The organism is Streptomyces geranii (assembly GCF_002954775.1).
GTDB classification, from domain to species: Bacteria; Actinomycetota; Actinomycetes; order Streptomycetales; family Streptomycetaceae; genus Streptomyces; species Streptomyces geranii.
In genome coordinates this window covers 115,344-217,612 of record NZ_PJME01000012.1, presented here as the reverse complement: position 1 = coordinate 217,612, position 102,269 = coordinate 115,344, and the positions used below count along the sequence as shown (strand labels likewise).

89 protein-coding genes and 5 pseudogenes (1 of these 94 only partly in view) are annotated in these 102,269 nt (G+C 69.7%); 46 read left to right on the top strand and 48 right to left on the bottom strand.

The window, feature by feature from the left end; genetic code table 11:
- The 4 genes from CW359_RS19130 to CW359_RS19115 form a co-directional block, all read right to left on the bottom strand.
- On the bottom strand, window positions 1-506 hold a 506-nt coding region (locus CW359_RS19130), incomplete at its 3' end, for a type 1 glutamine amidotransferase domain-containing protein (RefSeq protein ID WP_105971158.1).
- Between the two features lie 25 nt (window positions 507-531).
- Window positions 532-924 (bottom strand): nuclear transport factor 2 family protein, encoded by a 393-nt coding sequence (locus CW359_RS19125; RefSeq protein ID WP_105971157.1) that lies wholly within the window; start codon window positions 922-924, stop codon window positions 532-534.
- A 571-nt stretch (window positions 925-1,495) separates the two neighbouring features.
- On the bottom strand, window positions 1,496-1,951 hold the full coding sequence (locus tag CW359_RS19120) for a MarR family winged helix-turn-helix transcriptional regulator (RefSeq protein ID WP_105971156.1): 456 nt from the start codon (window positions 1,949-1,951) through the stop codon (window positions 1,496-1,498).
- Window positions 1,952-2,022: 71 nt separating this feature from the next.
- Window positions 2,023-2,478: a MarR family winged helix-turn-helix transcriptional regulator gene (locus CW359_RS19115; protein WP_105971155.1), complete on the bottom strand. Its 456-nt coding sequence runs from the start codon at window positions 2,476-2,478 to the stop codon at window positions 2,023-2,025.
- Window positions 2,479-2,927: 449 nt separating this feature from the next.
- On the opposite strand from CW359_RS19115, the gene CW359_RS19110 reads away from it, so the two are divergent.
- Together CW359_RS19110 and CW359_RS19100 are read left to right on the top strand one after the other, a co-directional pair.
- Window positions 2,928-4,814, top strand: a complete 1,887-nt coding sequence (locus CW359_RS19110) for a serine/threonine-protein kinase (RefSeq protein WP_105971154.1) — start codon at window positions 2,928-2,930, stop codon at window positions 4,812-4,814.
- A 518-nt stretch (window positions 4,815-5,332) separates the two neighbouring features.
- Window positions 5,333-6,162, top strand: a protein-coding gene (locus CW359_RS19100) for an IS5 family transposase (protein ID WP_408647495.1) whose coding sequence is annotated in 2 segments (ribosomal slippage) — window positions 5,333-5,656 and window positions 5,659-6,162 — 828 coding nt in all. Because the reading frame shifts where the segments join, the coding sequence is not laid out codon by codon here.
- 21 nt (window positions 6,163-6,183) lie between these two features.
- Here CW359_RS19100 and CW359_RS19095 read toward each other — a convergent pair.
- Entirely contained in the window at window positions 6,184-6,480 is a 297-nt protein-coding gene (locus CW359_RS19095; RefSeq protein ID WP_105971153.1) for a barstar family protein, read from the bottom strand.
- Window positions 6,481-6,575: 95 nt separating this feature from the next.
- Here CW359_RS19095 and CW359_RS19090 point away from each other — a divergent pair, with 95 nt between their 5' ends.
- Window positions 6,576-6,932: an aldehyde dehydrogenase family protein gene (locus tag CW359_RS19090; RefSeq protein ID WP_232838462.1), complete on the top strand. Its 357-nt coding sequence runs from the start codon at window positions 6,576-6,578 to the stop codon at window positions 6,930-6,932.
- A gap of 315 nt (window positions 6,933-7,247) precedes the next feature.
- On the opposite strand, the gene CW359_RS19085 is transcribed toward CW359_RS19090, so the two are convergent.
- From CW359_RS19085 to CW359_RS19075, 3 genes are all read right to left on the bottom strand, one after another.
- Window positions 7,248-8,117: a helix-turn-helix domain-containing protein gene (locus tag CW359_RS19085; RefSeq protein ID WP_105971152.1), complete on the bottom strand. Its 870-nt coding sequence runs from the start codon at window positions 8,115-8,117 to the stop codon at window positions 7,248-7,250.
- A 192-nt stretch (window positions 8,118-8,309) separates the two neighbouring features.
- A complete protein-coding gene (locus CW359_RS19080; RefSeq protein ID WP_105971151.1) occupies window positions 8,310-9,221 on the bottom strand; it encodes an alpha/beta hydrolase in 912 nt (303 codons plus the stop codon).
- Between the two features lie 155 nt (window positions 9,222-9,376).
- Window positions 9,377-9,961, bottom strand: coding sequence for a TetR/AcrR family transcriptional regulator (locus CW359_RS19075; RefSeq protein ID WP_105971150.1), 585 nt, complete (start codon window positions 9,959-9,961; stop codon window positions 9,377-9,379).
- Window positions 9,962-10,121: 160 nt separating this feature from the next.
- Here CW359_RS19075 and CW359_RS19070 point away from each other — a divergent pair, with 160 nt between their 5' ends.
- The 4 genes from CW359_RS19070 to CW359_RS19055 all read left to right on the top strand — a co-directional run bounded on the left by CW359_RS19070 (window position 10,122) and on the right by CW359_RS19055 (window position 13,157).
- Complete coding sequence (locus CW359_RS19070; protein WP_105971179.1) at window positions 10,122-10,946, top strand: alpha/beta fold hydrolase; 825 nt, start codon at window positions 10,122-10,124, stop codon at window positions 10,944-10,946.
- 60 nt (window positions 10,947-11,006) lie between these two features.
- Entirely contained in the window at window positions 11,007-11,801 is a 795-nt protein-coding gene (locus CW359_RS19065; protein ID WP_105971149.1) for an SDR family NAD(P)-dependent oxidoreductase, read from the top strand.
- 141 nt (window positions 11,802-11,942) lie between these two features.
- Window positions 11,943-12,356 carry a PNPOx family protein gene (locus tag CW359_RS19060; protein ID WP_157968586.1) on the top strand — a complete coding sequence of 138 codons (414 nt, stop codon included), beginning with the start codon at window positions 11,943-11,945 and terminating at the stop codon, window positions 12,354-12,356.
- A gap of 144 nt (window positions 12,357-12,500) precedes the next feature.
- Window positions 12,501-13,157, top strand: coding sequence for an XdhC family protein (locus CW359_RS19055; protein WP_105971147.1), 657 nt, complete (start codon window positions 12,501-12,503; stop codon window positions 13,155-13,157).
- Window positions 13,158-13,160: 3 nt separating this feature from the next.
- Here the strand turns inward: CW359_RS19055 and CW359_RS46565 are convergent, their stop codons facing one another.
- A complete protein-coding gene (locus CW359_RS46565; protein WP_232838461.1) occupies window positions 13,161-14,162 on the bottom strand; it encodes a MarR family winged helix-turn-helix transcriptional regulator in 1,002 nt (333 codons plus the stop codon).
- Window positions 14,163-14,383: 221 nt separating this feature from the next.
- Between CW359_RS46565 and CW359_RS19045 the strand changes: the two genes are divergently transcribed.
- Window positions 14,384-14,767, top strand: a complete 384-nt coding sequence (locus CW359_RS19045; protein ID WP_232838460.1) for a hypothetical protein — start codon at window positions 14,384-14,386, stop codon at window positions 14,765-14,767.
- Here the strand turns inward: CW359_RS19045 and CW359_RS47600 are convergent.
- The 4 genes and pseudogenes from CW359_RS47600 to CW359_RS19030 form a co-directional block, all read right to left on the bottom strand.
- Window positions 14,736-15,242 carry a transposase gene (locus CW359_RS47600; protein ID WP_232838459.1) on the bottom strand — a complete coding sequence of 169 codons (507 nt, stop codon included), beginning with the start codon at window positions 15,240-15,242 and terminating at the stop codon, window positions 14,736-14,738. The two genes, CW359_RS19045 and CW359_RS47600, sit on opposite strands and share 32 nt — an antisense overlap.
- Window position 15,243: 1 nt before the next feature.
- Window positions 15,244-15,573, bottom strand: a pseudogene (locus CW359_RS47595) (DUF6192 family protein); the annotation flags it as partial.
- Window positions 15,562-16,561, bottom strand: a pseudogene (locus tag CW359_RS47370) (NF041680 family putative transposase); the annotation flags it as partial. The pseudogenes CW359_RS47370 and CW359_RS47595, both read right to left, overlap by 12 nt.
- Before the next feature lie 551 nt (window positions 16,562-17,112).
- Window positions 17,113-19,122: an MDR family MFS transporter gene (locus CW359_RS19030; protein WP_105971146.1), complete on the bottom strand. Its 2,010-nt coding sequence runs from the start codon at window positions 19,120-19,122 to the stop codon at window positions 17,113-17,115.
- Window positions 19,123-19,504: 382 nt separating this feature from the next.
- Between CW359_RS19030 and CW359_RS19025 the strand changes: the two genes are divergently transcribed.
- From CW359_RS19025 to CW359_RS19010, 4 genes are all read left to right on the top strand, one after another.
- Window positions 19,505-20,239 (top strand): MFS transporter, encoded by a 735-nt coding sequence (locus tag CW359_RS19025; protein ID WP_105971145.1) that lies wholly within the window; start codon window positions 19,505-19,507, stop codon window positions 20,237-20,239.
- Window positions 20,218-21,105, top strand: a complete 888-nt coding sequence (locus tag CW359_RS19020; RefSeq protein ID WP_105971144.1) for a hypothetical protein — start codon at window positions 20,218-20,220, stop codon at window positions 21,103-21,105. Before CW359_RS19025 ends, CW359_RS19020 begins: the two co-directional genes overlap by 22 nt.
- Before the next feature lie 90 nt (window positions 21,106-21,195).
- Window positions 21,196-22,434 (top strand): MFS transporter, encoded by a 1,239-nt coding sequence (locus tag CW359_RS19015; RefSeq protein ID WP_198655279.1) that lies wholly within the window; start codon window positions 21,196-21,198, stop codon window positions 22,432-22,434.
- Window positions 22,435-22,522: 88 nt separating this feature from the next.
- Window positions 22,523-23,485 (top strand): SDR family NAD(P)-dependent oxidoreductase, encoded by a 963-nt coding sequence (locus tag CW359_RS19010; RefSeq protein WP_105971142.1) that lies wholly within the window; start codon window positions 22,523-22,525, stop codon window positions 23,483-23,485.
- 522 nt (window positions 23,486-24,007) lie between these two features.
- On the opposite strand, the gene CW359_RS19005 is transcribed toward CW359_RS19010, so the two are convergent.
- The 9 genes and pseudogenes from CW359_RS19005 to CW359_RS18975 form a co-directional block, all read right to left on the bottom strand.
- A complete protein-coding gene (locus CW359_RS19005) occupies window positions 24,008-24,931 on the bottom strand; it encodes a helix-turn-helix domain-containing protein (RefSeq protein WP_105971141.1) in 924 nt (307 codons plus the stop codon).
- Window positions 24,932-25,111: 180 nt separating this feature from the next.
- The gene (locus tag CW359_RS19000; protein WP_105971140.1) at window positions 25,112-25,807 is read right to left on the bottom strand and encodes a type 1 glutamine amidotransferase domain-containing protein; all 696 of its coding nucleotides are present in this window, start codon (window positions 25,805-25,807) and stop codon (window positions 25,112-25,114) included.
- Between the two features lie 25 nt (window positions 25,808-25,832).
- Window positions 25,833-26,225, bottom strand: coding sequence for a nuclear transport factor 2 family protein (locus CW359_RS18995; RefSeq protein WP_105971139.1), 393 nt, complete (start codon window positions 26,223-26,225; stop codon window positions 25,833-25,835).
- A gap of 54 nt (window positions 26,226-26,279) precedes the next feature.
- Window positions 26,280-26,879: a flavodoxin family protein gene (locus CW359_RS45880; protein ID WP_105971138.1), complete on the bottom strand. Its 600-nt coding sequence runs from the start codon at window positions 26,877-26,879 to the stop codon at window positions 26,280-26,282.
- A 225-nt stretch (window positions 26,880-27,104) separates the two neighbouring features.
- Window positions 27,105-27,398 (bottom strand): annotated as a pseudogene (locus CW359_RS47590) (ribosome-inactivating family protein); the annotation flags it as partial.
- Complete coding sequence (locus CW359_RS47125) at window positions 27,395-29,095, bottom strand: ribosome-inactivating family protein (protein WP_105971137.1); 1,701 nt, start codon at window positions 29,093-29,095, stop codon at window positions 27,395-27,397. The pseudogene CW359_RS47590 and the gene CW359_RS47125, both read right to left, overlap by 4 nt.
- A 134-nt stretch (window positions 29,096-29,229) precedes the next feature.
- The gene (locus CW359_RS47365; protein WP_332874985.1) at window positions 29,230-30,177 is read right to left on the bottom strand and encodes an nSTAND1 domain-containing NTPase; all 948 of its coding nucleotides are present in this window, start codon (window positions 30,175-30,177) and stop codon (window positions 29,230-29,232) included.
- Window positions 30,178-30,536: 359 nt separating this feature from the next.
- Window positions 30,537-31,406, bottom strand: a complete 870-nt coding sequence (locus CW359_RS18980; RefSeq protein ID WP_105971136.1) for a helix-turn-helix transcriptional regulator — start codon at window positions 31,404-31,406, stop codon at window positions 30,537-30,539.
- A gap of 91 nt (window positions 31,407-31,497) precedes the next feature.
- On the bottom strand, window positions 31,498-32,343 hold the full coding sequence (locus CW359_RS18975; protein ID WP_105971135.1) for a helix-turn-helix domain-containing protein: 846 nt from the start codon (window positions 32,341-32,343) through the stop codon (window positions 31,498-31,500).
- A gap of 348 nt (window positions 32,344-32,691) precedes the next feature.
- On the opposite strand from CW359_RS18975, the gene CW359_RS18970 reads away from it, so the two are divergent.
- The 11 genes and pseudogenes from CW359_RS18970 to CW359_RS18915 all read left to right on the top strand — a co-directional run bounded on the left by CW359_RS18970 (window position 32,692) and on the right by CW359_RS18915 (window position 45,182).
- Complete coding sequence (locus tag CW359_RS18970; RefSeq protein ID WP_105971134.1) at window positions 32,692-33,024, top strand: carboxymuconolactone decarboxylase family protein; 333 nt, start codon at window positions 32,692-32,694, stop codon at window positions 33,022-33,024.
- 108 nt (window positions 33,025-33,132) lie between these two features.
- A complete protein-coding gene (locus CW359_RS18965; RefSeq protein WP_105971133.1) occupies window positions 33,133-34,149 on the top strand; it encodes a zinc-dependent alcohol dehydrogenase family protein in 1,017 nt (338 codons plus the stop codon).
- Window positions 34,150-34,319: 170 nt separating this feature from the next.
- Window positions 34,320-35,120: a DUF2255 family protein gene (locus CW359_RS47360; RefSeq protein WP_332874984.1), complete on the top strand. Its 801-nt coding sequence runs from the start codon at window positions 34,320-34,322 to the stop codon at window positions 35,118-35,120.
- Between the two features lie 67 nt (window positions 35,121-35,187).
- Complete coding sequence (locus tag CW359_RS18950) at window positions 35,188-36,774, top strand: Na+/H+ antiporter (protein ID WP_105971132.1); 1,587 nt, start codon at window positions 35,188-35,190, stop codon at window positions 36,772-36,774.
- A gap of 57 nt (window positions 36,775-36,831) precedes the next feature.
- Window positions 36,832-37,809 (top strand): amidohydrolase family protein, encoded by a 978-nt coding sequence (locus CW359_RS18945; RefSeq protein WP_105971131.1) that lies wholly within the window; start codon window positions 36,832-36,834, stop codon window positions 37,807-37,809.
- Window positions 37,810-37,959: 150 nt separating this feature from the next.
- Window positions 37,960-38,739 carry a DeoR/GlpR family DNA-binding transcription regulator gene (locus tag CW359_RS18940; RefSeq protein ID WP_157968584.1) on the top strand — a complete coding sequence of 260 codons (780 nt, stop codon included), beginning with the start codon at window positions 37,960-37,962 and terminating at the stop codon, window positions 38,737-38,739.
- Between the two features lie 54 nt (window positions 38,740-38,793).
- Entirely contained in the window at window positions 38,794-39,780 is a 987-nt protein-coding gene (locus CW359_RS18935; RefSeq protein WP_105971129.1) for an aldo/keto reductase, read from the top strand.
- On the top strand, window positions 39,774-40,397 hold the full coding sequence (locus CW359_RS18930) for a hypothetical protein (protein ID WP_105971128.1): 624 nt from the start codon (window positions 39,774-39,776) through the stop codon (window positions 40,395-40,397). Before CW359_RS18935 ends, CW359_RS18930 begins: the two co-directional genes overlap by 7 nt.
- Before the next feature lie 52 nt (window positions 40,398-40,449).
- Window positions 40,450-42,240, top strand: coding sequence for a family 43 glycosylhydrolase (locus tag CW359_RS18925; protein WP_198655278.1), 1,791 nt, complete (start codon window positions 40,450-40,452; stop codon window positions 42,238-42,240).
- A 206-nt stretch (window positions 42,241-42,446) separates the two neighbouring features.
- Window positions 42,447-43,421, top strand: a pseudogene (locus tag CW359_RS18920) (glycoside hydrolase family 43 protein); the annotation flags it as partial.
- Between the two features lie 210 nt (window positions 43,422-43,631).
- Window positions 43,632-45,182, top strand: a complete 1,551-nt coding sequence (locus CW359_RS18915; RefSeq protein WP_105971125.1) for an alpha/beta hydrolase — start codon at window positions 43,632-43,634, stop codon at window positions 45,180-45,182.
- A 457-nt stretch (window positions 45,183-45,639) separates the two neighbouring features.
- On the opposite strand, the gene CW359_RS18910 is transcribed toward CW359_RS18915, so the two are convergent.
- The gene (locus tag CW359_RS18910) at window positions 45,640-46,533 is read right to left on the bottom strand and encodes an SDR family NAD(P)-dependent oxidoreductase (protein WP_198655277.1); all 894 of its coding nucleotides are present in this window, start codon (window positions 46,531-46,533) and stop codon (window positions 45,640-45,642) included.
- Window positions 46,534-46,628: 95 nt separating this feature from the next.
- Between CW359_RS18910 and CW359_RS18905 the strand changes: the two genes are divergently transcribed.
- Together CW359_RS18905 and CW359_RS18900 are read left to right on the top strand one after the other, a co-directional pair.
- Window positions 46,629-47,294: a TetR/AcrR family transcriptional regulator gene (locus CW359_RS18905; RefSeq protein ID WP_105971123.1), complete on the top strand. Its 666-nt coding sequence runs from the start codon at window positions 46,629-46,631 to the stop codon at window positions 47,292-47,294.
- 630 nt (window positions 47,295-47,924) lie between these two features.
- Window positions 47,925-48,818, top strand: coding sequence for a hypothetical protein (locus tag CW359_RS18900; RefSeq protein ID WP_157968583.1), 894 nt, complete (start codon window positions 47,925-47,927; stop codon window positions 48,816-48,818).
- A 121-nt stretch (window positions 48,819-48,939) separates the two neighbouring features.
- On the opposite strand, the gene CW359_RS18895 is transcribed toward CW359_RS18900, so the two are convergent.
- The 3 genes from CW359_RS18895 to CW359_RS18880 all read right to left on the bottom strand — a co-directional run bounded on the left by CW359_RS18895 (window position 48,940) and on the right by CW359_RS18880 (window position 53,539).
- Window positions 48,940-51,216: an ATP-binding protein gene (locus CW359_RS18895; protein WP_105971121.1), complete on the bottom strand. Its 2,277-nt coding sequence runs from the start codon at window positions 51,214-51,216 to the stop codon at window positions 48,940-48,942.
- Window positions 51,217-51,593: 377 nt separating this feature from the next.
- On the bottom strand, window positions 51,594-52,373 hold the full coding sequence (locus tag CW359_RS18890; protein ID WP_157968582.1) for a hypothetical protein: 780 nt from the start codon (window positions 52,371-52,373) through the stop codon (window positions 51,594-51,596).
- A 695-nt stretch (window positions 52,374-53,068) separates the two neighbouring features.
- Window positions 53,069-53,539: a transposase family protein gene (locus CW359_RS18880; protein ID WP_269805600.1), complete on the bottom strand. Its 471-nt coding sequence runs from the start codon at window positions 53,537-53,539 to the stop codon at window positions 53,069-53,071.
- Window positions 53,540-54,107: 568 nt separating this feature from the next.
- Between CW359_RS18880 and CW359_RS18875 the strand changes: the two genes are divergently transcribed.
- The 3 genes from CW359_RS18875 (at window position 54,108) to CW359_RS18865 (ending at window position 62,484) form a co-directional block, all read left to right on the top strand.
- Window positions 54,108-55,034, top strand: coding sequence for a L,D-transpeptidase family protein (locus CW359_RS18875; protein ID WP_232838456.1), 927 nt, complete (start codon window positions 54,108-54,110; stop codon window positions 55,032-55,034).
- Window positions 55,035-55,303: 269 nt separating this feature from the next.
- Entirely contained in the window at window positions 55,304-61,741 is a 6,438-nt protein-coding gene (locus CW359_RS18870; protein ID WP_105971117.1) for an RHS repeat domain-containing protein, read from the top strand.
- Between the two features lie 74 nt (window positions 61,742-61,815).
- Window positions 61,816-62,484: a hypothetical protein gene (locus tag CW359_RS18865; protein WP_105971116.1), complete on the top strand. Its 669-nt coding sequence runs from the start codon at window positions 61,816-61,818 to the stop codon at window positions 62,482-62,484.
- A 64-nt stretch (window positions 62,485-62,548) separates the two neighbouring features.
- On the opposite strand, the gene CW359_RS18860 is transcribed toward CW359_RS18865, so the two are convergent.
- From CW359_RS18860 to CW359_RS18850, 3 genes and pseudogenes are all read right to left on the bottom strand, one after another.
- Window positions 62,549-67,501 (bottom strand): LamG-like jellyroll fold domain-containing protein, encoded by a 4,953-nt coding sequence (locus CW359_RS18860; RefSeq protein WP_105971115.1) that lies wholly within the window; start codon window positions 67,499-67,501, stop codon window positions 62,549-62,551.
- Between the two features lie 231 nt (window positions 67,502-67,732).
- Window positions 67,733-68,032: pseudogene (locus CW359_RS18855) on the bottom strand (hypothetical protein); the annotation flags it as partial.
- Between the two features lie 88 nt (window positions 68,033-68,120).
- Complete coding sequence (locus CW359_RS18850) at window positions 68,121-68,459, bottom strand: hypothetical protein (protein WP_157968581.1); 339 nt, start codon at window positions 68,457-68,459, stop codon at window positions 68,121-68,123.
- A 271-nt stretch (window positions 68,460-68,730) separates the two neighbouring features.
- Here CW359_RS18850 and CW359_RS45320 point away from each other — a divergent pair, with 271 nt between their 5' ends.
- From CW359_RS45320 to CW359_RS18835, 3 genes are all read left to right on the top strand, one after another.
- Complete coding sequence (locus CW359_RS45320; RefSeq protein ID WP_157968580.1) at window positions 68,731-69,018, top strand: hypothetical protein; 288 nt, start codon at window positions 68,731-68,733, stop codon at window positions 69,016-69,018.
- 111 nt (window positions 69,019-69,129) lie between these two features.
- Window positions 69,130-69,432, top strand: a complete 303-nt coding sequence (locus CW359_RS18840; RefSeq protein WP_105971112.1) for a hypothetical protein — start codon at window positions 69,130-69,132, stop codon at window positions 69,430-69,432.
- 226 nt (window positions 69,433-69,658) lie between these two features.
- On the top strand, window positions 69,659-69,859 hold the full coding sequence (locus CW359_RS18835; protein WP_157968579.1) for a hypothetical protein: 201 nt from the start codon (window positions 69,659-69,661) through the stop codon (window positions 69,857-69,859).
- A 115-nt stretch (window positions 69,860-69,974) separates the two neighbouring features.
- Here CW359_RS18835 and CW359_RS18830 read toward each other — a convergent pair whose 3' ends face one another.
- Window positions 69,975-70,910 carry a LysR family transcriptional regulator gene (locus CW359_RS18830; protein WP_105971110.1) on the bottom strand — a complete coding sequence of 312 codons (936 nt, stop codon included), beginning with the start codon at window positions 70,908-70,910 and terminating at the stop codon, window positions 69,975-69,977.
- An 83-nt stretch (window positions 70,911-70,993) separates the two neighbouring features.
- Here CW359_RS18830 and CW359_RS18825 point away from each other — a divergent pair, with 83 nt between their 5' ends.
- A complete protein-coding gene (locus CW359_RS18825) occupies window positions 70,994-71,755 on the top strand; it encodes a sulfite exporter TauE/SafE family protein (RefSeq protein WP_105971109.1) in 762 nt (253 codons plus the stop codon).
- A gap of 115 nt (window positions 71,756-71,870) precedes the next feature.
- The gene (locus CW359_RS47120) at window positions 71,871-72,434 is read left to right on the top strand and encodes a helix-turn-helix domain-containing protein (RefSeq protein ID WP_105971108.1); all 564 of its coding nucleotides are present in this window, start codon (window positions 71,871-71,873) and stop codon (window positions 72,432-72,434) included.
- An 88-nt stretch (window positions 72,435-72,522) separates the two neighbouring features.
- Here CW359_RS47120 and CW359_RS18815 read toward each other — a convergent pair whose 3' ends face one another.
- From CW359_RS18815 to CW359_RS18805, 3 genes are read right to left on the bottom strand one after another with little or no spacing between them, the layout of a single operon-like run.
- Window positions 72,523-72,873: a hypothetical protein gene (locus CW359_RS18815; RefSeq protein WP_105971107.1), complete on the bottom strand. Its 351-nt coding sequence runs from the start codon at window positions 72,871-72,873 to the stop codon at window positions 72,523-72,525.
- Window positions 72,870-73,505 carry an Asp23/Gls24 family envelope stress response protein gene (locus CW359_RS18810; protein WP_105971106.1) on the bottom strand — a complete coding sequence of 212 codons (636 nt, stop codon included), beginning with the start codon at window positions 73,503-73,505 and terminating at the stop codon, window positions 72,870-72,872. Before CW359_RS18810 ends, CW359_RS18815 begins: the two co-directional genes overlap by 4 nt.
- Window positions 73,502-74,101: an RNA polymerase sigma factor gene (locus CW359_RS18805; RefSeq protein WP_105971105.1), complete on the bottom strand. Its 600-nt coding sequence runs from the start codon at window positions 74,099-74,101 to the stop codon at window positions 73,502-73,504. Before CW359_RS18805 ends, CW359_RS18810 begins: the two co-directional genes overlap by 4 nt.
- A gap of 259 nt (window positions 74,102-74,360) precedes the next feature.
- Here CW359_RS18805 and CW359_RS18800 point away from each other — a divergent pair, with 259 nt between their 5' ends.
- From CW359_RS18800 to CW359_RS18775, 6 genes are all read left to right on the top strand, one after another.
- On the top strand, window positions 74,361-74,864 hold the full coding sequence (locus CW359_RS18800; RefSeq protein WP_105971104.1) for an Asp23/Gls24 family envelope stress response protein: 504 nt from the start codon (window positions 74,361-74,363) through the stop codon (window positions 74,862-74,864).
- A 54-nt stretch (window positions 74,865-74,918) separates the two neighbouring features.
- Entirely contained in the window at window positions 74,919-75,104 is a 186-nt protein-coding gene (locus CW359_RS18795) for a hypothetical protein (protein WP_157968578.1), read from the top strand.
- Complete coding sequence (locus CW359_RS18790; protein ID WP_198655276.1) at window positions 75,101-76,192, top strand: DUF6286 domain-containing protein; 1,092 nt, start codon at window positions 75,101-75,103, stop codon at window positions 76,190-76,192. The genes CW359_RS18795 and CW359_RS18790 overlap by 4 nt, the downstream gene beginning before the upstream one ends.
- Window positions 76,192-76,788, top strand: coding sequence for a hypothetical protein (locus CW359_RS18785; protein WP_105971102.1), 597 nt, complete (start codon window positions 76,192-76,194; stop codon window positions 76,786-76,788). The genes CW359_RS18790 and CW359_RS18785 overlap by 1 nt, the downstream gene beginning before the upstream one ends.
- On the top strand, window positions 76,778-77,764 hold the full coding sequence (locus CW359_RS18780) for a YihY/virulence factor BrkB family protein (RefSeq protein WP_105971101.1): 987 nt from the start codon (window positions 76,778-76,780) through the stop codon (window positions 77,762-77,764). Before CW359_RS18785 ends, CW359_RS18780 begins: the two co-directional genes overlap by 11 nt.
- Window positions 77,765-77,964: 200 nt before the next feature.
- Window positions 77,965-79,452 (top strand): SDR family oxidoreductase, encoded by a 1,488-nt coding sequence (locus tag CW359_RS18775; RefSeq protein ID WP_198655282.1) that lies wholly within the window; start codon window positions 77,965-77,967, stop codon window positions 79,450-79,452.
- A gap of 108 nt (window positions 79,453-79,560) precedes the next feature.
- Here the strand turns inward: CW359_RS18775 and CW359_RS18770 are convergent, their stop codons facing one another.
- On the bottom strand, window positions 79,561-81,708 hold the full coding sequence (locus CW359_RS18770) for an MMPL family transporter (protein WP_105971100.1): 2,148 nt from the start codon (window positions 81,706-81,708) through the stop codon (window positions 79,561-79,563).
- Between the two features lie 75 nt (window positions 81,709-81,783).
- Here CW359_RS18770 and CW359_RS18765 point away from each other — a divergent pair, with 75 nt between their 5' ends.
- On the top strand, window positions 81,784-82,269 hold the full coding sequence (locus CW359_RS18765) for a MarR family winged helix-turn-helix transcriptional regulator (RefSeq protein ID WP_105971099.1): 486 nt from the start codon (window positions 81,784-81,786) through the stop codon (window positions 82,267-82,269).
- Window positions 82,270-82,824: 555 nt separating this feature from the next.
- On the opposite strand, the gene dmpG is transcribed toward CW359_RS18765, so the two are convergent.
- From dmpG to CW359_RS18700, 13 genes are all read right to left on the bottom strand, one after another.
- Window positions 82,825-83,853, bottom strand: a complete 1,029-nt coding sequence (dmpG, locus tag CW359_RS18760) for a 4-hydroxy-2-oxovalerate aldolase (RefSeq protein ID WP_105971173.1) — start codon at window positions 83,851-83,853, stop codon at window positions 82,825-82,827.
- A 65-nt stretch (window positions 83,854-83,918) separates the two neighbouring features.
- Window positions 83,919-84,878: an acetaldehyde dehydrogenase (acetylating) gene (locus CW359_RS18755; protein WP_105971098.1), complete on the bottom strand. Its 960-nt coding sequence runs from the start codon at window positions 84,876-84,878 to the stop codon at window positions 83,919-83,921.
- A complete protein-coding gene (locus tag CW359_RS18750) occupies window positions 84,875-85,687 on the bottom strand; it encodes a 2-keto-4-pentenoate hydratase (RefSeq protein ID WP_105971172.1) in 813 nt (270 codons plus the stop codon). The genes CW359_RS18755 and CW359_RS18750 overlap by 4 nt, the downstream gene beginning before the upstream one ends.
- Before the next feature lie 5 nt (window positions 85,688-85,692).
- Window positions 85,693-86,631 (bottom strand): 3-carboxyethylcatechol 2,3-dioxygenase, encoded by a 939-nt coding sequence (locus CW359_RS18745; protein WP_105971097.1) that lies wholly within the window; start codon window positions 86,629-86,631, stop codon window positions 85,693-85,695.
- A 14-nt stretch (window positions 86,632-86,645) separates the two neighbouring features.
- A complete protein-coding gene (locus CW359_RS18740) occupies window positions 86,646-87,629 on the bottom strand; it encodes a zinc-binding dehydrogenase (protein WP_105971171.1) in 984 nt (327 codons plus the stop codon).
- Window positions 87,630-87,819: 190 nt separating this feature from the next.
- Complete coding sequence (locus CW359_RS18735) at window positions 87,820-88,329, bottom strand: GNAT family N-acetyltransferase (RefSeq protein WP_105971096.1); 510 nt, start codon at window positions 88,327-88,329, stop codon at window positions 87,820-87,822.
- A 7-nt stretch (window positions 88,330-88,336) separates the two neighbouring features.
- Window positions 88,337-89,911, bottom strand: coding sequence for an acyl-CoA synthetase (locus CW359_RS18730; protein WP_105971095.1), 1,575 nt, complete (start codon window positions 89,909-89,911; stop codon window positions 88,337-88,339).
- Window positions 89,912-89,971: 60 nt separating this feature from the next.
- Window positions 89,972-90,811 carry an SDR family NAD(P)-dependent oxidoreductase gene (locus CW359_RS18725; RefSeq protein ID WP_105971094.1) on the bottom strand — a complete coding sequence of 280 codons (840 nt, stop codon included), beginning with the start codon at window positions 90,809-90,811 and terminating at the stop codon, window positions 89,972-89,974.
- A 3-nt stretch (window positions 90,812-90,814) separates the two neighbouring features.
- On the bottom strand, window positions 90,815-91,681 hold the full coding sequence (locus CW359_RS18720; RefSeq protein WP_105971093.1) for an alpha/beta fold hydrolase: 867 nt from the start codon (window positions 91,679-91,681) through the stop codon (window positions 90,815-90,817).
- 13 nt (window positions 91,682-91,694) lie between these two features.
- Window positions 91,695-92,261, bottom strand: a complete 567-nt coding sequence (locus tag CW359_RS18715) for a 3-phenylpropionate/cinnamic acid dioxygenase subunit beta (RefSeq protein ID WP_105971092.1) — start codon at window positions 92,259-92,261, stop codon at window positions 91,695-91,697.
- Between the two features lie 309 nt (window positions 92,262-92,570).
- Window positions 92,571-93,788, bottom strand: coding sequence for an NAD(P)/FAD-dependent oxidoreductase (locus CW359_RS18710; RefSeq protein ID WP_105971091.1), 1,218 nt, complete (start codon window positions 93,786-93,788; stop codon window positions 92,571-92,573).
- A complete protein-coding gene (locus tag CW359_RS18705) occupies window positions 93,785-94,141 on the bottom strand; it encodes a bifunctional 3-phenylpropionate/cinnamic acid dioxygenase ferredoxin subunit (protein WP_105971090.1) in 357 nt (118 codons plus the stop codon). The genes CW359_RS18710 and CW359_RS18705 overlap by 4 nt, the downstream gene beginning before the upstream one ends.
- Window positions 94,138-95,466, bottom strand: coding sequence for an aromatic ring-hydroxylating dioxygenase subunit alpha (locus CW359_RS18700; RefSeq protein WP_105971089.1), 1,329 nt, complete (start codon window positions 95,464-95,466; stop codon window positions 94,138-94,140). Before CW359_RS18700 ends, CW359_RS18705 begins: the two co-directional genes overlap by 4 nt.
- 386 nt (window positions 95,467-95,852) lie before the next feature.
- Between CW359_RS18700 and CW359_RS18695 the strand changes: the two genes are divergently transcribed.
- From CW359_RS18695 to CW359_RS18670, 6 genes are all read left to right on the top strand, one after another.
- Window positions 95,853-96,656: an ABC transporter ATP-binding protein gene (locus CW359_RS18695; RefSeq protein WP_105971088.1), complete on the top strand. Its 804-nt coding sequence runs from the start codon at window positions 95,853-95,855 to the stop codon at window positions 96,654-96,656.
- Complete coding sequence (locus CW359_RS18690; protein WP_105971087.1) at window positions 96,653-97,477, top strand: ABC transporter ATP-binding protein; 825 nt, start codon at window positions 96,653-96,655, stop codon at window positions 97,475-97,477. Before CW359_RS18695 ends, CW359_RS18690 begins: the two co-directional genes overlap by 4 nt.
- Window positions 97,474-98,361, top strand: coding sequence for a branched-chain amino acid ABC transporter permease (locus tag CW359_RS18685; RefSeq protein ID WP_105971086.1), 888 nt, complete (start codon window positions 97,474-97,476; stop codon window positions 98,359-98,361). The genes CW359_RS18690 and CW359_RS18685 overlap by 4 nt, the downstream gene beginning before the upstream one ends.
- Window positions 98,354-99,523 (top strand): branched-chain amino acid ABC transporter permease, encoded by a 1,170-nt coding sequence (locus tag CW359_RS18680; protein WP_232838454.1) that lies wholly within the window; start codon window positions 98,354-98,356, stop codon window positions 99,521-99,523. The genes CW359_RS18685 and CW359_RS18680 overlap by 8 nt, the downstream gene beginning before the upstream one ends.
- Window positions 99,524-99,550: 27 nt before the next feature.
- Complete coding sequence (locus tag CW359_RS18675) at window positions 99,551-100,804, top strand: ABC transporter substrate-binding protein (protein WP_105971084.1); 1,254 nt, start codon at window positions 99,551-99,553, stop codon at window positions 100,802-100,804.
- A gap of 207 nt (window positions 100,805-101,011) precedes the next feature.
- On the top strand, window positions 101,012-101,866 hold the full coding sequence (locus CW359_RS18670) for an IclR family transcriptional regulator (RefSeq protein WP_105971083.1): 855 nt from the start codon (window positions 101,012-101,014) through the stop codon (window positions 101,864-101,866).
- 27 nt (window positions 101,867-101,893) lie between these two features.
- Here CW359_RS18670 and CW359_RS18665 read toward each other — a convergent pair whose 3' ends face one another.
- Window positions 101,894-102,269: the 3' portion of a helix-turn-helix domain-containing protein gene (locus CW359_RS18665; RefSeq protein ID WP_232838453.1), read on the bottom strand. Its footprint extends 233 nt past the window's final position; only the last 376 of its 609 coding nucleotides appear in the window; its start codon lies off the right edge, out of view; the stop codon is at window positions 101,894-101,896.

The window sequence follows — 102,269 nt, the reverse complement described above, 5'->3', positions numbered from 1 at the left end:
TCGGCGTTGGAGAGGCCGGTCAGGCGGTAGCCGGTGTAGGGGGAGGTTCCGTCGGGGCCGATGGTGGCGAGGAGTGCGGCGGGTCCGTGGCAGACGAGGGAGACGGGTTTGCCGGAGGCGAGCCATTCGGTGAGGAGTTTGCCGGAGGCGGCGTTGTCGGGGAGGTCTTCCATGGGGCCCCAGCCGCCGGGGTAGAACACGGCTGCGTAGTCGTTGATGTCGACGTCTTCGATGCGCAGGGGCTGTGCCAGTTCGGTTGCTTCGTGCAGTGCGGTCCGCATGCGTTGGGCGCCTTCTTCGCCGCCGTTGAAGTCGGGGGTGAGGCTGAGGGCGTCGGCGGTGGGCGGTACGCCGCCGGGTGTCGCTGCGGCGATCTCGTATCCGGCCTGCTTGAAGACCTGGTAGGGGCCGATGGCTTCCTCGGCCCAGAAGCCGGCGGGGTGGCGGGTGCCGTCGGCCAGTGTCCAGTGGTCGGCGGCGGTGATCACGAAGAGGATCTTCGTCATGGTTCTCGGTCTCCTGGTGACGGTGTCAGCCCTGGAGGGCTTGCTGGAGGATGTGGCTGTCGGCTGCCTGGCGCATGCTGACGGCCTTGCCGTCGCGGACGGTCCACAGGTGGATGAACCGGACGTCGGCCTTGTTCCCGGTCTTGGTCTCGGCGTGGTAGTGCCCGTAGACGAAGACGTGACCTTCGTCGTCGGCGTGGAACTCCTCGGGCACGGCGCCGAAGGACTCGATGTTCGGCATCGGTTTGCCGAAGAAGTCCTTCGCCACGCTGTCCCAGCCGTGGTAGACGCCACTGTTCGGGAAGCCCGGGGTGATGTCCCAGATGAAGTCCGGGGCCATGACCTCCACGCTCACTTCGGGAGCCATCCGGGATTCGTAGAGGCGGCGGATCAGTGCGAGATGGGGGGAGTCGGACATGACGCGCTCCTTGAGGGGGGTGGGTGGATCGGGTTAGGGCAGCAACCTGCCGCCGGGCACCGCTGGCGGCACGGTGTCCGGCGAGGGGAGTGCGTCCGAGTCGGCGGGACGGCCGCGGTCGGCGCCAACAGCAGCGGGAGTGGCCGGAATGTGGCGTTCGGCTGTGCTCCTCGGATGCCTTTCCCGATGTGTGATCGAGCCTCGCACGTCGCGGGCATGCTGTGAGGGGTAAGGAAATGTCCCCTCCCTACCCGTATCCGGGTGAGCGGCTCTCCCTTTCGGCCATTGCGGAAGGGTCCTGAGGCGCCTGCGGGGTTCTGGGCGGCGTACGAACCTCGTCTGGGGTGGACAGTCGGCCGCCGATCTGGGGCAACGGCGGATCGCCGGTTCTCAGGGCCGAGAGGGCCTCGATGCTGAGACGCACATGGTTCTCACCATCGCGGAGCGGGAATGCGTACGGTCCCTGCCGCGCCGCATCGTTGCCGGGCTCAGCCCCGATGCCCTGCTGATTCGGCGGCGGGGGACCCGATCCGTGGAGGCGCCGGGCAGTGGTGAGGTCGAGGGAGATTCGTCAGAAGCCCTGGACCGCGGCGACCACTTCGTCGAGGAGGGTCCTCAGCTGTGCGGTTTTCGCGGGTCCCAGCTTCTCGGCGATCTGGTGCTCGATCCGCATGATCCCGGCATCGGTGTCGCGCAGAGCCGCCCGCCCGGCTTCCGTGAGATGAAGCTCCCTCACATGCCGGTGGCGCGGGTGTGGACGGCGTTCCAACTGACCCCGTTCTTCCAGGCGCGCGACCTGAGAGGCCACTGCCTGCGGGGTGATGCTGAGACGGCGGGCCAGTTCGGCTCCGGTGAGGCCGGGGGCCGTGTGTACGCAGATCAGCAGGCAGTGCTGCGAGGCCGCGATGCCCAGTGGGCGCAGTTCCTGGTCCTTGCGTGCCTGCATCGCCCACTCCGCCCGCCGCAACGCCCAGGTCACCCGGTCTGGCGGTCTCCCGAAGACCGGCTGTTCGTCGTCTTCATCCATTCCGATGAGCGTACGGTACCTGGATAAGAATCAAACATCTGATGCAGATTAACTACTTGAGCGCTTCGGGCTCAGGTGTCGCGAACCGCCTTGGTGACCTGGGCGAGCAGGGCCTTCAGGCGTGTGGTGTCGTCCGAACCGAGGTCGTCGATGATCAGGCGCTCGATGTCGGCGATCACATGGTCGGCTGCGCGCAGTACTTCCCGTCCGGCATCGGTGAGGTGCAGTTCCTGTACGTGCCGGTGGCGGGGATGCTCACGTCGTTCGAGCTGGCCGCGGCCTTCCAGGCGACTCACCAGAGAGGCGACGGCCTGAGGGGTCACGTTCAGCCGACGGGCCAGTTCGGCGCCGGCGAGCCCCGGCTCGGAGTGCACCGAGATCAGGAGTGTGTAGTGCGAGGCCGCCAGACCCAACGGGCGCAGCCGTTGTTCCTTGAGTGCCTGCACCCCGAGTTCCGCGCGGCGCAACGCCCAGGTCACCCGGTCCAGCGCGTTGAGTCCGACGGGCGCCTCGTCGTTTAGTGTCATCCGAGAAGATTACGCCGCTTCATCAAGGTCAAGTATTTAACTCACTGCAAGTGCTTTACGATCGGCCAGGAACTGCGGGTTACGGCGCGGCCAGGTGATCGAATCGGCTACCCGGCAGGGCATCGCCGTGGCCTGTGCCCTCAGGGCCGCCGATTTCGGTGCAGCCCCGAGCGTGACCTGGCGATTTCGAAATGATCTCCGCGGCACTCAGCCCAGCCAGTCGGCACATGCCCACCTCATCCCGTCCCCTGAATGGAGCGACAGCCCCAAGGCTCATAGAAGGGGCGGACCGTGGTGTTGAGACGACGGCCCGCTCCGGCTGTTCCTCGGCGCACATACCGAGGCCCTCCCGGGCAGACCTTCACCGAGGCCGGGGCGTTGGTGCCGGGCTCCGCCTGAATCGATGAAGGCGACCCAACTCCCGTACCACTGTGCGAAGATCCGGGGCCATGCAGCCACTGGTCCCCGAGGACCCCTCGCACATCGGCCCGTTTCGCCTCATCGCCCGACTGGGCGCGGGCGGGATGGGGAGGGTCTACCTGGCCCGTTCGAAAGGCGGCCGTACGGTCGCGGTGAAGCTCGTACATGCCGACTTCGCGCTGCACCCGTCGTTCCGGCGGCGCTTCGCCCGCGAGGTGGCCGCCGCGCGGAAGGTCGGCGGCGAGTGGACCGCGCCCGTGCTGGACGCCGACACCGAGGCCAAGAACCCATGGGTGGCCACCGGCTACGTCCCCGGGCCGCCGCTCGACAAGGTGGTGGACGGGGACTTCGGTCCGCTGCCGGCTGCCTCCGTGCACGTCCTCGCACACCGTCTGGCACTCGCGCTGCAGGCGATCCATGAGGAGGGCCTGGTCCACCGGGACCTCAAGCCGGCGAACATCCTGCTGACCGTCGACGGCCCCCGTGTCATCGACTTCGGCCTCGCCCGCGGCTACACGGCGAGCCTCGGCGGCAGCCTCACCGAGCCCGGGACCGTGCTCGGCACTCCGGCGTTCATGTCCCCCGAGCAGGTGCGCGGCGAGACGGTGACCAGAGCGAGCGACCTCTTCTCGCTCGGTTCCGTCCTCACGTACGCAGCGACCGGACGGCTGGCATTCCAGGGTTCCGAGCCGATCAACGTGATGTACCACATCGCCCACGAGGAACCCGACCTCACCGGCGTACCGGACGAACTCGTCGACCCAGTGAGGCGCTGCCTGGCCAAGAAACCCGAACAGCGCCCATCAGTAAGGGAGTTGCTCGACCTCACCCGACACGCCGTGGCCCGCGCCTGGCTCCCCGCTGAACTCCTCATCCGCCTCGGCCGCGACGCCGCCCGCCTCCTCGACGCCGAAGCCAACCTCGCCGAGTCCGAGCCCCTCGCCCCGGTGTCGGTGCCGGCTCACGCCATGACGTTCCCGGATTTACGGGTTTTCGACACCGCCGGCCATGAAGGCCACCGGCGAGACCTCCTGGACGTGCCGGAGGCCGGGATCACCCCGCCGAGTATCCGGTCGGCGCCGGAGCCGAGACGACGACCGTGGCTGCCCTACGCATTCTCGGCGGCGGCACTCGCGGTCGTGGGCGCGCTGCTGGCCGTACCGTCGCTGCTGGGCCTCGGCAGGTCCGCTGACGGCACGGATCCACTGCGGGGCACTTGGCGTGGGAGTTGGATGATCGGCCCCTGGTCCTGGGAGGGCCAGCTGATCTCGCGCGGCAGCCCCCTGGAAGGACGTTCCGTTCACTTCGTAGTCTCCCAAGAACAGCTGACATGCTGGGGAGAGAGCCAAGTACTGTCCCGCGACGGCAACACGGTCGTCCTGGGAAAGACGAAGGTGAACGACGTCCTACCCAAAACCCATTCGCCAGAGGACTGTGCCTTCGGCGATCAGCAGACGTTGTCCGCCCGGGACGACGGCACTGTGGTCTGGAAGTGGTTGAGGCCCCACTATTTCGAGGACTTCGCGCTGCACGAAGTCGAAGTCACGCTGACCGATGACTTCGAGGCGCTGGCGCCGGTGCCCCCGGCGTACCTCGGCACCTGGGACAACGCACAGGGCCTGCATCTGACCATCGTGCCGGACGGCAGCGATCCGGCGAGCATCGTGGTCCTGGACACGCGCTCCGGTGCCCGCTGTGTCTGGTCCGCGAGCGTGTTCTCCATCGAAGAGAATCGCGATCTCCTCTACGGCCCTCTCTACGTGGACCGCAAGGTGTCAGACAAATCCTGCCGCACCGCCGGTCTCCACCGCGCGCGGCTGTCACGCGGCGGCGACGGACTCGCCGTCTCTCCCTACCGCGAGGACACCGGCACCGTTCCGGACTCCGAGACGCTGCATCTGAAGCGGGTGGGCTGAGGAGCAGAGAGGCCCGGCCGGTGAAGGCCCGAAGGGCGGCAGTTCATGCAGGTAGAGCTGTCCCCTGAAAGGAACTACGCCCACGTGCCCAGCCGGTCAGCCATCAAGCTGTCGGCTTTCTTTGCGGGAGGGCTCTCAGAGACAGGGATGATCACCTCATGATGCGAGGTGCCTTCAGCGACGTCCCGTTGACCGCGATCTTCCCTCTCCTGACGCCTGCGGATGTGGCCGGGGACGCCGATCGTTCTTGGGCTGGATGTCATCGAGCACACCGGGGGAGGCGACAAGCTGGAGCTCCTGCCTCAGGTGGTGTGGACCGACCCGGGCCGGCTCGCGGTCGGCGAGGAGACTTCGTTGTCCGATGCATTCCGTGTCGGCGCTGAACGCCTGACCGGCTGGCCCATCCTCACGACGCCGACCACTGGCGTGCCAAAGCGGGACTGCCTCCTAGAGCGTGTCCCTTTGATGGGTTGATCAGTTGATCGGATGTGTCAGTCCGATTAGTGATCACCGATGCGATGTGGGACCGGATCGAGCCGCTGATGCCTGCCGATCCGCCCCGTGGACGACGATGGGCCAACCACCGTCGGACCCTGGAAGCCATCGCGTGGAAGTACCGCACCTGCTCACCCTGGCGTGACCTGCCAGAAGAGCTCGGGCCCTTTCAGACCGCCCACAAACGCCTGATCAGGTGGGCAATGGACGGGACATGGGAACGGGTCCTCGCGGCGGTCCTTGCAGCGGCGGACGCCGATGACGACGTGGGCTGGACCGTCTCGGTGGACTCCACCGTCTGCCGGGCTCACCAGCACTCGGCCGGAGCCAGGAAAAGGGGGCGCCCGGCCGGTACGAGCCCGAGGACCACGCACTCGGACGATCCCGCGGTGGCTTGAGCACGAAGGTCCACCTGGCCAGTGACAGCCGGGCACGACCTCTGTCCCTCTACGTCACCGCGGGCCAGGCCGGTGATGCCCCGGCCTTCGAGGTCGTCATGACCGGAATCCGGATCCCGCGGAGCGGACTCGGCAGGCCAAGAACCCGCCCTGCGGCCGTGCTTGCGGATCGCGCCTACTCTTCCCGCGCGATTCGTGGCGACCTCCGTCGACGCGGCATCCGCGCCGTCATCCCGCAGCCCGCCGACCAGATCGGCCACCGTCTGCGGCGAGGCCGCGCCGGAGGTCGCCCGCCCGGCTTCGACGCCGAGACATACAAGGAGCGCAATACCGTCGAGCGGTGCATCGCCCGAATCAAGCAGTGGCGCGGCCTCGCAATGCGGACGGACAAGCTCGCCATCGCGTACCAGGCCGCACTCCACCTTGCTGCCATCTTCATCTGGACCCGGCGCTGAGCAAGGCGTCCGAAGGATTCGTCAGGCCAGCGCGTGGACGACGAGCCGGTTCCGATCTCCGTCAAAGATGCCGGCCAGGACGTTGGCCTCCCGCCGGTCCCCATTGAAGAGACCCCGCTGGTCGACGTGCACGGTCAGAAGGTCGTGGCTGTCGATCACCTCAGAGATGCCCCGGGTCTCGATCGTGTCCGACCACGCGTCCAGGTTCCGGCCGAACCACGCCGGCAGGCCGCACGGCTCGCTCACCGCGTCCCAGAAGTCGTTGAGTGTCTCGATCAGCCGACCGCGCAGGTCAACAATCAGCTCGCTGTCCGTCATCACAGCAGCCTAACCAGCCTCACCACAGTCACTGACCGGTCAAAGAGACAGAATCTAGGCGGATCAGCGGAAGGCCCAGTGCTGGGCACGTTCACGTGTACGCCGACAACGACCCGGAGCTTGCGGGCGCCTTCTATGCAGCGCCAACGCTGTTCGCCGACGTGCACCCGGACATGCGCATCGCGCAGGAGGAGATCTTCGGCCCGGCCATCTCGATCATCCCCTTCCACGACGAGGACCAGGCGATCAGGATCGCCAACGACACCGAATTCGGCCTGGTAGCGGCGGTGTTCACCAAGAACTCCGCGCGAGCGCTGATGGGCAGCCGTGGCCTGCGGACCGGCTTCGTCTTCGTCTTCGTGAACGACTACAACCGGAATTCACCGGACACCGTTCGGCGGCGTCGGTGCGAGCGGCTATGGGAGGGGGAGCGCGGCGGAGACCCTGCATGAGTACGGCTACATGAAGAACATCCGCCTGCGCTCCGGGAGGGGCGAGATGCCGTGCTGGGCGCCGACGCTCTAGGTGACCGGACAGGGCAGGTGAACAGCCCTGTGTTCAAGGCGGCGTAAGCACCTCGAAGACAGGGCATGCGGGACCGACGGGACGACGACGCACACGATCGCTGGTCACAGACCTTGACCGGTCCTGCGCGGTTGCCAGGTTGCCGGCAAGGGGCTGGTACTGCTGGACCGACTGCCGTCGCTGACGACGGTTCGCAGGATCGGCTCGAAGCAACTGGGGAGAGCGCCGGAATCAGCGCCGACTCACGCGACGGTGCCGGACTGGGGCCGCTTGCGGTCCTCGGCCCAGGAGGCCAGCAGACGCAGTCCGTCGTGGGCCGGGGTGCCCGGTTCGGCGGTCCACACCAGCATGTGCTGTTCGGGGTCGGTCGTACAGGTGAGGGTGTTCCAGTCGAGGGTGAGTTCCCCGACCGCGGGGTGACGCAGCTCCTTGACGCCCTTCCCTCGTGTTTCGACGTCCCGTTGAGTCCACCACTGCTGGAACTGGGTGCTGCCCGCGGAGAGTTCCTCGACCAGAGCGTTCAGGACGAGGTCCCCCGGGAAACGCGCGCTCTCCATGCGTACCTGCCCGATGGTCATCCGGGCGATCTCCTCCCAGTGCACGTACCGCTCCCGCATCCAGGGTTCGGTGAACAGCAGCCGGATGAACACGCGTTCCTGCTCGGGGTAGCGGGCGAAGTCGGTCCACAGGGCGGCGGCGAGCTGGTTCCAGCCCAGAATGTCGGTGCGTCTGCCGATGACGACAGCAGGGGCGAGGGCAAGGTCGTCGAGCATGAGGCGGAGTTGCGGATCCAGCTGCTGACGCTCGTCCGACCTGGGCGGAGGAGCGGTCTGCTTCGCGGCGAGTTCGAAGAGGTAGGTGTGCTGGTCGTGGTTGAGGCGCAGGACCTGGGCGATTTCATTGAGGAGCGATGCGGAGGCCTGGAGGCGGCCTTGCTCGATGCGCGTGTAGTACTCCGGGCTGACGGCCGCAAGGAGAGCCACCTCCTCTCGGCGCAGGCCGGGCACCCGCCGTCGTTGTCCCTCTTGGAGTCCGACCTCGGAGGGGCTGAGTTCGGCACGGCGGGCCTTGAGGAAATCACCCAGCTCGTGCAGCTGCGGGTTGGGCTGCATGATCTACAGCTTGGCACAAGTGCCCGGCAAGGTGAGTCGCCGCAAGAAGGCTTCCTCACAGACCGTCGGTAACCTGGCCGCAGAGGCTGAGCCAGGACTCGTCGAAGAGCGGCCAACCCGCCGACCGGCCCGACCGGCCGCGCGCTGCTGTTGGCGATCTGTCCGCCGCCCCGGACAGCCGCAGAAATCTTTTTAGAGGACGGCGAAGAACTCCGTCATCTTGTTGACCGCCTGGTCCACGTACCCAGGCACGTCGTACATGGCGATGTGGGTCGCCCCGTCCACGACGAACAGCTCCTTCGGCCCCTGGGAAAGCTCGTAGGCCTGGTCGCTGAACACCTTGGTGTCCGCCTTGCTGCCTGCGATGAGGAGCATCGGCTGGGTCAGCAGCTGTGGAATCTGGTCGAATGCCGAGAACGCGAACATCCGGTCCATGCTGGTCAGCAGGAAACGGCCCTTTGAATTGGGGTGCTGCCCTCTGGGCGTCCGGTAGTAGTCGTACCCTTCCCGGAGGAGATCCGGTGTGTTCTCGTTGATCTCCTCCAGCGTCTCCGGAACGAACGGGGCGTACGCGTGCTCCGCTCCGTTCGCTTCCGCAGTGCGCTGGGCGGCGACCATTTCCAGAGACTTGATCTGCTCCGCCACCGGTGTCGGATGGCCGAGAAAGGCCCTCGAACCTTCGCCCATCGGAGCCGCGCTCACGGTCGCCACCGCCTTGAAGCGCCGTTCGGTCTGGGCCACGCTGAGCGCGTAGCCACCTCCGGCGCAGATGCCGAAGACGCCCATTCGCGCGGGGTCGACGAAGGGGAGGGTGGTGAGGAAGTCGGCCGCGCAGCGGGCGTCCTCCACCCGGATGGTCGGGTCTTCGAGAAGGCGGGGCTCGCCTCCGCTGGCTCCCTGGTAGGAGGAGTCGTAGACGACGGTGACGAATCCCTGTTCGGCGAGCCGCTCGGCGTAGTGGCCGATGGTCTGTTCCTTCACCCCTCCGGCCGGATGAATTCCCACGAGTGCCGGATACTTCTTGCTTTCGTTGAAGTCGTCCGGCAGGTGAAGGTGTCCTGCGAGTTCTACTTCTTTGTTCCTGAACGAAACGATTTCGACCATGACGCCAGCCTCTTTCCCGGCTTCGGATCGCTATGGAGTGCCGTCTGTCATGATCTGCCGACGCAATGACCACGTCTACACGCTGTGGGGGGTAGGAATCTATCCCCTGGATGTCGGAATCCAGGGGTGAATGATCCCTCTGAAAAGGATGCGTGTTATCCGTCGGCTCGCCCCACAGTCACGAGCCAGTGGGTCACGACAGAAGCCAGGAAGGCGTCGGTGACCTCTCCGCGGTCGAGGAAGATCCGGGCGAGAACGGGGCCGTACAGCAGGGTGAACTCGTCCTCGTCGACCCGTAGGCCCGAAGGCTCCAGCAGCTTGTTGAAGTCGGCGTGGCGGTCCTCGCCGATCCGGGCCATCGCCTGGGCGCTGTCCGGGTCGTGGTCCGCCTGAGCGGCGACTGCCAGTGCTGCGGTGCGTACGGCCGGCACGCTGACGCCCGCGCGCAGGCTCTTGAGCCATTCGGTGGCGACCGTACCCACGTCGCTGCCGGGCTGGGGGTAGTCGCCGAGATCGGGTCCTTCGATGACGAGGTCGAAGAGCAGGGCGGCCCGCGTGGGCCAGTGCCGGTAGAGGGTCTGGCGTGTGACGTCCGCTCGCCCGGCCAGCAGGGCGTAGGTCAGACCTTCGGGTCCGACCTGGGGCAGCAGTTCGCGCGCGACGGCCAGAACGCGATTGCGGGTGCGCTGCACTCGGGGGTTGTCCGCGGTAGGCCGACGACGGTGGAGAGGCTGCTTCATGCCGCCACCCTACCGGCAAATCATACGCATCGTGTGATCCAGATCATGCGATGAATCATCCGTGGTGTGTGATAGACAGGGAAGGTAATCACACGGCGTGGATGATTTAGTCGTCCTGGCCGCTCTCCTTGATCGCCGCGTATCCGAAAGAGGGATGACCATGTCACCTCGCACCCTGTCCGAACCCCTGTTCGCGCGCACTCGCCTCGGCTCGGGCCCTGGCCTGCTCCTCGCGCACGGGGCCGGCAGCAGCCTGGCGGGCACCTACGGGCCCGTCCTGGAGGGACTCGCCGCCGGCCACACCGTCGTCGGTGTCGACTATCCGGGCAGCGGTGAGACCCCGCGTTCGACCGGTCCGCTGTCGCTGGACGATCTCGCCGACCAGCTTGTCGCCGCCGCCGACGAGGAGGGTCTCGACCGGTTCGCCGTGTCCGGCTTCTCCCTCGGCGGCGCGGTCGCCATCCGGACCGCCGCCCGCTATCCCGGGCGGGTGACCGCGCTCGTGCTGACCGCCGCTTTCGCGTACCGGGACAACCGGCTCGCTCTGGCGTCGTCGGTGTGGGGCAAGCTCGCCGCATCCGGGGACGGTGAACTGCTCGCGGAGTTCCTGCTCATGGTCGCTCTCGGCACCCAGGGGCTCGAGTCGATGCCGACCGGGCAGCTGGGGCAGACCCTCGGCTACACCGCAGCCGCGGCTGCCCAGGGCAGCCCCGAGCAGGTCGAGCTCGTAGGCCGGCTGGATGTCCGGGGTGACCTCGCCGCCATCGAGGTTCCCACCCTCGTCATCTCGACCACTGACGACCGGCTCACCTCCGTCGCCCTGCACCGTCAGCTCGCCGAGGCCATCCCCGGCGCCGAGCTCGCGGAGATGGCCACTGGTCATCTGCCGATGCTGGAGCGGGCGGACGAGTGGCTGCGGCTCGCCACGGACTTCCTCGGGAGGCGCCGTGTCCCGTCGGAGTTTTCCACCGCCGGAGAAGAATAAGGCAGATTCATTGCCATCAAGTGTTTGATTCTAACCAACTATCTTGAGTAGTGTGAGGCCATGACTAGGACCCTTGCTCTCATCACCGGCGCCTCCTCCGGTATCGGCGCCGCATACGCCCGACTGCTCGCCCCCGACGCGGACTTCGTCCTGGTGGCCCGGCGTGCCGACCGGCTGCAGGAGCTGGCGGAGGAACTCCGCAAGGCCGGTGCCGCGGTGGAGATCCTTCCCGCCGATCTCGCGGACCGGGACGGGATCGCCACGGTGACCGACCGATTGGGGGCCGGTGACGTCCGCCTGCTGATCAGCAACGCGGGAGCGGGCGGATACGCGCCGCTCATCGACGTGACCCAGAGTCAGATCGACACTCTGCTGACCCTCAACGCCGAAGCGCATGTCCAGCTCATCCGGGCCGCGCTTCCGGGGATGCTCGCCGCGGACGACGGCACCATCGTCACCGTTGCCTCGATGCTGGCTCTGAGCGCAGGACAGGCCGACCCGCGGCTGCCGCGCCGGACCCTGTATGCCGCGGCCAAGGCCGCCACCGTGGCCTTCACCCGCACGCTCGGCCATGAACTGGCGGCCACGAAGGTCCGTACCCAAGTTGTCCTGCCGGGCCCTGTGGACACCGAGTTCGACCAGGGCTCCGGGCCCGCCCATCCCATCGCGATGTCGGCCGAGGACGTAGCGCAGGCCAGCCTCGTCGGGCTTCGGCTGGGCGAGACGATCTGTGTGCCGGGCCTTGAGGAGCAGTCTGCGGCGTTCGACGCGTTGCTGGCCGCGGAAAGCGCGGTGCTGGTCGGCGGTCGCCGTGCGGAGCTTGCCGCCCGCTACCGTCAGCCGCTGTCCCGGTGAGCGGACGCCGGACACCACGGCCGCCCGTCCGGTGGCCGGCCAAGGTGTCCGGCGAGGAGCCTGTCAGGTCCGGGCGGAAGTCGGCCCCGGGCGGCCGGGGTTCGTCACACGGTGGCACCAGTCGATCGAATGGAGGGTGACATGGTCAGTTTCAGCGAGCGGGAAGCCGCCTACCTGGGGCAACACCGGCTGGGGCGACTCGCCACGACGGGCACGTCCGGTAAGCCGCATGTGGTCCCCGTCCGATACCGCTTCGATCCAGAGCGTGAGGTGATCCGCCTCGGCGGACGGCTGGTTGAAGGACGGGAGAAGGAGCGGCTGTACACACGTCATCTGCGGGGCAACCCGCAGGCGGCGTACGTGGTCGACGACGTCCCGGACGAGGAGGCATGGCAGCCGCGCGGGATCCTCATCAAGGGTCTCGCCGTCTTGCACGCCGAAGGCGGTGAGACGTTGTGGCCGGGATTCGGCCCGAACTGGATCGAGGTGATCCCGGACTTCGTGACGTCCTGGGGGCTCGATCTGCCCACGTTCCCGACGTCCGCCACCGGCTGAAGCGAATCCCGGCCGACGAAGCGCCTGTCGGTGAACTCCGTTGCCGGGGTGGGTGCTTGCGCGTTCACTTCCGTCGGCTGCACCTGAGTCGACGCGATCAAGAGGCCGTACGGGCCTGCCCCCCCACCTCCCGGAGATCATGCCATGCTCAACATCGCGGACACCCTGTACGACTGGTGCCGGAAAGGCCGGCCGTTCGCCCTTGCCACCGTCGTCGAGGACCGCGGCAGCGCACGCCTGCGGCCCGGCACCGCGGTGGCCGTGAGTGGCGACGGCAGTGCCGAAGGGAATGTCTTCGGCGCATGCGTCGGGAGTGCGGTGCACAGTCTGTGCGGTCAGGTGCTGGCGGATCGCGCCGCCCCCGCACGGGTCGCCTTCGGCTGCTCCGACCCGCACCCCTCCCCGCAGGGGCTGATCTGCGGCGGGGAGATCGACATCCTGGTTCAGTACGTGGCGCCCCACACCCAGGCACCCCTGGCCTCTGCCCTCGCCTCCCATGCCGAAGGGCGTTCCCTGGCGTTGGCGCAGATCGTGGACGGCCCTGGTGAACTCGTCGGACGCATCCTTCACATCCCTGACGAGGGTGCCCATGTCGGCACGCTGGGGACAGCCGACGACGACAGGGCGATCGTGGCGCACGCGCGTGAAGTCCTGAAGGCAGGCAGCACAGCCAGGATCGAGGCCAGCGGCGCAGGGGGATCGGGAGTCTGCGTCCGTACGCGGAACCTCTCGGTTCTCGTCCACGTCCTCGTACCGCCCGGGGCCCTCTCGACCGTCGATCCGCGAATGGCCGGGGTGTGAGGGTCAGGGTTCCCTGACGGCGTCGGCCACCTCGTCGAGGAGCACCCTGAGTTGCGCTGCCTTCCGGGACCCGAGCCTCACCGTGATCTGCCGTTCGATCTCCACGATCACGGCATCGGCAGCACGCAGGGTCTCACGGCCCGCGTCGGTGAGATGCAGCTCCTGCACATGCCGGTGACGCGGGTGCGGGCGGCGTTCCAGCTGTCCCCGCTCCTCCAGCCGGGCCACCTGTGAGGCCACCGCCTGAGGAGTGATGTTCAGAAAGCGGGCCAACTCCGCTCCGGTCAGGCCGGGATCGGTATGGACGGAAATCAGCATGCTGTACTGCGCAGCCGCGACCCCCAGTGGCCGAAGCCGCTGATCCTTTCGGGCCTGGATTCCCCACTCCGCCCGCCGCAGAGCCCAGGTCACCCGGTCAAGTGCATCGGCGGAGATCGGCTGCTCGTCCTCTTGTTCCACGCCGCGAGAATACGACAACCGGGTGACTCCCCCTGATCCCCACGAACGTCGAGGTGCCGCACCGTTGGTGGTGAGCAGTGCGAAGCGGTTCTCCAGCCGGTCAACGACCTGCTCGACGGTGAGGGTGCGTAGCCGGGACGCGGCCGGTTCGATCGCCAGCGGCAGCCTGTCCAGGTCCGCGCACAGCCGGGTAACCGCGGCCCGGTGTTCGCCGACTTCGAAGTCGGATCGGAGGGCGGTGGCCCGGTCCAGGAACAGCTCGGCCGTGTCCTGCTCGGTCAGGGAGGGCACGGTGAGGACATGCTCGCCCGTGATACCCAGGGTGTGGCGGCTGGTCGCCAGAACGCGCAGCCCGGGCGCCAGGGAGAGCAGCACCGTCACCAGGTCGGTGCAGGCACCGGCGAGGAGTTCGCTGTTGTCCAGCACCATGAGCACCCGCCGTCCGGCCAGATATCCCGCGAGTTCTTCCAGGACGGGGCGCGTGCCCAGGTCGGGCAGGCCCAGAGCGGTCGCGGCCCCCGTACCGGGGTCAGATCCACCGGCCACGGTCGTCGGGGAAGAGCTCCGCCGCGTCCGTGGCCGGCTGCAGTGCGAGCCGCGTCTTGCCCATCCCACCCGCTCCGGTCAGTGTGAGTGCCTGTTTTCAACCCGGTTGGCTTCGTTCACTTCACGTAGCAGCGTTGTCTGCCAGTGCGGACAGCATGCAGCGATCTTGGTGCTCGTGGATGTTCACGAGATATGACGTCAGTGTCTGGGCAGATTGACCGATGAGCCGCGACTCGACCACAGGCCTTGGCCAAGGGGCAGCCGATCAGCTGCCCTATCCTTCTGCCGTGGCGAACTGGTGGCGGACAGTGGGTGATGCGTTCTGGGCTGTGGATCGGGCCCTGGGTGGGCAGCAGCGTCCGACTCGGTTTCAGAAGTGGGTAGCCCGACATCCGGTCAAGGCCGGGCTGTATGTGGCAGCCCCTGTCAGTCTCTCCTTCACTCTCTTCTTCTTGTTGCTGTCATCTGCTGAGGAGGAAACCGAGAACCTCCTGGTCGGTGTGCTCTTCGGGCTGATCCTGGGGCTGATCTTCGGCCTCACGGCAGCGTCAGAGCGGCTCCGGCAACGCAGGCTCAAGCGTCTGGGGATATGGGACGGCTCCTGAGCAGGCCTCTGGGAGAGTGCGAGGACGAATCGCGATGAGGCTGGAACGGGTTGGCGGTGGTCCGGGCGACCGTCAGTCTCCGTCGTTCTCGCGGGATGCCGACTGGCTGGTGCGGCGGAACTGTCTGCGGGTGATGCGCCTCGTCGGCTGACGGTCTGAGCGTCAGGTTCAGGTGCTTCTTCGCCCAGGTCACCAGCTGTTTGGCATAGCCGGAGTCCGCCCAGACGATCGTGATCTCCGGGTGTATCAGCCGCAGCCGGAACAGCGCCTTTTTCGCCGCCTCGCGGTCGGTCATGTCGGCTGGGGTGACCAGGACGAACAGCGACAGCCCTTTGGTGTCCACGACCAGGTGCCGCTTGCGGCCGTTGGTCTTCTTCGCGCCGTCGTAGCCGCGTGAGTCGCGGCCGACGGTCTCCGCGGCCTTCACGGACTGGGAGTCGATGACGGTGGCGACCGCGCCGGGCGCCCGTCCCATTTCACGGCGGATGGGCTTGCGGAGCCGGCCACGGATCTGGCCGACAACGACGCGGGCTGCCCAGCGGGCCATGAATCCGTAACAGGTCCGCCAGGGCGGGAAGTCCTGGGGCCAGGGCCCGCCACTTGCAGCCGGTGTCGACGGCTGTCTCGATCCAGTCCAGTGTCGCCCTCACGCGGGCGACGTTCCCGTGCACGATCGTGCGTTCGTCGTTGCCGAGCTGGCGGTCGCGCGGGCCCGGAACGACCCGGCTGGAGGCCGCGACGAACGCGTGGCAGGCGGTGACCAGGTCCAGGGACTCCACCGACCGGTCGATGGTGCGGACCGCCGGGTGGCGGTTCTTCGAACCGGGTGGCCGACCCGGTCCGGGGCGGGATGGTTTCGGTGCACCGGCTGGGGAACCGGTCCTCGCGTGCAGGTTTCTGAACCCTCTGCGGACTCGGGCTGGTGTGAGTCTGTTCGGCTCGACTGGCTTCTCCCACGGCCTGCGGAGGTCGGTGGCCAGTGGGCGGGCCAGCCGGAGCTGGGCATAGGCGGCGATCACCAGCCAGGTCCACCGGTCGGCCGCTTCCGAGCTTCGAAGCCGGGGCCGGGGCCGGGTCCAGCCGAGGGTCTGCTTGAACAGGCGAAACGTGTGCTTGATATCGAAGCGGCGGAGGAAGGACTGCCAACAGCGGTCGACATCCGCCTCGGTGGTGCCGGTGCCTGACCACCACAGCCAGACCGGCTTGTTCACCTCACCGCTGGGGAGCTTCTCCACGAGCAGGCGGACGACGGTGCCCTTGATGATGGGCAGCGGTCCGTCGTGGTCGAGCCAGGCCGCTCGCCGGGTGAGCAGTGGGTGCAGCCGGTCCCCCGCCTGAGCGGTTGCCTTCCCAGGGAGCCGGGTGTCCGTGATCGTCACGGCCTGCTCGGTGCCCCAGATGCTGGGGTCGCCCAAAAACAAACTCGCCTCCGTGCTTGGGCAGCCGCCCGCCCTTGGGGTTGGCCAGGAAGAACTCTTCGCTCGAGGGTGAGGGTCGTCGCATCACGCGGTCGGAGCGGAGCCGGTCGAGGTTCTCGACGGGCAGCCCCGCCAGCAGATGGGCGATGCGGGTCACCCGGCTGCCACTGACAGGCGGTGACAAGCCGCTCGACGACCTCGCGGATCTGCATCGCGGTCACCGCGCCGACGTCGGCGCACGGCTCCAGGCGGACAGCGTCCAGCACAGCCGTCCATGACGGGCGGCCGGTCTCCAGCACGGCCACGACCGAGTACGGTCAGCCAGCGTCCGAACCGGCCCGTCCGTGCACAACAGTGCGTCGCCCCGCGCGGTCATACAGGCGTACAACTCCGACCGGAAGCGTGGCACTTCCGCGAACGCATCCCGCAGGACGCCCTGATGCACCAAACTCACGACCACGGCCTTCGCGCTGTTCCTGCCTCTGTGACGGAGCACAGGATCAGGCGAAGGCCACCTTCACTTCCGCTGAACTGCGAAAATGCCGATCAAGTTCGAACCGCGTTCAACCCCGGACCATAAATGACAAGCTGAGGTGGCGGGCCGTCCCGAGCCAGCGGCGGACCTCGGCGTGTCGTGGCGCCTGCCCACGAACGTGGTGAGGGGGTCGGCAGAATACCCACGGCCGATGCCTGGGTGATCATTTTCGCCGTCGCCTTTCAACGGCTCGAAGTCGTCCGGGAACACCACGGTCATCTACCGACGGTGGCAGCGCGCTTCGTTGCGCGCGGTGGGAGCGGGTCGGGCCGAGTCGCCGTCCATCGGCCGACGTACCCGTCCCCGTCACACGGGCCGGACGGCGATCGCCGTGAGTGCGTTTCCTGGCCGACCTCGACGGCAGAATCGCCTGCCCGGCAGACCCGCACAGATCAGCCCGTCCTGCCCACCTTCGCGCCCGGCAGCTGTGACGTCAGTTCCTCGACCAGTTCGATCAGGTCCGTCGATCGGTCCGGCCCCCACCAGTCGCCCAGTACTTCGGCGAAGACGTCGTCGCGGGCCGCCGACAACCTTGCCGCAGCCTCCCGTCCGGAGTCGGTGAGGAGCAGCTCCGCATCTTCTCGAATGGCCAGATGACGTTCTTCGATCTGCAGCAGGGCGGCCTGGATCACTGGCAGCGGAACCTGGCTGTACTCGGCGAGACGCGTCGGCGAGAGTGATGTTTCCGGATGCAGAGCCCGCAGCAGCAGCCAGCCGGCGGCGGGCAGCAGGTCGTATCCGGCTGTGGCGGTGATCTTCTCGTAGATGCCGCGCCGTCCCTCCCTTGACCCCAGTACGGACAGCGCCCGCTGTGCTTCCTCGCGTGAGGAACGGTGCACGGTGTGGACGCTGAGGGTCTGGGCCATGTCGGGCGCGGTGACCGAGCCGCGCAGCCTGTCCTCCTTGAGGAGCCAGGTCAGCGCGAAGGCGAGCACGACGATCGGGGCCGCGTAGAGGAACACGTCGGTGATCGACGTGGCGTACGCGTGCAATGCGGAGGGGCGCAGCTCGGGCGGGAGCTGGGCCAGGGCGCGAGGATCGGCCTCGAGCGCTGCGGCCGACTGCGACTGCGCCGGGCCCTGGAGGACGTCGTTCAGCTTGTTGTCGAGCCGGCTGGTGAAGACCGTGCCGAAGACGGCGACGCCGAACGCGGAACCGATCGACCGGAAGAACGTGACCCCCGAGGTGGCGACGCCCAGATCCTCGTACGACACCGCGTTCTGCACGATCAGGACGAGCACCTGCATGACCAGTCCCAGCCCGAAGCCGAAGACGAAGAAGTACAGGCTCATCTCGAGGTCGCCTGAGGACTCCGTGAGCCGGTGCAGGAGCAGCAGCCCCACGGTGGTGACGGCGGTGCCGAGCACCGGGAAGATCTTCCAGCGCCCGGTACGTGAGACGGCCTGGCCCGACACCGTGGACGTCAGCAGCAGCCCAGCCACCATCGGCAGCATGTGCACACCCGACATGGTGGGTGACACACCTCGCACGACCTGAAGGAACGTCGGCAGGTAGGTCATCGCACCGAACATCGCGAAGCCGATCACGAAGCTGATCGCCGAGGAGAGTGCGAACGTACGGATCCGGAACAGCTTCAGCGGAAGCACCGGCTCGGCGGCCCCGCGCTCGACGGACAGGAACCACACGAGCAGTACGGCACCCAGGACGGCGGTCCCGGTCAGCGGGGCCGATGTCCATCCCCAGGTCCGGCCGCCGAGCGAGGTCACCAGAATCAGGCAGGTGGCGACGGCCGCGATCAGGAGCGTGCCGAGATAGTCGATGCGATGCTTCTCGGCCCGGACCGGGATGCGCAGAGCGGCGGCGATCACGAGGAGGGCGACGGCACCGACGGGCAGGTTGATGTAGAAGACCCAGCGCCAGCTCAACTGGTCCACGAACAGTCCGCCGAGGAGCGGGCCGAGGACGCTGGTGGCGCCGAACACGGCACCGAACAAGCCCTGGTAGCGGCCTCGGTCCCGGGGCGGCACGATGTCGCCCACGATCGCCATCGACAGGACCATCAGACCGCCGCCGCCGAGGCCCTGGAGTGCCCGGAAAGCGATCAGCTGGGACATGTCCTGAGCCAGGCCGCACAGCGCCGATCCGATCAGGAAGATCACGATCGCGGCCTGGAAGAGCCTCTTGCGCCCGTACTGGTCGCCCAGTTTGCCCCACAGTGGAGTCGCCGCGGTCGAGGCGAGCAGGTAGGCGGTGACGACCCAGGACAGATGGCTCATTCCGCCGAGGTCGCTGACGATCGTCGGCAGCGCGGTGGAGACGATCGTCTGGTCGAGTGCCGAGATCAGCATGCCGAGCAGCAGCGCGCCGATGGACACGCGCACTCTGTGCCGGTGCCCCGCCGACTGCGGGTCCACCATCTGGTCGCCCACGTCCTGGGCCATTGCCGCCTCCTGAAGCCGAGTTCTTCGTGACCTGGTCGGATGCGGTAGGACGTCGAGTATTCGCACCGGGAAAATTCCGTGCGACAACCAGATCCGGCACTGTTCACAGGAATTCCGTCTGCCGATTCCGCTCGTCCGGGCGGGTCGCGCCGATGACGATAGTTGCGGCAGGGCAAAGCGCCCATCACTTCATGGGGGGAGGAATCCATCCCCTGGACAACTCCTGCCGGGGGAGGGAAACGGTCTCTTTACTCTCGCACCGGAATAGGAAAATTTACTGTCGAACGCAAAGCCGCTGACATGGATACGCGGAAGCGACGCGAGAAGACGATGGCGAACGCCCACGCCGATCGGCTCCCGGACCGAAGGAAGCGAGTCACGGATGAGCAGAGCCATACCCCCGCCGAGCAGTGCCACCGGTGCGGCGGCCACGGCACGGGCCGGCCTGGTGTTGCCCGTCGCGCTGGTCGCCGCGTACTACGGCTCCTACATCGCGGTGATGTCTCCGCCCACGGTGAGTATGGCGCTGCGCGTGCGTGACGTGGTCGGTGAGGGTCTGCGCGTCTCCACCCTGAGCACGGTGCTGTCCGTCGGCGCCTTCGCCGCGGCCATCGCCTCCCCGTTCCTGGGTGCGCTGTCCGACCGCACCACCCTCCGCTTCGGGAAACGCCGGACCTGGCTGGTGGTCGGGCCGGTCGTCGGGCTCACCGGCTTCGCCTGTATCGGTCTCGGCGGTGAGGTGTGGCTGCTGGTTGTGGGGTGGGTGCTGGCGCAGGCCGGCTGGTCGGGCACGCTGATGGCGGCGCAGGCCGTGCTGACCGAGTGGATCGAGCCAGGGGTGCGGGGCCGGGCCAGCGGTCTGATGGGCCCGGCCATGCCCATCGGGATGGTCGCCATGACCCTGCTGGTCAGTCTGCTGGACTTCAGTCCGGTCCTGATGCTGCTCGTCCCCGGCCTGATCGGGGTCGCCGGCGCGGCGCTGCTGGTGGCCGTCGTCCCCGACGCGCCCGCCGACAAGGCCGCCCTCCCGCCGTTCGGCCCGCGCGAGTCCTTCTCCGGCTTCTACGTGAACCCGCGCCGCTACCCCGGCTACGCGTGGGCCTTCGCCAGCCGGTGACCTACCGTTTCGCCAACACCGCGATCAACGCCGTCCTGGACCGACGCTTCGTACGCAGCGTCCAGATCACCATGGCCGAGGACTTCGACGTGGCCGACCGCGGCGGCTTCTACGACGCGACCGGCTGCCTGCGCGACGTGGCCCAGAACCATCTGCTGCAGATGCTCGCCTACTTCGTCATGGCCGCACCCCGCACCGGCTCGGCAGCCGACGTCCTCGACGAAAGCGTCCGGGCCCTCCGCGCCGTCCGTACCATCCGTACCATCCGTACCATCCGACCCGAGGACTACGTACGCGGCCAGTACGACGGCTACCTCGACGTCCAGGGCGTCAAGGCGGGCTTGACCACCGAGGCCTACTGCGCCCTGCGCACCTGGGGCAACCTCGATCGCTGGGCCGGAGTCCCCTTCACGATCCGGGCGGGCAAGGCCATGGCCGCCACCGCCATCGAGATCGTCGTCGAACTGTACCGACCCGTCGGGGGCTACCACCACGCCGCTGGAGCGCAGCAGGCCCCCGCGAACCTGCTGCGGCTCCGCATCAGCCCTCGCGCGGGCGTCTCCTTCGAACTGCTCGCCCAGCACGAAGGAGAGGCAACCGAGGTCGACCAGGGCACCGCGACGGTCGAATTCGCCCACCTCACCGGAAGCAACTCCGTCGCCTACACCCACGTCCTGGCCGAGGCGATCACCGGTGACCCCCGCCGCTTCACCACCATGGACATGGTCGAGGAACTCTGGCGCGTCGTCGGCCCCGTCCTCGACCCGCCCGGCACGCCCCACCGCTACGACGTCGGCGGCTGGGGCCCGGCGGAAGCCGACCGACTGGCCACCGACGACCGCTGGCTGCCTCTCGAACAGGCCTGACGAGCACCATGAACGCCTCCGCCTCCCCGTGGAGGAAATCCGCCTCACCCTGAAGACGCCGTCGACCCGCACTCACCTGGACACCCACACATGACTACCCCCGACACCCCCACACCGCCCACCCCGAGTACCCCCGCCGCAGCGGACGGGACCAGAATGAGCCGCGGCCTGACCCTGCTCTTCGCCATCGCCGGAGGCACCGCGGTCGCCAACCTCTACTGGGCACAACCCCTCCTCGACTTCATCGGCCGCGACCTGAACGCCTCCAGTACCCTCGCGGGCTGGCTCGTGACAGCCACACAGATCGGCTACGCGGCCGGAGCACTGCTGCTGGTGCCCCTCGGCGACGTCCTCGACCGGCGGCGGTTCATCCCCGGGATGATGCTCTGCGCGGCCCTCGCCCTCATCGCCTGCGCGCTCGCGCCGTCCATCGGCGTGCTCCTGGTCGCGGTCACCCTCCTCGGTCTGACCACGGTGAGCGGTCAGCTACTCACCCCGCTCGCAGGTGACCTCGCCGACGACACCAACCGCGGCCGGGTGGTGGGGACGGTGGTCTCCGGGCTGCTCATCGGCATCCTCACCTCCCGCACCATCAGCGGACTCCTCGCGGATGCCGCCGGATGGCGTGCCATCTACGTCGTTGCCGCCGCGGTCTCCGTAGCCTTCGCGCTGCTCCTTCACCGCACGATCCCGCCGCTCGCGCCGAAGGCCCGCCTGTCCTACCCGCAGTTGCTGCTCTCGGTCTGGCAGGTGATCCGGCAGGAGCGGGCGGTGCGCTGGACCCTGTTCCTCGGCGCCACCGCCTTCGGCGTCTTCACCATGTTCTGGACCGCCCTGACCTTCCTGCTCAGCGCCGAGCCGTTCTCCTACTCGGTTTCCGTCATCGGCTTGTTCGGCCTCATCGGCCTGGCCGGTGCGCTGGCCGCTCAGCGCGCGGGGCGGCTCCACGACCGTGGCCGGTCCATGCCGGCCACCGGATTCGGCTGGGCAGCGATTGTGGTCTCCTTCGTCGTGGCGGCCTTCGCCGGCCGTTCCGTGGCGGGGATCATCGTGGCCATCGTGCTGCTCGACATCGCTGTACAGGGCGTCAGCATCCTCAACCAGACACGGCTGTTCGCGGTCGCGCCGCAGGCGCGAAGCCGCCTCAACACGGCCTTCGTCACCTGCAACTTCGTCGGCGGTGCGGCCGGTTCCGCCGCCGCCTCGATCCTGTGGTCCGCCGGCGGCTGGAGGACCGTCTCCCTGACCGGCGCCGGTCTCGCCTGCGTCGCACTCCTCGTGTGGGCCCTCGGCCGCCGCGGACCGCTCCTCACGGAGCGAAGCCACTGAAGGCGTGCCCCGGCACCGGCAGTCGTGGGCGACAGGCATCGAACCGCAGGATTCTCCTTTCCGTTGCTCAAGTTTGGAGTGTTTCGGCATGACCACTGCTCAGCACAAGATCGGCTCCGGTTACGACGCGACGAGCACCGCCGACGACGTCCTCCAGGGCGTCGACCTGAGCGGGAGGCTCGCGATCGTCACCGGCGGCTACTCGGGCATCGGCCTGGAGACCACCCGTGCACTCACCCGGGCCGGCGCCCACGTCGTCGTTCCCGCGCGTCGGGTGGCCGACGCGCGAAAGGCGCTGGACGGGGTGCCCAATATCGAGGTGGACGAGCTGGACCTCGGTGATCTGGAGAGCGTGCGCGGCTTCGCCGAGAGGTTCCTCGCCTCCGGCCGGAGCATCGACCTCGTCATCGACAGTGCCGGAATCATGGCATGCCCCGAAACACGGGTCGGGCCCGGCTGGGTGGCCCAGTTCGCGATCAACCACCTGGGCCACTTCGCCCTCGTCAACCGCCTGTGGCCGGCGCTCGAACCCGGCGGCGCACGGGTCGTCTCCGTCTCGTCAGGCGGCCACCAGATGTCGGGCATCCGCTGGAACGACGTCCAATGGGAGCACGGCTACGACAAGTGGCAGGCGTACGGTCAGGCGAAGACCGCGAACGTGCTCTTCGCCGTGCATCTGGACAGGCTCGCCAAGAACTCCGGCGTCCGGGCCTTCGCCCTCCACCCCGGCGTCATCATCACTCCGCTCCTGCGGCACGTGGCCGAGGAGGAGAAGAGGGAGTTCGGTTGGTTCGACGAGGACGGCAACCTGCGGAACCCCGAGTTCTTCAAGACCCCGCAGCAGGGCGCGGCCACGCAGGTCTGGGCGGCGACCTCACCCCAGCTGGCCGATCTGGGCGGCCTCTACCTTGAGGACTGCGACGTAGCCGAGCCCGCCCCCGCCGACGGTGAGATGCGCGGTGTGAAGGACTGGGCGATCGACCCAGAGCAGGCCGCGCGCCTGTGGGAACTGTCGGCGAAGCTGACGGGCGTGAACGCGTTCGCCGAGTAACGCGCGCCTGTCGCACGCGGCTGTGGCCGGACGTCGTCCAACGTCCGGCCACAGCCGTGAGGCGGCGACGAGGATACGGTGCACATATCGCATCGCCCGCCTGCTCCACCGGAGACGACCTGGCGACCCGGAGGGTCATGCGACCCTCCTCCACCTGCTGCCGGAGACGGTTGATCTTGGCGCGTTCCTGGGCGTAGGTGAACACGACGGTCGGTTCGCGACGCCGCAGTCCGCATGTCTTGATGACCCGGACTGCCTGGTCGGCCTGCCGGTCCGGTCGGGCTCCGGGTCCAGTGCGCCCAGGTCCGGACGGACGGTCAGGCCGTCCATCGGGAACGCGGATCACCGCCTACGCCAGGACCACCACGTGCTCGGCGTACGCGCGCGCGGGAGCCGTCGGCGAGCACGGTCACCGACGGCTCGGATCCGTTTCCGTTCCCGTGCCGACGTTGACGGTCATGGCGTGAGCCGGGACGTGTACCTGCCCGGACAGGCCTCGGCCTCGGCGAAGCCCCACAGCCTTCATTCGAAGCCCCGTGCCGCTCGGTGTGCGGTCGTTGAGGTGTCGGGCCTCTCCGAGGCGGCGGTGTCGGACGTCGTCGATTCTTGGTTTGTGGTCCAGGAGGAGAGGAGTTGTAGTGCGTCGTGGGATGGAGTGCCGGGTTCGGCGTTCCATACGATGATGTGCTGGTCGGGGTCCGTGCCGCAGGTGAGGGTGTTCCAGTCGAGTGTGAGTTCGCCGACGATCGGGTGGCGGAGTTTCTTGATGCCCTTGCCTCGGATGGCGACGTCGTGTGCGGTCCACCATTGGCGGAATTGTGTGTCCCGGGCGGAGAGTTCGTGGACGAGTGCGGCAAGGCGTGGTTCACCGGGGTAGCGGGCGCTTTCCATGCGTAGCTGGGCGATTGCCAGGCGGGTGACTTCTTCCCAGTCGGCGTACAGTTCGCGCATCCAGGGCTCGGTGATCAGGAGCCGGAGAAATACCCGTTCGGGTTCGGGGTAGGTGCCGAAGTCGGTCCAGAGGGCGGCGGCCAGTTGGTTCCAGCCGAGGATGTCGGTGCGTCGGCCGATGACGAAGGCGGGGGAGGTGGTGAGGTCGTCGAGCATGCGCTGCAGCTGTGTGTCCACCTGCTGGCGATCATCCGACATGGATGAACGCGCGGTCTGTTTGACTGCCAGATCCAGGAGATAAGTGCGCTGGTCGTCGTTCAGACGAAGCACCTGAGCGATCTCTTCCAGCAGAGGGACCGATGCCTGCAGACGTCCCTGCTCGATCCGGGTGTAGTACTCGGTGCTGATCGCTGCGAGAAGTGCCACCTCCTCGCGACGCAGACCGCTCACACGCCGCCGCTGCCCACCACGCAGACCCACCTCGGTGGGGCTGAGTTCGCCGCGGCGGGCCTTGAGGAACTCACCCAGCTCGTTCAGATGAGGATTGCGGTTCATGACTTCAGCCTCACACAAAAGCCCGGCGCTGTAGCGGCGAGAGAGTCGTGCCCATGCTGGGCTTTACATACAGATGAAATGCGCCTCGGTTCTGATCTGCAAGGCAGCAGGCATACAAGGACTCGGCGGCCCGGAGTCGCCTACCGGGCCGCCGAGGCACAACACAGGACGGTCGTCGACTCAGAGTGCCTTGAGCACTTCCTGGGCCAACGGGACCGCCGAGCCCGGGTTCTGGCCGGTGTAAAGCGTGCGGTCGACTTCGATGTGCGGGGTGAAGGGCTCGGTCTCCTGGTAGTGGGCGCCGAGTTCGTTGACGAGGCGGTCCTGGAGGAGCCATTTTGCGCGGTCGGCGAGGCCGTTCTGCTTCTCCTCGGCGTTGGAGAGGCCGGTCAGGCGGTAGCCGGTGTAGGGGGAGGTTCCGTCGGGGCCGATGGTGGCGAGGAGTGCGGCGGGTCCGTGGCAGACGAGGGAGACGGGTTTGCCGGAGGCGAGCCATTCGGTGAGGAGTTTGCCGGAGGCGGCGTTGTCGGGGAGGTCTTCCATGGGGCCCCAGCCGCCGGGGTAGAACACGGCTGCGTAGTCGTTGATGTCGACGTCTTCGATGCGCAGGGGCTGTGCCAGTTCGGTTGCTTCGTGCAGTGCGGTCCGCATGCGTTGGGCGCCTTCTTCGCCGCCGTTGAAGTCGGGGGTGAGGCTGAGGGCGTCGGCGGTGGGCGGTACGCCGCCGGGTGTCGCTGCGGCGATCTCGTATCCGGCCTGCTTGAAGACCTGGTAGGGGCCGATGGCTTCCTCGGCCCAGAAGCCGGCGGGGTGGCGGGTGCCGTCGGCCAGTGTCCAGTGGTCGGCGGCGGTGATCACGAAGAGGATCTTCGTCATGGTTCTCGGTCTCCTGGTGACGGTGTCAGCCCTGGAGGGCTTGCTGGAGGATGTGGCTGTCGGCTGCCTGGCGCATGCTGACGGCCTTGCCGTCGCGGACGGTCCACAGGTGGATGAACCGGACGTCGGCCTTGTTCCCGGTCTTGGTCTCGGCGTGGTAGTGCCCGTAGACGAAGACGTGACCTTCGTCGTCGGCGTGGAACTCCTCGGGCACGGCGCCGAAGGACTCGTAGTTCGGCATGGTCTTGCCGAAGAAGTCCTTCGCCACGCTGTCCCAGCCGTGGTAGACGCCACTGTTCGGGAAGCCCGGGGTGATGTCCCAGACGAGGTCCGGGGCCATGACCTCACTGGTGACCTCCGGAGCCATTCCGGATTCGTACAGACGGCGGATGAGGGCGAGGTTCGGGGAGTCGGACATGGTTGCTCCTTGAAGCGGGTGGGTGGATCCGAAGAGGGAAAGACAGTCCTGGGCTCAGGCCGCGACGGCGGCTCGCCCGGCGCGGAAGATCGCGGCCTGGCTCGCGACGCGCGCACCCAGGTGCTCCGCGGTGGCGATGTCCGACCGGTGGACCGCTTCAGGGCCGGCATCGGTCGGGCTCTGGGCGCCGGCGCCCATGAAGAAACCCAGCCGGTTGATGTCGTCCTCGCTGCCCTTGGTGGAGTCCCAGCCCGGCATCAGACCCAGGCTGATCCAGTGCATGCCGTGCTGGGCGGCCATGGTGGCGAAGTAGCCGAGGGTCGACGACTTGTCACCGTTCTTGGCACCGGAGTTGGTGAAGCCCGCAGCGAGCTTGTCCACCCAGGCCTGGGAGAACCAGCGCCTGCTGCTGGCCTCGGCGAACAGGTGGAACGCGGCAGAGGCGGTGCCCATGTAGGTGGGGGAACCGAAGACGATCGCGTCAGCGGCGTCGAGCTGCGCCCACTGCTGGTCGGTGGTGGTGTCGACCGAGATCAGGACCACCTCGGCGCCGGCTCCCGCCGCGCCACGTGCCACGGCTTCGGCGACGACCGCCGTGTGGCCGTAGCCCGAATGAAAGGCAATGGCGATCGTGGGGTGGCCCGAATGGGACATGGTGATTGTGCTCCTCGAAAGTATTGTTCGGTCTGTGACCGAGCATCGCAGTGAAAGAGCACGATGTGAGGGGTAAGAAACTTTCCCCTGCCTACCTCTGTCCCGGTATGTGATTCCGGTCGGACGGCAATGGCGCCCGGCCGTGTTCCGGAACCAGCCAGTGGGCGGATTGCCCTGGGTCGGCTGGTGTGCCAGGAGCGTATTGAAACGCTCGCTTTGTCGACCCCAATCGGTTTCCTGGCCGATGAGGTTGGCGTCGAGGTGGATGCCATCCGTGTTTGCTGGGGCGAATGCGTCCCAGCCTATGGTGTCCGCGATGCCCCTGGACCGTACCGCTTCGGAGATGAACTGTGTCATCCACAGAACGGCCACGTTCATGTCGCGCGGATCGTCGGCAGGAGAGAGAGCCTCCACGACGGCGTCCAAGGCGCCTCGGCTGAAGAGCAGATTCCCCCGGGTGGTGTGCGCGGCGCCTTCGAGAGAGCGGTAATCGCTTCCCTTGTTGAGCTGCCAGTTCAGTTGTAGACGTCTCCCGTTCCTGTGAACCAGCCGACGAAGTACAGGTTCCCGGCATTCAGTTGGAGGCTGACCGTGCGCCCGCGGCTGTTGGCGACGTCGACATAAAAGAAGTCCTGCCAGTTGTTGCCCGAGGTGTGTTCCGCGGTGTCGGAAGTTCCTTCGACGACGTTGTTGTAGTCGTGTACTCGGCTGCGGATGGCGTTGATGAAGCCGAAGTAGTCGAACGTCATCTGCTGACTGGGATTCCCCCTGTTGTCGTAGGGATCGCTTGCGCTGAGACTGGGGGTCCCGTACGCGACGGACTGTGCGGTCGACTGGTCCAGCCACACCGTTGCCGTACGGGCGCCGTGGACCGAACCGAGGGATTCGGTCGAGACACCCGAGACGAAGACCGCGTCGGCGGCGTCGGTCGATATCAGTGCCATGGAGCCAAGGCGGGTACCTGGGAATACCTTCATGCCGATTGCCATTCTGTTCTGTCGAGACTTCCCGAGGAAACCGATTCGCTCGGTTCTGCCTGCAGGGTTCTTTTGGTTCGAGGGGTCGCCCGTCGGCGTGTCCGGTGCGATGGCGTGGGCGGGAGTGACGGAGTACCGCTGGAGCGGTGCGTGGTCGCCGCTGACGTAGAGAGTGGTGCTGTCGGGGCCGAAGGCGAGGAAGTGGATGGGCTCGCCGGAGGTGGCAAGGTTGCCGCCAACGGGTTGTTCGGTGGCGGTGTCCCAGAGCTGGAGGGTTCCGGCGGCGCCCGCGACGGCGAGGATGTTTCCGTCCGGACTGAAGGCGAGGGCGCTGACTGCTTCCGAGGTGTGACCGAGTGCTGCGGGGAACAGGTTCGGCAGGACGCCCGTGCGATGGCGGAGGGTCCTGTCCCACAGGGCCACGCGGCCGGTCGTGTCACCCGCCGCCATGCGGGAGCCGTCCGGGCTGAAGGCCAGGGCGTTGATCTGTTCGCCCCGGCTGAGGGTGCGCCGAGTGACCCGGCCGGACGCCAGATCGGTGAAGTCCACGTCTCCGGCAAGCAGTCGGCCGTCCGGGCGCACGGCCAGATGGACGCTGCCGAGGCCTTCCAGTACCGCTGTCCTGCTGCGGCTTCCGGTGTTCCACATCTCGCCTCTCTGATGACCGATGCCACGTGTCCTGGATGCCACCAGCGTCCGGCCGTCGGGACCGAGCACGACCGAGAGGACTTGGGAGAGAGACTCCCGCGCCAGGTGCAGCGCGGTCCGTTCGCGGTCGCGGGACATGTCCCAGACGACGAAACGCTGGGGGGAGGCTTCGAAGCCTGCTGCGGAGAGGCCGTGAGTGAACGCCGTGCTGTCGGGGCTGAAGGACATCAGGGGCGTGGTGTCCCGCGCGACGACCGGGTCGGCCGGGTCCATGGACACGGGCAGCGGGGAGGAGGGCAGCGTGCGGAGCAGATGTCCGTCACGGGTGTCGCGCAGTTGGAAGCGGTAGCCGGTCGCGGACCGCTCGGCGGTGGCGAAGGTGCGGCTGTCCGGGCTGAGCAGGGCCTCGTTCAGGGGGTGGCTGTTCCAGGGGGCGGTCAGGACGGGGCCGAGGTCGAGTGAGTGGACGGTGCTGCCTTCCAGGTAGCGCAGGACCGGCCGACCCGGATCCCAGACGATGCCGTCGTGGAGGACCTGGCCGTGCAGAGGATGACGGAATACGGGGGCATCGGGGGCGGACAGTCGCCACACCGTGATCTCGTCGTGTCCGGAGACAGCCAGGAAGGCCCCGTCGTGACTGAATGCGGCGTAGCGGACGCCCGGAAGCTATGTCCCAGACGCGCACGCCGCCGCTGGAGAGGTCGGCGAGCCGTTCGTTGTCGTCGTCACAGTGGCTTTGGCCCTGACGCTGCCACCCGCCGCGCAGGGCGCGGTGGTGGACGATGGCCTGGACCGTCAGCACGCCTCCGTGGGGGCAGACGGCCACCAGGCGGTCGTCGGCGCTCGGGACGACCTTCGTCGGAGCATCCGCCTCCGCCCGGAACAGCACCCGCCCGTCTGTGAGGGAACGCAGCTCCACCTGATCGTTGTAGAGGTTGCTCACCAGGTAGCCGCGGCTGCCGGAACCGAAGCTGAGCATGTCCGACGACGGAAGAGGCCGCGCCGTGCCGCCGGTCGACTTCCCGGCTGAGGTGTCCCACAGGCGACCGCCGCCGGCTCCTTCGATGGAGAGCACCCTGCCGTCCGTACTCGCCCCTGTCACCGGTGTGTCCGGGAGCCGCCCCGAGGCGATGGGGCGGTGAGCAGCGACGTCCCAGGTCCGCCAGTTCCGGCCGTTCGCGCTGAGCAGCGTACGGCCGGAATCGACGAGACGGCGCAGGGCGTCGCTGTCGGGCGCGGGGGCGGTGAAGGCGTCCAGTTCGGGTTGTGCGTCGGCGGCGAGCAAGGCGGAACGGGTTTCGGGGAGCGGGGCGATCCGCCAGGCGGCGACGCCGAGCAACATGGCGGTCCTGGGATCGGTCGTGCGCATCGCGTCGGCCACCGCTGCGACCCGACGGGCGGCTGTGTCGATCTCCTCCCGACGGCTGGTCCGCTGAAGCAGCACCGAGCACCACCGTGAACCGATGCCCGCGGACCAGATCGCCCAACTGCTCCACAAGCCGGTCGCGGCCGAAGAACAGCCCATGGTCAACGGGCTCGAACCGCACCAGCCCCCGGTACGGAGCCTGCCGGCACTCCGCCTCCTCGGCCGCTACCTCCTCGGCCGCCCCCTTCCACCGCAGCTCCCACTCGGCCGGATCCGCCCCGAACGCCCGCGCGTACGCCAGCACCATCGCAAGCGACGGCAGCCGATCGCCCGAAGCGGCCTGCGCCAGCGCGGTCACCGAGGAGCCCGCCCGGCCGGCCATCACCCGGTAGGTCGGCTTTCCGGCTGTTTCCCGCAGCACCCGCATCTCGTGAGAGGAATGCTGCAAAGCACTGGCCCGAGGATCCATCGGCCGCTCAGGACGTCCCACAACCGCACGATTCACTCGCCTCGCACGATGCGGGCAACTTGACTTTCGGGTGTTGCGGGACGGTGACGTGTTTCGACAGGAGACCCTGGAGCCACATGGTCACCGGCCCGGCAGGGATCTCCGGACCGTACACGATTCCCCACCGAGGTCGGGCTGGACATTCCTCCCGTCCGGCGTCAGGCTGCCGCATCCCGGGCAGGGGTGTGCGGGGCCGCGTTCCACGACGCCAGGAAGAGAAGCCCGTCATGGGACGGGCTGCCGGGATCGGCGGTCGAGATCACCAGCTTCTGTTCGGGGTCGGCCGTGCAGGTCAGGCTGTCCCAGTCGAGGGTGAGGTCGCCGACGAGCGGATGTCGCAACCTCTTGGTGCCCATCCGCAGACCGGTCATCGGGCGGCCTGCCCACCACTGCCGGAATTCGGCGTCGGCCACCGAGAGTTCGCCGACGAGCGCGGTCAGCCCGGGGTCGCCAGGGCGCCTGGCGGCTTCCATGCGCAGGTGGGCGACGCAGATCCGGGCGTTCGTCCGCCAGTCGAGATACAGATCCCGGTAGGCGGGGTCGGTGAAGAGCAGCCGGGCGTAGTTCCGCTTCTTCTCCGGGACCAGGGCGAAGTCGGTGAGAAGGGCGGCTGCCAGAGGGTTCCAGGCGAGGATGTCCAACTGCCGGCCCAGGACGAGCGCGGGAGTCGTCGTCAGCTCGTCGAGGACGCGCCTGAGCTGCGGGTGGACCTTCTGCACCGGGCGGCGGCGCGGTTCGTACCCGCCGCTCGCGGCCAGCCCGAGCAGGTGCTCGCGCTGGTCGTCGTCGAGGTGCAGGACACGCACGAGCGCGGCGAGCACCGACCTCGGCACAGGAGCGCGCCCCTGCTCCAACCGTGCATAGGCGTGGGTGCTGATTCCCAGGAGTCGGGCGACCTCCTCCCTGCGCAGTCCCGGCAGGCGCCGGGAGGACCCGGTCTCGGGCAGGCCCACGGTCCGCGGGCTGAGTTGGGCTCGGCACTCCTTGAGGAACTCTCCTAGTTCAGGCAAATGTTCTTTGCTGTACATAGTGGCCAGTGTCGCAGCGTTCATCCGGAAATTGAGGGGGAGGATTTTCTCCCAGGGTTCGGCAATCACATCGCGTCCTTCCCGTGGCAGGTCAGCCGACCTGACCGGGTGTCCGGGAGGCGAGGTCTCGCAGTCCGTCGTACGACCGTGTGCCGGGCTCCGCCGTCCAGACGACGAGTTCCTGATCCGGATCGCCCGCGCAGGTGAAGGTGTCCCGGTCGAGGACGAGTTCGCCGACGAGGGGGTGGTGGAACCTCTTCATGCCCAGTCTGCGCGAGGGCTCGCGACGGTCTCCCCACCATTGCCCGAAGTCGCTGTCCTGCATGGAGAGTTCGCCGACCAGACTGGTCAGCCGCGGATCGTCCGGGTAGCGGGCGGCCGTCGTGCGCAGATGGGACACGCAGCCACGGGCTTCCGCACGCCAGTCCGCGTACAGGGTCCGCATGGACGGGTCGGTGAAGAGGATGCGGGCGCAGTTCCGCTTGTCCTCCGGCACCTTCGCGAAGTCGGTGATGAGAGCGGCGGCGAGCGGATTCCACGCGAGGATGTCCATACGGTGGCCGATCACCACGCCGGGACTCGCGGTGAGACCGTCGAGCAGGCGGCGCAACTGCGGGTGCGCCTTCTGGGTGGCCGGGCGGCGGTGCTGTGCCCTTTGCCGGCCGGCCAGCTCGAACAGGTGGTCACGCTGGTGATCGGACAGATGAAGGGCATGGGCCAGGGCGCCCAGCACCGCCGCCGACGGCTGGATGCGGCCCTGCTCAAGCCTTGTGTAGTGGTCGGAGCTGATGGCGGCGAGCAGGGCGACCTCCTCCCTGCGCAGGCCGGGCACACGCCGGCCGCCGGTGTCGGGCAGGCCGACGGTGCGCGGGCTCAGTCCGGCCCTCAGCGCCTTGAGAAATGATCCCAGCTCGTTCAGATGCGCGTCGCTGGTCATAGCAGCCAGTGTTGCACCGCTCGGCCTTCGGGAGGGGGGTAGGGATCTCTCCCCTGGATAAGTGATTCCGCGGATGGAATTCTCCCCTTTGAGGGTTCCCGTGCGCATGGCAGGGTCGGTTTCGTGTTCGGTGGCCGGAATCGACTTGCGGTGAGTATTTACCCAGACAGTCGGAACGGGCAATCGCCCGACGGGAATTCCTTTCCGGAAGTTGCTGGTTTCCTATTTCAAACACGTCTCTCCGACCCCTGCCGAACTCGCTTCGCTCCGCAGCCGGCACCGACCCGGCCCCAGCCCGGAGGCCGGGAATCCTGAAATCCCCCCGCACACACGCAAGGAGCACGTCCCATGTCCGAGCGGAAGAAGTTCGCGCCACCTGCGATCCAGGAGTTCGCGCCCAAGCTCGCGGAATTGACCGACACCGTCCTGTTCGGCGACATCTGGGAGCGGCCGGGTCTGTCCCCGCGCGACCGCAGCCTGATCACTGTCACCGCTCTCGCCGCCCTGTACCGGACCGACCAGCTCGGTTTCCACCTCGGCAAGGCGCTGGAGAACGGTGTGACCAAGGACGAGCTGGTCGAGGCCATCACCCATCTGGCGTTCTACGCCGGATGGCCCAACTCCATGACCGCGATGACCCAGCTCAAGGAGATCGTGGAGAGGTCCGAGCAGCCCGACTGATGTCCACCCGGCTCGAACACCTCTGGGACGACGACCTCAACGGCCCCCGTGTTCAGCGCGTGCCCGGCCCTGACGCCACGACAGACCGACAAGAGTTGAGAAGGCATCATGCGCGCAACCATCATTCACGCACCCGGTGACATCCGGGTCGAAGACCACCCCGAGCCGAGGATCACGGCGCCGACGGACGCGGTCATCCGCACCGTCGCCACCTGCGTGTGCGGCTCCGACCTGTGGAGCTACCGGGGGGTCCTGCCGGTCACCGCGCCGCAGCCGATCGGCCACGAGTACGTCGGCGTCGTCGAGGAGGTCGGCAGCGACGTGTCGACCGTCAGGCCGGGCCAGTTCGTCATCGGCTCCTTCGTCGCCTCCGACAACACCTGCCCGATCTGCCGGGCCGGCTACCAGACCTCCTGCCGGCACGCGCAGTGGGTGAACGGCGCCCAGGCCGAGTACGTCCGGGTCCCCCTCGCCGACGGCACCCTGGTCCCCACCCCGGAGCAGCCGGACGACGACCTGATCCCGGACCTGCTGACCCTCTCCGACGTCATGGGCACCGGCTGGTACGCCGCCAAGGCCGCCGAGGTCAGGCCCGGTTCGACCGCGGTGGTCGTCGGAGACGGCGCGGTCGGTCTCTCCGGTGTCATCGCCGCGAGGGAACTCGGCGCCGAGCGGATCATCGCCATGTCCCGGCACGAGTCCCGGCAGAAGCTGGCCCTGGAGTTCGGCGCCACCGACATCGTCACCGAACGCGGCGAAGAAGGCGTCGCCCGCGTCAAGGAACTGACGGACGGTATCGGTGCCGACTCGGTCCTCGAGTGCGTCGGCACACAGGAGTCGATGCACCAGGGCCTGCAGTCGGCCCGCCCGGGTGGCAACGTCGGCTTCGTCGGCTTTCCCCACGGCACGCGGATCGACGGCCAGCAGCTCTTCTTCTCCCACGTCGGTCTGCGCGGCGGACCCGCCCCCGTGCGCGCCTACCTCCCCGACCTGATCGACCGCGTCTTCAGCGGCCGTATCAAGCCGGGCAAGGTCTTCGACCTCACCCTGCCCCTGGAGGAGGCCGCCGAAGGCTACAAGGCCATGGCCGAACGCCGCGCCATCAAGACGCTGCTGCGTCCCTGACCTGAGCAGAGCCCCGGCGGGGGGGGGGGGGGGGGGGGGGGGCCCCCCCCCCCCCCGCCCCCCGCGGGGGGGGGGGGGGGGGGGGCCCCCCCCCCCCCCCCCCGCCGGCACCACCGAGCAGCAGCGGCCGTTCGGCTGCCGCGGCCACCGAGGAGAACGGACCGTCAGCCATGACCAGCGAGGCGATCGCCACCGTCGAGGCGTACTTCGACGCCTTCGGCACACGCGACCCGGAGCGGATCCTCGTCCACTTCGCTCCCGATGTGACGTGGACGATCCCGGGCGATCCGGCGCTCACCCCCTGGGCCGGGAGCCGCACCGGGCCGGAGGAGGCCGGGCGGTCACTCGCCGCGTTCTTCGCCGCCGTCGAGCCACTCGCATTCGAACTGGGCACCATGGTGGAGTCCGACGGACGGGTCCTGGTGCCGGGCCGGTACACCTCCCGGTTCCATCCCTCGGGGCAGGTGCTCGAAAGCGAGATGATCCTGCGTTTCACCGTCGGCGGCGGTCTGATCACCGACTACCGCGTTTTCGAGGACTCGCTCGGAATCACCCGTACCCATCTCGGTGAACCGCTCACCGGCACTTCCGTCGCGTCGGCGCCGACATGGACGAGCGACGAGCTCGACCGCATCGGTGGGGCGGACGAGTTGCAGATGTCTCCGCTCCGGCGGGACGGCACTCCTCACCGACCGGTGCCGATCTGGGTCGTCCGCGACGGCGACGACCTGTACGTCCGCTCCTTCCGGAGGGTGGACGGCGGCTGGTGGCGCACGGCCCACGCAAGCCATGAGGGGCACGTCCGATCCGGCGGCGTCGACAAGGACGTCACCTTCGTCGAGGTGCCGGACTCCGGCGTGAACGACCGCATCGACACCGCGTACCGCACCAAGTACGGCCGCTTCGGCGGCGCGTACGTCGATCCCATGGTGGCGGCGCGCTCCACGACGCTGAAGCTGGTACCCAGATGATCAAGACGTGCCCGATGACGGCCACTGGACTCCCGCCGGCCGTCCGCCCGACCCAGGAGCAAACCCCGTGATCGGTCTCGAACTCGTCGTACTCCTGGGCGTGGCGGTGCTGGTCGGCCAGTTCGTCGCGCAGCGCCTGGGCGTCGCACCGCCCGTCGTGCTGCTGGTCGTGGGTGCACTCGTCGGGCTGGTGCCCGCCGCGCGTCAGACCCAACTCCCACCGGAAGTAGTGCTGTTGCTCTTCCTTCCGGTCTTGCTGTACTGGGAGAGCCTCACCACGTCCATGCGGGAGATCCGGACGAACCTGCGCGGCATCGCTCTGCTCAGCACCGTCCTGGTGATTCTCACCGCGGGCGCGGTGGCGGTCGCCGGACACGCGCTCGGCCTGCCATGGGGACCGGCCTGGGCGCTGGGCGCGGCCGTGGCCCCCACCGACGCGACAGCGGTGGGCGTCCTGGCCCGCGCGCTGCCGCGCCGTCAGGTCACCGTGCTGCGTGCGGAGAGCCTGGTCAACGACGGCACCGCCCTGGTCATCTTCGGCCTGGCGGTCGGTATCACGGTCGGCGAGGACCACCTCACCCTTCCGCACGTCGGCGCACTGTTCCTCCTGGCCTACGGGGGAGGGGCCGCGGTGGGGGTGGCGGTCGCCTGGGTCAACATGAATCTGCGACGCCGCCTGGACGATCCCCTGCTGGGCAACCTCGTCATGATCCTTGCGCCGTTCACCGCCTATCTGCTCGCCGAGTTCATCCACGCCTCGGGAGTCCTCGCGGTCGTCGTGAGCGGGCTGATCATGGCCCAGGTGGCTCCCAGTCTCATCCGCGCCGAGCACCGCCGCCAGGCCCTGGCCTTCTGGCCCCTGCTCACCTTCATCATCAACGGCACCCTGTTCGTCCTGGTCGGGGTGGAACTCCAGTACGCGCTGCGCCACTTGAGCCGGTCCGACCTCCGGGACGGGCTGATCGCGATCGGCGTGGTCAGCCTGGTCCTCGTCCTGGTCCGGTTCGCGTTCCTGTTCTCGTCGACGTACCTGGTCCGCCTGATCGACCGACGGCCCCAGCAGCGGGAACTGAGAATGAGTCACCGCGCCCGCGTGGTCAGCGGGTTCGCGGGCTTCAGGGGCGCGGTGTCGCTCGCCGTGGCACTCTCCGTGCCGGCGACCCTCGACTCGGGCGCTCCCTTCCCCGAGCGTGACTTCATCGTCTTCGTCACCTCCGGCGTCATCGTGGTGACCCTCGTGGTGCAGGGACTGCTGCTGCCGCGTGTCGTGCGCTGGGCCAGGCTGCCGCACGACACCTCCGTCGACGAGGAAGAGGTTCTCGCCGACACCACGGCAACCGAGGAGGCACTCCAGGCGCTCCCGCGACTCGCGGACGAACTGGGCACCTCCCCGAAGGTCATGGAGTGGCTGCGCCAGGAGTACGAGGCCCACCTGGCCACCGTACGGGCCAGAAGCGTGGGCTCGGACGGAGACCCCGCGCTGCTCCACAACCGCCACTACACCGACCTCCGCCTGGCGCTCATCGCCCACAAACGCGCAACCGTCGTCCGCCTGCGCGACGAACGCGACATCGACGACACCGTGCTGCGCCGCCTCCAGGCAACCCTGGACAACGAAGAGGTGCGCCTGGCCGGACGCGAACAGGCGGAGTGAGCCGACCCCGGCACCCGCTCCCGTCTCGTTCCAAGCCCTACAAGAAGGACCCCTGCGATGTCCTCCGGCCTCATCGACGTCCATGCCCACCTCCTGCCCGACTTCTACGTCCAACAGGCGACAGCGGCCGGCCACGCGCACCCCGACGGCATGGGCGGTTGGCCCTCATGGTCCGTGCAGGCGCACCTCGATCTGATGGACCGGGGCGGTATCGAGACCGCGATGCTCTCCATGTCCTCCCCGGGCGTGCACTTCGGCGACGACAAGGCGGCCCGCGTCCTGGCCCGGCGGGTCAACGAGTACACGGCCGGGCTGACCCGCGACCACCCGGGCCGCTTCGGCAACTTCGTGTCGCTTCCGCTGCCGGACGTGGACGGTGCCCTGGAGGAGATCGCCTTCGCCTTCGACGAACTCGCCGCCGACGGCGTGGCCCTGCTGACCCACACGCACGGCGTCTACCTCGGCGACCAGCGCCTCGACCCCCTCTTCGCGGAACTCGACCGCAGGCGGGCCGTGGTGTTCCTGCACCCCACATCACCGGTGTGCTGGGAACACTCGGCGCTCGGCAGGCCACGGCCGATGGTCGAGTACATCTTCGACACGGCCCGCACGGTCACCGACCTGGTGATGGCGGGTGTCCTGACGCGTCACCCGAACCTCCAGGTGATCGTCCCGCACTGCGGTGGCGCGATTCCCGTCCTGGCCGATCGCATCAACGAGTTCATGAGGCTGTTCGTGCCCGCGGAGAAGTCGCCCACCAAGGATGCGGTGCAGCAACTGCGCGGCCTGTACTACGACATGGCGGGCACGGCCTTCCCACGCCAGGTGCCCGCACTGCTGAAGCTCGTCGACCCCGACCGCGTGCTCTTCGGCAGCGACTACTGCTGGACGCCCGCACCGCTGGCCGACGCCCACATCGCGGCGATCGACACAGCCGAACCACCGGCGCCGGGGACCACATGGCGTTCCCTGACGACGGCCAACGCCCAGCGCCTTTTCCCGGAGGCAGGGGGCGGAGGTCTCAACGGCCATTGACATTCCCTCCGAATTCCTCACGCGTGCCGAGAAACGAAAGTGTCCTGGCTTCTTTCGAAACCGTTGTGACAGCGACTTCGTTTCCGTCTGTTGACGCCTTTGTTGCGATCGACTTTCGTGGTGGATCACACGGGACGAGTTGGAGGAACGGTGGCAGGGACGGCGTCGTACGAGCGGGAGATGGAGATTCTCCGTCTGCTCGATGTCGAATCCCGGGTTTCGGTCACGGAGCTCAGCTCCCGTTTCTCCATCTCACCCGTGACGATCCGCAAGGATCTCGAAATGCTGGAACGGCGCCGCCTGCTGCGTCGGGTCCGTGGCGGCGCGGTCCGGACCGAGCACAGCGACGAGGGTGCTTTCGAACTGCGCCTGCTGCACCGGGCCGAGGTGAAGCGGGCGATCGCCCGGGAGGCGGCGCGGCTGGTCCGGGACGGTGACGCGATCGCCCTGGACTGCAGCACCACCTGCTACTACCTCGCCGAGCAACTGCGCGACCGGCAGGGCCTGGTGGTGGTGACCAACGGGCTGCGCGCCGCCGAACTGCTCGGCTCGTCGGCGACCGTCGTACTGACGGGCGGCACGCTGCGGCCCTCGTCATGGTCCTTGGTCGGCGACGACACGGACTTCCCCGTGCGCGGGGGCCCCTTGGGGCTCGGCTTCTTCGGGGTGCGTTCGGTGTCGCCCGCGCACGGCCTGCTGGAACTCAGCAACGAGGAGGGCGCGGCCAAGCGCCGGCTCGGCGCGGCATGCCGGAAGGTGTACGCGCTGTTCGACTCCTCGAAGGTGAGCAGGTTCGCGATGTATCCGTTCGTTCCGGTGGACCGGATCTCCGGGCTGATCACCGATGCGGGGTTCCCCGACGAGGCGGTGCCCGCATGGCGCGCGGCGGACGTGACCGTGCACCGCGTCACGGCCGTTCCACAGGACTGACCACGGTGTCGGCCGTCCGGCCGGCACCGATCACAAACCAGAAGGGCTTTCACGGTGGAAGAGCGAATCCTCGGCCGCACCGGTCGACAGGTCGGTGTGGTGGGGCTGGGCGCCTGGCAGTTGGGCGCCGACTGGGGCGACGTCGACGAGGACCAGGCCCTGGCCGTCCTGTCCGCGGCGGCCGATGCGGGAGTGACGTTCATCGACACGGCGGACGCGTACGGCGACGGGCGCAGTGAGCAGGTGATCGGCCGGTTCCTCAAGGCGCGCGGGGACGACGGGATCACGGTGGCCACCAAGATGGGCCGCCGGGTCATGCCGCAGGACCCGGCCATCTACACACTGGACAACTTCCGGGCGTGGACCGACCGTTCCCGCTCCAACCTGGGTGTCGACACCCTGGACCTGGTGCAACTGCACTGCCCGCCCACCGCCGTGTACTCCACCGACGAGGTCTTCGACGCCCTGGACATCCTCGTACAGGAAGAGCGGATCGCGGCGTACGGCGTGAGCGTGGAGACCCGGGCCGAGGCCCTGGCAGCCATCGCGCGCCCCGGTGTCGCGAGCGTCCAGCTCATCCTGAACATGCTGCGGCTCGGCCCCCTGGACGAGGTGCTGCCGGCGGCGAGGGAGGCGGGGGTGGGCATCGTCGCGCGGGTGCCGCTGGCCAGCGGTCTGCTGTCCGGGCGCTACGACGTGAACACCACGTTCGCCGCCGACGACCACCGGACGTACAACCGGCACGGTGAGGCCTTCGACATCGGCGAGACGTTCTCCGGAGTGGACTTCGCCACCGGCCTGCAAGCGGTTCGGTGGCTGGCTCCCCTGGTGCCGCCGGGTGCCGTCATGGCGCAGTTCGCCCTGCGCTGGATCGTCGACCAGCCCGGCGTGAGCGTTGTCATCCCGGGCGCCCGCACCCCCGAACAGGCACGCGGCAACGCTGCCGCCGCACACCTGGCGCCGCTGTCCGAGGACGCCCTGCGGACGGTGTACGACGTGTACGACGAGCTCATCGCTCCGCAGGTGGCTCACCGATGGTGAAGGAGACGGTCTCGCCGGAGGGCCTGCGAGTCCGTGTCGGCCATCACCACAACCCCTACGGCTATCTGCTGGGAGACGACGAACTCGACGCACTGCTCCTGGACCTGGGCCTTCGGCGGGCGGCGAGCATCCGCGCGGGCCACGAGGCGGTCGGGGACAGCGCACCACGCGGTGTCTACGGGCGGCCCTGCATGGCGTTCGTCCTGATGGATCCGACCGCCGGACCGTGGGTGTCCAACGAGCAGGCGGTCATGGCCGCCGTGGTGGTCGGCGACGACGGTGCCCGGTTCCTGCCGAACGCGGCGGCCAAGGCCGGCGGCCACCGTCGGCTCGGGCGCAACTACGGCGAGGCGGTGCTCGTCGACACCCACCTGTGCGGAACGGGCCACTTCCGGTACGGGCACTCCGCCGAGGTACGAGGAGTCGTCGTCGGCTCCAGCGCCCAGACCACGGACCAGGACCTGTTCGAAGCGGGCGCCCTCGCCAAGGACTTCGTCGACGCCATCACCGAACGCCACCTCGTCTGGCAGGTGAAGACCGGGCCGGGGGAGTGGCTCGGTTCCGAAGACGTTCCCGGTGACGAGCACCGCGCCCTGGTGAGCTGGTTCATGAACTGACATGCCCCTGCCATGGAAGTGGTCACCGCTGTACCGACCGATAGGAGGAGATGTGAACCGTCGAGATCTGATCAAGGCCGCGATCGCCGCGGGAACCGCGAGCATACCGGCGACCCTTGTCATGGGATCCCTGCCCGCCCACGCGGCGGACGTGCCCTGGAACGCCACCGGTGCCGGAAACCCGGTCGTGCCGGGGTTCTTCGCCGACCCGAGCATCTATGTGATCAACGGGGTCTATCACCTGTACTGCACCACCGACGGCTACGGCTGGGACAGCCCCGCACCCACCGTATGGACATCGACGGACCTGGTGCGCTGGTCGAACGCGCCACTGCCGCTGAGCCCTGCACCCAACGTGTTCTGGGCGCCGAGCCTGGCTGCGAAGAACGGTAAGTACTACCTGTACTACGCCAAGGGCCTGGCAGGCTCGTTCGTGGCCGTGGCGGACCGGCCGACGGGTCCGTTCACCGAGGTGGCCCAGCTCGGCGGCAACAAGCTCATCGACCCGCAGACCTTCGTGGACGACGACGGCACGGCCTACCTCTACTACGGCGGCGGTGGCCGGCCGAGGGTCGGCAGGCTGGCCCCGAACATGACCTCCTTCGCCTCGGACACCGCGCTGAGTGTGAGCGAGTTCCTGGAGGGCGCGTTCGTCTTCAAGCGGGGCGGCGGCTATTACCTGATGAGCTCGTTGGGAAACACCTCGAAGACCAACTACCGGGTGGTGTACAGCCGGAGCAGTTCGCCCCTGGGCCCGTTCACCAAACCGGCCAGGAGTCTCCTCCTCAGCGGTGCGGCGGGCGCTCCCGTCGAGTCACCCGGGCACAACTCCGTACTGGTACGCGGCAGGGACCACTACATCGTCTACCACCGGCACGACAACCCGCACAGCGCCGACGGGCTGCACCGGCAGATCTGTGTGGACCGGATGACGTTCAACTCCGACGGCACCATCAACCCGATCAACCCGACCAACACCGGCGTGGGCGCGTTGCCGCTGGGCTCCCCGCCACCGATCGAGCAGGACCTCGCCGCCGGACGGCCGGTCACCGCCTCGTCGTCGCTGTCCGGCTTCCCCGCGAGCTACGCGTGCGACGGCAACAACGGCACCCGTTGGGCCGCCACGAACAGGAGCCTGCCGCAGTGGATCCGGGTGGACCTCGGAGCCACGTACGACATCGGGCGATGTGAGACGACGATGGAGTACGTCCGCAAGAAGGTCGCCTACCGGATCGAGTACTCGACCAACGGCTCGGCCTGGTCCCTCTACGCCGACCGCACCGGCGGCGGGGGAGCGGCAGGCAGTCCCCTCATCGACATCCGGTCCGGGGTCAGGGCGCGCTACCTCCGGCTGACCGTCACCGGCAAGGAGGACCCGGCCAACTTCGCCTGTGTGCACAACTTCAAGGTGTACCGGCCCGGAGGCCACCTGCGCCTGGTCAACCGCAACAGCGGCCTGACCCTTGGCGTCGCCGACGGCTCGACCGCGGACGGCGGTGGCGTGGTCCAGGACACCTACCGGGGTGCCGCGGGGCAGCAGTGGACGCTGTCCGACCGGGGAGACGGGCACTTCACGATCGTCAACCGGGGCAGCGGCGGGACGCTCGATGTGGCGGGCGCCTCCATCGCCGACGGCGGTGGCGTCGTGCACGCCGTCGGCCGGGGAACGAGCCGACAGCAGTGGCGACTTGCCCCGGTCCCGGGCGGCTACTACACGATCGTCAACCGCAACAGCGGCAAGGCCCTCGACATGGCGAACCGATCGACCGCGGTCGGCGCCGAGGCGCTGCAGTGGACCGACCGGGGAGCCGCCAACCAGCAGTGGGTGCTCCAACTGCCCTGACGAATACCGCTCCATCCGCGAAGAGGGAAGGAACGTACTCACCCATGATCGAAGACACGCCAGCGACGCCCGCGGACCCGACACCTCCGCCGGAACGGCGCCGCGCCCAACCACCGCATTCCGCCGGAAGAAACGGCATCGGAGAGGGCATCAGAAGCGGCAGACGAAACGGCCGACGGCTGCGCGCCGCAGTCCTCGCGCTCTCGATGGCCGCCGGCGCACTGATCAGCTGGCCCCAGGGGAGTGCCGAGGCGGCACCGGCACCCTACGCCGGATACCTCTTCGTCTACTTCACCGGAGAGGGAAGCGCCACGGGCGAGCAGATCTACTACGCGCTGAGCAAGGGGAACGACCCGCTGCACTGGACGGAACTCAACGGCGGCAAGCCGGTTCTGGCCTCCACGGTCGGTACGAAGGGGGTGCGAGACCCCTTCGTCACGCGCTCGCCGAAGGGTGACAGGTTCTATCTGCTCGGCACCGACCAGCGGCAGTACGGCAACCGCGACTGGGACACCCCGCAGCGCCACGGCAGCAAGAACATCGTGGTCTGGGAGTCGACCGACCTGGTCAACTGGACCAACCAGCACCTGTCCAAGGTGGCGCCGGACACCGCGGGCAACACCTGGGCCCCGGAGGCCACGTACGACGAGACGCAGGGCAAGTACGTCGTCTACTGGGCGTCGAAGATCTACGCCGCGAACGACCCGAACCACACGGGCAACACCTACAACCGCATGCTGTACGCGACCACCGCCGACTTCAGGACCTTCAGCGCGGCGAAGACATGGTTCGACCCGGGGCACTCGGTCCTCGACTCCACGGTGATCAAGAACAACGGCACCTACTACCGGCTCAACAAGGACGCGCGCGACGGCCGGACCTGCAGCAACTTCATCACCGAGGACAAGTCCACCACGATCCTGAACACCAGGTACACCGTCGTCGCCGACTGTATCGGCAGAGGCGCGATCAGCCGGGGCGAGGGCCCGCTGGTGTTCAAGTCGAACACCGGGAACAAGTGGTACCAGTTCATCGACGAGTACGGCGTCCGCGGCTACGTACCCTTCGAGACCACCGACCTCAACTCCGGCAAGTGGACTCCGTCGCCCAACTACGCGCTCCCCGCCAAACCCCGGCACGGCACCGTACTGCCGGTCACCCAGGCCGAGTACGACCGGCTGAAGAACCGGTTCCGCTGAGGCCATGCGGGTGGGGCGGAGCCTTCGCGAGTCCGGGCGTCTGCGGTCATGGGGTCGGCCGTTCGGCCGATGACGGCGCCGGGTCTCCGGCCGTTCGGCCGAGGCGACGCGGCCCCGGTTGATCGGAGAGTGGGGCAGGGCGAAGTCGCGCCCTCTCTCCCCAGCGGTCCGTGGCCGAGAAGGACAAGTTCCATGAGCCGTACCACTCGCACAGTCGCCCTGGCCGTCGTCGGCGTGCTCGCCGCACTCGCCCTGCCCGGCGGCGGCCAGGGGGCGACTGCGTCCGCCGTCCAGCCCGCGGCGGCGGACCATCCCTCCCGCCTCGACCGGTACTACGGCCAGCATCCGGCATGGCGCCGGTGCGACACGGACGCCCCCGCCTCCTACCGGTGCGCCACCGTGACCGTCCCCGTCGACTACGCGCACCCCGACGGTCGGACCCTGCGCCTGCAGATCTCCCGCCTGCGCACCAGCACGCCCGGCAAGCGGCACGGGGTCCTGCTGTCCAACCCCGGCGGCCCGGGGAACCCTGGCCTGGGGGACCCCGTGCAGCTGAAGGACGCCCTGGCCAAGAGCGTGCTCCAGCGCTACGACCTGATCGGCTTCGACCCGCGTGGACTGGGCGCCAGCAGCCCACTGCACTGCGGTCTGACCCGGGACGAGGCCCCGTCCACAGAGCCCTACCGCCCCTACCGCGACGCCACCTTCGCCAAGGACATCGCGCGCGCCCGTGCCATCGCCGCCAAGTGCACCACCCGCAACGGAAGCCGGCTGCTGCCCTACATCAACACCCGTAACACCGCACGGGACATGGACGTCGTCCGCGGAGTCCTGGGCGAACGAAAGCTCTCCTACGTCGGCTGGTCCTACGGTAGCTATCTCGGCGCCGTCTACACTCAGCTCTTCCCCCGGCACAGCGACCGTATGGTCCTCGACAGCCCGCCCGACCCCAACCGGTTCGGCAGGGGCACGGCCCTGGCCATGGCCGCCGGGGCCGAGCCCGCTTTCCAGGAGTGGAGCCGGCTGATCGCCCGCCGTGACCGCACCTACCACCTCGGCTCCACACCCGCGAAGGTCAGCGCCGCGTTCTGGCAGCTGATCGACCGGGCCGACCGCACACCGCTGCTCTACCAGGGCGACGATCCGGAGCACCAGGGCCAAGCCCTCACCGGTGCCGACATCCGCTCCTGGCTGCGCCCGTCCTTCGCCGCCGATCCCTACCAGGCCGCCGACGAAATCGTTGCCCTGCGCAAGTCCCGCCCCACCAACTTCACCACCCGCCCGGACACCGGCCCCGCAGACCCGACGGACGACAACAGCGTCGGCCTCAACTGGGCCGTCACCTGCGCCGACAACACCGCCTCCTGGCCACGCGACCCGGCCCGCTACCGGCAGGACGCCCACCGCGAGAGCGCCCGCCACCCCCTCTTCGGGGACTTCGCCGCGAACATAACCCCGTGCGCATTCTGGCCTCGCGGCGCCGAACCGGCCATCCGCGTCGACAACACCGTCGGCGCTCTCGTCGTACAGAACCAGTGGGACCCCCAGACCCCGCTGCCCGGTGGCCGTGCCATGCACGCGGCCCTGCACGGCTCGCGTCTGGCGTACGTCCGTGGGGGCCGAGGGCACGCCGTCTACGCCTTCCCCGGCGCCCCTGGATGCCTCACTCGCACCGTCGACGCCTACCTCACGGACGGGCGTCTGCCGAGGGCCGATGTCACCTGCGATGCCTCGGCCCGATGAGCACAGGACTCGTGAGCGGCCCACCGTGTCGGGATGCCCGCTCGGCGCTTCCACCGGCTCGGAGAGATTCATGAAACACAAGGCGTCATCCGGATCTCCACGAACTGGTGGGTCCCCCGGATCTCGATTGGCGACAACCGCGTCCAGTGAGTCGGGGACGGAAGGCGGCAGCCCGCCTCGGTGTTCGACAAGTGGACCGTCTTCACCTGGCCCGACCACCCCGGAGGGAGAGGGATCAGATCGACAAGGCCAGGATTCTCTCAAGCACCGGCAGTGCGGGGCGGCGATCCCGCCGATCGCCGCCCCCGCCGGCCTTCCCCGTTTGCCGCTGGTCCTCTCTTGGTCGTCAGAGCGACGGAGTGCTCGGCGTTCAGTGCGCAGTGCCGATCCGCATGGGCCGGACACGGGAGGCGGCACAGCCACGACGACCTGACGAGCGAGGTGCCTGCCCCGACTCCTAGACAGGGAATTTCACGCCGGTGAGGTCCTCGGAGAGCGTCCACAGGCGTTGCTGGACGAGCCGGTCGTGCGACTCCGAACTGGATTCGACGACCTTCGGGTGTCCTCGGTAGCCGCCCATCCGGTCGGGGCCGTAGAACTGGCCGCCGCGGACGGCGGGGTCGGTGGCCGCGCGCAGGGTCGGCAGGGCGCCCATCTCCGGCTTCTGGCTCATCAGGGGTGCGATCAGGGGGTTGATCACTCGCATCGCGGCCGGAGAGTTGCGCATGAGGTCGGTGTTGGCCAGACCCGGGTGTGCGGCCACCGACACCGTGGTGCCGAGCAGGGCGAGGCGGCGTTGCAGTTCGTAGGCGAACATCAGGTTCGCCAGTTTCGACTGCCCGTAGGCCGCGACACGGCTGTAGGACCGCTCGGACTGAAGGTCGTCGAAGTGGATGGCGGCCCGGATGCGGTGGGCGACGCTGCTGACCGTCACCACCCGAGAGCCCGGCACGGGGAGCAGCAGATCCAGCACCAGGCCGGTGAACGCGAAGTGGCCGAGATGGTTGGTGCCGAACTGCAGCTCGAATCCGTCGCGGGTGGTCTGCTTCGGCGGGTACATCACACCGGCGTTGTTGATCAGCAGGTCGATTGCCGTGTGGGTTCCGCGAAGGTCTGCCGCTGCGGCCCGTATCGACTCCAGTGAGGTCAGGTCCAGTTGCTGCACGGTGACGTCGCCGGCCATGCGGGCGGCTGCCTGCCTCCCCTTCTCGACGTCCCGCACGGCCAGCACCACCGTCGCCCCGTGTTCCGCCAGGGCGCGGGCGGTCTCGAAGCCGAGGCCGGTGTTGGCGCCGGTCACGACCGCAACCCGCCCCTTCAGCTCGGGGATGTCACGCTCGGTCCACTTCATGTCGATCTCCTTACAGACCGTCGGTCTCTTGATGCTCCGACGTTAAGAGACCGGTGTTCTGTTGTCAAGAGACCGCTGGTTTGTAAGCTGGGTGCATGACATTCCAGCGGGCACGCAATGAGGAGCAGCGCGAGATCCGGCGCCAGGCCATCCTGGACACGGCCGCGGCGATGCTCGACGAGATGCCGGTGGCGGACGTGAGCCTCAACGAGTTGAGCCGACGGGTCGGTCTGGCCAAGTCGAACGTGCTGCGCTACTTCGAGTCCCGAGAGGCGGTGCTGTTCGAACTGCTGGAGCAGGCCATGACGAGATGGCTGGCGGAGGTGCCGGACGAACTGGCCAAGAGTGTCGAGCCCGGCCTGCCGGCGCTCGAACGCGGTGACCGGGTGGCCGCGGTGCTCAGCGCCTCGCTCTCGCGTCAGGCGGTGCTGCTCGACCTCATCAACGCGCAGACCAACGTGCTGGAGCACAACGTGTCCGTCGACGTCGTGGTCCGTCACAAGCGGTCCGCCATCGTCGGCATCATGACCACGGCCGACCTCATCCGCCAGTACGTGCCCGAACTCGGCGACGGTGCCCGGACGGTGGCCGTGATGACGTTGATCCTGGCCGGCGCCCTCTCGACCTACTGCCGGCCCTCCGCCAGCGCGCTCGCCGCCTACGAAGCCGACCCCGACGTGACCGTGCTCCGTCTGGACCTGCGCACCACTCTGGAACACGCCGCCGCCACACTGATCGCGGGCACACTGGCACGCGCCTGACACAAGGGCACCGAGAAGCCCACGCAGCGGCAGTGGCTTCACGTCTTTCGCCTCCGCCGAATCTCTGGTGCACGTCCACTCCTGCGGGGGGACGGCGCCACTGTCGCTGGTGGTACCGGCCGCGGCGGTCGTTGCCGGTGCGGGCAGGCGCCTGGGACGGCGGGACGTGCGACGGCCATGAGCCGCCACCGCTGACGTCGGCGCGTGGAGAACATCCTCGCCCTCGGTTCACGGCCGCCGTGCCCAGATCAGCACCGGGTGGGCGGCGCACGCTCCTGCCCCTGGCCGCCGACGGGGGCATCCTCCTGGCGGTTGACGTCCCCAGACGGTCTGCCTCGATCGACGGCCACGACGTCCGTGCCTCGGCTGTGTCCCGGCCGATCTGCTTGTCGACCCGGCCGGCCCTCGATCCGGCGCCCGGCTTGCAAGGAATCAGGTACCCACCCCGTGCAAACCACCCATGTGCCGGAGCTCGCCCGCAGCGACCGTTCTCCTACTGCACGTGGGGCACGAGCCCTCTACTCGGTCGGAACCCGCTGCACATGCCACCCGAGCACTCGGGTTGTGAGTCTCCGGCCGCGGCTCGCAGCCGCCCAACCGGACACGTCTGCGTGACTGAAAGGAAGAACAATGAAAAGAAGGAACGTGGTTGACGCGCGTCGCAAGTTCGGCCTGGTCGCCCGTCTGACGAGGCGCGCGAACGCGCCCACGTCACCCGAGATCGGCGCAGTCGCCCCCAAGCGGCGACTGCGCAGGATGGTCGGCCTCGCCGTGGCCGCCACCCTGACAGCGCTGCCGGTCTCGGTCGGCGTCCAGAGCGTCACCGCGCCCAAGGCCCAAGCCGCCGTCAACGACCAGTACTCCTGGATCACCACGTCCGCAGCGCTCACGCTCTTCAACTACTGGCGGAACAGCCAGCAATGGCCTTCCACCGGAACCCCCAACAGCGTGTGGGACACGGGTTCCGGATGGGCAAACGGGGGCGGGACGTATAACGACTACGACAGGCAACTGCGCAACTGGATCGGGAACGAGACCGGAAACTGGGGGACGATGCACTTTCGCGAGTACGACGACGCGACCAGGGCCTGGCCGAATACCGGACGGGGTGCAGGGCGATACGTGTACAACGTCGAATACGGCATCATCTTCCACACGGTCGACCACTACACCAATTTCACCCCGCTCAACTTCGGGCGTCTCCCCACCCCCTGGTTCCCCCAAACCGTGTTCTGCTACGAACATCCCAATGGACAACCGAACAACAGGCGGATAGTCCTTCATACCGGCCACTCGAGCCCAGTTGCTTACACTGTCAGTGGGCTGCCAGGCTCCGGAATGTCAGTGGATTACCGAATAACGGAGGAGTGGTGGCACAACGGAGATCGCAGATACTACGTTGACACGAAGATAGCGACTCAGACTCAGGGCCTCAGCTTCAATGCGTACAACTCCCTCAGGACGCACGGCGACGCCAGCCAGATCTGCAGGAACTTCACCCGCTTCTGGTACGGCACCACGTAGAGGATTCAAGGCCCGGCGGCCAGCGCGCCCGGGTCGCGGTCGAGATGTATGCCTGTCTTGGGGCGGGGAACTGCATGGCTTGTGGAACTCAGGCGCGGTGCCCCGCACGACCCGACTTGAGTCAGGGTGCGGGCGCCGGATGAGCCGCCCACCAGGTCGCGATCTGAGCACGACGCCTGTAGCCGAGCTTGACCAGGATGTTCTCCACATGGCCGTCGACAGTGCGCGGCGACAGCACCAACCGGGAGGCGATCTGCCGGTTGGTTGCGCCTTGCGCCACGAGTTCGGCGACCTGCCGCTCGCGGCGACTGAGCGGGGTCGCCTTGGCGGGAAGGCTCCGTTCGGCGTCAGTGTCGGCGTCGGTCTCGGCCAGGGCGAAGGCGATGGCCCGCCCGGGGCTGGCGTGTCGACCGCCGTCGTCAAGGGCCTTCTCGTAGTCCGCCGGGCCCATCGCCCGTACCACCGCCTCCTCACACTGTGCATGCGCACTGGCGACCTGTGGCGCCGACGCGGAAGCGGTGATGCCCACCTTGCGGCGCAAGGAACGTACGGCACCCAGCAACCGCGCCGCCTGCTCGTGGTCTCCATGTGAGGCGGTGGCCCAGGCGAACAGCCCCAGTATGTTCGCCGTCGCGAGGTAGTCGTTGAATCCACGCATGTTCTCGAGCGCCGATCGGGCCAACAGCATGCACTGATCCTGATCACGTCGGTCCCTGGCGTTCTGGCCCAGGGTCATCAGCATCTGAGCCCTGCCCCACCTCTCCCCGCTGGCCTCGAAGTCGGCGATCACCTGCCTGGCGGTCTCCGCCCCGTTCGGGTCGTCGGCATGGGTCTGAGCGACAGCCACGGCGAACAGCCAGGGAGACGCCTCGTGTTCATCGCCCAGCGCTGTCAGGGCGGCCCACGCGTTCTCGTACAGGGTGATGCTTTCCGCGATGCGGCCCCTGGTGAACGCCGACACGCCACGGAGGCCAACCACCCGGCCACGCACCACCGGGTCGTCCAGTTGTTCGCCCAGCATGTCTGCCTCGTCCATCCACCGGTCGGCGGTCGCCAGGTCGCCCTGCAACTGCGCGACCCAGATGCCGACGAGGAGCGCCTTGGCCCGGACCGGTGTGGGCTCGGGCGCCGCCGCCAGCGCCCGGTCGAACTGCCTGCGCCCCTCGCTCAGGAACCCGCCGATACACCAGTGCCACCGCAACGCCGCGGTCAGCGCAAGCCTTGCCTGAGGGTCGGCGGCGCAGTCCAGGGCCGCCAGCAGGTTGGTGTGCTCGGCGCGCAGCCGGGCCAGTACGTCGACCTGGCCGGGGCCGTACCAGTGCCAGTCGATACGCTCAGCCAGATCGAGGAAGAACCTCAGATGCCGCAGCCGCAGCTGTTGTTCCTCTCCCGACTCCATGAGGCGCTCCCGGCCGTGCTGTCGGATGGTCTCCAACAGCCGGAAGCGTGGCAGGCCCGCGGATTCGCAGGTGAGGACGATCGACTGGGCGACCAGACGGTCGAGGAGGTCCAGCACTTCGTGCTTCGCGATTCCGTCCCCGGCACAGACGTCCTCGGCCGCCTCCAGACCGAACCCCCCGGCGAAGACCGACAGCCGGTTCCACAGCACCCGCTCGGCCGGAGTGCACAGCTCATAGCTCCAGTCGATCATCCCGCGGAGCGTACGCTGATGCGGCAGTCTGGTCGGGCAGCCGCCGGTGAGCAGGGCGAAGCGGTCCTCCATCCGGTCCGCCACCTGTCCCACGGAGAGAGTGCGCAGCCGGGACGCTGCCAACTCGATCGCCAACGGCAGTCCGTCCAGACCAGCGCAGAGCCGACTCACATGGGCCTGGTTCATCTCACTGATCTCGAACCCCGGCTGTACGGCTGTGGCGCGATCACGCAATAGTTCGACCGCTTCCAGCGGCGGCAGCGGCGGCACCGTGAAGACCTGCTCGCCCGATACTCCCAGCGTGTGGCGACTCGTCGCCAGGATACGGAGTTCCGGTGCAGCCGCCAGCAGGGTCTTGGCCAACTGGGCACAGGGGCCTGCGAGATGCTCGCAGTTGTCCAGGACCAGAAGTGCCGTCCGCCCGGCCAGGTACTCCGTGAGCTGGTCTGCCGCGCTCTGGGTGCCCAAGTCCGGCAATCGCAGCGCCTCGGCCGTCCTGACCGCCACGGCTGACAGATCGCGTATCGGGGCGAGGTCCACCCACCACACCCCATCCGCGAACGCCTTCCCCGACACGGCCGCCGTCTCCCGCGCCAGCCGGGTCTTGCCGACCCCTCCCGCTCCGGTGAGCGTCAGCAGCCGCGTCGTCCCCAGGCGACGGCGCACTTCGGCGAGGTCGTGTCGCCTGCCGACGAATGTGGTCAGGGGCGCGAACAGATTGCCCGCGTTCGGTGTCCGGATGGTCATGTTTCTTGTCGCCTTCTGACGGACGCATGCCAGGGATGGCAGGACGTCGCGCGCGATGGAGACAGGGGCACGCGTGTCGAGGCGTCCCAGCGGCCATGGCCGTCCCTGGTCACCGTCATGAGGGTCGCCTGACGCAAACGCGTCGTCCCGCCGACTCAAAAGGGACAATAACCCACTCGGGCAATGCCAGAGGGGGGAGAATTTCTACCCCTCACATCAGGCTTCTCCCGATGTAAGGCTTTCTTGCCCATCCGGTTGGGGCAAGGAGCTGGCCGACGGCGTTAACGCCGTCGGCCCCGCCCTCGACGTCAAGTCAGGATCAGCAAGTCTCGACGAGGTGTGCTCGGCCGTTCTTCATGTCGGCCGGGCGGCTGTGGTCAGCGGGAAGGACTGCCGCCGTCACTGAAGTGGATGCCCCTGTCCCGAACGTAGGTCCAGCCGGTCAACCTGCCGACCTGGTTCGGGCTGTTCCTGATGATGCGAAGGTAGGAGAACTTCCCCCGGGCAGGCGGTTTCGCGCCCGGGCAGTGTCGGCGTATTTCCGCGTCGGTCATCGAGTTGTAGTGGAGAGCGATGTAACCGTCGTCCGGGTTCTCGACCTTGCTCTGGTATCCCTTGTCGTACCAGTAGTAGTGGCCGAAGAACCGGTACCCGAAGTGGAGTTCCCAGTCGCCCGTGATGGTCTGCAGGCCCGTGGCCCGAGTGGTCCACGCCTGGGTGAAGGGTTCCATGGTCTGCGTGTAGGTCTCAGAGTCCGTGCGGGTGTTCGAGAAGGTCTTCCCGAATGCGGCGCTCGCCGCCACCGAGATCGGCTCCCACAGAGCGGAGGACAGGCTGGCGGAGATGTTCGCGTTCGTGGTTTGCGATGTTGTTTCCGACCAGCCCCAGGTGCGCTGGACGGTGCCACCACAGTTGACGATTTTGGAGCCGACCTGGTGCTCCGGGCCGAGGCCCTGGGAAAGCGAGGTGGGGGTGAACTTGCAGTAGTCCGCCACACCGCACTGGGACAGCAATTGCTCCTCGGTGGGGCCCGAGTCAGCGCTTGCGCTGGTGGCTGTCGCACCCAGCAGAGCACCCGCCGCTGCCAGCGACGCAGTGGTGAATGCCGTTCGGTGCAGTCGAGCGAACGAGCGAGCGGATGACGCCTTGCGTTTCATGAATTTCTCCGAGCTGTTTTCTCTGGGAGGGCACCGTAGTGAGCCCTCGGGACACAAGCACGCCGAGCGCGCTGCGCCGATTCCGTCTCCGCCTGGTATCCGAGGACTGCAGACGGTTCGCCTCGCTGAGGGGATTTCTGGCAATCGCACGCGGGCCTCGAGAAGAGAGAAGGCGGGATGCGAGTGTTGCGACGCCGGTCTCTGCCCCTCCGAGGCCTGGTTACGAGTCTGGGTCTGTGGGGAGTCTCCGCGTATGCGTGAAATTACGGGTTCGCGCGATGCGTGCTACCCAGGTATTCCGTGAGGCCGTCTCTGGCAGGGCTGATATGTTCCCGGCCGACGGGATGAGCTGACCACCTGTGTACGCGCCACCGCGAGGACATCGACTCCGTCGGCCTGGAGCCGGAGTTGCCCCTACCGCCTGGGCTCCCTGCTCGCTGCGCGAACAACGACCCGGTCGACGAACCCGGCGACACGCCGGCTGGCCTGGCCGTCGACATCCGCGTGCACGTCCGGCACGGCCCCGTGCCCTCGCAGAGTCCGAGATCGCCCCGCGCTACCTCTCCGAAGCCTCCATGGCCGAACTCCTCACCACCACACCAGCCGAGGCTGACCCCCAGTTACCTCCTCGGCAGGAACCGGATCAACTCGGCCGGTGACTACACCACTCGGCGGGCCACCATCCAGCCGGGCCGTCAGAGTCTCGGCCTTGCGGTCGGGCAGGACCCGACGCGCTCGCGGGTTTCGGCGTCGATCAGGATCGTGCCCCAGCGGTGACCGCGCCGCAGTGCGAAGTCGTCCACACCGAGCACCGTGGGCACCGCCACTGAGGGTAGGGGGATGCGTAACAAGCAGGTCAGCGTGCTCGCCCACGACAGGGTCTGGTGCAGATGGAGCAGCAGCCGGGCCCGGGCTCTCCCGGCCAGGGCCGTCGCGACCGCTGCGATCGCTTTCTGCAGGGCCGGGGTGCGCCGCTGGTAGCGCACCGTCAGCCCGGGGACCTGTTCGACGAACGTGGTCTTGGAGCAGTCCGGGTTCTCGCAGTACAAGCGGCGCACCGACACGTCGATGACCACCGGTCTCCCGCCAATCGCCTCGTCGGCTACATGCCGCACGTACCGGCTGTGCTCCCACGTCGATTCCTGCCCGCAGCCCGGGCGGACCACCAAGCCCCCGGCGGCAGTCCGCACGTGATCCTGACCAGGCCGCCACCTGTATCCACCGCCTTGACCAGCACCGAAGCCAGATGAGCAAGCAGCGCCGTCGACTCGACATCACACGCCACCAGCCTCCCCCAACGGCCCACCCACCAAGGCCAGAACCGAGAAGACGACCAACGGCCGCGGGCCCCTCCTCGTCTACGCCTTCGCCACTCGCTGGGGCTGCGAGTCAAGTCAGCCCAGCAGGAGGCCGATTCGAATGAACCCATTGCCAAAACATTGGCGATGGCACACCAATTCGTTTGCTCAACTGCGGCGATAATCCTTATCGCAAAAGCGGATTGTGTTCCGGCTGCCGTGTCGGCGGAAGCCGTTGGAGTTGGACGGAGCAATGCCGGGCCGGGACAGGTCGGTCGGGTCGGGGCGCCGAGTGCGGCGGTGTCGGCACACCGGCCGAGCCGTCTTCGGCTGCCGGCCGACCGGTAATTGGCCTACAAACGCCCAGCCCAGCCCAGCTTGCCTTGGTCGGCTGCCGCCGCTTCCACCCCCTACCACTTTGGAGACTTCTCCTCTCATGTCGGCCTCCTCCGGGCGTCACGCCCGCCCCCGCACCCCGCTGCCGCGCAACGCCACCACCGCCGCGTCACTCACCGCCGCCGGGATCGGCGCCGGCCTGCTGGGCGCCTCCGCCGCCCAGGCCGCCACCCCTGCCGGTACCACCCCGGTCAGCAGCTACACCGTCGTCAGCGGCGACACCCTGTCCGGCATCGCCGCCAAGGAGCACGTGCCCGGCGGCTGGACGGCCTTGGCCAAGGACAACCACATCGCGTCCCCCTACGTGATCCGCCCTGGTGAGAAGCTCAACCTGCCCGCGGGCTCCTACGTCACCAAGCCCACCGCCTCGCCCTTCCCCGTCGCGGTCACCGTCGGCAAGGCCACCCAGGTCATCACCGTCAAGGCCGACGGTTCCCGCGCCACCGTCACCAGCTGGCAGAAGAGCGGCGGCAGTTGGCATCAGGTCCTCACGACCACCGCACGGATCGGCGCCAACGGCATCACCGACGGCGCCACCCGCAAGCAGGGCACCGGCACGACCCCCACGGGCACCTACACCATCACCCAAGGGTTCGGAGTCGGCGCCGACCCGGGTACCAAGGTGCCCTACCACAAGGTGACCAGCGTCGACTGGTGGGTCGAGGACCCCACGTCCGCCTACTACAACCAGATGCGGACGTCGACCCAGGGCGGCTTCCACCTCACCGAAACCGGCGACGACGGCAGCGAGCACCTGATCGAATACCCAACCCAGTACCACAACGCCCTGGTCATCAACTACAACATGGACCCCGCTGTCAAAGGCCGCGGGGCCGGGATCTTTCTCCACGACCTCGGTCCGCAGGCCGGCCCCACCGCGGGCTGCGTGGCGCTGCCCGCCGCCGCCATGACCCAGATCATGAAATGGATCGACCCCGCTGCCCACCCCGTCATCGCCATCGGCTGACCTTTTGGTCTGGTAAGCCCCGCACCTTTGCGTTGCAGTTATCGCGTCATTTTCTTGCCAAGTCGCTTATGGAATTGGGCAGATGGCCACGTGGCCGTTTTAGCATCGCTCGTTGTCTTGATCATCAGAACTGATCCATGACTCACACGAGTCCATCTCCAGGGGGCGTGCCTGCTGTGGCAACAGGAGAAAACCGAGCGAACGTCAGAACCGGGAGACGAATATCCCGGCCTTCCCTGGTCCGTGGCCTCCTTGCCACAGCGGTGACCATGGCTGTCGCGGTGACCACTCTGGCCGCCGCGCCCGCAGCCCACCGGCAACCGCCCGTCCCGCACCCCACCAAGCCGGTCCCGGTCCACGCGGTGACCTCGCACTACCACAAGCCGAAGAAGCTGCTCTCCTGGCAGCCGGCGAAGGTGGTCTGGCCGACCGGGTCCGCCCGCGTCGACCGGCCCGGCTCCGGCGGGCGAGCCGGGTCCCTGCCGGTGTGGCTCAACGCGACCGGCCGCACCGCCGGCACCTCGCACACCGCCGCTCGCCGAGCCGCAAGCGGTGCCACGGTCACCGTACTGCCCCGGTCGGCCGCGAGGGCCGCTGGTGTGAACGGCGTCCTGCTGAGCGTCGTGTCCGACGCGGCGTCTCAGCCGCGCACGGCCCATCTGACCCTGGACTACCGGTCGTTCGCCGACGCCTACGGCGCGGACTGGGCCTCACGGCTGCGTCTGGTCGCGCTGCCCACCTGCGTGCTGACCACGCCGAAAACGCCTGCCTGCCGGACCGCGAGCGCCCTGAAGTCCCGGAATGACGCCGACACCGGGCGGGTCTCCGCCGATGTGCCGCTCAACTCGCCCGCGGCTTCGAAGACCACGGCGAAGGCATCCGCCTCGCCGACCGCGATGGTCTTCGCCGCGACGTCGTCCTCCGGCGGCGGTGGTGGCGGTGACTTCACCGCCACCTCTCTCAAGCCATCAGGTTCATGGCAGGCGGGCGGCAGCACCGACGCCTTCAACTGGTCCTACCCGCTCAGCGCCCCCGCCGTCCCGGGCGGGCTCACCCCGGGCCTGAAGATCAACTACAACTCGCAGAGCGTCGACGGGCTGACCTCCTCGACCAACAACCAGGCCTCCACCGTCGGCGACGGCTTCTCGCTGCCGGAGAACTACATCGAGCGTTCCTACAAGTCCTGCCATCAGAATCCGTCGGGGACGACGAAGACCTGGGACAACTGCTGGTCCTCCGACAACCAGCTGACGCTGTCGCTCAACGGGTCCACCACCTCGATCATCAAGGACGACAGCACCGGGACCTACCGTGCCCAGGGCGACACCGACGAGCGGATCCAGTACCTGACCGGTGCGTCCAACGGCGCCCAGAACGGCGAGTACTTCCGCGTCACCACCCCCGACGGCACCCAGTACACCTTCGGCCTCAACCACCTGCCCGGGTACGCCAGCGGTGACGCGGCCACCAACTCGGTGCTGACCGAGCCGGTCTACGCGACGGCCTCCGGGCAGCCGTGCTACAACGCCACCTTCTCCTCGTCCTGGTGCCAGCAGGGGTACCGGTGGATGCTGGACTACGTCAAGGACACCCACGGCGACGTGATGTCGTCCTTCTACACCGACGACACCAACTACTACGCGCGGGACCTGGGCAGCACCGCCAACACGTCCTACGTACGCGACGCTCGGCTGACGAAGATCCAGTACGGTCAGCGCGACGGCTCGGTGTACTCCACCAGCCCCGCGGCCCAGATCACCTTCACCTACAACGGGCGCTGCAAGACAGCCTCGACCGGTTGCGCGGTCTCCGGCCTGTCCTCCTCGACGGCCTCGAACTGGCCCGACGTCCCCTACGACCTGAACTGCGCCAGCGGCGCCTCCTGCACCTCGCAGTCGCCGTCCTTCTGGTCTGAGTACGAGCTGACCGGCGTCCAGACGCAGGAGCTGGTCGGGACGACCCAGACCGACGTGGACTCCTGGGCGTTCACCTACGCCTTCCCGGCCACCGGTGACGCGACGACCCCCTCGCTGTGGCTGTCGTCCATCGTGCGCACCGGCCAGGACACCAGCGCCGGCGGATCGTCCGGCTCGCTCGCCGTGGCACCGGTCACCTTCTCCGGCACGCCGCTGTCCAACCGCGTCGACCTGACGGACGGTTACGCGCCCATCACGCGCTACCGGTTGAACACCGTCACCACCGAGACCGGCGAGGTCATCAGTGTCGGGTACTCGGCGCCGGCGTGCGGGAGTTCGACCCCGAGCGACGACAGCCAGAACACCTCGCTGTGCTTCCCGTCGTACTGGACGCCCAGCGGACTGACCGCACCGATCAAGGACTGGTTCAACAAGTACATCGTCACCACCGTCACCCAGCAGGACCCGACCGGCGGCGGGGTCGCCGACGACACGGTCACCACCTACACCCCCGTCGGCAGCCCGGCCTGGCACTACGACGACAACCCGCTGACGCCTTCGGACCAGCGCACCTGGAACGAGTGGCGCGGGTACCAGGGGATGAAGGTCTCGACGGGCACCGCCCCGGACCCGAGGACGGAGACGGACTACACCTACCTCCGCGGCATGGACGGCGACACCCTGCCGGGCGGCGGCACGCGCTCGGCGAGCGTCACCGACTCACGCGGCGACACCGCGGTCCCGGACTCCGACCAGTACGCGGGAATGACGTACGAGACGATCCTGTACAACGGGTGGAACTCGGGCAAGGTCGTCAACGACACCGTCACCGATCCGTGGTCCTCCCCGGCCACCGCCACGCACACACTCGGCGGCGGACTGCCGGCCCAGAAGGCGTATCTGACGGGCACCGCGCGCGTGCGGGTCTACACACCGCTCGCCTCGGGCGCCACCAGGGAGACGGAGACCGACAGCACCCACGACTCCGACGGCCGGGTGACCAAGAGCGACGACAAGGGGGACGTCTCCACCGCCTCGGACGACATCTGCGCCACGACGACCTACGCGGACAACACCTCGGCGTGGATCCTCGACGCCCCCGACGAGACCGACACCGTCTCGGCCGACTGCGCCGACACCCCCTCGCTTCCCGGTGACGCAGTGTCGGACAAGCGGATCTACTACGACGGCTCGGCCACCTTCGGGGCTGCCCCGACCGTCGGCGATCCGACGACGACACAGCAGGTGACCTCCTACAGCGGCTCGACACCGACCTGGTCGACGATGACCACGCTGACCGTCGACGAGTACGGCCGGACCCTGTCCAGCAGCGACCCCGACCAGCGCACCACCCACATCGCGTACACGCCTACGACCGGCGCCTCACCCACCTCCGTCACCACCACCGACCCGCTCACCCACACCGTCACCGAGACCCTCGACCCGCTCCGCGGCCTGGCGCTGAGCCAGACCGACGCGGCCGGATACGTCACCAAGGCGCAGTACGACGCCCTCGGACGGACCACCGCGGTCTTCCGGCCCGGCATCACCACCGCCGCGACCAAGTACACCTACGCCGTCTCGCAGTCCTCGCCCAGCGTGGTGAGCACCCAGACGCTCGACGACGACGGCAGCTACGCCGTCAGCGAGTCGCTGTACGACTCCTTCCTGCGCCTGCGCGAGACGCAGACCGGCACCGTCGACGGCGGACGGACCATCACCGACACCGTCTACAACACCGACGGATGGGTCGCCAAGACCACCAACCCCTACTACACCACCGGCGCTCCGGGCACCACGCTCGTCCAGGCCCAGGACGGCCAGATCCCGTCCGAGACCGGCTTCGGCTACGACGGAGCGGGCCGCAAGACGCTGGCCACCGCCTACGCGCTGGGCACCGAGACCTGGCACACCGGCACCGTCTTCGGCGGGAACTTCACCACCACCGTGCCTCCGGCCGGCGGTGTCGCCGAGTCCCAGCTCACCGACGCCCGCGGCAACGTCACGGACCTCTACCAGTACCACTCCGGCGTCCCGGCCGACCCGGTCGACGACCCCAGCGGGGACTACTCCGACACCCACTACACCTACAACCCCGACGGCTCGAAGTCCGGCGAGACCGACCCGGCCGGCAACACCTGGAGCTGGCACTACAACCTGCTCGGCGACCAGACCTCCGCCGGCGACCCGGACGCGGGCACGTCCAACGCGACGTACGACAACGCGGGGCAGGTCCTCACCACCACCGACTCCCGCTCCAAGACGACCAGTTACTCCTACGACGCGGGCGGACGCAAGACGGCCGCCTACGACACCACGGGCGGTGCGAGCCCCTCCGCGAGCAACCAGATCGCGTCGTGGACGTACGACACCCTGAAGAAGGGCCTGCTCACCTCCTCGACGTCCTACCAGCTCGGCACGTCCAGCCCCGCGGTGACCAACGCCGTCCTCGCCTACACCAGCCTGGGCGAGGCCGCCGCCACCCGCACCACCCTCGCCGGTCTGCCGGCAGCCGAGGCCGCCCTGGCCCCCTCCGGCGGCTACACCACCTCGTACACCTACAAGACCACCGGCACCCTCGCCACCCAGCAGGACGCCGCGGCCGGCGGACTGCCCGCCGAGACCATCGCCACCGGGTACGACCAGTACGGCGACCCCACCAGCCTGGCCAGTACCGGCACCACCGCCTGGGCCTACGTCAACGCCGTGGGCTACGACGAGTACGGCCACCCGCTCCAGTACTCCATGGGCCCGACCACCGGGTGGGTCGATCTCACCCTCCAGTACGACCCCCAGACCGGACAGCCCACCGACGCCAAGACCACCGACTCCAGCAGCTCCACCGTCGTCGACGACACCTCCTACAAGTGGTCCGACAACGACCTCTCCAAGGGCACGGGCCTGCTCGCCTCGACGACCGACGCGCAGAACGGCGGCGCCACCTCCGACACCCAGTGCTACGCCTACGACTGGGACGTACGGCTCTCCGCCGCCTGGACCGCGACCGACCACTGCGCCACCGCCCCGGCGAGCGGCAGCAGCTCCATGGTCGGCGGGCCCAATCCCTACTGGGAGAGCTGGACCTACCGCACCGACGGCGAACGGCAGACCGAGACCGACCACGACACCGACGGGAACACGGCGAACGACACCGCGGTGTCCTACGCCTACCCGTCGGCCGGCTCGGCCACCGACCAGCCGCACACCCTCACCTCCACCACCGCCACCGGCCCCGGCGCCACGGCGGGCACCGCCTCCTACACCTACGACGGCGCGGGTGACACCCTCACCGTCAACGGCGGCGCCCTCGGAAACCGGACCCTGACCTGGAACGACCAGGACGAACTGGCCACCGACACCACCTCCGGCGGAACCACCGGCTACCTCTACGACACCGCAGGCAACCTGGTGCTGCGCACCGGCCCCAGCCAGGCCACCCTCTACCTCGACGACGAGGAGATCGTCGAGAACACCAGCAGCCACGCTCTCAGCGGCACCCGGTACTACACCCTCGGCAGCACCACCATCGCCGAACGCGGCAGCAGCGGTGACATCCAGTACCTGATCCCGGACCGCCAGGGCACCGACACCTTGGCCGTCGACTACCAGACCCAGGCCGTCACCCGTCGGCAATACCTCCCCTTCGGCAAGGTCCGCGGCACCGCACCCACGTCCTGGCCCGGCGACAAGGGGTACGTCGGCGGTATCGCCGACTCCGGCACCGGCCTGGAGAACCTGGGCGCCCGGGAGTACGACGCGCAGACCGGCCGTTTCGTCTCCCTCGACCCGCTGCTGGAGTCCTCCGACCCCACGCAGATCTCCGGCTACGACTACAGCGGGAACGACCCGGTCACCGGCAGCGACCCCACGGGAGCCAGCTGGTTCAGCTCCATCAGCAACGCCGTCTCCAATTTCACCCAGACCGCCGGCCAGGTCATGCAGCGCACCAACTGGGCGCAGGCAGCGCTCGGAGCCGGTGAGCTGCTGCTGGGCGCGGCGGCCGACACGGGCGGTACGGCCCTCATGGCGACGGGCGTCGGTGCTCCCCTGGGAGCGGCTCTCGACGTCGCGGGCACCGGGCTGGCCATCTCCGGCGCCGCGACGGCCATCGGAGCGGTGGCGGGGCCGAACATCGCCTACGCCGTACAGGACGGCGACGGCGGTGGCGGGAGCGGTGATCCCACGCACGAGGCCGCATCGAGCACGAGAGACGACGACGCCGCTTCACTCCGTGACGAACACCGGGGCTCGAAGAAGCAGGAGCTGCTGACGGAGGAGAACTCCTACACGGCACTGGAGGGCGGGCCGGACGACACCACGGCCGAGATCAACCCGGAGAGGAAGGGAAAGAACGAGCAGGGCCAATTGAACCCGGACATCAAGCTCTTGGACCGGCAGGGGAACGTTGCCGGATACCGCGAGGTCAAGACGATCGAGAACCCCAATCAGAACGCCTTCATGAGGCAGCTGTCGAAGGGCGCCAAACAGCTCAAGGCCATGGGCGCGAAGATCAACGAGATCTTCTTCCAGGTACCCAAGACAACTGACGCCTACAAGTTCCTGCGGGCCTGGCAGAAGCAGCCGGAGCGGAACCTTTCCAGCTGGCGTGGGTACACCGTCCGTATCGTGGACGACACCGGAGAGGACCTCGGCACCTACGACCTCGGGGATCCCGGCCTCCACGACCTGAGCAAGGGCGGCGGCGGAGGCGGAGGGGACTCCGGCCCTTCGGACGCGGAGAGGCAGGGGTTGCTGAACAAGGAGAGGGCGATGGAAGCAGAGGGATTCTGAGTGTCCGGGCCCGCGCGGCAGCCGTACATGAACGGCCCGGCGGGCAGGATCACGTCGGGAGAGTGGAGAAAGAAATGCAGTATCCCGTAGACATCGTCTGCTACCAGTGCACGATCGTGCTGCCCGTGCTCGACACTCCGGTCGCCCACACGGCCTGGTGGCGGTTCATGGACGAGCACGCCTATCACCCGGTCGAGATTCTGTGGGAGCACTCCGAGGCCCGGGAGCGGATCGACATCGATTACATCGAGGTGGACAGCGACATCTCCAGCGACCCGTCGCTCGCCGAGTACGCGGGCGACGAATGGACGGGCCGTCCGCTGGCTCTGCACCCCCGGCCCGTCGCCCGTGCGGTGGCTGAGGTCGTGCTGCGTGCCCAGGAGGCCATGGACGCGCACGAGTGGCGGGCGGCGCCGGCCGACGCGGCCGTGGCCGTGGGCATCGTGCAGTCCATGGATTTCGCGCCGCCGCCCGGGGAGACGGTCGACGCCGCCGCTGTGCTCGCCCGGTCGGCCGCTGTGGAGGCGGCTCGGGAGAGGCTTCATCAGGCTGCGGCCGAACCGGTCGGTGGGGACTTCGGCGCTCTGCTGAAGGAACTCCTGCTCGCTCTGCCCTCCCCGGCGGACCTGCCCGTGGATGAGCTGATCGCCGAGAGCGGTCCGCTGGCCTCCCCTCGGCTCTGGGACGCCGAGCGGGCGCTGCGCCTCATCCAGCACCTCGTCGACGGGATCACGCTCCGCTAGGAGGACGGGACGAAGGGGGGCGGTCCGCGATGAGCGGACCGCCCCCCTTCGTCTTCCGTGCCGATCAGGGAATCTGCTGGTACAGCGCCGTGATCTGGTTGGCGCTCAGGGTGTAGTTCCAGGCCTGGACGTCACTGACCATGCCGGGGAGGTAGTCGGTCTGGTTGCCGTCGTAGAGCGCGCGTCCGACGGTGAAGGAGCCGGTGCTGCTCAAGGGGGTGACCCCTGTCGTGGTGGCGGCGAGGGCGCCGTTGACGTACAGGCGTCCGGTGTGGGTGGCGGCGTTGTACGTGCCGACGAGGTGGGTCCAGGCCCCCGCGGTCGCTCCGGCCGCGTAGGCCACGTGCGAGGTCGGGTCGGCCACGTCGCTGTCCGTGAAGGCCATCGACCAGGCGGGCTTGCTCTGGGACGAGTAGTCGTACTTGAGGAAGAAGGCGCTGTCCTCGGTGCCGTCCTGGGCGGCGACCGCGACGTTGTGGGTCGGGAGCGACGCCAGGTTCACCCAGGCCGAGACCGAGTAGCTGCCCGTCGTGTCGAGTACCTGAGCGCTGCTCGTTGCGTCGCCGCTGGTGCCGTCCAGGGTCAGGACGGTGCCCCTGGTGGCGTCGGTCGTCCAGGTCGTCGTGCCGTTCAGGGTGAGCGGGCTGTTGCCCAGGTTGGAATTGGCCAGGTTGGCGTTGAGTGTGTTCAGGGAGTCGGTCGCCGCGGTGTCGGTGGCCACCGGCATGCCGGTGCCGTCGTCGAAGTTCCACGTGTCCTGGGGTGACAGCAGTGCCGTGGACAGCGCGCCGAACGCGGGGTTGGTGAGGTTGACGTGGTCACCGTAGTCGGCGCCGGAAGCGAGTCGCTCCTCGCCGTTGCTGTCGAGGGCGGGATCGGCGACGGCGGCGTCGAAGTCGGCGAAGTACACGGCCGGGGTGGCCCAGGGGTTGCCCAGGTTCATGCCGCCGAGGAAGGCGTTGACGTCGGTGCGATAGCCGTCGACCGTGCTGGTGCACGGGTCGTTCGGCGTCGCGCCGTCGCCCGTGAAGCCGTCGCAGGGGGTGAGGGAGGTGAGGACGACGTTGATGCCCCATGCCTGCAGTTGCTGTACGAGGGCGGTGTAGCCGTTGCCCTCCAGGTCGTCGCTGGTGCTGCCGGCGAGCAGGTCTTCCAGCCCTTCGTCGACGATGACGGTGTTGATTCCGGGTTGGTCGAGGATGTCGCGGTCGATGCGTGAGAGGGCGGCCGGTCCGCCGATGGTCGAGCCGTTGTACGTCTCGGGGTTGTCGGTCATCAGCTGGTTCGACTCGATGCCTTCGGCGAGCACGCCGTAGGGCGTCGTGGCCGTGGGCTCGGCGGCGGTCAGTGCGTCGGAGACGCGGTAGCCGTTGGAGTTGGGCAGCGTGGTGTCCGGTTGGAACGGGTCGACCAGGTGGTCGCCCAGCACGGCCTCGGTGGGCACGTTCGCGGACGTCACGTCGAGGCCCGTGACCAGGTCCGTGAAGTTGCCGTACGCGGCGGCGTTGGTGGTGAACGGCGTGCCGGTGGCGTCGGTGGTCAGATCGCCCGAGCCGACGGCGCTGACGTATTCGTAGGAGCCGGTGGCATAGGAGTGCTGGACCAGGTAGGGAACGGAGTTGGTGAGGTCGTAGGAGACCAGCAGATACTGGCCCGCGGTGACGTTGAAGCTGATGGGGTCGCTATACACCATGCCGCCTTCGGGCACGGTGACCGACTGGCCGCCGCCGAACTTCAACGTGCTGATCGTGCCGGTGGGTACCGCCGAGGGGGACGAGGCGTTGGAGCTGAGCGCGATCGTCGCGTGCCCGATGGACAGCTTGCTGGTTCCCAGGCCGTTGTCCAGCTTGATGCGCACCGTGCCTCCGGACAGCGAGGGCTTGAGCGCGATGCGGAAGGACTGGTTGGAGAAGTTGCCGCTGAGGAAGTCGTAGTTGCCCTCGTTGGCGTTGGCCCAGGCGCCGCTCCAGGACTGTCCGGAGGCCGCGCCGGCGTAGGTGCCGTTCGCCTCCGGAGTGCCCGCCGTGGTGTTGCGCGTGCCCATCGCGAAGATGTGCAGTGCCTGTTCGTGCGGGCCGGTGCCGGTGGAGATGTCGGGAAGGGTGACCGAGGAGACGGTCTTGGCCGGGTCGAGGGGGACGGAGAAGGCGTAGAGGCGCCGGGAGGCGGTGGTCTGGCCGGCCGCCGCGTTCTTGTGCGGCAGGACGACGGCGGCGATGGGGTTCACCGCGGACGTCCAGTCGGGGACGGTCAGGTCGTACGTCGTGCTGGTGCCGTCCGTGTAGGTGATGGTGCCGGTTCCGGGGCAGGCCCCGGTCGGTGTGGTCCCCGAGAAGCAGTAACTCCCCGTGACCGACGTACCGGCAGGCACGTAGGGAGCCGTGGAGTCGCCCGCGATCGATCCGGGGTTGGACATGCCGGCGCCGGTCGAGGTCCCCACGAACACCAGGGCGTTGCCGGAACCGCCGAAGGTGATGGTCTGGTTGCCGGCCAGGACGTTGTCCTTCTGGCCGGAGCCGAAGGCGGGCAGGACGAGGCTGGCCCCGTCGACGGTCACCTTCCCACCGCTCGTCCATCCGGCGCCCGCCATGTCGGTCGCGGACAGGCTGTTGCCGGAACCGTCCAGGTCGGCCTGGCCCATGTTGCTGTCGGAGCTGATGCCGGTGTTGTCGAAGCAGGCGGTCAGGCTGGCGCACGTGGTGCCCGGATGACCGGCCGCGATGAACGGATAGGCGAACTCGCCCGAGTCGTCACCGGCGCCGTCGACCGAGTACACGTACAGGGTGTGCGGGCCGGGAGACGGCGGGGTGATCGAGACGGTCGCGCTGTTGGTCGTCGTCGTGACGTACTGGCCGGCCGGCGGGTTGCTGGTGGTCGGCGGGACGTCCAGGTGGTAGACGAACTTGGTCGCGGTGGTGCCGGCACCCTTGAGGTCGAACTTGCCGACGGTGCCCGCGGCTGCTCCGACAACGCTGTCGTCCTGATCGGTGTTGGGATACAGGTTGTTCTCCGACGTCACCGTCGGAGTGTCGGGCGCGGTGGGTTCAGCCGTGAAATGACAGGTGGGGGACTGGGTGTAGGAGGTGCCGGTCATCCCGTCGCTGACCTTGACGTCCCAGTCCACGATCTTGCCGTTTACCAGACCGGAGATGAAGGAGGACGGCAGCGAGACGCTCGCGTAGGTGTTGCTGGAGAGGTTGTCGCCGCTGACCAGAGTGGACTTGGTACTGGATCCGTCGACCCAGTACTGGAAGGTCGCCTGGAGTTTGTCCGCGTTCGGATCGGAGATCTTGGCCTTCAGCACCGGTGGCGTCGAGGCGATGGTCTTGCCCATGTACGGGTAGTAGGGCCCGGTGGTGTCACATGCCGCGTCGTCCGCGCCGGAGACCGCTGACATGGTGCCGGCGGTCGGGGCGCTCGGCGGGTTGTCGAAGAAGATCTGCAGCGTGGGGTTGTGCGAGAAGCGTTTGAATCCCAGGTCGTTGTGGCTGGACTCCATCGAGTCCTCGCTCAGCGTCGCCGTGAAGGTGCTGGAGTGCCCGCTGGCCGCGCTCTTGATCGGGGTGAGGACGTTGAGCCCGTTCGTGACCGACCCGTTCGAGGGGCAGTACGTCGGGTTGTAGGCGGGCCCGAAGCTCGCGGAGGTGGAGTAGCTGTTGTAGTGGGGGCGATTGCTCCAGTCCGTACCCGAGCCGATGCCCTTGGACCAGTGGAGGTTCACGGTGGCGGTGGTCGAGCACGAAGCGGAGTAGATGTCCGTGGCGTCCACCTCGGCGCTGCTGATGGTCGCGCCCCAGATGGTTTTGGACAGCGACCACTGGTAGATCGAGTGCTCGTCGCCGGTGTTGCAGTAGCCCTCGGGCCAACCGTTGTAGCCGACGCCGAGGTTGCCGTTGTCGGCCAGGGCCGTCGTCTTGTTGTAGAACGACGTGCCCGGGCAGCCCTGCTTCACCTCGTCGAACGCGGGACTGGTGTAGTCGACGGGATGCCAGTTGACGGACGGGTCCACGTAGACGGGCCACACGGTCGAACGGGCGGCGAGCATACGGGCGTTCGGCAGGAGCGTCAGTGCTCCCGAGGTGACTTCGGCACGTACGGGCGCGACACGGGCCGCGAGACCGGGATGGCCGGCGTCCGAGGCGTCCGCTGCGACCTTGGCTCCGGCGGGCAGGCGCGTGGCCGGCAGGGTGCGGTTGGAGTCCCACTGCAGGGGGGCGGGCGCGTCGGCGACCACGCGACCCTGACGGTTGGTCACCGTCAGGGTGCCGTCGCCGTTCTGGGTCATCCGACCGGCCCGTACCTTCGTGCCCAGGCGCAGCGCGGAGAGCGCCGGGTTCTTCGCGGCTTGCGCGGAGTGCACGACCAGGGTGTCGCTCAGACCTCCGGCGGGGGTCGCCGAGACCAGCAGGTCCACGCCGGGCATCACGGAGCGGTAGGTCGCGGTCTCCCCCGAGACCACCGGAGTGGGCAGCCTCGTCGGCCAGGACAAGGACAGCGACACCCCGCTCGAACGGGTCACCGCGAGCGGGCCGTTGCCGCCGCCGGAGAACGCGACCCTTCCGTAGGCCGTGGCCCTGGGCGCCCAGGTGCCGTCGGCCTCCCGCCGCAGGCGCAGGTCGACGGGGGCCCATCGGCCGGCCTGCTCGACCCGCACGGGGATCGGGTTGGACGAGAGGCCGAACTTCCCGGAAGGCAGGGCTTCTACGGCCTCGGTCGGCGTGGTCAGCGCGTCGACGGCGACGGCCTTGCCGGTCCGGACCGCCCGGACCGCCGCCGCCTGCATCGCGGCCTGCTCGGCCGGGGTCGTGCCGTACCCGCTGGGCAGCGGGACCAGGTTCTTCGCCTGCGGTGCGCTCTTGCCCAGGGGTTCGGTGGAGCCCGTGGAACTCCTCACCTGCGAACCTGAGGTGGCGGCCTGGGCCGGGGCGAGACCGAAGGTGCCGAGACCCAGGGCCAGAAGCCCGGTCACGGCGACTCGGCGCCAGCCCGAGCGCCGACCGGCGTGGGGTATGTGCATGGGTTGGGACTCTCCAAGTCGACACCGGAAGACCGGCTGAGCCAAAGGGTGGGGAGCGGTCGAGAACCGGCGGTGCGCCCTCCCCGCTGTGAAGAGTCTGTCCGGCACCAGTTCCTTCGCTGGGCATGCTCATCCCAAATCTGGGCAAGGGGATCTTTAAGCATCTTTGCCCTGTCGACCTTGGGATTTCATGGCCGCCCAACGAGGCTCGCCGACCTGGTCGACGCCGACGCGGTGGAGCAGGAGCCGACGGTAGGTCCGCTCGATCACCCGCCGCTTCGGGATCTGGGTGAAATCCCTGGTCCCGGGTGTGCGGGTGGTGATTTCCCTGTCGGTGCCGAGGGTGCCGAGGGTGCCGAGGGTGCCGAGGGTGCCGAGGGTGCCGAGGGTGGCGGCGTGCTCGGCGAGGTGCTGGTGGTAGCCGCCGTCGGCCCACACCTTGCGGACGCCGGTGGAGGTCTTGGCGCTCTGGGCGTCGGTCACACAGGCCGACGGCTCGGCGTCCCGCTCCTCCTTCTGCCGCAACAAACGACCTCTCGGCCGCAACGGCGCCGGCGACGCCGCAGCGTGATCTCCGCCTCGCTGCCGCGGGCGCGTCCGCTGTGGGACTTGAGTCAGGTCATGAGGTCCAGATCGGATCGTCCGGAGCGGGCCGTCCCGAGAAGCGCTGGAGTGGATCTCCGGCCAGCGAGAGCTGGCGGCGCGCGGTGGTGATGAAGTTGTTCTGCGCTGATTCCACATGCAACCGCAGAACGAGCCAGCTCTCCTCGGGGGTCAGGCCACGTTTGACTATGGTGTGGAGGCGCCATATTTGCTCATCGAGGGCGTGGGCGGCTTCCGCAATGTCCTTCTCGGCGACAAGGTTCACCATGCTCAGGGCTTCGTTCCATGGTCTCCAGTCGATGGTGGTGGGGACCACGACACCCTGGGGAACGGAGTCGGGGCGACTGTTCTCCATCTCGCCAAGGTCCACGAGTACGCTTGACGATTCGCGAAGTACACGTGCGCACGTTGCCGCCACTTGGTCCCGGACCCAGTGTCTGTCTTGCGCCCTCCTGCTGACCGCGCTCCCTGCGAAGACGCCGATCAGAGTGGTCGCGACTGCTCCAACAGGGGCGGCAAACAAGCTCCACAGCGCAGACATGAGACTCATTTTGACGTGATGAGGGATCGGCCCACACCAGTTTCAGCGGCGAACAACAGATCGGTGACCGTGAGCATGCCTCAGGGTGCTCTACCTTCTTGATCCGGTACGGATCGACATCGTCGGCCCCTACCTCGCCCTGCTGGGCGCCTGTCGCCTCCACCTCGCCGAGCTGCGCGGCGTGTTCGGCGGACTGCTCGCCGGATGCGGGGGCCACGCCGACGCCCGGTACTCCGGCACCCAGGAGGAGACCGATCGCGTCTGGCAGCTCCTTGAGCGACTGGCGCCGGTCGCCGGGCCCGGCGACCCGCGCCCACTGCTCCCCGCACCGCGCAAGCAGTACCTGGACCTCCCGACGATGCGGAGGTTGTGAGCCTCGTACCTTGTCTTCCCAGATAGACGCGTCACGCTGCGCGGCCGTCAGCTAAGAGGATCAGCGGCAGACGTAGGCTGTCCCGACTATCAGCCGGAGGAGTGTCACACCATGGAACCGACCGTCGACAGGCCAACAGCGCCGCAGGTTACCGCCGCAGACATCCGTACTCTTATGGACTCTTCTGCCGAACTCCCCGTTCTGTACATCAACTACGGTCCCGGTGACGACGGGGGCACCGAAGCGGAGTTGGACGTGTGGGCCGCAGGCCTGGTCCACCAGCCCGACATCGTCCTTACCCGAGCGACCGCTCTGGACTTGCTCGGTGAGGAACCCAACAGCGAGACCATCGCGGCGTTCCTGCCGAAGGTTCAGAAATCCGTGGACCAGATGATCTCGGACCGAGGCATGTGAAGCATTCGGCAGTGGACCGCCGTACGACCTCCTGAACACGGCCCTGGCCCGGCCACGGCTCTGACCTGCTGGGGTCGGGGCCATGGCCGGGCCGAACTTTACGACTAGGCAGGCCCCGCAGCCCCGTTATGTTTTCCGCGGTCCTGCAAGAGTCCCGGTGGCCTCCGGGCCCGGCATGACTGATCCCCCCTATCGAGTGGATGACAATGCCGTTGCTTTAGTGGTCGTGCCACCGGCTGTTCAGGAGTCCGCCCGCAGCGCCTGGGTCACCGCCCTCACCCCGTGCGTCGAGGACGAACCGCAGCAGACCCGGGTGTTGCACTGGAACGGCCGCACCTGGCTCGATGTCACGGGGCCGGTCGACGGACTGTGGGCCAGTGCCGTCACCGGCGACGGCAAGGGCACCGTCGGGGTCTCCGGCGGCTGATCCGGCGTTCGACTCGCCGAGCCGGAGACCACGGCGGTGCGGCGCAGGCCCGTCGGACGCCCTGTTCAGCGGGCCCCGGCCCCTCTCCGGTGTGCGGTGAGCCGTTGGGCAAGGGTCACCGAGCGGCGGGGTCGGCGTGCGTGCTGTGGGCGGCGGTCGGCTCGGACAGCGCCGCGTGGCGCAGGTGTTCGGCCAGCGCCGGGGTCGCGACCGACTCCGCGTCGCCCTTGACGCCCCAGGCCAGGAGATGGCGGCGGCCGGCCCAGGGGTCCCGCAGTTCGCACACGTCGAGGGACAGAAGAGGATCGACGGCACGGCGAGGCACGACGGCGAGCCCGACACCGGCGGCGGCGAGGGCGACCAGGACGCCCAGGTCGGCGACGGTGGTGCGGTGGCGCACCGCCGGTGCGTGGGGACCGAGGTGCTTCTCGATCCAGCGGCGCAGCGAGGAGTCGTCGTCGAGCCCGACGAGGGGGTGCTCGGCGACCTCGCCGTAGGTCAGCGAGGTCCGTCCGGCGAGGATTCCTCCGCTCTGGCCGATCACCACCAGGGAGTCGTCGCCGAGGGGCTCCATGCGCAGCCCGCAGTCGTGGGCCTCGTCGTCCAGGACGACCCCCAGGTCCGCCTCGCCGTCGGCGAGCATCCGCACGGTCTGCGGGGTGCGGCTCTCGGCGACCCTGACGTCGATGTCCGGGTGCGCGCGGAGGAACGAGATCAGGGCCCGCGGTACGAGCCGGTGCATCGCGGAGCCGCCGCCCAGCAGCGTCAGCGGGGCGGTCGGAGACCGGGTGTAGCTCGCGACGGCGCTTTCGAGCAGCGCGGTCCGGTCGAGCACTTCGCGCGCGTGGCGGGCCAGCGTCGTGCCCGCCGGAGTGGGCCGTACGCCTCGCCGGCCGCGGATCAGCAGGGCCACACCGGCGTGGTGCTCCAGTGAGCGCACCCTGGCGCTGGCCGAAGGCAGGCTCAGATGCATACGGCGAGCGCCCGCCGTGATCGACCCCTCGGTGACGACATGAAGAAAGAGCCGCAGGTCGTCCAGGTCATAACGCACTCACCCAGCCTAAGGCTCAGCCTCAGGCTGGCTACAGCGATGACGCATTGTGGACCCGCTCGTCACCGGGCGATGCTCGGCGCATGGTCGAGCTGTCCCTTGTCCTGCTGGCCGGCGTCGCCGCTGGAGTCCTGAACTCCATGGGCGGCGGAGGCACGTTCGTGGCGCTCCCCGCTCTCGTCGCGTTCGGCCTGTCACCGGTCACGGCGAACGCGGTGTCGCGGGTCGCTCTCGTCCCCGGTGCCATGGCCGGCGCATGGGTGTACCGAGACGCGCTCACCCCGCTCGGGCCCACCTCCACGAAGGTGCTGACCGTGATCAGCGCCGTGGGTGGTGGAGTCGGCGCCGGGCTGCTGCTGGTGCTGCCCGCGTCGTCGTTCGACACCGCGGCTCCGTGGCTGCTCGCCTTCGCCACGCTGGTCCTCGCCTTCGGCCGGCGCCTCTCCAGGGGGCTGAGCAGCGTGCTGGGCCGCTCGGCCGACATGAGTTCGCGAGCCGTTCTGGTCGGACAGTTCGTCCTCGCTGTGTACGGCGGATACTTCGGCGGTGCCGTAGGCATCCTGATGATGGCCCTGTGGAGCATCGGCCTCGGCCTCGACGCCGCCGCGAGCAACCCGATGCGGATCACCCAACTCGCGGCCATCTACCTCAGCGCGACGGCCCTGTTCCTCATCGCCTCGGACGCGCTGAGCGCTCCCCGTCTCCTCGCCGCCATGCTCGTCGGCGCCGTGGCCGGGGGCTTCGGCGGCGCCCACCTCGCCCGCCGACTGCCCGCCTGGCTGCTGCGCGGCGTCATCCTGACGACGGCGGTGACGACGACCGTCCTCTACTTCCTGCGCGGCTGACCCGTCGATGGGGAGCCGCGGTCCCGATCGACGCGTCCGCCTTCCAGTCCTGGGCCGTACGGGTGTATTTCTCGGCGGACGATCACATGAGTCGCGTACTGGTTGTCATACGGGTATGACGATCGACGTTCTGTCTCAGCAGCCCATGCCGTCCCATCCGCACCGCCGGGACGGGAAGGCCCCCCTGCCCAGCCCCGAGGAGCGCGCCAGGCTGCGCCGGGCGTGGCGGCTCACCGAGGAGCATGTGGCCGTGGCGTTCGGCGTGACCGAGGCGACCGTACGGTCCTGGGAGGCGGGCCGTACCGCGCCGACAGGCCTGCGGCGGGCAGCCTACGCGGCGTTCCTCGGCGGCCTGGCCCAAGGCCTGGTTCCCGCCCCGGCCACTCCCGATGCGGCCCGGTGCGCGGGGCGTCCGTCCCGTCGGAGCGCCCGCCGTCGCGTCGTGCGGGCAGTGGAGGAGCACCCGCCTGTCGTCGCCGCGCCGCCAGGCCGAACGGCGCCCGGGGGAGTGGAGGTCATGCCGGGCCGGGCACCGGCGACGCTCGGTGTGCCGGTGGGGGCCGGGCCCGACCCGGTGTCGGCCGGACGTCGCCGCAGGTTCCGGTTCGTGACAGTGGCGGCCGGGGCCTGGACCGTCGTACTGCACCTCATGATGACGACGCCTCCGCCCCACCCCTAGAGACGCACGGCGGACCATCCGGGCGTCGTGACAACGCGCCCAACCCTCTGTCGTGACATCCGAGCGGGTCCACCGGACGGCGCGGGAGTCATACGCGGCCCGTGACCGTCACGGTGACCCGTGGTGCTGCCTGCGCGGGGTGTACGGCGAGCAGGTGGTGCTCGACGGCGTCACGGACGGCACGGGCCACGTCCAGCGCCCTGGTCCGGCGGAGGGCCACGAGGTGGATCTCCACGCACCAGGGGCTGTCACCGTCCGACCGGACCATCCGCACTCCGGCGGTGGGCGTGCCGGTGGTGCCCGGCCCGGGCCGGGACAGCGCGGAACGCAGCCGGTCGGTGACGCCCGGCCGGAGGAAGGCCACGCCCGGCACGCCCTCCGCGGTGTCTGCGACCTCCTTGATGAGTGCCGTGGGCGCTGTGGTGGTGTGCGCGGTCATCGGGCACCACCTTCCTGGCCGTCGGCCGGAGTGGGGACGAGGTCGGTGACACGGATGTCCACGGCCGCTATGGCCATGCCCAGCTCACGGTCCGCGGCCTCCAGGAGCCGTTCCCGTACCTGCTCGGCGAGGTACGGGATGGAGACGCCGGCCGGTGCGTGGATGTCGAGGCACACCGCGACGCCCTGGTCCATCGCGCCGTCCGCAGTCTCGTCGGCGCGGAGGTCGCGCAGGCGGCAGGAACCCGCCCGGACGCCGGTGACCGACTCGACCGCGGCGCGCAGGACGCGCGCGGCCACCGCCTCCATGACCCACAGATCCTCGGCGGGTCCGCCCAGCGGCAGCGGGCGGCCGGGACGCAGTTCGAGGCGTACGAGGTCCATGACGCGCCGGGTCAGTGTCGTGGTGTCGAGGGCGGAGTCCGCCTCCTCGTTGCGGAGGTCGCGCACCGCGGTCTCCAGCTGGTCGAGTCCGCGCACGGCGTCCCGGCAGTGCGGGCACGCGTGCAGATGGGTGTCGTCGGGGTGCCGTTCCCAGTCGTCCCAGACCTGGGACAGGGGCCGTCCGCACGGCAGGAGTTCGTCGTCGCCGTGGGCGGACGTGTCGTTCGGCGGGTCGGTGCGGTCGGTCATCGCCAGGCCCCCAGAGCTTGTGTCAGACAACGGCGGGCACGGAAGACGCGGGCGCGCACGGCATCCTGGCTGATGCCGACCGCGTCCGCGATGAACTCGTACGACTGGCCGTCCAATTCTCTCAGGACCCAGCAGGCGCGCTGTTCGACCGAGAGCAGATCGAGGGCTTCCCGCAGTTCACGGACGGCGTCGCGGGCCTCGGTGATCCGGGCCGGAGACGTGCTGTACTCGGCCGCGGGCACGTCGGCCGCCGCCTCCAGGGGCACCGCCGGACGACGGGCCCGCAGCACGTTCAGACAGCGGTTGGTGACGATCCGGTACGTCCACGTCCCGAAGGAGGCCTGGCCCCGGAACTCCGGCAACCTCCGCCAGGCGCTGAGGAAGGCGTCCTGCACGGCGTCCTCCCCCTCGGCCTGCGACCCGAGCAGACGGACGGCCAGCCCGAGCAGCGCCGGCGCGTGACGCTGGACGAGGACCGCGAACGCGTCCTCGTCCCCTTCCGCCGCCCGGACGGCCAGCAAGGCGTCGTCCGTGTCGCCCCGGCTGTCCGGCGGCACGGTGTCCGGTGATGCGGTCTGTCTGCGGGCCCCCGCCACTGGGTGGCTCCTCTCGTACGGTCTCCGAAGGTTGGACACCTTCCCGGCGTGCCTGTTACGGACCAGTTCGCCGGACAGGTGCCGTATGGATGCGTCGCGTGGGCGATTTCCCTCGCGCGGGGGTCCGGCTCGCGGTTCCGGCGCCCTCCGGAGCGACCGGTCGAGGTATTTGCGGGTACCCGCGTCACAGACCGGAACACCGCGGGTCTGACCCGGTGTGAGCAACTCGTCGATCAGTACCCCTACGAAGGGACGCCCCATGACCACGCAGACGGCACCCGCCGAGAAGGAACTGCCCGCCTCGCGGACCGGCAGGACCGCGCCGACCACGACGGCCGTGTCCGGGGGTGCGGCCGGGGCCGACCAGCCGGCCGCGAACCGGGGCAGGACGTCGATCGCCGATGTCGTCGTCGTGAAGGTGGCCGGCATCGCGGCCCGCGAGATCCCGGGCGTCTACGACATGGGCGGCGGGCTCTCCCGCACGATCGGCGCCGTGCGCGACCGCGTGCCGGGCGGGCGGCCCAACGTGGGGCGTGGCGTCAAGGTCGAGGTGGGCGAGCGGCAGACGGCCATCGACCTGGACCTGGTCGTCGAGTACGGCGTGGCCATCACGGAGGTGGCCGAGGAGGTGCGGGAGAACGTGATCTCCGCGGTGGAGCGCATCACCGGCCTGGAGGTCGTCGAGGTGAACATCACCGTCAACGACGTCCGCCTGCCCGACGAGGAGGAACCCGCTGCCGTGGCCGCGACCCGGGTCGAGTGACGGCGGTTCGGCACGGCGTATGCGGGAGTCGACGTGGGTGAGAGGTGGATGGGCATGAGTACACCGTTCGTGGGCATGAGCGCGGGCATGGCCCTGGCGTTCGCCGGGTACTTTGGCGGATTCGGCGCCTTCCTGCTCGTGGCCGCCCTCGGCGGCCTGGGCTGGGCGGTGGGCCGGTGGATCGAGGGCGGCGGCAGCGCGCAGGACGTACGGGACATGTTCGAGCGGAGTCGTCGATGACCGCCGCCGGGCAGCGCGGGACCACCACGGTCTCGGAGCGCGCCGTGCGCAGGATCGCCGAGCGGGCGGCCGTCGAGGCGCTGCCCGGTCCGGGTGGTGGCCGGGCGCCCGAGGCGTCCGTGTCGGTACGCGGCAGCCGGGCCGAGGTGTCCCTCGGCGTGACGTTGCCCTACCCGGCACCGCTGGCCGAGACGGTCAGCGGCCTCCAGAAGTACGTGACCGGGCGCACGAGCCGACTGACCGGGCTGGACGTGCCGTACACCCGGATCGGCGTCACCGGACTCACCCCGTCGGCGTCACCGGGCGCGATCCCGGCTCCGGCGACCGGGGCCTCGTCCGGCTCCCCGGCCCAGGAGGCCGCACAGGGTGCAGGCAAAGGCCGTACGCCCAGGCGTAGTTGGTCCCGGCGCCGGGTTCCGGCCGGACTGCTCGCCGCACTGGCCGCAGCAGGCTGTGGGGCCCTCGCCGTCGACCTCGTGCGCGTGCACACCTGGCACCGGGCGCCCGAGGCCTGGCGCGTCTCGGCCGTGGACTGGCTCTCCGGACACGGGCCCGGCGACCCCGAGGTCGTGATCATGGGCGGCCTGATGGTCCTGGCCGGCCTGTGGACGCTCCTGCTCGCCGTCACCCCCGGACGGCGCGGCCGGTCGACGGTCCACACCCCGGCCGCCCGGGTCCACGCGACCGTGGACCGATCGGCCGTCGAGGGCCTGGTCCGCGACACGGTGGGCCGTACGGACGGCATCGGCACGGTCCGCGTGCGGGCACGGAGCCGACGTATCACCGTGCGCGCCGGACTCGTCCACGGCGACCGGGCGGACGCGGCTGCCGCGGCCACGACGGCGGCCCGCGATGCCCTGACCGCCTGCCACCTGCGCCGTACTCCCCGGGTGCGGGTCACCGTGGCTCCGGAACCGGGTTGGCAACCGCTGGTGAGGGACAAGGGCGTGACCCCGGACACCGACGCGAAGACGAACACCGACACGAACACGAACACAGGCACGAACACGGACACGAAGGTGAACGTGGATCCGGCCGAGCCCGCCCGCATCCCGGCCCCCGACAGCCTCGTGGGAGGTGACGCGTGATGCGGCAATCCCGTACAGCCGTCAACCGTTTCGCACTCGGGGCCGTCGGCCTGGCCCTGCTTCTCGCCGGCTCGTGGCTCGTCGCCGCGGACCGTGCCGTCGCCGACCGGCTGCCGTCCTGGTGGCCGAGCGCAGAGACGGGCGCCGGTACCGGCTCCGTGCTGCTCGACCGCGACCGGCTGGCGCAGTTGCGTGGCACAGGCTGGTGGACGCCTACGATCATGGCCGTGACCATCGCCCTGACCGTGCTCCTGACCTGCTGGGCCCTCGCCCAGCTGCACTCCGGCCCGGCCCGCCGGCTGGCCCTGCCCACGGCCGGGGCCACCGTGCGCCCCCAGGCACTGGCGGAGGCCCTGACCGCACGGACGGCGGCACTGCCGGGCGTTGCCCGCTGCCGCGTCGGCGTCCGGCCCCGCTCCCGGCAGCGACTGGACATCGGTCTCCGGGTGTGGCTGCGTCCGGACACGCCCCCGGAGGAGGTACTGCCCGCCCTGTGCGCGGTGGTGGCCGAGGCCGAGGAGGCGGCGGCGCCGTACACCGCCCACACCCGCCTGCGCCTGGGCGCACGTCCGCACCGCCGGCCTCGTGTCCGCTGACCCGTACGCCGGCGATGACCGCCGCGCACTCCGGACCCCACTGCCCGCCACCTGGTGGCCGGCGCTGCGGCGGACACCCGTGTCCCTGTGGAACGACGACATCACCGACCACGCGGCGGCGCTGACGTACTACGCGATCCTGGCCGTCCTGCCCGCGCTGCTCGTCACCGTCCTCGCGTTCGGGCTGATCAGCCCCGACACGGCCGAGCAGTTCGTCGCCCATGTCACGGCCTACGCCCCGGCCGAGTCGGGTGCCGACCTGAACGCGGTCATGTCCCGCGCACTGGACGCGGACGCGAAGGTCTGGCCGCTCCTCGTGGCGGGCACGGCCAGCGCGCTGTGGTCGGCCTCCAGCTATCTCGCCGTCTTCCGCCGCGCCCTGCACCGCATGCACCGGGTCCAGGACCGGCGTTCGCCCTGGCGCCGGGCTCCCCGCATCGTGTTGACCGCGCTCGCGCTGCTCGGGCTGCTCCTCGCCGGTTCCCTCGTTCTCCTGCTGACCGGTCCGCTCGCCGAGGCGGCGGGCCGGATCGCGGGCGCGGACACCACCGTGACCCTGGTCTGGAGCGTGCTGCGCTGGCCGCTGCTGCTGTGCCTGGTCGCCCTGCTGGTCCTGGTGGTTTTCCACACCGGTCCGGACCCGGCACGCCGACGTGCGCACAGCCTGCCCGGCGGCGTCCTGGCCGCCGCTCTGTGGCTGGCGGTCTCCGCGGGCTTCGCCTGGTACGCCGCCGGCCTGAACGCGTACAGCAGGCTCTACGGCTCCCTCGCGGGCGTCGTCGTCTTCCTCGTCTGGCTCTGGCTGTCCAACCTCGCCCTGCTCACCGGCGCGCAGTTCACCGCTGAACTCGCCCGCACCGCGTCCGCCGACACCCCGGTACGGCCGGAGGAGGGGCGGGTCGCCCTCCCGGGAGCCCTCCTCGGACAGCGGACGAGAAGGGCCGCCGGGGCCGAGCCGGCGGGCCACGACGTCTGAGGCGGTGCGCGGTGGGGTCACCCGATCGCCTCGTGCGGCAGGTGCGTCCGGCCGGTCCACCGACACCGTAGGGGGTGACGGGCAGCGCCGGTACGGCACAGCGCCGGCACAGCACTGACGTACTCGACGGACTGGACGGACCTGTGACGGACGAAGAGGCCAGGACCACGACCGGGGACGGGGCAGCGGCCCGGACCGCCCTGACCTGTCTGGTGACCGGTGCCAGCGGCTACATCGGCGGTCGGCTGGTGCCGGAGCTGCTGGACGCGGGTTACCGCGTACGCTGCGTGGCCCGCACCCCGCACAAGCTGCGCGACCATCCATGGGCCGGGCGCGTGGAGATCGTCCGGGGCGACGTGACCGACGCCGAGTCGACGGCACGGGCGCTGGACGGCGTGGACGTGGCCTATTACCTGGTGCACGCCCTGGGCAGCGGCCGGGACTTCGAGGGTGCCGATCGCGCGGCGGCCCGCGTCTTCGGCGAGCAGGCCCGCCTGGCGGGGGTCCGCCGCCTGGTCTACCTGGGCGGACTCACTCCCGACGGCGTCGCGGAGTCCCGGCTGTCGCCGCACCTTCGCTCGCGCGCCGAGGTCGGCCGCATCCTGCTGGACTCGGGTGTGCCGACCGCCGTGCTGCGCGCCGCAGTGATCATCGGCTCGGGCTCGGCGAGCTTCGAGATGCTGCGCTACCTCACCGAGCGCCTGCCGGTGATGGTGACCCCGCGCTGGGTGCGCACCCGTATCCAGCCGATCGCCGTACGGGACGTGCTGCGCGTCCTGGTGGGCTGCGCCGCTCTTCCCTCCGAGGTCAGCCGCGCCTTCGACATCGGAGGCCCCGACGTCCTCACGTATCTGGAGATGATGCACCGGTACGCGGCCGTCGCCGGTCTGCCCAAGCGGGTCATCCTGCCCGTGCCGGTGCTGACACCGGGCCTGTCGAGCCATTGGGTGGGCCTGGTGACCCCGGTTCCCGCCTCCATCGCCCGCCCGCTGACGGAGTCGCTGCGCCACGAGGTGGTGTGCGGGGAGCAGGACATCGAGCGGTACGTGCCCAGCCCGCCCGGCCGCCCTCTGGGCTTCGACCGTGCCGTCGCCCTAGCACTGCGACGCGTCCGCGAGGCCCAGGTCGCCACCCGCTGGTCCTCGGCCTCCGTGCCGGGAGCCCCCAGCGATCCGCTGCCCACCGATCCGGACTGGGCGGGCGGCAGCCTCTACAGCGACCTGCGCGAACTCGACACGGATGTCGCGCCGGACGCGCTGTGGCAGGTCATCGAGGGAATCGGTGGGGAGAACGGCTGGTACTCCTTCTCGCTCGCCTGGGTGGTACGCGGCTGGCTCGACCGACTGTTCGGCGGCGTGGGCCTGCGCCGGGGCCGACGGGACGCGCGGCGGCTGAGGGTCGGCGACTCGCTGGACTTCTGGCGCGTGGAGGAGATCGAGCGCGGCCGACTGCTGCGGCTGCGCGCCGAGATGCGGTTGCCCGGCCTGGCCTGGCTGGAGATGAGCGTGGAGGGCGACGCCGGCGGGCCCGTCCGGTACCGGCAGCGGGCGCTGTTCCACCCGCGCGGACTGCTGGGCCACCTCTACTGGTGGAGCATCTGGCCCTTCCACGCGGTCGTGTTCGGCGGCATGGCACGCAACATCGTCGGCGCCGCGAGCCGCGCGCGAGGGGAACGTCACGATCGTTGAGAGGGCGCCACGGGATCGCACCGCGTCGCATCCGGCTCCGTGCAGCCACCGTCCGTTCGCACGGCAGGCCGCCCCACTGCGGATCACGGGTTCCGGGCAGCGGTGTCGTCACGCTGGGGGCTGCTGCCCGTTCCCGCGTCCGCCGGTGTCCCGGGCCAGGGAACTCGGCCACCACACCCGGGGCCCGGAGTCGATCACGAGGGCGGGTACCAGCAGTGAGCGGACGACGAGCGTGTCGAGCAGGACGCCGAACGCCACGATGAACGCGATCTGCACCAGGAAGGCGAGCGGGATCACTGTCAGGGCCGCGAAGGTCGCGGCGAGGACCACGCCGGCCGAGGTGATCACGCCGCCGGTCGTGGTGAGTCCGCGCAGCACGCCCTGCCGTGTGCCGTGGGAGAGTGACTCCTCCCGTACCCGGGACATCAGGAAGATGTTGTAGTCGACGCCGAGGGCCACCAGGAACACGAACCCGTACAGCGGCACCGAGGCATCCGTGCCGCTGAAGCCGAGAAGGTGCTGGAAGACGAGCGCCGACACGCCGAGCGTCGCCAGGAAGTTGAGCGCGACGGTGGCCACCAGCAGCACGGGGACCAGGAACGAGCGCAGCAGCATCATCAGAATGAGCAGGATGATGCCGAGCACGACGGGCACGATGACGGTGCGGTCGTGGGCGGCGGTCCGCTGGGTGTCGTACAGCTGTGCCGTGTACCCGCCGACCAGCGCGTCGGCCCCGGCCACGGCGTGCAGGTTCGCGCGCAGCCGTGTGACGGTCCGCTTGGCCGCTTCGCTGTCCGCCGGGGCCTGGAGAGTGGCGTCGATCCGGACGCGGCCGTCCACGACGAGCGGTTCGGCGGAGTCCGGCCGTCCCGTGGCGGATACGGTGTCGGCCGACGCCACGCCCTGGGTGCGCCTGGCCGTGGCGGTCACCTGAGCGGCGCGGTCGGCGTCGGCGATGATGACGGCGGGGTTGCCGGATCCGCCCGGGAAGTGCTTGCCGAGGGTCTCCTGGGCGGTGACCGAGTCGGCCCGGCCCACGAAGATCTCGTCGAGCGGTACCCCCTTGGCGGACAGGGAGGGTGAGAAGGCCGCGAGGGCGGCCAGGGCGAGGGCGGTAACCACCCAGATCAGGCGCGGCCGTGCGTCCACGGCCGCGGCGACGCGGTTCCACACGCCGTGTCCTCGGGCCGGTGCGTCGGACGCGACGGCCGCATCCGGCGTGTCGGGTGTGCCGGACGCCTTCGGCCGGGAGGGCCAGTAGGCGGTGCGGCCCAGCAGGGCCAGTACGGCCGGCAGGAAGGTGAGCGCGCAGAGCGCGGCGCACACGATGCCGATGGCGCCGACCGGGCCGAGGGCGCGGTTGTTCGTGAGGTCGCTGGCGAGCAGGGCCAGCAGGCCGAGCGCCACGGTGGCGGCGCTCGCCGTGATCGCGCCGAAGGAACGGCGTACCGCGGCCACCGCGGCGGCGGTCCGGTCCCCGTGCACCGTGATCTCCTCACGGAAACGGGCGGCCAGCAGAAGCGCGTAGTCGGTGGCGGCGCCGATCACGAGGATCGACAGAATGCCCTGCACCTGCCCGTCCACCCTGACCACGTCCCGGTCCGCGAGCACGTAGACGACCGCGCAGGCCAGTCCGAGGGCGAGGACAGCCCCGAGGATGATCAGGAGCGGCAGCAGGACGCTGCGGTAGACGAGCAGCAGGATCAGGAGTACGGCGCCCAGCGCCACGCCCAGCAGCAGTCCGTCGATGCCCGCGAATGCGCCCGACAGGTCGGCCTGGCTCGCGGCCGGTCCCGCGATCTGTGCCGTGACGCCCGGCACGCCCCGGGCCGCCTCACGCACGGTGTCGAGGACCTCCGGGAGTTTCTCCCCGAGGTCGGACCTCAGCTGGACGACGGCCTGCAGGGCCTGTCCGTCGTCGGAGAGGACGGCGGGGGAGGGGCGTCCGACCACTGCGGGCTGTCCGGCGAGTGCGCCGACGGCGCGGGTGGCGGCGGTCTGCTGGGCCGTGCCGACCTGGTTCCCGTCTGCTGTCCAGACCACGATGGCCGGCAGTGTCTCGGACTGGTCGAACGCCTTCCGCGCCGTGAGTAGCTGGGTCGACTCGGCGCTCTGCGGCAGGAACGCGGCCTGGTCGTTGGTGGCCACCTCGCCCAGTTTCCCGGCGTAGGGACCGAGCGTGCCGCCCACGCCCAGCCAGACGAGAAGCAGGACGAGCGGTACGAGCCACCGGGCCCGGCGCGGTGTGGTTCCCATGAGCATCCTCAGACGGCGGCGGAAATGAGTCAATCATCAAGTATCTCAATGATTGAGAGAACATATACTGGGGGCATGCCCGTCAACAACTCCTCGTCGCCCCTTCCCGGAGACGACCCGACGGGACTACAGGCCTTCGCCGTACTCCTGCGCGCGATGAACGCCGAGTTCAACCGCATCGCCCACGACTTCGCGCAGGCGCAGGGCCTGCACCTCACCGACGTACTGGCCCTGATCGCGATCCTGGACGCCGACACCGACGACGGACCCATGACGCCCGGCCGGCTGCGCGAGCAACTCAGCCTCACGTCCGGCGCGGTCACCGCGTGCATCGACCGCCTGGAGAAGACGGGCCACATCCAGCGCGTCAGGGCGGTCGACGACCGGCGCGTGGTGCACCTGCACTACGCGCCGGCGGCCCGACGCGTGGCCAGCGACTACTTCCGCCCGCTGGCCCACAGCACCGCGGCGGCATGCGACCGCTTCACGACCGACGAACTGGCCGTCGTCGTCCGGTTCCTGGCCGAGATGAACCGGCAACTCACCCTCCTCAGCCGCTGAACGGCCGCTGCCGCCCGGACACCCGAGGTCTCCTGGCGGCGTCCTACCACCAGGGGCACCTCGAACGGGCCGCACGTGATCGAGGACGCCTTGTTGTCATTGGTGACATACATCCAGACGCCGGCCCTGACACCGGGCCCCAAATCGCTCGCTCCTCCGGTGCTCAGGACGCCCCACCCCAGCTGTCTGCCGCCGACGGTGCCGCTCCGCATCGCCCATGAGGCGACGGCGTGAGGATTGCTGATCGCAAGCGCTCCCGCCCCCGCCTGCGGCGACTGCGGGACACGGACCTGGCCCGCCGCCGACGAGGGGTTCCAGCCGGCGGCGCTCGCTGCGGGTGCTGCGCCGCGGGTAGCTGGAGATCATGTCGTCGGCGGTGGCGGCCTGGGCGTGACGGCGTACTGTGCGCGGTCCAGGCCGAGTTGGGCGCGGTCGACGCAACGGGCACCGGACGACGATCCGGAACCCGCGATCCCGAGACCGCAGTCCGGAAGCCTCTTCCTCGGCCTGCTGGAACGCGGGCGTCGCTCACAGCGACTACCCCGACGCAGACGCTCAGTGCTGGGCAGGCGTGTTCCCGGCCGGGGCCAGGTCGAGGGCGATGTCCACGATCATGTCCTCCTGGCCGCCCACCAGGCCCCGGCGGCCCACCTCCAGGAGCAGGGTCCGGGCGTCGACGCCGTAGCGGGCGGCGGCGATCTCGGCGTGCCGGAGGAAGGACGAGTACACGCCCGCGTAGCCGAGGGTCAGGGTCTCCCGGTCGACCTGCACTGGGCGGTCCCGCAGGGGTCGGACCAGGTCGTCGGCGGCGTCCTGGAGGGCGAACACGTCGCAGCCGTGCTCCCAGCCGTTCAGGGTCGCGACGGCGACGAACGCCTCGATCGGGCAGTTTCCCGCCCCCGCGCCCTGCCCGGCGAGGGAGGCGTCCACCCGGGTCACGCCCTCCTCCACGGCGACGACGCTGTTGGCGACCGACAGCGACAGGTTCTCGTGCGCGTGCACACCGACCTCGGTGGCCGGGTCGAGCACGTCGCGGTAGGCCCGTACGCGCTCGCGCATCCCGTCCATGGTGAGCCGGCCCCCGGAGTCGGTGACGTACACGCAGTGCGCGCCGTAGGACTCCATCAGCCTGGCCTGGGCGGCGAGTTCGGCCGCCGGGGCCAGGTGGCTCATCATCAGGAAGCCCGCGACGTCCATCCCCAGCTCGCGGGCCTTGGCGATGTGCTGCGCGGAGATGTCGGCCTCGGTGCAGTGGGTCGCCACGCGCACCGAGCGGACGCCCAGCGCGTGGGCGCGCTCCAGTTCCGTGATGGTGCCGATGCCGGGCAGGAGGAGCGTGGTGAGGACCGCCGAGCGGACGCTGTCGGCCGCGGCCTCGATCCACTCCCAGTCGGTGTGGCTGCCCGGACCGTAGTTCACCGAGCCGCCCGCGAGGCCGTCGCCGTGGGCGACCTCGATGGCGTCGACCCCCGCCGCGTCGAGCGCGGCCACGATACGGCCCACGTCGGCCGGGTCGACGCGGTGCCGGACGGCGTGCATGCCGTCCCGCAGGGTGACGTCCTGGATGTACAGCCGCCGGTCCACGCGGGCGGGCGGAGCCCCGGTGGCCGACGTCTCGCCGTTCGTCGTCGCGTTTGTCGCTCCGGTCGTCATCGGGTCGCCTCCGCGGGGGCCGTCGCGCGCTGGGCGATCGACTCGGCGACCCGCAGGGCGGCCGACGTCATGATGTCCAGGTTCCCGGCGTAGGCCGGCAGATAGTGGGCGGCGCCCTCCACTTCGAGGAACACCGACACCTGGGTGGTGACCGGGCCCGCGCCGTCCGGGACGAGGGTGTGCACGGGTTCGCCGTCGGCGACCGGGGTGAACTGCACCTCCTGCTTGAGGCGGTAGCCGGGCACGTACCGCGCGACCCGTTCGGCCATGGCCGCCACCGAGGCGCGTACGGCGTCGTGGTCGACGTCGCCGGTCAGGCAGAACACGGTGTCCCGCATGATCAGCGGCGGCTCCGCCGGGTTCAGGACGATGATCGCCTTGCCGCGCGCCGCGCCACCGACGGACTCGATGGCGTGCGAGGTGGTCTCGGTGAACTCGTCGATGTTGGCCCGGGTACCCGGGCCCGCAGACCTGGACGCGATGGAGGCCACGATCTCCGCGTAGTGGACCGGGGTGACCGCCGAGACGGCCGCGACCACGGGAATCGTGGCCTGACCGCCGCAGGTGACCATGTTGAGGTTGTCGGCCCCCTGGTCCAGGTGCTCCTCCAGGTTGACCGGCGGGACCACGAACGGTCCGATCGCGGCCGGGGTGAGGTCGATGAGCCGCTTCCCGTACGGGGCGAGCTTCGCGGCGTTCGCGAGGTGGGCCCTGGCGGAGGTCGCGTCGAAGACGATGCCGATCCCGTCGAAGTGGGGGAGCGCGATCAGGCCGTCGACGCCCTCGTGCGTGGTGGGCACGCCGAACCGCGCGGCGCGGGCGAGACCGTCGGAGTCCGGGTCGATGCCCACCATGGCGGCCATCTCCAGCGAGTCCGACAGGCGCAGCACCTTGATCATCAGATCGGTGCCGATGTTGCCCGACCCGATGATGGCGACCTTCGTCTTCGTCGTCATGCGTCTCTCTTCTCGGAGAACGTGGCGGTGACCTCGCCGAGCGAACTGATCTCGGCCCGGATCCGGGTGCCGGGCGGCGCCGGGACCATCGGGCCGAGCGCGCCCGAGAGGACGACCTGACCGGCCAGGAGGGGGTCACCGAACTCCCGTGCCGTACGGGCCAGCCAGGCGAGCGCGGCGAGCGGATCGCCGAGACAGGCGGCGCCGGTGCCCTCGGAGACCAGCACGTCGTCGGCGTACAACCGCATGGTGGTCTCGCGCGGCTCGAACTCGTCGAGGCCGAGGCGGCGCCCGGCCAGGACGAACAGCCCGCTGGAGGCGTTGTCCGCGACCGTGTCCGTGAGCCGGATGTCCCAGTCGGCGATACGGCTGTCCACGATCTCCAGCGCCGCGACCGCGTAGTCCACCGCGGACCGCACGCGTGCCGTGTGCAGCTCGCCGTCGGCCAGGTCCTCCTTGAGGACGAAGGCGATCTCCGCCTCGGCCTTGGGCTGGAGCAGCCGCCAGGACGGCACCTCGGCCTCCGCCGAGACGTCCATGTCCGCGAAGAGCACCCCGAAGTCAGGCTGGTCCACGCCCAGTTGACGCTGGACCGCGGGCGAGGTCAGACCGATCTTCCGGCCGGTCACGACCGCCCCGCCGGCCAGTCGGCGACGCGTCAGCTCCCGCTGCACGGCGTAGGCGGCGGCGAGGTCGTGCTCGCCGATCAGCTCCCGTACGGGTGCCACGGGGCGGCCCTCGTCGAGGGCGGCGGTGAGCCGGGCGGCGGCCCGTTCCACCGCGTCCGCGCCAGGTGACGTGGGTGTCATGCCGGTCACCGCCCCTGCGCCGTCGCGACGGCGAACCCGGCGATCCACGCGGGCACGGCCTCGTAGAACCGCGAGTTCATGGCGTACGGGCCGGTCGCCGCGAGCGAGGCGAACGCCGCGATCCAGGCGCGCACCTCGTGGGCCGAGCCGCCGCCCTCCTTCGCCATCCCCTCCACCGTCCAGGAGTCGAACTCCGTGAGCTCGCCGTGTTCGAGGTGGTCGAGGAGCCGGTTGTCCCAGTCGGGGTTGATCGGGATCATCGCGGTCGACCCGGCGGCGTAGTCACGGCCGGCCTGGAGCACCCGCTGCTCGCCCCTGGCCCGCTGCTCGGGTGTCGGCGGGCGGCCCTCGACGAGCGCGTCGGCCACCCGTGGCGGCGCGCCCTCCAGGACCGGGACGGGCGGGTCGTGCGAGAGACCGCCCGAGGCGAGGAACAGCACCCGTCGGCCGAGCCCGGCGGCGGCCTCGCCCACCGCCGTTCCCAGGGCCCTGATCCGGCTCACCGGGCACAGCGGGGTGGCCACCCCGTTGACGAAGACGGGCACGACGGGCACCCGGTCGATGCCGCCGAAGAGCACCTCCAGCGGCTGGGCGAACCCGTGGTCGACGGTCATCCGGGCGGAGACGGTGAGGTCGACGCCACGGTCGAGGACACCCCGCGCCAGGGACTTCGCCGCGTCGGTGTCGACCGACAGCGGGCCCGCCGGGGAGCCGAAGTCCCCGACCGCCCGCGCCTCGGTCGCCAGGCAGAACGGTGGCATCTCCCGGTAGAAGAAGCCGTTGTAGTGGTCGGGCGCGTACAGCACCACGAGATCCGGGCCGAAGTCGCGGACGAAGTCCCGGGCGTCCGCCACGGCCCGGTCGACCCGGGCCAGGACGTCCGGCTCCGGGTCGTTCCGGCCGATGAGCGGCGAGTGGGACAGCCCGACGGCTGCTGCGGTCATGGGGACGGGGTTCCTTACTGGCGGGTGGCCGGCGGGTGGATGACGAGCTTTCCGGTCAGCTCGCCGTCGATCATGAGCTGGAAGCCCTTGTGGATCTCCGCGAGCGGCAGGGTCCGGTCGATCACCGGCCGTACGCCGGTGGCGTCGAGCATGCGCAGCATCGACACCAGTTCGGCGCGGGTGCCGCCGGTGGAGCCGAGGACGCGCTGCTGGAGGTAGAAGATCCGGCCCAGGTCGGCGGGCGGGTTGGCGCCGCTGGTGGCACCGGCGATCACGACCGAGCCACCCGGCCGCAGCGACTTCAGGGAGTGCGACCAGGTCGCCTCCCCGACGGTCTCGATGACGACGTCGACCCGCTCGGGCAGCCGCTCACCGGTGGGCACCGCCGCCCGCACGCCCCACGTGAGGGCCTCGACGCGCTTCGCCTTGCTCCGGCTGGTGGTGTACACGACGGCCCCGGCGGCCACGGCCAGCCTGATCGCGGCCGAGGCCACCCCGCCGCCCGCGCCCTGCACCAGCACGCGGTCGCCCGCCCTGATCCGGGCCTGCGTGAACAGCATCCGGTAGGCCGTGGTCCAGGCGACGGGCAGACAGGCCGCCTCGTCGAAGGACAGCCACTGCGGCTTCGGCACCAGGTTGCGGGTCGGTACGAGGAGGTACTCCGCGAAGGAGCCGTCGTGCCGCTCGGACAGGAGCGCGCGGTCCGGGTCCAGCGTCTCGTCGCCGTGGCCGGCGTCCGGGTCGCCGAGCACCGGGTGGACGATGACCTCGTTGCCGTGGTCGTCGTACCCGGACGCGTCGCAGCCGAGCACGATCGGGAGGCGTTCCGGCGGATGGCCGACGCCCCGCAGGGTCCACAGGTCGTGCATGTTGAGGGAGGAGGCCACGACCCGGACCCGGGACCATCCGGGCCTCGGCGTGGGTTCCGGGACGTCGCGCAGCACCAGCCCCGACAGCGGGTCGGCGGCGCTCTGGGAAACAGCGGTTGCGGCAAGCACGTACTCACGTTCGCTCCGACCCGGCACGGGCCATAGCCGGTGTGCCGCTGTGCAGCACACCCCGTCCGAGGGTGCGAAGCGCCCCTCGACCAGCCGCGACGCGCCCCCCTGCCGGGCCGGTCCTGGACGTACGGACAGCCCGACGACCCGACCGGCTCGGAGCGCGGGTCGGGCCGTCGGGCGGCGGCTTTCAGTGGGGCATGTCGTCCAGGGCGGTGGACAGACCGGCGATGGCCGGCGGCTCCGCCGCGAACAGCACGACGCTGCCGCCGGGCAGGTCCGCCTCCGTGATCCGGCGGAACCCGCCCTGCTCAAGGGCGAGTTGGGCGGCGGTGTCGTCCTCGTCCGGCGCGGCGATCACCCGGCGGCAGCGCGGGGCCAGGGTGAACAGGGCGGGCACGAGGTCGCGCAGCAGACGGGCGGCCGGATCGGGTCCGGCCCCGGCCTCGTCGGGGCTCGGCAGGACGAGGCCGATCGCGAGATCGTGGGCACCGTACGGATAGCAGGCCCGCAGCGGATGGTCGGGTACGCGGTGGAGTTCCAGGAACAGTTCCGGGCCACCGCCGGCGGCCCGCACCGCGTAGGTCCGGGCGGGCCGACGGGGCAGTCCGGCGGATGGTCCGGCGAGGGCGCGCAGCACCCACCGGGCGCCGAGCCGGGGTTCGCCGAGCGCCGGCGGGGCGTCGGGAGGGGTGGCCACGGCGGGCTCACACCGCCTTGACGGGCTGGTGCGACTCCACCCAGCGGCGCAGCTCCGCCTTGAGCAGTTTGCCGCTGGGGTTGCGCGGCAACTGCTCGGCCACCATCACCTGGGTGGGCAGTTTGTAGCGGGCCAGGTGGTTGCCCGCGAACGCGCGGACCTCCTCCAGGGTGGGCGGCGTGCCGGGCTCGCAGGTCAGGACGGCGAGGACGCTCTCGCCCCACTGGGGATCCGGCACGCCGATGACGGCGGCCTCCAGGACGCCGGGGCAGGCGGCCAGGACGCGTTCCACCTCGGCGGGATAGATGTTCTCCCCGCCACTGATGATCATGTCCTTGAGACGGTCGACGATGTAGTAGAGCCCGTCCCCGTCCCGGTGGGCGATGTCGCCGCTGTGGAACCAGCCGGCCTCGTCGAAGGCCGCGCGGGTGGCGTCGGGGTTGTTCCAGTAGCCGGCGGTGACGTTCGGGCCGCGCACGCAGATCTCGCCGCGTGTGTCCGCCTCCTGGATCCGCGCGCCGGTGACGGGGTCGGTGAGGCAGACCTCCGTGTAGGGCATGGGGGCGCCCGCCGATCCCGCCTTCTCCAGCGTCAGCCCGGCCGGCAGATAGGTCGCGAAGGGGGCCGTCTCGGTCAGTCCCCACGCCTGCTGGAGCAGGATGCCCCACTCGCCGTAGTCCCTGATCAGCTGCGGCGGCACGGGAGCCGCGGCGACGATCGCGGACCGCAGGGCGCCCAGGTCGGCCTCCGCGAAGCCGGGCACGCGGGTGAGCGCGGCGAACATGGCGGGCACCGCGAAGAAGGTGGACACCCGGTGCCGGACCAGGTCCTCCAGGCACTGGACGGGGTCGAAGCCACGGCGCAGGACGACGGTGCCGCCGCGCAACAGGGTGCGCAGGGTGAGGGCGTTGAGACCGCCGATGTGGAACAGCGGGGCCACGGCGAGGTTCACGTCGTCGGCACGGGTGTCGACGACGCTGTCCACGTTGACCGCGTTCCACCACAGGTTGCCGTGGGTGAGCATGACGCCCTTGGGTCGGCCCGTGGTGCCGGAGGTGTACATGAGCATCGCGAGGTCGTCGTCGCGCAGCGCCACCGGCTCCCGGGGGGTCCGGCCGGAACCGTACAGCGACGACAGCGGCGTCCAGACGGCGGCCGGGGCGGCCGTCGCGGGACACACGGGGTCGGTGTCGGCCAGGAGGTGCCGGCGTGCCGGCACCTCGGTCACGATCGACTCGACCAGTTCGCGGTGGCCCTCCTCGACGACGAGGGTGTGGGCGCCGCTGTCGTTGAGGAGGTGGCGGACCTCGTCGGCCGCGAGCCGGAAGTTGACGGGAACGAAGACCGCCCCGAGGTACGCCGCCGCGAACATCGTCTCCAGGAACGTGACGCTGTTGAAGCCGACGTAGGCGATCCGGTCCCCCCGGCGCAGCCCGTTCTCGGCCAGGCCGGCGGCCAACTCGGCCGCGGTGTCCGCGAGTCGGGCGGCGGAGATCTCGTGGCCCTCGTACACGAGGGCCGTGGCGGGCGACTGGGCTCTGCGACGCAGGGCGGCGGCGGGGCTGATGTCGACGGCGGCCATGGCGTCGGCTCCTTCGGTGACTGTCGGGGGTGGGGAGGGGGCAGGGGGAGGGGCGGGGGGTCAGAGAGCGGCGCCGCCGGCGGGGGTGCGGAAGCCACGGACGGCGATGCCGCCGTCCGCGGGGATCACGGCACCCGTGACGGTGGAACTGTTGGCGCGGGAGGCGAGCAGCACGTAGGGCCCGGTGAAGTCCTCGGGCTCGACGCTGGAGTCGTACAGGGGGATGAGGGGCGGCTGTTTCTCGCCGGAGGCCTCGTTCTTCGCGAAGGAGGCCTCCAGCGTGCGTTCCCGCAGCCCCAGGCTCTCGGGGCCGCGCAGCTTGGTGCGCATACCGCCGACGGCGACGCCGTTGACGCGGACCTTGGGCGCCAGCTCGTAGGCGAACTGGCGGAGCAGGCCGAGACAGGCGTGCTTGCTCGCGGTGTACAGGGAGCCGCCGCCGTCGGTGTGCAGGGACGCGTTGGACAGGGTCATGACGATGTTGCCGCGGGTCGCGACCAGTTCGCGCCAGGCGGCCTCCACGGCGAGGACGTAGCCCTTGACGTTGATGTCGAAGATCTCGTCGAAGGCCTCCGACAGCTCCTTGCCGGTCAGCCGGGTGACACTGCGGTGGTAGTCCCAGATTCCGGCGTTCGGGACGAGGACGTCCAGCCTGCCGAACCGTTCGACGGTGGCCTCCACCGCCCGGTGCAGATCCTCGGGCCTGCGCACGTCGCCGGGGACGGGCAGCACGCGGTCGCCCAGCTCGCCCGCGGCACTCACCACCTGCTCCAGCTGCCCGGCGTCGCGGCCGACGACGGTGACGCTCGCGCCCTCGGCCAGGTAGCGCAGGGCGACGGCCCGGCCGATGCCCGAACCGCCGCCGGTGATCAGGGCGACCTCGCCCGCCAGCCAGCCCATGGGTCAGTGCTCCTTGAGGAAGTCGGTCACCAGACGCTCGAACTCGGCCTGCCGTTCCAGCTGCACCCAGTGGCCGCAGCCGCCGAAGACGTGCAGCTGTACGTCGCGGATCTGTTTGAGCATGAGCTGCGCCCCGTCGAGGGTGATGGTGCGGTCGTCACGGCCCCAGAGCAAGAGGGTCGGCGCCTCGATCTCGTGGACGCGCTGCCAGAGCGGGTCCATGCCGTGCCGCTTGGCGAAGGCCGCGTTGTAACGGTGGTAGAAGGCGATGTGGGACTCGTCGAGGGACGCCTCGTAGCGGGCCTGCGCGGTGTCCGCCCAGCGCCTGGGCTCGGCGGTCATCACCCCGATGAAGTCCCGCATCTTCCGCAGGGTCGGACCCTCGCCGTTGTAGTAGCGGAACATCGCCTTCTGGCCCTCGGTCGGGGTGGGCCCGAAGGGCAGCCAGCCGCCGCCGGGCGCCATCAGCACCAGCCTCTCGACCCGCTCGGGAGCGGCGAGCGCGGTGGCGAGGGCGGCGGCGCCGCCGAGGCTGTTGCCGAGCAGGTGGAAACGGTCGACGCCGAGGCCGTCCAGGGTCTGCAGCAGGGCGTCCACGGTGATCTCGGTGATGCTGCGTGCGTCCAGGTCGGCCTCGGTGGGACGGTAACTGCCGCCGAAACCGGGCTGGTCGGGCAGGACGACCCGGAAGTGGCGGGTGAGCGCGGGCAGGTTCTGGTGGTAGTTGGCCACGGCGCTCGCGCCCGGGCCGCCGCCGTGCAGCATCACCAGCGCCGGCCCCTCACCGGCCTCGCTGACCGTCACGGGTCCGAGCGTGGTCCGCACGGTGTGCTCGACGAGCTTGGGCTCTTCCGCCCGGGCTGTGGTCACGAGAGGTCTCCGGTCACAGGAAGGTGCTGATGTTCTTGGCGAGCAGGACGTTCTGGTCGAGCAGGATCGTGCGGCGGGCGATCAGGAGCATTCCGTCCGGGTCGCGGCGCAGTACGTCGGTACGGCAGCCGGCGTAGAGGTCGACCTCCCGCTCCAGCCGGTTGCGGTAGCACAGGAACGCCGACTCGGCGATGTGCTCTCCCGGCTCGTCGCCCGGTGCGACCAGGACGTTGGTGATCAGGTGCCGGGTCCGCGACGGCGGGTCCTCGGCCCAGGCCATCCCGGAGTCGAAGCGGCGGATCCGCCAGGCCAGACTGGCCTTGGTCTCGTCGAAGATCCCCACCTCGCCCGGCGCCCCGTCGGCCAGGCTCTGCTGGCGCCGCAGCCGGTTGGTGCGCACCGGCGCCCAGTAGTGCAGGTCCTCGGTGAACAGTTCCAGCCAGTCGGCGTACCGGTGCTGGTCGAGCAGTCGCGCCTCGTAGGCGTACAGGCGCTGCACCTCGAAGTGGATGCGGATCTCCGAGTCGATGGACACGGGCGCGGTGTCCATGACTGCCGGCTCCGGTGGGTGGGTGGTCATCGGCTGTTCCTCCTGCAAGCCTCGGTGCCGGTATTCCAGCGCGGAGGGGGTGGTTCGGGGAGGGCGCGTGCCACAGGACGGCACGGGGGTGCCGTCACCGCGGTCGTGTCCTGCTTCGTGGTGCGGGCGACCTTGCTCGACGCGTTTCGGTAGGCCGCGCGTCGGCCGGCCCATGGGGTACGGCTCCGGGGGCGTGCGGCGGCTGAGCCGCCGTCAGCGCCATGGGTGGCGCCGAACCGCGCCGGAGCGGCGATGACCTGCTGATTCCGGCGCCTTGATCCCGCACGCCCACCTGGCGGGACGCCACCGTCACCGCTTCAGCAGCGCGCGCAGGTCGGCGCTCTCGTCGGCGAGCCGGGCGGCGTCCACCGGGATGCCACGGTCGACGATCCTGCGGGCCGCCCTGATGTCGGGGCCGCGGTCGATGGCCGCCGCGGCCACCAGCCGGCCGTCGCGCAGTCCGAGGACGGTGAAGGCACCGCTGTCCGGTGTGCCGCGCAGCACGGTCCGTTCGGCGTCCGCCATGGTGCCGACGGCCTCCAGCCGGGAACCGTGCCGGTCCGACCAGAACCAGGACGCGCCGGGCTCCGGGAGCGGCCGGCCGAGGATGCCGTGGGCCGCGGCCTCGCCGCCGCGCAGGGCGGCCTCCCAGTGCTCGTGCCGGACCCGGTGGCCGCTGCGGCGGGCCACGTCGCCGACCGCGAAGATGTTCGGGTGGGAGGTGTGCTGCCCGGGGCCCACGACGACGCCGTCGTCCACGTGGAGTCCGGCGGCCTCGGCCAGTCCGGTGGCCGGGCGGATGCCGATGCCGACCACGACCAGGTCGGCCTGGACGGACCTGCACTGCCCGGCGAGGCGCAGCACGACGCCGCCGCCGGGAGGGTGTTCCAGACGGCACACCCCACCGGTGATCACGTCGATGCCCTCTGTCGTGTGCCGGCCGTGCAGGGCGCCCGCGACGGTGTCACCGACCACCCCGGCCAGCGGCACAGCCACCGGATCCACCAGGGTGACCCGGCAGCCCCGGGCGACGGCCACCGCCGCCGTCTCGGCACCGATCAGCCCGGCACCGACGACCGCCACCCGGGTGCCGGGCAGCAGCCGTTCCCGCAGCCGTACGGAGTCCTCCCAGGTGCGCAGGACGTGCACGGCGGGATCGTCGCCGCCGGGCACGGGCAGCGCCCTCGGTGTGCCGCCGGTCGCCAGGACGACCCGGTCCGCGTCCACCGCGGTGCCGTCCGCCAACTCCAGGCCGCCCTCGTGCGGGCGGACCGCCCGGACCACGGTCGCCTCGCGCAGGGTGACCAGCCGCTCCGTGTACCACTGCTCGGGCCGCAGTAGGACGTCCTCGCGCCGGGCCTTGCCCAGCAGGACGTCCTTGCTGAGCGGCGGACGGTCGTACGGCAGCCCGGACTCGGCGGAGAACAGCACCAGTTCGCCGTCGTAGCCCTGGGCGCGCAGGGCGTCGCAGACGGAGACGGCGGCCAGGCCCGCGCCGACGACGGCGATGCGGCGGCGGGAACTCATCCGGCGGCCCCTTCGCCGGGGCCGAGGTGCAGCCAGAGCCCGCCGTCACGGACCTCGACCCGGTGGGCGCGTACGGCCGTGGTGGCCGGCATGCACTGCGGCTGCCCCGACTCCAGGCAGAACCGGGCGCTGTGGAGCGGGCACTCGACCTCGCCGTCCTCGATCCAGCCCTCGGACAGGGAGGCCCGGCCGTGGGAGCAGGTGTCGTCCAGGGCGTAGTAGGCGCCGGCGTCGTGGAAGACGGCGACGGCGTCGTCGTGGCCGGTGGCCTCCGGGGGCACCCTCAGCGCCTCGCCGTCGTCGATGTCGCCGACCCGGGCGACCTGGATGCCGGTGCTGCTCGTCGTACTCACGGAGTGTCCTTCTCGTGCCAGGCCGGTGTGTTCATGAGGTCGCGCCAGCGTGCGTAGAAACCGCGGGCGGCACCGTCGCTGTAGAGCCGGCCGGTGGTGCCGGGATGGACGCCGTCCTCGGCCTGGAGGCCCATCCCCATCTGGTAGTTCAGGGCCATCGAGCCGGCCATGAAGCCGCGCGCGGTGGACTGGCACTCGCTCCAGTTCTCGCCGTCGTCCTGCTCGAAGATGCCGGACGGCCCGAACGTCCGCAGGTTGTACAGCCGTTGGGCGTCCTTGACCTCGTCCGGCATGGACCGGTCGACGATCGTCCACGCGTGGACCTCGATCCGGTCCGGGCCCTTGGGGTGCCAGACGCGGATGGAGCCGAAGACCGGCAGGTAGGAGAAGTTCGGGAAGACGGTGGCGTGACCGGTGGTCATGGGCCCCTCGACCCGGGCGTCACCGAGCCGCTCGCGCAGTGCCCCGTAGTCGTAGTAGCCGTGCACGACCCGGTCGTCGAAGCGGCTCTTGGGGTGGGTCGGGAAGCCGGCGCCGTGACCGAGCGGATCGGTGTACTGCCGTCCGGGCGTCTGCACGATCTCCGCCTTCGGCCCCTTGCCGGACGGTGACATGACCATCAGCGCGGACGCGTGCGAGATGTTGACGTGATACCAGTCGGAGGCGAACTGCTCGGCCGCCAGCTTCCAGTTGCCCTCAAGTACCCACTTGTGGACGCCGTCGAGGGCCTCGGTGCCCTCCGGGTCGCGGTCGAGCATCGCGTCCATGTACCAGGCCATCCCGCCGAGCGCCTCGACGAGCGGCGGTGCCTCGGGGTTCCAGGTCGCGAAGACGAGCCCCTTGTACGTGTCGAGCTGCGCGACCTGGGTCAGCCCCCACTCCCTGCGGTCGAAGTGCGCCGGGTAGTCCTCGCCGTTGGGCACGTTGACCAGTTCGCCCGCCAGATCGTAGGACCAGCCGTGGTAGCTGCACGTGAACGCCTTCGTGGCGCCCGTGTCGGCCCGGCAGACCCGCATCCCGCGGTGCCGGCAGGCGTTGAGGAACGCCCGCAGCTTCCGGTCCCGGCCCATGGCGACGATGACCGGGTCCTCGCCCATGTATGTGGTGAAGAAGTCGCCGGGCTTGCGGAACTGGCTCTCGTGCGCGAGGAACAGCCAGCTGGGCGCGAAGACCCGGCGCAGTTCCTGCCGGTAGAGCGCCTGGTCACTGAGGATCCTGCGGTCGACGAGCCCGCGGTCGAGGTCGAGGTACGCGCCGACGTCGACGGCCGGCTCGGGGACGCGGGCCAGGCGGGGCGCCTCGGGGAGAGCGGGGGTGGACGTCATCGCCGGGCCTCCCCGAGCGGGGTCGGCCCTGCCGGGAGCCGCCGGGCCGGCGCCGTTGGTGTCGTGTCGGTGCATGCGCCCAGCACACGGCACCGGGCGGGCGCCGAACAGCCGCTGTTCCGTTGGACGGCACAGCGCTCTTCGCCCGGGAGCACCGGTGACCTCGCGCCGTTCCGCCCCGGTTCACGTCGCGTGCCGCAGGGCGGAACGGTGTGTGGTCCCCCCTCCTTGTCCGGGATTTCGATGTGCCCCACGTCACACGCGGTAGCCGTCTCCGGTCAGGCCGGGGAGCCCGCCTCCTCCAGGGAAGTCCACGATGCCACCACCTTCCACATCACGGCCGTCCGCAGGTCGTTCGCACCGGTCCGGCGGGGGGTGACCCTGTCGTGCTCGAAGTCGCTCGACTGGCCGTGCACTACGGCAAGGCGCAGATCGCGCTGCAAGACGTCACCCTCACGGTCCCGGACGGTGCCGCCGTCGCGGTACTGGGCGCCAACGGCGCGGGCAAGTCCACGCTGATGCGGGCCCTGTCCGGAACGCTCGGACACCATCGCGGCACCGTCGACGAGGGCACCATCACCTACGGCGGACGGTCGCTGCGCGGGCTGGACGCCGCCGGCATCGTGGCCGCCGGGGTGGTCCAGGTACCCGAAGGGCGGCGGATCTTCACCACCCTCACGGTGGAGGAGAACCTGCGGGCCGGCGCCGTGCTGGTGCGCGACCGGGCCACCCGGACCCGCAGGCGGGACGAGGTGTACGCGCTCTTCCCCGTACTCGCGGAGCGCCGGGAGCAGCGCGCCGGCCTGCTCTCCGGCGGCGAACAGCAGATGCTCGCCATCGGGCGGGCCCTGATGTCCGGCCCCTCCCTGCTCCTGCTGGACGAACCGTCGCTGGGTCTGGCGCCCAGGATCGTGGCGCGCATCGGCGAGATCGTCCGGGAGATCAACCGACAGGGCACCGCGGTGCTCCTGGTCGAGCAGAACGCGGCCATGGCCCTGTCCGTCGCCGACACGGCGTACGTCTTCGAGGTCGGCCGGGTACGGCTGTCCGGCCCCAGCGCCCGGCTGCGGGAGTCCGACGAGATCCGCCGGCTCTACCTGGGCGGTGACGCCGGGCCGCAGCAGCCAGGGCCGGAACAGGACGGTCCTGCCGGACCCGGTGAGCGCGCGCTGGCCAGGTGGTCCCGATGAGCGAGGACACGATCCTCCGGGTCGACGGGGTCACGGTTCGCTTCGGCGGGGTCACCGCGCTCGACGGGGTCTCGTTCGAGGTGGCCAGGGGCAGCGTGCACGCCGTCATCGGCCCCAACGGGGCCGGCAAGTCCTCGTGCTTCAACGTCCTGTCCGGGGTCTACCGCCCGGTCGCCGGTTCCGTCCGGTACGCCGGACGCGAACTGGTCGGCACGGCCCCGCACCGCATCGCCGCCCTGGGGGTGGCCCGTGCCTTCCAGAACCTGGCGCTGGCCGGGGACCAGAGCGTCGCGGAGAACCTGATGGTCGCCCGCCACCACCTCACCCGAGCGGGGTTCGTCGCCACCGGGCTGCGGCTGCGCTCCGCCCGGAACGAGGAGCGACGGCACCGCGAGCGCGTCCGCGAGATCGCCGGGTTCTTCGAGCTGGGCGACCGGTGGGACGTACCCGTCGGCCTGCTGTCGTACGGCGAGCGCAAGCGCGTCGAGCTGGCCAGGGCGCTGGCGGCCGAGCCCGAACTGCTGTTGCTGGACGAACCGGTCGCCGGGATGAACCACCACGAGTCCTGGGCGATGGCCCGTCAGATCCGCCGCGCACGGGACGAACTCGGCGTCACCGTGCTGCTCATCGAGCACGACATGCCGATGGTCATGGCCCTGGCCGACCGGGTCACCGTGCTGGATTTCGGCCGCCGCATCGCGGACGGCACACCGGCCGAGGTCAGCGCCGACCCGGAGGTGATCCGTGCCTATCTCGGATCCGACGAACCGGCGTCGGGTGCCGCGCCATCCGACGGAACGACGACTGCGGAGCACGTATGACACGCCTGCTGGAACTTCTCGCCGTCGGGCTGTCGCTGGGCATGCTCTACGCGCTCATCGCCATGGGGTTCGTGATCATCTACAAGGGCACCCGGGTCGTGAACTTCGCCCAGGGCTCGCTGCTGGCGCTCGGCGCGTACGCGGTGGCGCGTATCGCCCCCTCGGCCGGCTTCTGGGCCGCGGCGGCGGCCGGGATCGTCATCACCGTCGCCGGAGCCCTGCTGATCAGGTTTCTGCTCGCCCGGGCCCGCGGCCACGACCACATGGCGCTGGCCATCGCCACGATCGGCGTCGACGTCGTGCTGACCACCGAACTCACCCGGCGCATCGGCCCCGACGTTCTGTCCATGCTCGACCCGTGGGGCGCGGCCACCGTGCGGCTCGGCGGCGTCACCGTCCCCCAGGCCCGTATCGCCGCCATGGCCGTCGCGGTCGTGGTCCTCGGTCTGCTGCTGGCGCTGTTCCGGTACACCGGGTGGGGCGTCGCCATGCGGGCGGCGTCGGCGGATGCCGAGGCCGCGTCGCTCATGGGTATCCGGCTCGGCCGGGTCGCGACGGTCTCCTGGATGATCGGCGGGGCGCTCGCCGCGGGCGCGGGCGTCTTCATGTCCACGTTCCCGTCCGCCGGCCTGGACAGCCATTCGAGCACGATCGCGCTCGCCGCGATCCCGGCGATCATCCTCGGCGGCCTGGACTCCACGCACGGCGCGATCGTCGGGGGCGTCACCGTCGGCATGGCCAAGGCCCTCACCGCCGGGTACGGCTCGGAACTCGGCTTCCTCGGCGCCGGCTTCGGCGATGTCATGCCCTACGTCCTCATGGTGGCGGTGCTCATGTGGCGGCCGTCCGGGCTCTTCGGCACCAGGGAGTTCATCCGTGTCTGACCGTACGAACCTCCTCCGCCGTGCCCTTCCCGTGGGCGGCCTGCTGCTGGCGCTGCTGGTGCCCTTCTACCTGAGCGGGTTCTGGCTGCTGCTCGGCGTCATGGTCATGGCCGCCGCGATCGGTGCCATCGGCCTCAACCTGCTCGTCGGCACGGCCGGCCAGCTCTCCCTCGCGCACGCCTTCTTCCTGGCCGTGGGCGCCTACGCCTACTGCTGGTTCGCCGGAGCACCGGGGCCGGGCGGCGGCGGCATCACCCTCACCGGGCTCGAACTGCCGCCGCTGCTCGCGGCCGTTCTGGCGGTGGCCACGGCGGGAGCGGCGGGACTGCTGTTCAGCCCGGTCGCCGGCCGGGTCCGCGGCCTGTATCTGGGGCTCGCGTCGCTCGCCCTGGTCTTCCTCGGCCAGCACCTGCTGTTCAACCTGTCCTCGGTGACCGGCGGGTTCAACGGACGCAGCGTGCCCGAACTGTCCGTCCTCGGCTTCGAGCTGACCGGCCGGGACCCGGAACTGACGCTGCTGGGCGTGCCGGTCGGGGACCGGGAACGCCAGTGGTACGTGGCGCTGGTCTGTGTCGTCGTCGCCTACGTCTTCGCCCGGCGGGTGCTCGCGGGCCGTCCGGGCCGTGCCCTGGTCCTGATGCGTGAGAACGAGACCGCCGCCGGCGTCGTCGGCGTACCGGTGAGCCGCTACAAGGCAGCCGCCTTCGTCCTGTCATCGATGTACGCCGGTCTGGCGGGCGTCCTGCTGGCCCAGGCGTTCCAACGGGTGGTGCCCGAGTACTTCGGGCTGGTCCTCTCCGTCGAGTACCTGGCCATGATCGTGATCGGCGGGCTCGGCTCCGTCACCGGCGCCGTCCTCGGTGCCGCCTTCGTCACCGGGCTGCCCAGCCTGCTCAGCCACTACAGCGGACTGCTCACCTTTCTCGCCGAGCCCGGCACGTCCGGAGTGGACCCGGCGGTGGCCGCCCGCCTCGTCTTCGGCGTCGCGATCGTCGCGGTGATCCTCCTGGAACAGGGAGGGCTCGTCGCCCTGGGCAGACGCCTGCGCCCCGCCCCCCGGCCCCCGGCGGGCGCCGCCGGTCAGGGGGAACCCGGCCCGCCCCCCGATCCCGCCAGCCACCCCGTGCTTCCCCCACAGGACATGACCACCGCCTCCTCCTGAACCAACCTCCGAAAAAAGGGACTCCGCATGTTCGTCACCTCGGCCACCAGACTGGGTACGGCCGTTGCCGCACTCTCCCTCGTCGCTGTCGGCTGCAGCAGCAAGGCCACCGAGACCGCCGACTCCTCCTCCGGCATCAAGACGGGGCCGGGCGTCAGCGCCGACACCATCACGCTGGGCGCGCTCACCGACCTGTCCGGGGTCTTCGGCGCCCAGGGCAAGATCATCGTGCAGGGCAACCAGCTGTACCTCGACAAGATCAACGCCGCGGGCGGGATCTGCGACCGCAAGGTCGAACTCGTCGTCAAGGACCACGGGACGGACGTACAGAAGGCCGTGAGCCTCTACGCCGAGACGGAACCGGAGGTCCTCGGGTACGTGCAGATGCTCGGATCGCCCATCACCAGCGCCCTGGACACCGACATCACGGACGCCAGGACGCTGACCGTGGCCACGGCGTGGTCCTCCACCCTGCTGAAGAACCCCGAGATGATCGTGATGGGGAACACCTACGACGTCGAGACCGTCAACGGGGTCGACCACCTGGCGAAGGAGGAGGGCCTGAAGTCGGGAGACGTCCTGGGCCACATCTACTTCGAGGGGGACTACGGCAACTCCGCGCTGCAGGGCAGCACCTACGCGGCCGGGAAGCTCGGTCTGAAGCTGGAGGGGATCCAGGTCAAGGCCACCGACACCGACCTCACCGCGCAGGTGACGACCCTCAAGTCCCGTGGCGCGAAAGCCGTCGTGCTCAGTGTCGGCCCCCGCCAGACCGCGTCGGTGGCGGGCGTGGCCGCGTCCCTCGGGTACGACGTGCCGCTGCTGGCCAACACGCCCGCCTTCGACCCGTCCCTGCTCTCCACGTCCGCCAAGTCGGCCCTGGAGAAGAACCTGTCCGTGATGACCTCGATCGCCCCGTTCAGTTCGACGGAGAAGGGGCCGCGGGAGGTCGCCGCCGCCCTCCCCGAGAAGTTCCCGGACACGCAGCCCAACAGCTTCGTCAACCTGGGCTATGCCAGTGCCCTGGTCTACGCCGAGGTACTGGAGAAGGCCTGCGCGAACGGCGACCTGACCCGCGAGGGCGTCAACGCGGCGTTCCGGCAGCTGAAGAACGTCGACACGGGTGGACTGACCTCGGCCCTCGACTTCTCCGCCACCGGCCGGCAGCCGTCCCGTCAGACGTATGTCACGAAGGTCGACAGCTCCGTGCCCGGCGGGCTCGCCCTCCAGGGGCCGGCGACGGAGAGCGAGACGGCCGAGGGGTACACGTCCGCGGGCTGAGCCGCCGGGGGAGTGGCCCGGGGTGACCGGGTGCGGCGGCCGGGACCCCGGTGCCGCACCGGGTCGTGATCGGTGGCGGACGCCCGTCGTTTCCGCCGCTGCGGACACTGGCGTGGTACGAGTCGTTTACAACCCCGATACAGTCTCCTATGTTGGACGCACGTCCACTTAAATGGCCGCTCTCGGTCCCTTCCCCGGAGTCTGCCCATGCACGCCACCCCCCTGTCTCCCCAGCACGACAATCCCCTGTGCCCGGTCGGGCCGAGCCCCGAGCCCGAGCAACAGACCGCCGTCGACAAGGCGTTGGTCCTCCTGAAGTCGCTCGCCGAGCACGACCGGTGCGTCGGGGTCAGCGAACTGGCCCGACGCGCCTGCCTCACCAAGTCGACGGCCTTCCGCCTGCTCGGCATCCTGCAACGCAACGAACTCGTCGAACGGGTCGGCAGCGACTACCGGTTGGGCTCCCAGCTCTTCGACATCGGCAACCGCGTCTACGGGCCGACGCCGCCGCTGCTCCAGGAACTGCTGCTGCCCCACCTCGCCGACCTGTACGAACTGACGCACGAGACGGTGCATCTGGCCGTCCTGCACGGCACGGAGATCCTGTACGTCAACAAGATCCACGGTCACCGCGCGGCGCGCTCGCCGTCCCGGATCGGTGCTCGGTTGCCCGCCTACTGCACGGCCGTCGGCAAGGCGCTGCTGGCCTTCGACCACGACGCCGCCGAGGCGGCCATCGAGGCGGGGCTGCCCGGCCTCACCGAGTACACCTTCACCGACGCCGAACGCCTCCGGGCCGAGCTGCGACGCATCCGCAAGGAGGGCGTCGCGTACGACCGCCAGGAGGCCACCGTCGGCCTGACCTGCGTCGCCGTACCGGTCATGGGCCCTCTCGGCCGTCCCGTCGCCGCGCTCTCCGTCGCCGGTGCCGACCGCTGCTTCGACCCCTCGCGCTACGCCGACGCCCTGCGTCGCGTGGCCTATCAAGCGGCCCGCACGATCACCTTGGCCAAGGCGCGCGGCGGGTTACCGTCCGGACGAGGCGGTCAGCCCGTGTCCTGACCCGGTGGGACGCGTGCGGGGTGGTGCTCAGTCCCGCTTGGGTCCATGGGTGTGGGTGACCGTCATGCCGCCGGTGCCGGGCTGCGCGCGCGGCACGCTCACCACGATGTGGAACAGGCTCTCCTCGTCCAACGACTCGTACACGTGCGGCCGGTCGCCCGGATACCGCACGAAGTCGCCCGCCGACAGTTCCACCGGGGTGTCGGCGGGCCCTACCCGAACCCGACCCCGAATCACGTACAGGTGTTCCAGCGTGCCCACCGGGTGTGGCTCGGACGGCTTTTCCATCCCCCGTGTACCGCTGACGCGGACCAGATAGTTTTCAATGACGCCTGAGCCGTACACGTGGTCCAGTGACCGGGACTCGTAGCCGTCGTGCCGCTGCCAGACGACATCGTCCTCC

Bases quoted from the DNA above. Each gene is read 5' to 3' on its own strand.
- CW359_RS19125 (WP_105971157.1), bottom strand. From the start codon at position 924: ATGTCCGACTCCCCCCATCTCGCACTGATCCGCCGCCTCTACGAATCC.
- CW359_RS19120 (WP_105971156.1), bottom strand. From the start codon at position 1,951: ATGGATGAAGACGACGAACAGCCGGTCTTCGGGAGACCGCCAGACCGG.
- CW359_RS19115 (WP_105971155.1), bottom strand. From the start codon at position 2,478: ATGACACTAAACGACGAGGCGCCCGTCGGACTCAACGCGCTGGACCGG.
- CW359_RS19110 (WP_105971154.1), top strand. From the start codon at position 2,928: ATGCAGCCACTGGTCCCCGAGGACCCCTCGCACATCGGCCCGTTTCGC.
- CW359_RS19095 (WP_105971153.1), bottom strand. From the start codon at position 6,480: ATGACGGACAGCGAGCTGATTGTTGACCTGCGCGGTCGGCTGATCGAG.
- CW359_RS19085 (WP_105971152.1), bottom strand. From the start codon at position 8,117: ATGCAGCCCAACCCGCAGCTGCACGAGCTGGGTGATTTCCTCAAGGCC.
- CW359_RS19080 (WP_105971151.1), bottom strand. From the start codon at position 9,221: ATGGTCGAAATCGTTTCGTTCAGGAACAAAGAAGTAGAACTCGCAGGA.
- CW359_RS19075 (WP_105971150.1), bottom strand. From the start codon at position 9,961: ATGAAGCAGCCTCTCCACCGTCGTCGGCCTACCGCGGACAACCCCCGA.
- CW359_RS19070 (WP_105971179.1), top strand. From the start codon at position 10,122: ATGTCACCTCGCACCCTGTCCGAACCCCTGTTCGCGCGCACTCGCCTC.
- CW359_RS19065 (WP_105971149.1), top strand. From the start codon at position 11,007: ATGACTAGGACCCTTGCTCTCATCACCGGCGCCTCCTCCGGTATCGGC.
- CW359_RS19060 (WP_157968586.1), top strand. From the start codon at position 11,943: ATGGTCAGTTTCAGCGAGCGGGAAGCCGCCTACCTGGGGCAACACCGG.
- CW359_RS19055 (WP_105971147.1), top strand. From the start codon at position 12,501: ATGCTCAACATCGCGGACACCCTGTACGACTGGTGCCGGAAAGGCCGG.
- CW359_RS19045 (WP_232838460.1), top strand. From the start codon at position 14,384: ATGAGCCGCGACTCGACCACAGGCCTTGGCCAAGGGGCAGCCGATCAG.
- CW359_RS47600 (WP_232838459.1), bottom strand. From the start codon at position 15,242: ATGGGACGGGCGCCCGGCGCGGTCGCCACCGTCATCGACTCCCAGTCC.
- CW359_RS19030 (WP_105971146.1), bottom strand. From the start codon at position 19,122: ATGGCCCAGGACGTGGGCGACCAGATGGTGGACCCGCAGTCGGCGGGG.
- CW359_RS19025 (WP_105971145.1), top strand. From the start codon at position 19,505: ATGAGCAGAGCCATACCCCCGCCGAGCAGTGCCACCGGTGCGGCGGCC.
- CW359_RS19015 (WP_198655279.1), top strand. From the start codon at position 21,196: ATGACTACCCCCGACACCCCCACACCGCCCACCCCGAGTACCCCCGCC.
- CW359_RS19010 (WP_105971142.1), top strand. From the start codon at position 22,523: ATGACCACTGCTCAGCACAAGATCGGCTCCGGTTACGACGCGACGAGC.
- CW359_RS19005 (WP_105971141.1), bottom strand. From the start codon at position 24,931: ATGAACCGCAATCCTCATCTGAACGAGCTGGGTGAGTTCCTCAAGGCC.
- CW359_RS19000 (WP_105971140.1), bottom strand. From the start codon at position 25,807: ATGACGAAGATCCTCTTCGTGATCACCGCCGCCGACCACTGGACACTG.
- CW359_RS18995 (WP_105971139.1), bottom strand. From the start codon at position 26,225: ATGTCCGACTCCCCGAACCTCGCCCTCATCCGCCGTCTGTACGAATCC.
- CW359_RS45880 (WP_105971138.1), bottom strand. From the start codon at position 26,879: ATGTCCCATTCGGGCCACCCCACGATCGCCATTGCCTTTCATTCGGGC.
- CW359_RS47365 (WP_332874985.1), bottom strand. From the start codon at position 30,177: ATGGTGCTGGCGTACGCGCGGGCGTTCGGGGCGGATCCGGCCGAGTGG.
- CW359_RS18980 (WP_105971136.1), bottom strand. From the start codon at position 31,406: ATGTACAGCAAAGAACATTTGCCTGAACTAGGAGAGTTCCTCAAGGAG.
- CW359_RS18975 (WP_105971135.1), bottom strand. From the start codon at position 32,343: ATGACCAGCGACGCGCATCTGAACGAGCTGGGATCATTTCTCAAGGCG.
- CW359_RS18970 (WP_105971134.1), top strand. From the start codon at position 32,692: ATGTCCGAGCGGAAGAAGTTCGCGCCACCTGCGATCCAGGAGTTCGCG.
- CW359_RS18965 (WP_105971133.1), top strand. From the start codon at position 33,133: ATGCGCGCAACCATCATTCACGCACCCGGTGACATCCGGGTCGAAGAC.
- CW359_RS47360 (WP_332874984.1), top strand. From the start codon at position 34,320: ATGACCAGCGAGGCGATCGCCACCGTCGAGGCGTACTTCGACGCCTTC.
- CW359_RS18945 (WP_105971131.1), top strand. From the start codon at position 36,832: ATGTCCTCCGGCCTCATCGACGTCCATGCCCACCTCCTGCCCGACTTC.
- CW359_RS18930 (WP_105971128.1), top strand. From the start codon at position 39,774: ATGGTGAAGGAGACGGTCTCGCCGGAGGGCCTGCGAGTCCGTGTCGGC.
- CW359_RS18915 (WP_105971125.1), top strand. From the start codon at position 43,632: ATGAGCCGTACCACTCGCACAGTCGCCCTGGCCGTCGTCGGCGTGCTC.
- CW359_RS18910 (WP_198655277.1), bottom strand. From the start codon at position 46,533: ATGAAGTGGACCGAGCGTGACATCCCCGAGCTGAAGGGGCGGGTTGCG.
- CW359_RS18905 (WP_105971123.1), top strand. From the start codon at position 46,629: ATGACATTCCAGCGGGCACGCAATGAGGAGCAGCGCGAGATCCGGCGC.
- CW359_RS18900 (WP_157968583.1), top strand. From the start codon at position 47,925: ATGAAAAGAAGGAACGTGGTTGACGCGCGTCGCAAGTTCGGCCTGGTC.
- CW359_RS18895 (WP_105971121.1), bottom strand. From the start codon at position 51,216: ATGACCATCCGGACACCGAACGCGGGCAATCTGTTCGCGCCCCTGACC.
- CW359_RS18890 (WP_157968582.1), bottom strand. From the start codon at position 52,373: ATGAAACGCAAGGCGTCATCCGCTCGCTCGTTCGCTCGACTGCACCGA.
- CW359_RS18875 (WP_232838456.1), top strand. From the start codon at position 54,108: ATGTCGGCCTCCTCCGGGCGTCACGCCCGCCCCCGCACCCCGCTGCCG.
- CW359_RS18870 (WP_105971117.1), top strand. From the start codon at position 55,304: ATGGCTGTCGCGGTGACCACTCTGGCCGCCGCGCCCGCAGCCCACCGG.
- CW359_RS18865 (WP_105971116.1), top strand. From the start codon at position 61,816: ATGCAGTATCCCGTAGACATCGTCTGCTACCAGTGCACGATCGTGCTG.
- CW359_RS18860 (WP_105971115.1), bottom strand. From the start codon at position 67,501: ATGCACATACCCCACGCCGGTCGGCGCTCGGGCTGGCGCCGAGTCGCC.
- CW359_RS18850 (WP_157968581.1), bottom strand. From the start codon at position 68,459: ATGGAGAACAGTCGCCCCGACTCCGTTCCCCAGGGTGTCGTGGTCCCC.
- CW359_RS18840 (WP_105971112.1), top strand. From the start codon at position 69,130: ATGGAACCGACCGTCGACAGGCCAACAGCGCCGCAGGTTACCGCCGCA.
- CW359_RS18825 (WP_105971109.1), top strand. From the start codon at position 70,994: ATGGTCGAGCTGTCCCTTGTCCTGCTGGCCGGCGTCGCCGCTGGAGTC.
- CW359_RS47120 (WP_105971108.1), top strand. From the start codon at position 71,871: ATGACGATCGACGTTCTGTCTCAGCAGCCCATGCCGTCCCATCCGCAC.
- CW359_RS18815 (WP_105971107.1), bottom strand. From the start codon at position 72,873: ATGACCGCGCACACCACCACAGCGCCCACGGCACTCATCAAGGAGGTC.
- CW359_RS18810 (WP_105971106.1), bottom strand. From the start codon at position 73,505: ATGACCGACCGCACCGACCCGCCGAACGACACGTCCGCCCACGGCGAC.
- CW359_RS18800 (WP_105971104.1), top strand. From the start codon at position 74,361: ATGACCACGCAGACGGCACCCGCCGAGAAGGAACTGCCCGCCTCGCGG.
- CW359_RS18795 (WP_157968578.1), top strand. From the start codon at position 74,919: ATGAGTACACCGTTCGTGGGCATGAGCGCGGGCATGGCCCTGGCGTTC.
- CW359_RS18790 (WP_198655276.1), top strand. From the start codon at position 75,101: ATGACCGCCGCCGGGCAGCGCGGGACCACCACGGTCTCGGAGCGCGCC.
- CW359_RS18785 (WP_105971102.1), top strand. From the start codon at position 76,192: ATGCGGCAATCCCGTACAGCCGTCAACCGTTTCGCACTCGGGGCCGTC.
- CW359_RS18770 (WP_105971100.1), bottom strand. From the start codon at position 81,708: ATGGGAACCACACCGCGCCGGGCCCGGTGGCTCGTACCGCTCGTCCTG.
- CW359_RS18765 (WP_105971099.1), top strand. From the start codon at position 81,784: ATGCCCGTCAACAACTCCTCGTCGCCCCTTCCCGGAGACGACCCGACG.
- CW359_RS18755 (WP_105971098.1), bottom strand. From the start codon at position 84,878: ATGACGACGAAGACGAAGGTCGCCATCATCGGGTCGGGCAACATCGGC.
- CW359_RS18750 (WP_105971172.1), bottom strand. From the start codon at position 85,687: ATGACACCCACGTCACCTGGCGCGGACGCGGTGGAACGGGCCGCCGCC.
- CW359_RS18745 (WP_105971097.1), bottom strand. From the start codon at position 86,631: ATGACCGCAGCAGCCGTCGGGCTGTCCCACTCGCCGCTCATCGGCCGG.
- CW359_RS18730 (WP_105971095.1), bottom strand. From the start codon at position 89,911: ATGGCCGCCGTCGACATCAGCCCCGCCGCCGCCCTGCGTCGCAGAGCC.
- CW359_RS18725 (WP_105971094.1), bottom strand. From the start codon at position 90,811: ATGGGCTGGCTGGCGGGCGAGGTCGCCCTGATCACCGGCGGCGGTTCG.
- CW359_RS18715 (WP_105971092.1), bottom strand. From the start codon at position 92,261: ATGACCACCCACCCACCGGAGCCGGCAGTCATGGACACCGCGCCCGTG.
- CW359_RS18710 (WP_105971091.1), bottom strand. From the start codon at position 93,788: ATGAGTTCCCGCCGCCGCATCGCCGTCGTCGGCGCGGGCCTGGCCGCC.
- CW359_RS18700 (WP_105971089.1), bottom strand. From the start codon at position 95,466: ATGACGTCCACCCCCGCTCTCCCCGAGGCGCCCCGCCTGGCCCGCGTC.
- CW359_RS18690 (WP_105971087.1), top strand. From the start codon at position 96,653: ATGAGCGAGGACACGATCCTCCGGGTCGACGGGGTCACGGTTCGCTTC.
- CW359_RS18685 (WP_105971086.1), top strand. From the start codon at position 97,474: ATGACACGCCTGCTGGAACTTCTCGCCGTCGGGCTGTCGCTGGGCATG.
- CW359_RS18675 (WP_105971084.1), top strand. From the start codon at position 99,551: ATGTTCGTCACCTCGGCCACCAGACTGGGTACGGCCGTTGCCGCACTC.
- CW359_RS18670 (WP_105971083.1), top strand. From the start codon at position 101,012: ATGCACGCCACCCCCCTGTCTCCCCAGCACGACAATCCCCTGTGCCCG.